This window comes from Henriciella sp. AS95 (genome assembly GCF_038900055.1).
In the GTDB taxonomy this organism is placed as follows: domain Bacteria; phylum Pseudomonadota; class Alphaproteobacteria; order Caulobacterales; family Hyphomonadaceae; genus Henriciella.
This window is the reverse complement of sequence record NZ_JBBMQM010000001.1, coordinates 1,915,574-2,028,844: the sequence shown is the minus strand read 5'-3', so window position 1 is coordinate 2,028,844 and position 113,271 is coordinate 1,915,574. Positions and strand designations below refer to the sequence as shown.

The following is a 113,271-nucleotide window of genomic DNA, read 5'->3' as shown; positions in this document are numbered from 1 at the left end:
CTCCGGTAATTTGAGGAATCGCTGCTTCATTGCGCGCCTGAGGCGGATAGAGACCATCTCGTCGTCTGGCGGCGCCAACTCGACCAGTGTCATTGATTTGAGCCGTGAGGCGAGGTCGGGCAGTTTCACACGCCATTGCGCCGGAGACGCATTGCCGGTGATCAGCAGAGAGCCGCCGGCTCGCGAGGAAAGGTTGATGGCCGAGAGAAGGTTGTCCTCGTTCGACACGCCCTGCCCCAAATCGATCGCGATAGGTCCGGCGGCCAACTTTTCCAGCTTTTTGTGAGACAGCTTGTCAAACGCCTTGGCGCTCAGCAATTCGCCGCCCGCATAAGCGGCCCAGGCACTGGCGGCGGTCGTCAGACCCGACTTTCGACCTCCGACGAGTGCCAGTGCCGGCATTCGCCAATCCGGCCATCGCTTCAGTGTGGCAATAGCGGTGCGATTACTCGGCGTAACCGAAAGCGTCTCAAGCGTCAGTCCGGATTCCGGGAAGTCGAGTTTGAGCTGGCGGCTTTTCTTCGGCTTGTCTTCAGACGAGGTCAATCTTCACTCGGTGTCAGGGAACTGGGAGACTGCAGATGTCATAACCCAGCCCATCATGTCCGGGTCAAGCGTTATCCCGCGTTCGCGCAGATTGCTCACAAGTCTCTGCTCATCGCCGGCATAAACAAATTTCACAACTGCTCCCTCTTTCGAGAGACCCTCGACAGCAAAGTCAAAGATCAGCGGCGAGCGCGCGATCGCCGTGCGCAACGTGTTCCACTCGACAAGCGAGGTAAAGAAGATCGTCGAGCGCGCGGGCGTACGGGTCGTTGACCGGACGATGGACTGGTCTTTCCAGACCGCGTCCATCGCGTCAGCGGCCGCCATGGCGGCTTCCTCCATGGTCGCGACGGTCTGCGTAGAGCCGAGCTCTGTCTCGCCTGCGGCGGTCACGGAAATCAGATCAACGCGAAACGCACCGGTGCCGCCGGTCAGGCGTGCCTTGATCGCGCGCCGTGCACTCGATGCATCGACATCAGGGCGCAGTTCGAACCAATCGGAATCCGTCGATATGCCGGTCGAGCGAGAAACCACAAACGGAGCAAGATTTCCCTGCGACTCGTCAGGCCAGGCGGAAGCCCATGTGAAACTGTCGAACCGGTTTGATACGGGAAAGACCACGGCACGCGGCGCAGAGCTGTCGACATAGGGGATGGACCGCTCTTCCAGGAACGTCCGCACCATGACCGGATTATAGACCACGGCAATCTTGCCGACATAACGGCCACCGCCGCGCGTCTCTTCTTCAACATCGACAGCGGCTGCAAGGCGGTTGGCAGTTGCAACATCAATCATGCCGGGTGTGATTTTGCCGCGTCTGTCCTCTGGCAAGGTCAGACGATCAATCAGGCGGTAGGCGCCCTTGATACGCGCCGAAGCGAAGGCGCGTTGCTGGGCCTCGATGACGGACGCGGCCGACTCATCAACGTCAATGTCGCGGATCGTGTAGATTTCGCGCATTTGGGCATGCGCTGCGCTGGACAGACCTAACACCATGGTCAGGCCTACAATCAAAACTCGAATCATCAGCATGTCTTTCTCGAATCCACGTCTCTAATTTCCTAGCAGGCCTGATACATCTCTGAAACCGCTTGTTGTGGCTGGCAGAAGCAGGACGCTCATGCTAACGCGCTCATCCATGACGACCAAAGACCAAACTCCTCTTTCTTATAAGGACGCCGGTGTCGACATTGAGGCAGGCGAACGCCTCGTCGATGCGATCTCCCCTCTGGCCAAGGCCACTAAGCGATCTGGCGTGATGGGAGGGCTTGGCGGCTTCGGTGCGCTGTTCGACCTCAAGAAGGACGGCTGGGCGGATCCGGTGCTGGTTTCCGGAACTGACGGCGTTGGAACCAAACTGATGCTGGCCTTCGACACGGGCATTCATAGCACGGTCGGCATCGACCTTGTCGCCATGTGTGCGAACGACGTGCTCGCGCAGGGCGCCGAACCGCTGTTTTTTCTGGACTATTTCGCGTGCGGAAAACTGGAAGGCGGGATCGCTGAATCGGTTATCTCCGGTATCGCCGAAGGGTGCCGACAGGCTGGATGCGCCCTTGTTGGCGGCGAGACTGCCGAGATGCCGGGCATGTATCCGCCGGGACATTACGACCTTGCTGGTTTCGTCGTTGGCGCGGTCGAGCGCTCCGACATATTGCCTCGCATGAACGACATGGACGCCGGTGACGTCCTGATCGGTATTGCCTCTTCAGGTCCGCACTCGAACGGCTATTCCCTGATCCGGCGCATTGTTGAGCGAACCGGCCTCAAATGGGACGCAGCATCCCCCTTCTCAAACGTAACGCTGGGCGAAGCGCTGCTGACCCCGACGCGGCTTTACTCGAAAGCCGCCCTGCCGCTGATCAAAGGCGCCAAGGTGAAGGGGCTCGCGCATATCACGGGCGGCGGTCTTACCGAGAACGTGCCGCGCATGCTGCCTGATCAGCTGACGCCGCGCTTTGACCGCACCAGCTGGAGCGTGCCGGAGGTTTTCAAGTGGCTGCAGGCGGAAGGCCGGGTCGAAGAAGACGAGATGCACCGCACCTTCAATATGGGCATCGGACTTGTCTTCGCCGTAGCACCGCAAGACGCCGACGATGTGATGTCAGAACTGGCGTCGCTGGGCGAACAGCCGACCATCATTGGTGAGATCGCGGCAAAGTGAGCCGTCTGCGGCTAGCGATCCTGATTTCCGGGCGTGGCACCAATATGGAGCGCCTGCTGGAGGCGGCCGCCGAAGATGGTTTTCCGGCCATTGCAACCCTCGTTCTCTCAAACAAGGCATCCGCAGCCGGACTGGATACGGCCCGCAACGCAGGTGTGGAAGCGCTCGCCATTCCGCATCGTGATTTTGATGACCGCGAGAGCTTTGAACGCGCCATGGACCAAGCTCTGACGGATCGCGGTATCGAGATCATTGCGCTTGCCGGTTTCATGCGCGTGTTGACCCCATGGTTCGTGGGCAAGTGGGCTGGCCGGTTGATCAATATTCACCCATCCCTCCTGCCGAAGTATCCTGGCCTGAACACGCACGCCCGCGCCATTGAGGCTGGTGATGTGGAAGCGGGTTGCTCTGTGCATTGGGTGACGGAAGGCGTCGATGAAGGCGATGTCATCGCGCAGGCGCGGGCGCCAATTCTATCCGGTGACACGCCAGATCAGTTGGCGAACCGCGTGCTTGCAGAAGAACACAAACTCTATCCGCGTGCCCTTGCGGAGGCCTGCCGCCTGATCAGGCAGCGTCATGCATCCTGAGATTGCTCAGGAAGGCGCGCAGGAAAACACTCAACATCGGGTGGCTTGCAAAGTCGCCGGTTTCACAGCTCTCGACCGCCGAGCGGATATCTCTTAGCTGGCGCACGTGGCGGGCGTCCATGTCTTCGCCAAGGCGGTAGAGCATCGACCATCCTGCGAATGCCCGTCCGGTTACACACTCGTTCAGCAGCATTTTACAGTCCGAATGGCGCCAGTCCCTGCGGATCCGGGCGTAAAGCGCGTCCAGGACGGCCTTATCGCCTTCCAGCACCTGAAGAAACGTGCCTTCGTGGTAAATCAGCAAGCCAGTCACGCCGGCCTTGCGATTGTTCTCGCGTGACGTTGTCAGGATGTCGGTAATGTGCGGCGCCTTGAGATTGTGACGCGCCGAGCTGGTGTAGATGAGGCGTTGCATTCTGTAAGCCCTGCTAGGTTTGAGAGGCGAGTCTGCAGCGGGTTGGTTAACGCAGGTTTACGGCAAAGAAAAAGGCCCCTCCGCGAACGAAAGGGCCTCTCAAAATCTTGGCTTTGACGCGTTTAGCCTGTGATGTCCGCAAGGCTGAAGAATTGCGCAATCTCGATTGCGGCGTTTTCTTCGCTATCAGAACCGTGGACTGAGTTCTCGCCGATGGATTTGGCGTAGAGCTTGCGGATCGTGCCATCAGCCGCTTCCGACGGGTTGGTCGCGCCCATGACATCGCGGTACGCTTTGACGGCGTTCTCGCCTTCGAGGACCTGAACAACGACCGGCCCGGACGTCATGAATTCAACGAGTTCACCGAAGAATGGACGCTCCTTGTGGACGTCGTAAAAGCGCTCAGCCTGCTCACGGGTCATCTTGATGCGGCGCTGGCCGATGATACGCAGACCAGCCTTCTCGATGACGGCGTTGACGGCGCCGGTCAGATTGCGCTCGGTTGCGTCCGGCTTGATGATGGAAAAGGTACGCTGGATCGCCATGCATGGCTCCTTATTAGTCGGATGAATTGCTTGGCGCGGCCTATAACTGGCAGGCGGGCCGGGGGCAACAGTTTGCTGACACGCGCGGCGGTATCGTCTAGTTTAGGGAACATGCAGCAAGAAATCGGAAGGACACACCATGACCGGCATATTGAGGCTGATGATCGCCCTCGCCCTGATGATTTCGGCAGTTTATGCTGTTATCTGGCTCTGGACCGGAACGCTGCCTGACTATGGCCGGGAAATTCTCGGCACGCTGGGCATCATTACAGTTCTGTCGATTGCTGTCCTGCTTCTGTCCAAGCCAGCGGGTGGAAAGCCGAACTCCTAGCCAGCTTCCTTCCAGCCGCCCTGCTGGGTTTGCTGGAAGTAACGCGTCGTGAGCCCGGCGTCAGACGCCGCCTTGTAGAGTTCGCGCGCCTTGTTGCGGACGGGCATGTCGCCATCGTCGAACATCACCATGCAGCGCTCATAGGGCGCGTGGATCGCCATGTCGGCGCCGTCCATGAGCAGCGCGACGGCCGCCTCATTCAGATTGTCGGTCTTCTCGGTGATCAGGATGGGCTGACGGGCCGGATCGAGCCCAGCCGCCTCAGCCTGGCCATGCGGCAGAAAGCTCTGATCGTCAAATTTCCAGAGCGCTTCATCGAGCGCGCCCCGGCGGCGGACATCAGGGCTGACGGCAAGCACGCGCCAGCCCCGTTCCAGACATTTTTCGAGCAATGGACCAGCGGCCTGCTCAAGCGTGGTGCGCTTGAGATGGTAGAACCACCATTCAGGTTTGGCGGTGTCAGACATGCGCAACGCTCTCTCCTCCCCCGCGGGCGGGGGAGGTGGGCGGCAAAGCCGTTCGGAGGGGGGAGTTGCATAGCTCAGCGAACGAGGCGTGCCCCCTCCGCCCTTCGGGCACCTCCCCCGTGAACGGGGGAGGAGAAGCGTCCCATTCAGCCATTAGCCCTCGTAATTGTCCGCAATCCAGCGATCCAGCAGGCGCGGCCCATAGCCGGACGCCCAGCTTGGATCGATTGGAGACTTGTCACCTTCCACCCAGGCGACACCTGCGATGTCGAGGTGCGTCCATTTCTGACCGTCGCGGATGAAGCGCTTCAGGAATTGCGCAGCCGTGATCGAGCCAGCAGCACGGCCACCAATATTTCGCATATCCGCGAACTTTGATTTCAGCAGCTTGTCATATTCCGATCCAAGCGGCAGGCGCCAGACACGTTCGCCCGATTCCAGACCGGCTTTGGTCAGCGCATCGGCCATGCCGTCATCATCCGTAAACAGGCCAGCATGGTGGTGGCCGAGGGATATGACGATCGCGCCAGTGAGCGTTGCGAGATCAACGATGGCTTCAGGCTTGAAGTATTCCTGTGCGTACCAGAGCACGTCGGCAAGGACCAAGCGGCCTTCGGCATCGGTGTTCTGGACTTCGATGGTCTGACCGGATGCAGACTTCAGGATGTCGCCAGGGCGGATCGCATTGCCATCGGGCATGTTCTCAACGAGGCCGACAAGACCAACCACATTCGCTTTCGCCTTGCGCTTGGCGAGTGACAGCATCGTGCCGACGACAGCAGCCGAACCGCCCATATCGCCGCGCATGTCTTCCATGCCTGGCCCCGGCTTCAGCGAAATGCCGCCCGTGTCGAAACAGACGCCCTTGCCGACAAGCGCGACAGGCGCGTCGCCGTCCTTGCCGCCATTCCATTTCATGATGGCAAGTTTGGACTCTTTCACGCTGCCCTGGCCGACGCCGAGAAGAGACCCCATGCCGAGCTTTTCCATCTCGGCTTCACCCAGAACCTGAACTTCTAGGCCTTCTTTCTCAAGCTCCTTGATACGGTTGGCATACGTCTCCGGGTAGAGATCATTGGGGGGCAGATTCACCAGCGTACGAGCCAATGCAGTGCCAGCAGCAGCGGCAGCAAGTGGCTCATAGGCGGTCTCGGCGGCGCTTGCGTCCGGCACCACGAGGGTGAACGTCTCAAGACTCGGCTTGTCGTCGTCTTTCAGCTTCGTGAAATAATCATCAAACCGATACGATGCGAGTTCCGCACCTTGCGCCGCGCGGACTGCCGATTTGGCGTCATCCATATGGAGCGCCAGTGATTTGAAGCCGCTATTTGCCTGCGCCTTGTAGAGCGACGCACCGATCTTCTCCAAAGCGCGCGCATCGCGGTCCTTCGGCTTGCCGCCGCCAATCAGGACGGCGCGCCGCGAGGGTGCGCTCTTCGAGAGAACCACATAGGCTTGCTGGCCTGTCTTCCCTTTGAAGCGTTCCTGCGAGAGCGCTTCGGTCAGAAGACCGCCGCTCGTCTCGTCCAGGGATTCGGCTGCGGCAGGCAGCTTTCCGTTCTCGTCGACAACAAATGCAGTGATGTCTGCATCGGCTTGTTCTGCAAAAGCAATTTTCATGAATAAACTCCGTTTGTTGCCGAAACTAAGCATCGACGCGCGCCAATCAACTCGCTAGGCAAGGCGCACAGCAAAAAATAGCACCTGACCCGCCCATGAATCGCATCCAGAGCTACCTCTTCAAGCAAGTGTTCCGCTCTGTTGTGGTGATTGTCGGCGGCCTGACGCTGCTTGCGATTTTGGCGCAAGGCCTGTCCCAGACCGACCTTATCATTGAGAACAGGCAGTCTGCACTGACATTTTTCTATGTCGTAGCGCTCGGGTCTCCTCAGATTATTGCACTGCTTACACCGCTGGCCATCTTTGTCGCGACGATCTGGTCGCTCAACAAGCTCCACAGGGACAATGAGATTGTCGTCGCCGGCGCGGCGGGCATGACCCGCTGGCAGATCGCCTCGCCAATCATCCGGCTGGCTGTTCTTGCCGCTCTTGCCTTGTTGACCGTCAATCTGTGGGTTCAGCCAACCGCGCAGCGCGCTCTGCGAGAGACGGTGACCGAAGCGCGGGCAGATCTGGCCACATCGCTGGTGCGGCCTGGCCAATTTACGAAAGCAGGCGATGACCTGACGGTTTTCGCGCGCGAATCACGCGGCGGCGACCTCATCGGCGTGCTGATATCCGACAATCGCGATGATGCGCGAGACTATCTCGCCCAGCGTGGCCGCTTTGTCGAAGTTGACGGCGCCCCCAGCATCGTCATGTGGGAAGGCCAGATCCACCAGCCCGATGCAAATGGCGGGCTTTCGATCCTGGACTTCGACCAGTCGACGTTTGACCTGACGCCGTTCACCGAAGACCGCGGCGCTGTGGTTCTCAAGGCATCCGACCGGTATCTGCATGAGCTCATCAATATCGACCGGACCAATTACCAGCAAATCCAGGACGCCGACAAATTCGTCGCTGAAGCCCACGCTCGCCTGACAACGCCGCTGGTGAGCATCGCGATGGCGCTCATCGCGATCATGGCGGTTCTGGGCGGCGACTTTAATCGTCGTGGATATAGCCGCCGTATCGTGTTTGCGACGGCGGGCGCGTTAGGCCTGGTCATGGTGCAGCTGACAATACAGTCCGCCAGCGCCGACAATGTGATGGTCAATATCGGCCAGTGGCTGGTCCCCCTCGGCACGCTCGCCGTGCTCTCATTCATCTTCTTCAATTGGAAGGATGCGCCTGCCCAACGCGTGAAGGGGGAGTATCGCTGATGCTCAACCGGATTCAGCGATACATCTTCCTGCAGTGCGCAACGAGCCTGGCGCTGGTGCTGACGATTTTTGTCGTGACGATCATGCTGGTCGACGTCGTGGAGCAGCTCAGAACGGTCGGCGGCGATGTCGGCTTGTCGCCGCTACAGGCCGTTCAGCTATCGGCGATGAAGCTGCCCGGACTGATTGAGGAAACCCTTCCCTTCGCGATCCTTGTCGCCGCCATGATGGCCTTCAGCCGGCTGAACAAGCGCTCTGAATTGTCGGTCATCCGCGCGACCGGCATGTCGGCCTGGCAGTTTCTTCGACCGGTTATGGCGATGGCCGTCCTTGTCGGCCTGTTCTCAATGATGGTGCTCAACCCGCTCGGTTCGCGCCTGTCCAATCAGTTCGAGGAGTCGCGAAACGCCCTCCTGATTTCCGGCGGCTTGCAGCCTGAGTCGGAGCGTAATGACGTTTGGCTGCGTCAGGGCGATGGCAATACGCAGATCGTCATTCATGCCGAGAGCGTCGATAGCACCGGTCAGGTCTTCGAGGATGTGAAGATGCTGGAAGAAGGACGGGTGTTTGAAGACGGTCGCCCGACACAGCGTTTCAACTTCGTCCGGCGCATTGATGCAGAGCGGGCCCGCATCATTGACGGCTTCTGGCAGATCGAAAACTTGGTCGAAAATATCCCCGGGACGCCGCCTCAGCGCATGGCAAGCCTGGCTATTCCAACCGATCTCGACCCGGACACATTGCTCGACCGCTTTGTTTCGCCGAGCACAATCGGGTTTTGGCGACTGCCGAGCTTCATCCAGCAAACTGGCAAAGCGGGCCTCGACACGTCGCGGTTCCGGGTGCGTTTCTTCAGCCTTACCGCCATCCCTGTCTTCTACACATCGATGGCTTTGATCGGTGCGATCGTTTGCCTGCGGCTGTCGCGTCTGGGCGGAACGAGCCAACTCGTTGCAGTCGGTGCGCTGTCAGCAACGGGCGTGTTCTTCATCATGCAGTTTTCATCCAGCCTGGGCGCGACGGGGGCACTGCCGCCGATCATCGCAGCGTGGTCGCCGGCCCTGTTTGCCCTCTTCGCGAGCCTTACCGTTATTGCCTATCGCGAGGATGGCTGACGCAAGCACGGGTTGACAGGCGTCAAGGTCACCACCAAGTTCCGGCGCTCTCTGGAGGAGCCCCCATATGAAAGTTGTTGTTGTTGAGTCGCCGGCCAAGGCAAAGACGATCAACAAGTATCTCGGAAGCGAGTACAAAGTGCTCGCATCCTACGGGCATGTGCGTGACCTGCCCTCAAAGGACGGCTCAGTCGATCCGGACAATGATTTTGAGATGGTGTGGCAGGCCGACAGCAAATCGGCGAGCCGCATTCGCGAAATCGCCGAGGCGACGAAGACCGCCGACAAACTCATTCTCGCAACCGACCCCGACCGCGAGGGCGAAGCGATCAGCTGGCACCTTCTGGAAGCGCTGCAGAAGCGCCGCGCCCTGAAAGGTATCCCGGTCGAGCGCGTCGTCTTCAACGCGATCACGAAGAACGCGGTCACGACGGCCATGGAAAACCCGCGCCAGATCGATCAGGAACTGGTTGATGCCTATCTTGCGCGCCGTGCGCTGGATTATCTGGTGGGCTTCAACCTGTCCCCGGTTCTCTGGCGCAAACTGCCAGGGTCTCGTTCGGCGGGCAGGGTCCAGTCTGTTGCCTTGCGGATCATCTGCCAGCGTGAGCTGGAGATCGAGACGTTTCGACCACAGGAGTACTGGTCGATCGAAGCCGATCTGCGGGCGAAAGACGGCACGGATTTCAAGGCGCGGCTCTACGCGCTGGATGGCAAGACACTCAAGAAATTCGACCTGCCAGACGAAAAGACCGCCACCGACGCGCTGAACGCGGTGAAAGTCGGCGGTTATTCTGTCTCTTCGGTGGAGTCCAAGCCGGTCAAGCGCAACCCGCCGCCACCGTTCATTACATCGACCCTGCAACAGGAAGCGTCCCGCAAGCTTGGCTTCTCCGCCAAGCGGACCATGCAGGCCGCCCAGAAGCTCTATGAAGAAGGCCGCATCACTTACATGCGGACCGATGGTATCAACATGGCCGAAGAGGCCTACAGCGCGGCGCGTCGACAAATCGAGAGCGACTATGGCGCCCGCTATCTACCTGAGAAGGCTCGCCGCTATTCGTCAAAGGCAAAGAACGCCCAGGAAGCGCACGAGGCCGTTCGCCCGACCGATTTCAGCATTCGCCCGGAAGCCTATCGCGGCGATGGGGACCTGAAGAAGCTCTACACGCTTGTCTGGCGGCGCGCCGTCGCTTCGCAGATGGAGCCGGCAGAATTCGAACGCACCACGCTCGACTTCCAGTCGAAAGACAAGCGCGCCACGCTGCGCGCGACCGGACAAGTCGTTGTTTTCGATGGTTTCATCAAGCTCTACACTGAAGGCCGGGATGATGGCGACGAGGATGAAGACGCAGAAGGCCGCCTGCCGAAAATGAAGGAAGGTGAGCACGCTGATCTCAAGGACGCCAAGTCCGAGCAGCACTTCACACAGCCGCCGCCGCGCTATACAGAAGCGTCGCTCGTCAAACGACTTGAAGAGCTCGGCATTGGCCGTCCCTCGACCTATGCGTCTACCCTGTCGACACTTGAAGATCGCGACTATGTCCGCCTTGAGAAGAAGCAGCTTATCCCGGAAGACAAGGGCCGACTGGTAACGGCGTTTCTCGAGAACTTTTTCGAGCACTATGTCGAGTATGATTTTACTGCCGAACTGGAAGAAAAGCTCGACGTCATTTCCGACGGCAAACTGGACTGGAAGGCGTTTCTTCGCGATTTCTGGAAGCAGTTCCACGCGGCCATCGAAGACACGAAGGACCTTCGCGTTTCGGAAGTGCTCGATGCGCTTAACATCGCGCTCGGCCCTTATGTTTTCCCATCCAAGGACGAAAACGGCGATCCGAAGGAAAACCCGCGTGAATGCCCGCTCTGCAAAGAGGGCGAACTGTCATTGAAGCTGGGGCGCCATGGCGCTTTCGTCGGCTGCTCGCGCTATCCGGAATGCAAATTCACCCGGCCATTCTCGGCGGATGCTGAGCAGGACGGCGCGATCAGTCCTGATGGCGAAGAACTTGGCGTTCACCCGGAGACCGGTCTGCCCGTGCTTCTGAAAACCGGGCGTTTCGGCCCCTATGTCGAAATGGAAACGGACGACAAGCCGAAGCGGACCAGCCTGCCCAAGGGCTGGCAGCCGCAGGACATGAACCTTGAGAAGGGCGTGAAACTGCTGTTACTGCCGCGCGAAGTTGGCAAACACCCTGAGGATAATGAACCGATCCTCGCCAATCTTGGGCGCTATGGCCCTTACGTTCAGCATCTTCGGACGTTTGCCAATGTGAAGGATATCGAGGAGCTCTTCGATATTGGTCTCAACCGCGCCGTCACGTTGATCGCGGACAAGAATGCGAGCCGGGGCGGTGGCCGTGGCAAGGCAGAGCCGCTGAAGGAACTCGGCAAGCACCCAGGCGATGAGCAGCCGATCCACGTTTATGAGGGCCGCTACGGCCCATATGTGAAGCACGGCAAGACAAATGCGACTCTCCCCAAAGATGTCACGCCAGACACGGTGACGCTTGAGCAGGCCGTCGAATTGATCGACGCGAAAGCCAAGAAGCCTGCTAAAAAGAAGGCGGCCGCAAAAAAGAAAGCGCCTGCCAAGAAAAAGCCCGCGGCCAAAGCGAAAAAGTAGCGGGGCAGAGAGCAGACTGAACCGGCATCGTACGATCATGACTGTTTCAATTCGCCCGGCGACCAGGGATGACCTGCCGACCCTGCTCGACTTCGAGCAGGGCATCATTACCGCAGAACGCCCATTCGACTCGCTCCTGAAGCCGGACCCGATCAGCTATTACGATATCGCAGAGATGATCGACGCGGATGGTGCGATCGTCATCGTGGCTGAAGTCGATGGCAAACTTGTCGCCTCGGGCTATGCGAAGAAAAAACGCTCGCGCCATTATACGTCGCCGGAATGGCACGCTTTCCTGGGCTTCATGTACGTCGCGCCAGACTATCGTGGGCAGGGGCTCAATAATCTGATCGTGGATGCGCTCACCGATTGGGCGCGCCAGCAGGGTCTGAGTGAGGTCAGACTGACGGTGTATCCAGGCAACGAACCGGCGCTGCGGGCCTATACCAAAAAAGGGTTTGCACCCTATCTGACCGAAATGCGGCTTGGCCTCGACGACTGACGCTCTGCCCTTTCCTTCTGTATATTCTGAACCAGATCCTGTTTCGAACGTTGGTTTGGTGACCAACGAATTATCGAGAGGAATCTGAGATGCAGGAGAAAGAACTGAATAAGGAAGAAGCGCGCCAGGGCGAAACGGGTTTCGGCATGCGCTGGGTGCTGATTATCTCAATAGTCGCCGCAGTCATCGCTCTCGCCGTCGTATTCGCGACGATGATGTAGGCTTCAGGGAAGGCCAACCTGAATGATTACAAGCAATCCGGCCCAGAATCCCCTATATGCGGCGTATGAGTTTTCCCGACCGCGAGACTGTTCTCGACTTCATTGAAAAAAATCCTTCGCTTACGACAAAGCAGGAAATTGCACGTGGCCTCAAGGTAAAAGGCCGCGAACGACAGACCCTGCGTGCCGTCCTCAAAGACCTTGAATCTGAAGGTATTCTTGAGCGCACCGGCAAACGTGCCTGGGCCAAGGCAGATACCCCACCCCCAACCGGCGTTATTACCTTTGAGGCGATTGACGAGCACGGAGACCTGATCGCCCGCGCTGTCGGTCGAGACGGCGCTTTTGGTCCTGTGATCCATTACACGGGCTATCAGGGCAAATCACGAGGCCCGGAGCCTGGGATTGGCGATCGTGGCTTGGCCAAAGTCACGGAAACAGGCGGCGAATACAGGGCCAAGCTGATCAAGCTTTTTGAAAAACGTGACGAAGAAACGCCCATGACGGGCCGTTTCGAGCGCACGCCGAAAGGTGGACGCATCGTGCCGGCCAATCGCCGGGACAAGCGGTCCCTGCTGATCGCTGAAAGTGACCGCAACGGCGCCGAGGACGGCGACCTTGTGACTGCCATGCCGAAGCCGGGAAAACCGGCAGGCCCGGCATTCGGCGTGGTCACGGAAGTTCTAGGGCGTATGGACGACCCTCGCGCGGCGTCCCTGCTGGCGATCCATGCCCACAATATACCGGTCGAGTTTCCAAAAGAGGTGCTGGACGAGGTTAAAACCATCGAGCCGCTCCCCTGCAAACGCGAAGACCTCACGAAAACGCCCCTGATCACCATCGACCCGCATGATGCGCGCGATCATGATGACGCCGTCTACGCAGAGAAGCTGGATGATGGCTGGAAAGTGATCGTGGCGATTGCGGATGTCGCCGCCTATGTCCGCCCTGGGACGGCGCTCGACCGCGAAGCCCAGAAGCGCGGCAATTCAACCTATTTCCCAGACCGCGTCGTTCCGATGCTGCCATTTGAACTGTCAGCAGATGCCTGCTCGCTGCGCGAGCTTGAAGACCGCCCCTGCATGGCTGTCGAAATGATCTTTGATCAATCTGGCACCAAACGAAAACACCGGTTCATTCGCGGAACGATGAAATCTGCTGCCAAGCTGTCCTATGAGGAAGCCCAGGCGGCGATCGATGGCAAAACAGGCGGCAAGGGCGATGACTTCCTTGAGCCCGTCCTGAAGCCCCTCTGGGGCGCCTACGAGGCACTTGGGAAAGCCCGCGAAAAACGCGGACCATTGGAACTCGATCTGCCTGAGCGCCGTGTCGAGATCGGCGAAGACGGGACGGTATCCGCGATCACAACAAAAGAGCGCTTCGACGCGCATAAGCTGATCGAAGAGTTCATGATTCAGGCAAACGTGGCAGCCGCCGAAACGCTTGAGAAACAGGGCGCTCCCCTGCTCTACCGGGTTCATGATCAACCAAGCGATTCAAAGCTGGCCGCTCTCGCAGAGTTCCTTCAAACGCTGGACATGAAGTGGCCACTCGGCGAACGCCCGCAGACAAACCGGTTCAATCGGCTGCTGTCGGATACGCGGGAGACTGATCATGCTGACGTGATTTCTGAAGTCATCCTGCGTTCGCAGGCGCAGGCTGTGTATGACCCTGAAAATAATGGGCATTTCGGACTCAATCTGGCCAAGTACGCTCATTTCACGTCACCGATCAGGCGCTATAGCGACCTCGTTGTTCATCGCGCGCTGATCAGCTCTCTGAAGCTTGGCGAGGACGGCATGACGAAGGAAATGGCGTCATCGCTGCATGATCTTGCCAGCCACCTCGTCGACACGGAGCGCCGCTCCATGGCCGCTGAGCGCGAGGCGACGGACCGCTATCTGGCGCTTTATCTTTCCGACAAGGTCGGCGCAGAGTTCGAGGGACGAATTACGGGCGTGACACCGGCCGGCCTGTTCATTCGCATGGCCGGCACCGGCGCTGACGGCTTTGCCCCGATTTCAAAACTGTCCGACGACTATTGGGTCCACGATGAGGCCTCAATGGCGCTGATTGCCAGGGGTAGCGGCAAGCGCTTTGAGATGGGTCAGATTGTCAAAGTGTCACTCAAAGAGGTGACACCGCTACAGGGCGGTCTCTTGCTGGAAGTGCTTTCACCACCACGCCCCCGCAAACCCGGCCAGAAAGCGCCCGACTCCCGTGGGGGCAAGTCTGGTCCTCGCGGTAAAGGTCGTGGCAGCATGTCCTCCAAGCCTCGTCACAAGAGGCGGAAAAAGGGAGGCAAACGCGAATGACCGTCAAACTCGGCAGCGCATACGACAAGGAAGGTGATGGCGACGTCATCCAGAAGGACCGACCGACGCCGCGCCCAAGCGATGCTGCGACTCTCATCCTGTTGCGACGCGACCAGGCCCAGCCGAGGCTACTCATGGGCAAGCGCTCAGGCCGGCATACTTTCATGCCCGACAAATACGTGTTTCCGGGAGGACGCGTAGACACAGCTGACGGGCGCGTACCGAGCCTGTCGGAGTTCCGTTCATCGGTCGAGGAAAAGCTCTTGCACAAGACGCGGCGCAAACCGCGCGCATTCGGCCTTACGGCGATCCGAGAAACCTTCGAGGAAACCGGGCTGATTGTCGGCCGCGCCAGCGACTTTCCGGGCACGCCAGCTGCCGACTGGTCGAAATATGCCGCGCAGGGCGCTGCCCCGTGCCTGAGAGGTTTCACCTTTATCGGGCGAGCCATCACCCCACCGTATCGACCGAAGCGCTTCGACGCGCGCTTTTTCATGGCTGAAGCCGAAGATGTGCTCATCGACGAACGGCCTCCCGTCGACGGTGCGGAGCTGCACGATCTGCAGTGGGTCACGCTGAACGACGCTTTGGCGCTCGATCTTCCAAACGTCACCCGTTTCATGATCGGCGAGATCAGCGAAAGGCTGAAACAGACCGATGTCAACGCGATGCGCCCGCCCTTCCTTCGCTGGACGCCGAGCGGTCATTCGAGCGAGCGGATATAGACTTCAGCTCAATGCGTTGCACCGCTTGACTTTAGGGGGCTTGGCCTTCATTAAGCGCCCTTCGAATTCCAAGAACACTCGCAAAGAGCAACCGTCATGGCCAAGCCGACCACAATCAAGATTCGCCTGAACTCGACCGCCGGGACTGGCTTTTTCTATGTCACGAAGAAGAACCCGCGCAACATCACCGAAAAGCTGGTGATGCGGAAATACGATCCGGTCGCAAAGAAGCACGTCGAATTCAAGGAAGGCAAGATCAAGTAAGATCTGCCGCCTGTACGAAAACAAGAAAAGCCGGACCTGTCAGGTTCGGCTTTTTCTTTGGTCGAAGCCTACGCAAAATTACGGATGGAGCAATCGCGGTTCCGGCATGTTATTGTTCCAGAACAAAGGAGAAAGCCATGGCCCTTGAATTCAAGAAAGTTGTCGCCGTCATAGACGTGGATGATGATCTCGGCGACCTCGTACTCGACATCGCCGCAAAGATGACATCAGCAAGCGGTGAGCTTCATGCCATCGACTCCAACCCATACGTCACGACCTTTGAATCCCCGTATGCGGCCGGCGCGATCGAGGCCGACGCGCAAGCCCACGCCATGGATGAGTCACGCCGAAAGGATGCGCTGACCGAATTGACCACCTTGAAAGCGCCTAGCGCGACTGTCGCAGTGCTGGATGGCAATCCGTCCCGTGACGCAGCGAGCTACGCCGAGAAGATCGGCGCCGATCTCATCGTGATCGGCTCGCACCAGAAGAAATGGTGGCAACGCCTGCTGGAAGGCTCAGAAAGCTCTGACATGATCCGCGAAGCGCCGTGTGCGGTGTTTGTCGTCACAACGGCTCACAAGCAGCGCGCGGGCTAGCGCTGTATCTCAGGCCGCGATGGATTTGACCTGATTGCGCCCAGCCGTTTTGGCATCGTAAAGCGCCTTGTCTGCGCGTTTCAGGATATCCGCGGCGGTGTCGTCTTCGCCAAGATATGTCGCCACGCCGGCGCTGACCGTCACATTGATCTGCCGGCCTGAAGCCGGATCAATTTCGAATGGCTCAGCGGCAATGGCACGTCGAATTCGCTCGGCTGCCGAGCAGGCAAGGTCGCCGGACGTTTCCGGCATGATAACAAGAAATTCCTCGCCGCCCGGACGACAGACAATGTCTTTCGGCCGAACGTTCACCATGATCCGGTTTGCGAACTCCTGCAGCACGCGGTCGCCCGCCTCATGCCCATGCTGGTCGTTGACTGATTTGAAGTGATCAATATCTGCGGACACAACCGACATCGGCGCCCCGCCCTGTACAGAGCGGCGCAACCATAGCGCCATCTGATTGTTCATATAGCGCCGATTGTAGAGCCCGGTCAGCTGGTCCACGACCGACAGCTCAAGGCCTTTGTCCACGCGCTGGCGCAGAATTTCGACATATCGGGCGCGGCGGGTCTGGGTCGCGACCCGCGCGATCAGTTCCTCGGGTATGACGGGCGTCGAGATCACATCTGTCGCGCCGAGGTCCAGCGCCTGAGCGACAACTTCGCGATCACGCTGTTGCGCCATGACAATGATTGAAACACCGCGCGTAGAGCCGCTCGTGCGGAAATGGGCACAAAGCCGCAGCGGGTCATACGCCTGGCCGCTCAATGCCAGCAGGACAATGTCCAGTGGATCCTTGATAAGCGCAGTGCGTCCTTCTGCCTCTGCGAGCGTGAGAACCGTGTGGCCAGCGGCCGTCAGCGGCTCGCGAATGTCATTGATTGTGCGCGGATTGGTATCGACAACGAGAATGTTTGCGCCGCGCTCCAGAACCTGACTTTCGTCCTCGCTCAGGGCGCCCGATCTTACGCCGCTGGCTTCGCGTTTGCGCAGCTCAAGCGCAACGGCGTTGTAGCGATTAAGGGCACCGATGCGGGCCATCAGCGCAAAGTCATCTACGGGCTTTGTCAGAAAATCGTCCGCGCCAGCCTCAAGACCACGAATTCGGTCGGTCGCTTCGCTGAGAGCCGTCAGCATCACGACAGGAATATGGCTTGTTGCAGGATTGGCTTTCAGGCGGCGGCAGACTTCATACCCGTCCATGCCGGGCATCATCACGTCGAGCAGAATGATCTCAGGTTGTTCGTTTTCGGCCGTGTCGAGCGCCTGAACACCATTTTCAGCCAGAAGAACAGTGTAGTACTTCGCCTCAAGCTTGGCTTGCATCAGCCGGCGATTCGCCAGGATGTCATCGACAACAAGGATTCTCGCACTCATGCGGCCTGCCTGTCATCCGCCGTGAGTTCCTCCACCGTGGAGAGAAAGGATCGCATCTGAATGGGCTTGGAAAGATAGCCTTCGCAGCCAGCTTCTCGCACGCGTTGCTCATCGGAACGCATTGCGAAGGCGGTGACAGCGAGGACCGGAATGTCGCGAGTCGTTTCATCGTCCTTGATCCAGCGCGTGATATCGAGCCCTGAGACTTCGGGAAGCTGGATGTCCATGATGATCAGATCGGGGTGATTCTCGCGCGCAAGCTCAACCGCCTTTGCGCCGTCCTTGCATTGAAGCGTATCAAAGCCGTACGCATCGAGAAGGTCGCAGAACAAGCGCATGTTCAGCTCATTGTCTTCCACGACAAGCACGGTTTTTTTAGCGCCAGCGGCCATCAAGGCGAACCCAATTGATCAATCGACTCATTCGAACCCACTGAATGTAGACTGCCAAGTCTTAATCTTTGTTTGAGCAGCGCAAGACAACTTGCCGGACCGGCCGGAACATGAGATGAACAAACATGTATTTCCTGTGCCGGGATTGTTCCATACTCGACGAAGGACATGCTCGCGCATGCCCCGCGTGCGGCGGCGACAGACTGATTTTCCACCCCCGGCTCCCTGCCCTTTCAGTTGCCCATATCGACTGCGATGCCTTCTTCGCAGCAATCGAGAAGCGCGACAATCCTGAACTTCGTGACAAGCCAGTGATCGTGGGCGGTGGCAAACGGGGCGTCGTCTCAACCTGCTGCTACATTGCGAGGCTCGATGGTGTGCGTTCAGCCATGCCCATGTTCAAGGCTCTGAAGGCTTGCCCGAATGCAGTTGTCGTAAAACCGAACGGCAAGAAATATTCAGAAGCTTCGCGGGCGATTCGCAGCAAACTTGAGGACATGACGCCGCTCGTCCAGATGGTTTCGATTGACGAAGGCTATGTGGACCTTTCGGGCACGATGCGCCTGCACGGCAAGGCCCCCGCATCCATGCTGGCAACCCTGGCCCGGGACATTGAGCGCGATATCGGTATCACGATCTCGATCGGACTGTCGGGCAACCGTTTCCTCGCGAAGATGGCAAGTGAGATGGACAAGCCCCGCGGCTTTGCCGTGATCGATCCCGAAGACGCGGCACAGATTCTCGGCCCGATGCCTGTGAGCTCAATTCACGGTGTGGGACCAACATTTGCGAGCAAACTCGCGCGAGATGGATACCGGCTCATCTCGGACGTGCAGAAGGCCGACCAGAAATCCATGATCGGCCGCTACGGCGAGAGTGGCCAGCACCTGTGGCTACGCGCACACGGGATCGACCACAGACGCGTCACCGTGGACCGGGAGCGCAAATCCGTTTCGGCAGAGCGCACCTTCAACGAAGACATCGCCTCACGCGAAATCCTGACCGACCGGCTGTGGTCAGTGTGCGAAGAGACAGCGAGCCGCGCGAAGAAACATGGAACGGCTGGCTACGTCGTGACCCTGAAGCTGAAGACCAAGACGTTCAAATCTCTCACCCGCAGCGTTACCCTGTCAGAGCCGACTCAACTCGCCCGTACAATGTTTCGCGTGACACGCCCCCTGCTCGAAAAGGAAACGATGGGAGGCACAGCTTACCGGCTTATCGGTGTCGGCATCTCAGACTTGCATGCCGCAGGCGCTGACCAGGTAGACCTGATCGATCCGGGCATCGCAAAACGAGCCGCTGCCGAGCGGGCCGTCGATAAAGCGCGAGACAAATTCGGGGATGCCGCCGTGCAAACCGGACGCGCCATGCGGCTCGATCTGCAGCGTCGCAAATGAGGTTGCGTTCAGTGGCTTGCCGCCGCATTCGCGCTACGTTTAAGACTGCAGAGAAATCAGTTTGAGGAGCGAACCGGCCCGTGAGCACACCAGAAGAGCGATTGACCGAACTCGGCATCACCTTGCCCCCCGCGATGAACCCCGTGGCCAACTATGTTCCCTTCGTCATCACCGGGAACCAGCTCTTCATTTCTGGTCAGGTCAGTGCGACACCGGATGGTCGGATTTCAGGGCGCCTCGGCGAAACGATGGATCTGCCGGCCGGCCAAAGTGCGGCGCGTCATTGCGGCATCAATCTCATTGCACAGTGTAAGGCTGCTGTCGGCGAGCTGTCGAAGATCAAGCGTGTTGTGAAGCTCGGCGGTTTTGTGAATTGCCACCCGCTGTTCACGGAAATTCCGCAGGTCATCAATGGCTGCTCGGACCTTATGGTCGAAGTGTTTGGAGAAAGCGGACGTCACGCCCGATCAGCTGTCGCCTGCCCGACTTTGCCGCTGGGCGTCGCGGTAGAGATTGACGGCATCTTCGAAATCGAATCCTGATGGGGCATGGCTTCCAGGTTCAACATTCTTGATTTCTCATATGCCCATCGCGGCCTCTGGTCTGATGATACCCATCCCGAGAACAGCCTTGAAGCAATCCTGACGGCTGCAGGACGCGGATTTGGCTGTGAGTTGGACGTACGACCCGCTGCGTGCGGGACTCCGATCGTTTTCCATGATCCGTTGCTCGACCGTATGACGGACGAATCCGGGCTTGTCTCCGGACGCTCGGCTGCCGAGATCACATCGACGCCGCTCAAAGGCGGGGGCACCCTTCCCACGCTGGAAACAGTTCTGTCCCAATGGCCAGACGACAAGCCGCTCCTCATTGAGCTGAAGATCGACGGCGAGACAGATGCAGAAGGGTTCGCCGGAATCGTATCTGAATTGGTGAACCGCCACGATGGCATGGCCGCGCTTATGAGTTTTTCACGGCGCGCCATTGCAGCTGTGCCCCGCGAAATCATGAGAGGCGCCCTGATCCTGCCGAGCAGCATGTCGGATGAAATCACCCTGCAGGCGCTTATCAGCACGTCTGCGGGCTTTCAGCCCGATTATATCGCCTGCCACGTGACCGATGCCAAACAAGCTGCCGCCATCGCGACCGACTATGGCTTGCCCGTCGCCACCTGGACGGTCTCCACCGCCGACATGTCTGCAAGCCTGAAGGCCCTTCCTGTCGCCCAGATCTTCGAAGGCTTCGATCCAGCCTTTGCCGACTGAGCCTCGCTGCTCTACCTTGTCATTTATGGACGAAACGCATTTCCAGATCCGCTTGATCAACGGCCTTGATGAGGTCGACCCGCAGGACTGGAACGCGATCGCCAACCCGGCAAGCATCTCCTACGACCCATTTTTGAGTTGGGAGTTCCTGGAGGCGCTCGAAGCGACCGAAGCGGCCAGCAAGGCAACCGGGTGGGCACCACATCATCTCCTGGTCGAAACAGCCAGCAGCGGTCTGGTTGGCGCCATGCCACTCTATCTCAAGAGCCATTCGCAAGGGGAATTTGTATTCGACCATAGCTGGGCCGACGCCTATGAACGCGCGGGTGGGCGCTACTATCCGAAACTTCTCTCCGCCGTACCCTTCACGCCGGTGACCGGTCGTCGACGGCTGGCCAAGCCGGGCCCCGATCAGGCGATGATCGAGCGCACGCTGATATCGGCGGCGGCGCAAATCGCCGACCAGAACGATATCTCTTCGCTGCATGTGAACTTCGTGACGCGCGAGGAAGCCGCCAATCTCGACCGGGCTGGCCTGCTCATTCGCACAGATCAGCAATTCCACTGGCATAATGATGGCTATGAAAGCTTTGATGATTTCCTTGCCGTATTGTCCTCGGCGAAACGCAAAAACCTCCGCAAGGAGCGCGCAAAGGCTCAGGACGGGCTCGACTTCGTGCACCTCACCGGCGACGAGATCACCGAAGCTCATTGGGATGCATTCTACGAGTTTTATATGGACACCGGTGCACGCAAATGGGGGTCGCCCTATCTTAACCGGGAGACATTTTCGCTGCTCAGCGAGCGAATGGCAGACGACATATTGCTGATTTTTGCAATAGAGGACGGCGTCCCCATTGCCGGCGCCATGAACATGATTGGCGGCGATCGGCTGCTTGGCCGCTACTGGGGAACGACGTCACCGCGACCGATGCTGCATTTCGAGACCTGCTACTATCAGGCGATCGATTTCGCGATCCAGCGCGGATTGAAAACTGTCGAGGCCGGTGCCCAGGGCGGACACAAGCTGGCGCGCGGTTACGTGCCCGAGACAACGTATTCCGCTCACTGGATCGCCCATGAGGGTCTCGCCAATGCCGTTGAAGACTATCTCGGCCGCGAACGCCTTATGGTAGAGCGAGAAGCAGGCTATCTACGTGAGCGCACCCCGTTTAAGAAAGATGGATGAGCTCTTTCGTTACGATTCGGTGGTTCGCAGCCCTACCAGAGGCACTGGCCTGCAAGTCCTTTCTCGAAGCCAACGGTGTCTTTGCGGTTATCAACGATTTCGAACATATCACCGTCCAATGGTATCTGATTGAAGCGCTTGGGGGCGTCAGGGTTTCGGTTGCTTCAAAAGACTTCGAAGAAGCAAACTTGCTCCTTGAAGAGGTCACCAGCGCCAGTAAACCGGAACAGGACTATGAACAGCCAGAACCTTACGGTCGGATTGCTGCGTGGGCCTATCTCCTGGCACCGCAGGGCTTGTTGGCGGCGCTTGTTGGACTTCTGGCGATACCGTTTTGGTTGGCCGGTTTGGCGACTGACCAGACGATGCGGAGAACCTACCAGTCAGAGTCGATACAGTTCATAAACGACGGTGGCGCCTTCCTCCTTCCGCTGTTCTTGATCGCTTCAATGATCTGGATTTTTCTCGACGCCAAAGCGTTTTACAAAGCGGCTGAACGCGATAAGCATACTGAATGACCCTTCACGCCACCTACGACACCGACAATATCTTCGCAAAAATGCTGCGCGGTGAAGTGCCCGCTGTGAAGGTCTTCGAGGATGATGTCGCCCTCGCCTTCATGGACATTTTCCCGCAGGTCGAAGGCCACACACTCGTCATTCCGAAAGATGTGGAAGCGCGAAACCTGCTGGAAATGCCTGACGACAAGCTCGGCCCCTACATGCAACGCGTTCAGAAGGTCGCGCAGGCCGTCGAGAAAGCGCTCCAACCCGACGGCGTGCGCGTCATGCAGTTCAACGGCGCGCCGGCAGGACAGACCGTCTACCACCTGCACTTCCACATTCTTCCGATTTTCGAGGGCAGCGAAACGCGCTCCCACGCCAGCGGAAAGCCGGCAGACATGGATGAATTGAAAGCTCTGGCCGACAAGATCTCGGCATACTTTTAGCAGCAGATCATCCGAGTTTTAGCAGCTTGTGGCCCGTATACGTGACACGTGTCACGATGGCACATGGGTATAGGACCATCTACATAAAAAAAGATGTTCCTCCCATGACCCAAGACTTGAACGATCTCTGTCGACAGCTTCTGGACCGCCACGGCGTGGACCCGAAAACGCTGCTCAGCAATGCGCCTGAGGGTCAGATTACGACTTTCACCCGCAACTGGCTGGTACTGTTGGAAGACTATCTGCATCTACAGCAGCAATCGAACACCTTTGCAGAAGCCCACCATGACAAGGTCCTGTCTTCCATGGTCGAAGCTCGCGCAAGAGGGCTGGCCGCAACGCTAAAACAGCGCGTCTATGATCTTGCCATGCTCAATAGCCAACACGCGCTCGAAATCTGCTGCAAATGTCTGGTCCTCAGGCAACTGGCCCTCATACACCCGCACGGTGAAGACATGTCGGACGTGCTTCGCAGCAGCATTCAACGCGACATCAACCTCCTCAGCGAGCAGTTTTCAGATACGGGCAACGAAGCGGGCGCGAACGACGGCTAGAGCCCGAGCTTCTGGCGGAGAATCTGGTTGACGGCCTGTGGGTTGGCCTTGCCACCGCTTTCCTTCATCACCTGACCGACAAACCAGCCCATCGCCTTCGGCTTCTCTTTGACGGACGCGGCCTGTTCGGGGTTGTCAGCAATGATCTTGTCGACAATCGCTTCGATGGCTCCAGTGTCGGTCACCTGTTTCAGGCCGTGCTTTTCAACAATCGCAGCGGGCGCGCCTTCGCCATCGATCATGCGGGCGAAGACGTCCTTGGCAATCTTGCCAGAGATGGTGTTGTCAGAGATCAAATCGACCAGCTCGCCGAGTTCCACCGCTGAGACGGGGCTTTCAGCCAGCTCCATATCCTCGCGGTTGAGATAGCCGAACAATTCCTGGCTAACCCAGTTCGCCGCGAGTTTTGCATCCCGGCCATGGGCGACCGCCTCGAAAAACTCTGCTCGCTCAGCATCGGCCGTCAGCACACCTGCATCGTAGCGCGACAGGCCATATTCACTTTCGAAGCGGGCACGTTTTTCGTCTGGCAGCTCAGGCAGACTGTCACGGATGTTGTCGATAAAGAGATCGGTGATCTCAAGCGGGAGCAGGTCTGGATCCGGGAAGTAGCGATAATCATGCGCATCTTCCTTTGACCGCATTGACCGGGTTTCACCCTTGTTCGGATCGAAAAGCCGGGTCTCCTGATCAACCTTGCCGCCGCCTTCAATGATCTCGATCTGACGGCGCGCCTCATATTCGATGGCCGCCTGGATGAAGCGGAACGAGTTCATGTTCTTGATCTCGCAACGGGTGCCGAGATGGCTGAAGTCACCCGTCTCGCGAAACTTCTCGTATGTGCCCGGTTTGCAAACCGACACGTTCACGTCTGCGCGCAGATTGCCCTTCTCCATATCGCCGTCACAGGTGCCCAGCGCCACCACGATGGATTTGAGCTTTTTCACGTATGCGGCAGCTTCGAGAGGCGTGCGGACATCAGGCTTGGAAACAATCTCCATCAACGCGACACCAGACCGGTTCAGGTCAACATAAGTGGCGTCCGGGGCCATGTCGTGGATAGACTTGCCGGCGTCCTGTTCCAGATGCAGTCGCTCAATACGGACCGGAAAACTGTAAGCCGGATCGCCATGAGCCGGCTCCACATCAACCTCGATCTCGCCCTCACCCACAATCGGGAATTCGAATTGCGAAATCTGGTAGCCCTGCGGCAGGTCCGGATAGAAATAGTTCTTGCGATCAAAGCGCGACCATTTGTTGATCTTCGCCTTCAGGCCAAGGCCGGTGCGCACCGCCTGCTCGACGCACTTGCGATTGATAACCGGGAGCATGCCAGGCATGGCCGCGTCGACGAGCGATACATTGCAATTGGGGTCAGCGCCGAACGCTGTTGATGCGCCGGAAAACAGTTTTGCCTGGGATGCCACCTGCGCATGGACTTCAAGGCCCATGACAAGTTCCCAGTCACCGGTTTCGCCAGTCAAAGTATAAGTCGGCCGTTCGGTCATAACATGCAATCCGCTTCAGTTCGATCTCGCGGGTTTAAGCATAAGCCGACCGGCTGTTCCATAGCCGAGGGCTGTTATTGCGGCAGGATCGTTCTCGTGCGCCTCAGACGCATTTGGGACTTTCTGAACGGCTCAGGCAAAGCCGGCCGGCTTCCGTCTGATGGCGAACCCGGTGCGCTTCATTGCGAACGCGCTTTTCAATCTTCTGCCAACCCGCAAGCCCAGACGTTTTTACTTCAACCTCGTCGCCATTCAACAAGACAAAGCTTGGCCAGATCGTCGATCTCTGGCCGCCAAAGGCCCGCTGATAAACGTCATTGTATCTGAAATAATCGCCTGAGTTTCGCCCGAGAGACGGTGTCACCTCCACCATCTTGATCGGCGCATACCGAAAGGCGTCGTCATGTTTCCAGTCAGCAAATGCGCCGGACTTCCATTCTTTGCAGACGCCGCATTTGGTCGAACCAAAATAATAGATTTCATAGTCGGCTGGCGGCTCTGGATTGTATTCTCGGTAAGCGAGAATCGCACCCAGAACGATCAGTGCGGTGAACAAGAATACGATATGGTTTCGCATGGCGCTCAGTCTAATACTCCCAGCACGGAGCATTAGCATGGCATGGTTAATTCCCGCTAATCAGATTAGGCGCAATTGCGCCGATCCGCGTCAGGCCTGCTCGTCTGAGTTCTGCCTCGCCCTAGCCGCTTCGACCCGCGCCTTTCGAGCAGCCATCCGGTCATCAATATTCTTGCTCAGTCGGCTAGGTGTATCGACGCGCTCCTGGCGCTTGCTGCGGCGGAATTGCAACCGCTCGACGAAAACGGCGCCTCGCAGAGAAAGGTAGAGAGCTGTGACAACGGCAGCCAGCCAGTACATGCGCGTGCGCGGATGAAATGGATCAACGCCCTGCTGCCATGCCATCAGGACGATCATCAACAGCATGATCGCGAAAGCGCCAGCAGCGTAGACGAATGTGCGAGTCTTCCGGCTCATGCGCTGAGCTTACCACCACTTCTCCGGTTTGGCGACAAATCCGGCTGCGTCTTCCAGCGCGCCGCCGACACGGAAACAGGCTTCCTCGTCCAGGGCTTTGCCGATGACCTGCAGGCCGAGCGGCAGCCCTTGCTTGTCGAGAGCGGCAGGCACTGAAATCCCCGGCAGACCGGCCAGATTGGCGGTGACGGTGAAGATATCATTCAGATACATCTGAACCGGATCACCTGACTTCTCTCCATAAGCAAACGCTGCGGAGGGACATGTGGGCGTCAAAAGCGCATCGCAGGTTTTGAAGACTTCCTCAAAGTCATTTAAAATCTTTGTGCGGACCTTCTGTGCACGGAGATAATAGGCATCATAATAACCGGACGACAGCACATAAGTACCGATCATCAGACGCCGCTGGACTTCATTGCCGAAGCCTGCGCTACGCGTGCCTTCATAGGTATGGACAAGGTCTTCGCCTGAGACGCGGGTGCCGTAGCGCATGCCGTCATAGCGTGCGAGGTTTGACGACGCTTCTGCCGGTGCCACGATATAATAAGCCGGTAGAGCGTACTTTGTATGCGGCAGCGAAACGTCGAGGATTTCGGCCCCCTGGGCTTTCAGCCACTCAATCCCCTGGCTCCAGAGCGCTTCAATTTCTTCCGGCATCCCATCGACGCGATATTCTTTCGGAATGCCGATTTTCATGCCTTCGACGCCGCGAGAAACGGCATCGCGCCAGTTCGGCACAGGCTCTGGAAGCGAGGTCGAATCTTTTGCGTCATGTCCGCACATGGCTTCCAGCAAGATCGCACTGTCTTCGACGGTCTTGGCGATGGGCCCAGCCTGATCGAGCGAGGACGCAAAGGCGACCATTCCGAAGCGGCTGGCCCGGCCATAAGTCGGTTTGATGCCAACCGTGCCGGTGAAGCTGGCTGGCTGGCGGATCGAACCGCCTGTATCCGACGCTGTTGCGCCCAGACAAAGGTCAGCCGCAACGGCCGCTGCAGACCCGCCTGACGAGCCACCTGGCGTCAGCGTCTGGTTGGTCCCTTCCCGTCGCCATGGATTGGCTGGCGGGCCGAAACGCGACGTCTCATTCGATGAGCCCATGGCAAACTCATCCATGTTGAGTTTGCCCAGCATGACGGCGCCGCGATCCCAGAGCTGCTGCGTAACGCTCGACTCATAGGTGGGCGTGAACTCACCAAGGATGTTTGAGCAAGCCGTGGTTCGCACGCCTTTGGTGCAATACAAATCCTTCACGCCAAGCGGCGCCCCCTCCAGCGCGCCGGCCTCGCCTGCCGCGATCCGCTTGTCGGACGCTTCCGCCATTTCCAGCGCCTTCTCAGGCGTCTTCACCACGTAAGCATTGATCGTGTCGTTCGATGCCTCGATCGCATCGACAAAAGCCTGCGTCAGTTCGACGGACGAAAATGATTTCGACTTGAGCCCGTCAAGCGCGCCAGCGAGGGTAAGTTTCGTGAGGTCGGTCATAGAAGTCTGGGATATCCGGAAACGAATTTCGGCCTTGGTATGCTGGGCTTGGCCGAAAGTTCAAGCCCCGAGACGTAATCGTACTGATTTGCAACAGCCCTGGCGGGTGAACCGTTGTTCATGCACCATACAGATTCAGGCGCCTAAGCCATTATAAAAGGAGCCCAATATGAAACCAACATTTGCACTGACAGCAGCCTCCGCAGCGCTTCTGATGGCACTGGCGGGCTGCTCCTCGACCGCTGCTAGCGACGAGACCGCCGATGAGTGGCGTACTGATGCCCGTCTCGGCGAAAGAGTCGACAGGATCTGTTTCGGTTCATCCATCGACAATTTCCGGAATGCAACGCGAAACACCGTGATCGTCGAAAAGGGCGTGAATGACGAGTATCTGATCGAAACAGTCGGTCGTTGCTACGATCTGGATCACGCGCTCTCGCTCAGCTTCGACAACAGTCCAGGCGCTGGTTGTATCAGCCGGGGCGACGCCATCTACGCATACGATAGCGTCTTTGGGCCGAGCCAGACCGATATGCCCAGCGTACGCTGTCCAATTGCCGCTATCTATGAATGGGATGAAGACGCCGCAGAGGACGAGCCGGCCGACGAATAATTATTCGACCGACTTCGGCACAACAAAGAAACCGTCATCGCTCTTCGGAGCGTTGGCGAGAACCTGGTCCTGAATATTGCCGTCAGTTACGACGTCGTCGCGCAGTGGGAGGGTTGCATCGACAACGGATGTCATCGGCTCCACGCCTTCGACATCGACCTCGTTCAGCTGTTCAATCCAGCCCATGATGGATGTCAGCTCATTGGCCAATGGCTCAAGACGGTCCTCCGTCACGGCAATGCGGGACAGGCGCGCAGCCTTGCGAACATCGTCTTTCGTAACGCTCATTGGCTTTCTCCAATCGACATATCCGTCCGATACGCGCTAGGCAGGGCAAATTCAAGAGACGAGCCCACACGCTGCCATGCCGGTAATAGACCTGTTTGACCTTCCGCCATTTGGCGTCCTGATCGGGATTGATCCCGGCTCGAAAACGCTCGGCATTGCGGCGTGCGACGCAGGCCGAATGATCGCTTCACCCGTTGAGACGATCAAGAAAGGTCGCAAGCTTGGCCCTTCTCTCGACAGGTTGATGGCGATTATCGATGAACGCCGCGCCGTCGGTCTCATCATGGGGCTACCGCTTAATATGGACGGCTCGGAAGGCCCACGCGTTCAATCGGCTCGCGCGCTTGCGCGCAATATCAATGAACGCCGTGACATTTCGATCGCGTTCCAGGATGAGCGCCTGACGAGCTCTGAGGCCGAACGCGCCATGATATCGGCAGATTTGTCTCGCGCCAGACGCGCCGAACTAATTGACGCCTCCGCCGCCGCCATCATCCTTCAGACCGCCATCGACCGGCTCGCCAACGCGTCATGAGCGCGTTTCTAGCAGCCCTCGTCCCAGTCATGCTTCTGGTCGCCCTCGGGCGCTTTCTGGGCTGGAGGAATGTCCTGTCGGATGATGGATGGCGTGCGGTCGAACGGCTTGCCTATGTCCTGCTCCTGCCTGCCCTCATCATCCGCGCGCTCGCCCGCGCCCCGTTCGAAACGGCCCCCTGGAGGCTTGCCCTGATCCTGATCGGCGCCCAGTGCCTGCTCGGCCTCGTCGGCCTGCTCGCGCGCGCCTGGCCCGGTATGACGCGTCCCGCCGTCGGCTCGATCATCCAGTCGAATGTGCGCTGGAACACTTTCGTCGCGCTCTCCATCGGCAGCGCGCTCTTCGGCGAGGAGGGACTGGCGCTCGTCTCCATCGCCGCAGCCGCCATGATACCGACCGCCAACATATTGAGCGTCACAGCGCTCACGGCGCATGCCGAGCGGGAGACCGGCGCCCGCCGCAACCCGGTTGCGGAACTCATCCGAAACCCGCTGATCATCGCCTGTGCGATCGGCGGCGCGCTGGCCGCTTTGAACCTCACCATTCCGCCCATGATCGACGACACGCTTGCCCTGCTCGGCCAGGGCACGATCGCGCTCGGCCTGCTCGCGGCGGGGGCCGGCATGGATGTCAGCGCGCTTGGCCGGGCGGGCGTGCGCACCGTCACCTGGTCGCTCGTTCGCCTCCTCGGCATGCCCGCGCTCACCATTGCCGGCGCCCTTGCGCTCGGCCTTACCGGCACGCCCTTCGCTGTCGCGGTGATCAGTGCCTCGACCTCCACCGCCACGAGTTCCTACATTCTCGCGCGCCAGCTCGGCGGCGATGCTCCCCTCGCCGCCAACCTGATCGCGATGCAGACGGTGCTGTCGATTGTCACCATGCCGGCAATCTGGTTTGCATGCCTTTCGGCGGGACTATTCTAACACCTTGCCGCTGCCCCCTTGCCCTCAGCCGGAATCGCGCATAAACCGCCAAAAATCGAAAGGCAGCGCATGGCCATTCCGGGCTACAGCTACGAATTTGAGCACCGCCACCTGTTGAGCATTGAGGACCTTTCCCGGCTCGACATCGAACATATTCTCGATCTTTCAGAAGAGTTTGCAGAGGCGACCCGCGCCGGCCGCCGGCCCGAACCGCATCTGAAAAACATGACGGTCATCAACCTTTTCTTCGAGAACTCGACGCGCACCATGTCGAGCTTTGAAATTGCCGCTAAGCGTCTCGGCGCCGATGTCGTCTCAATGCCGGTGGCCCAGTCCAGCGTCAAAAAAGGTGAAACGCTGATCGACACGGCGATGACGCTCAATGCCATGGCGCCGGACGCCATCGTGATCCGCCATTCTGCCTCCGGCGGCGTGAAGCTGCTGTCGCGCAAGGTCGATTGCGCGGTGATCAATGCGGGCGACGGCACACATCAGCACCCGACGCAGGGCCTGTTGGACACACTGACGATCCGCCGTGCCAAAGGCCGTATTGAAGGCCTCAAAGTCACGATCTGCGGCGACATCCTGCATTCTCGCGTGGCGCGCTCAACGACGATGGCGCTACACCTCCTCGGGGCTCAGGTGACGCTGTGCGGCCCTGCAACGCTGCTGCCGTCCGGCACTGAAACATGGGGCGCGGCGCAGGCGGTTCATGACTTCGACAAGGCCATAGAAGGCGCTGACGTTGTCATGATGCTTCGCTTGCAGCTCGAACGGATGAATGGCGCTTATCTGCCAAGCCAGCGCGAATATTTTCGCAATTTCGGCCTGACCGCCGAACGCCTCGAGAAGGCTGCGGCAGACGCCACAGTCATGCACCCCGGGCCAATGAATCGCGGCGTTGAAATCGAGAGCGCAATCGCCGACGGCGAGCGGTCCGTCATCACTGAGCAGGTCGAGATGGGCGTCGCAGTGCGTGAGGCTGTTCTCAAGCTCCTGTCGGGGAGACGCCGATGAAAACGCTGATCACCAACGCGCATCTTGCTTGTCCAGCGTCCGGATGGGACGAGGCAGGGTCGCTGCTTTTCGAAGACGGCGTCATCACGGCAGTCGGGGCCGTCAACGAAACAGCGGATGAGACCATCGACGCCGGCGGGCTTTGCCTTGCGCCTGGCCTCATCGATCTGCGGGTCAAAACCGGCGAGCCTGGCGCAGAGCAGAAGGAAACACTCGCGACGGCTTCGCGGGCTGCTGTTGCTGGCGGCGTCACCAGCATGGTGGTCATGCCAGATACAGACCCTGTGATTGACGATGTCGCGCTGGTTCAGTTCATCACCAATCGCGGCAAGGAGACTGCAAAAGCGCGCATCTATCCGGCGGGCGCACTGACCAAAGGCCTGAAGGGTAATGCCATGGCAGAAATCGCCATGATGTCAGGTTCCGGCGCGGTGTTTTTCACCAATGGCGACCTGCCGGTGGAAAATCCGTCCATGTTGCGGCGGACGATGGGATATGCCGCGAGCTGCAACGCAATCGTCTCCAGCCGGCCGAATGATCATGCGCTTGGCACCAGCGGTGTCATGAATGCAGGCGCGCAAGCGGCCCGAATGGGGCTGCCCGGACTGCCACGAGAGGCAGAATGGATCGGGCTTGGCCGCGACTTGCTGCTTGCCGAAGCGACCGGATGCACGCTTCTGGTCGATCAGGTGTCGACCGCCCGCAGCATCGACATGATCCGGGCAGCGCGCGACCGCGGCGTCAAGGTGTATGTGAGCGTCGCGGCGCATCATCTGTTCTTCAATGAGCTCGATGTCGGCGACTATCTCACCTACTGCAAGGTCAATCCGCCCTTCCGCGTAGAGGAGGACCGGCAGGCACTGATCCAGGCGCTCGTCGACGGCGAGATCGATGCGGTGGTGTCGGCGCACGACCCGCAGCCACCGGAAGAAAAGCGGCTGCCATTCGGCGAAGCCTCATTTGGCGCCGCCGGACTGGAGACCGTTCTCTCAGCGCTCCTCGCGCTGGTTCAGGATGAACGGATCGACCTCCTGGATGCCCTGAAACCCGTCACATCGAGCCCCGCCGATATTATTGGCGTTCCTCAAGGACGACTGGTCGTTGGTGCCCCCGCAGACCTGATCCTGTTCGACGCCGATAAACCGTGGCTGTGCGAACGCGAAAATCTGAGGTCACGCTCGCTCAACTCGCCTTTCGACGGTCGGCGCATGGTTGGCCGGGTCGAGCGAACGATTATCGCGGGCGAAACCGTGTTTGAGTTCTAGTCAAACAGCTTGAAGATCGCGTCCAGGCGTGAGCGCATCCAGGAATCGTCGACTTTGCTGGCTTTGGAAAGCACTTCAATTTCGATTCCGCGACAGAAACTGACGGCGATCCCTGCCAGAAAATCCGGACTGGGGGCGCTGGCCGCGCGCAAGCCATCGGCGACTGCCCCCTGAAGCAGGCCTGACCAATGGCTCACGAGATCATGCAGGGCCTCATTGTGCCGGGCATAAAGGATCATCGAATACTCGATCCGTGCAAGTTCGGCATCACTGGCATCCAGAGCCGTCATGCGGGTGAGGAACGTCGTGACATCTCTCAGCGTGCGCATCGGCTTGGCCGTTAATGCTGCCTCCAGCGCGCTTTCATAGTCTGCAATATAGAGCGCAAAAGCTCTCTCAATCAGGACATCAAGAGAACTGAAATGATAGGTGGCCGTCCCCGGCGACAAACCGGCTTCTTCCGCAATCATTCGATGCGTCAGCAAGTCCGGCCCGTTCTCGCCGATCAGCGAAATCGCGGCCCTGAGCAGTCGTTCATTTGCGTCGATTGTCGTCTCTCCCGTCCCCTGGGTCAGCCCAGTGTAAATCAATTCTCATTGGCGCGTCGAGATCGCAAAGGGTGTAGCCAGCGTCCTTGTCCCTTGACGCTCGAACCCGATAACGAAACAAGCTAAGCGGTAAATCAGGCGATCGCACGACAGGACAAATTCATGACCTACCTCCCGTTTTTCATCGCCGCTATTGGTGGATACCTGCTGGGGTCTATTCCGTTTGGCTTGATCATTACGCGGGCTGCGGGGCTGGGCGACATCCGCCAGATCGGATCAGGGAATATTGGTGCAACCAATGTGCTGCGCACTGGCCGTAAGGACCTCGCTTTCGCGACGCTCATCCTGGACAGTTTCAAGGCGGGGCTGGCGGTGTTGCTGTTCACCTTTGCCTTTGCCAGCCGAAATGTCGGCTTGATCGCTGGCGCCGCAGCCTTTCTGGGCCACTGCTACCCCGTCTGGCTTGGCTTCAAAGGTGGCAAGGGTGTCGCGACCTATGCGGGGCTTCTTGTGTTCGCATCACTCAAGGGATTGATGGTTGGCGGGCCTATCTGGCTTGGCATGTTCCTGATTTTCCGGATTTCGTCGCTGGCGGCCCTTACAGCGGCCGCTCTTGTGCCAATCGGCGCATTTCTGCTCGGCGAAACGCATTTCGCCGTGGGCGTCCTTGCTGCTCTCAGCATTCTCGTTTTCTGGACGCATCGGGCCAATCTGGCTCGTTTGCTAAGCGGAAGCGAACCGAAATTCGGACAAAAGAAAAAGCAGGCCGACGCTGAATGACGGGCGTGCTTGGGGACCGCGAAAGGGTTGAGTGGTTGGCCCTCGCCCGTGCGCCCAAAATAGGGCCGGTGAGCTTTTTCCAGCTCTTAGATAAATTCGGTTCTCCCGTCGAAGCAGCGAAATCGGTCCCGCAACTTAAACTGGATTATCAGGCTGCCGAGCAGGAAATCGACATGTGCCGGCGCGCAGGTGGGCAGATCGTATGTGCCTGTGAGGAGAACTATCCGCCGGCTCTCTCAGCGCTCTCACCACCGCCCCCGGTTCTTTCGATGATCGGCGATCATGGTTTGCTGAAGCGGCCTGCCATTGGCATTGTCGGCGCGAGGAACGCTTCGGCAGCCGGACGGAAGCTGGCCCGCCTGATCGCGGCCGGTGTCGGCGCAGCGGGGCTGGTGTCAGTGTCCGGCCTCGCCCGGGGAATCGATGGCGAAGCCCATGCCGCCAGCCTGGAGACCGGCACGATTGCAGTGCTGGCCGGCGGTGTGGACCAGGTCTACCCGCCCCAACACCAGGATCTCTATTCTGCCATCGCTGAGAAAGGCCTCATCGTGTCGGAGCGTCGTTTTGGTCATCGCGCAACCGCTCGGGACTTTCCTCGGAGAAACCGCATCATCACTGGTCTCTCCGTCGGGACCGTCATTGTGGAAGCGGCCGAGCGATCCGGCTCGCTCATTTCTGCTCGCATGGCCGGCGAACAAGGGCGCGAAGTGATGGCTGTCCCCGGATCGCCGCTTGATGCGCGCGCTGCCGGGACCAACAGATTACTGCGCAATGGCGCAACACTGGTTCGTCATGCAGACGACGTCATCGAGGCGGTGAGCGCCCAGATTGCCAGGCAGGATGATCTGTTTGCCTTTCAACCGACCGCCAAGGGCGCTCATACGGTGCCCGACATACCGGAGGGACTTGCCGGACGCGTCTACGAATCTCTTTCTCCGACGCCGGTTGCCATCGAGGAGATCGCACTGGCGAGTGCTTGCTCTGCGCGTCAATGCGCGTCTGTGCTCCTAGAACTCGAGCTGGAAGGCCGGGCGATCACTCACGCCGGTGGTCTCGCCTCGCGCACTTGAGCCCAGCACCGGTAATGTCCGGCCTGCAACACAGCTCGTGAATTACCGTCAAGGGTGGCATGTAAATCTGGACGGGCCGTACAAGGCCGCTTATGCGAGAATCACCGGGTTTTGGGTAAGTGCAGGAGGCCTTATGGCCGTTTGGAAAACCGCTTTTGCTGCGATCATGCTGAGCGCCACCGCGCCGCAGGTCGTCGCGCAAGCCTCAGATACTGAGGCGGCGGAATCCTCAAAAGTCATCCTGCAGGCCGACAACGTGTATGTTCTGGAGAATGAGAACACCGTCGTCGCTGAAGGGAATGTCTCGGCTGAATATCAAGGCCGTGTGCTGACGGCAGACAAGCTGACTTACAACCGGTCGACGGCCCGCGTGCGTGCGCAGGGCAATATTGTCATACTGGAGCCGGACGGCACGCAGCGTTTCGCCGATGAGGTTGAGACCGACGCTAACCTTGCGGATGGCTACGCGGTCGAATTTTCCATGCGGACGCCTGATGGGGCGACGGCTTCAGCCAATTCAGCGCGCCGGGAGAATGAATCGCTCAATACGCTGGACCGTGCGATCTTCACCGCATGTGAATTGTGCGAAGGCGACACGACGCCGACATGGGCCATCCGCGCCCGTGAAGCGGTTCTCGATGAAGAGGACGGCATGTACACATACAAGGATGCCGTGCTGGAGATCGCTGGCATCCCGGTCATCTACCTGCCCTATTTCGCGCACCCCGACCCAAAAGCTGAACGTCGTTCAGGGTTTCTCATTCCGACGATTGGCAGCTCCTCCAAAACCGGTCTCACCTACCAGCAGCCTTATCTTTGGGCGATCTCGCCTTATCAGGACCTGACGGTCGCGCCATGGCTGTATTCGAAGGTCAATCCTGTCATTGAACTCGATTACAGAAAGCGTTTCTGGTCGGGAAACCTGAATATCAACCTGACAGCCACGAATGAGAAAGAGTTCGATTCCGACGGCGAAAAGTTTGGTGAACAGGAATGGCGCGGACACGTGTTCGCCGATGGCCAGTTCAACATCAACAAGAACTGGCTCTGGGGTTTCGGTGTGGAGGAAACCACCGACGATCTTTATATTGAGCGCTACGACATCCAGGGTGAGAACAATAAACGCGGCCTCTACACCAACCAGCCACGCACGCTACTCTCGCAACTATATACAGTTGGGCAATCGTCAAACTGGTACGCCGATGCATCGGTTCTGACGTTCGACAATCTTCGCCTGACGGACCAACGCGAAGCTGGCATCGCCGATGTCCTGCCGCTCGGCTATGCGCAATACGACTTTGACCTGGGCCAGCTTGGCTTTGCCAATATCAATGCCTCCACAGCGTTCCTGTCCCGCCTGACCGGGCCAGACAGCCACCGCGTAAGTGTCGGTGCTGACTGGTCCATGCAGAAGGTCTTGCCCGGCGGCATTGTCGCGGAGCCTTTCGCCGAAGCCCGGTTCGACCGGTATGAGCTGAACGATTTCCCCACGACGGGCGATGCGGACACTATTGACCGCGGTGTAGGGGCGGTCGGCGCCGAGCTATCCTTGCCCCTCTATCGCCCCGGCAAGTCAGTGGACATCATTGTCGAACCCATCGTAATGGCTGCGATCGGTACGACCGGCCCGAATGACGCCGAAATTCCCATCGAAGACGGGCTGTTCTACGAACTCGACACATCCTCTATTTTCGACGCCAACGGGCAGGCCGGATACGATCTCTATGAGGGCGACGGCAAGATCGGCGCGGGTATTTCGACGGTCGCAAGGTGGAAATCAGGCGTGCAGCTGACAGCGCTTGCGGGTCGCCGGTGGCGCAATCGCGACGACGCTGCCTTTGACGTACCAAGCAACCTTGATGGCACAGCGAGCGACTGGCTCGGCGCCGTCTCGCTGGATATGGGAAACCCCTTTACGTTCAAGGCCAAAGTTCGCCTTGATGATGACAGCCTGGAACTCAACAGAATTGATACGAGCGTCGACATGCGGTTCGACCGGTTCCTCGCATCGGCGATCTATTACCAGATTGACGCGGAAGTCACGCAGGCCGGACTGCGGCAGGAAGGCGTGATCCTGCAGTCTGAAGTGTCTGTCACCGATAATTACTTCCTGATCTATGGCCTGCAGCGTGACATTGAAAACAATCGTGATATTCGCCACTCCATCGGTGTGGGCTATCAGGATGATTGTTCGAGGTTCGAACTTGTCTTCGAGCGGTCCGAGAAGGTTGACCGCCAACTCGGTCCGTCGGATTCGATCATGTTCCGTTTCGGCCTGAAAACCCTGGGAAATATGGGATCCAACAACTTCGACTAGTTCAGCTGAGGTTCACGGCCGGTGATGCATAGTCGCTGAGCAGCACTGGCATCTTCGGATTGCTTCACGTGTTTCTGGCGGTATGGTCTGCCATAATTTGGGCGACATGGGTTGGCATGGCGGTCATGGAGGTAAGTATGATGAAATTTGGCATCGCCGCATTGGCACTCGCAGCGTCTGCTCCGGCTCTCACCCCGGTGGCTACGGCGCAGGAAGCGCAAACGATCGAAGGCATCGTTGCGATCGTTAATGATGAGCCAATTTCCTACAGCGACGTGCGCGAACGTGCTTCTCTGCTGTTGCTTACCCTTGGCGTGCAGAACCCTAACCAGCAGCAGGTGCAACAAATCACGGCGCAGGCTCTTGATGAGCTGATCGACGAGAAGCTCCAGCTGCAGGAAGCAACGGAGTATGAAGTTGAAGTGTCTGATGAGGACATCGCGTCTGCTGTGTCCGATATGGCGCGTCAATCCGGCATGGATCGCGATGGTCTGATAAACGTGCTTCTGTCGGCTGGCGTGAACCCGTCGAGCCTCCAGGCGCAAATGCGCTCTGAAATCGCGTGGCGTCGCATCATGGGCGGCCTTTACGGGTCCCGCATCCGTATTTCAGAAAACCAGGTCGATGAGCAATTGGCTCAGCTGAAAGCGTCGCTAGACAAAACTCAGTACAGAATTGCCGAAATTTTCCTTTACGCACCGAGCGATGAAGAAAAGGAACAGGCAATCGCTGGTGCGAACACGATCCTGGAGCAGCTACGCGAAGGCGCGCCTTTCGAAGTTGCGGCTCAACGCTTCTCCTCCGCCCCGACAGCCGCGGCAGGCGGAGACATGGGCTGGGTATCGACTGAAGATCTCGATCCGGCTGTTGCTGAGGCGCTCAGCGCAATGCCAAGCGAAGGCCTGTCGGATCCAATCCGGGTTGAGGACGGCGTTTACATCATCGCTTATCAAGGCAAGCGCGAGCCGACCGAAACAGTCGCTCTGGTGGATCTCGTCCGCCTGTCGGTGGAAAACGGCAGCGAGGAAGACCTGATTACCGCGACTTCAGCCGCTGGCAGCTGTGAAGGCGCTGAAACAATTGCGGAAAACGATCCGAACCTGCGCGCTTCGCGTCTTGAAGACCTGCGCTTGTCAGATCTCGGTCCCGAAGGCCGGTCACTGGTGGAATCCACCCCCGTCGGCGAAGCCACGGATATCTTTGCCATGTCGGGCACGATCGCGGTCATGTATGTTTGCAACATTGATGAGACCGGCAGCACATTGCCGTCACGCGAGGAAGTCGAAGACCGTCTGTTTGCACGGCAATTGTCGATGATTTCCCAACGTTCACTCCGGAATCTTCGCCGCGAAGCGACTATCATCCAGCGTGGTAGCTAAGTTCCAGAGGCGCTTGAGCGCGCCTGCTATTCTCAACTATGCAGGGGCATGAACGTTCGCGCTTCTCTTCCTCTCGCCTTGAGCATGGGTGATCCCGCCGGGTGCGGGCCGGCGATCACTGTCGACGCCTGGAAGATGCTGCGCGGATCGCTTTCAGATGGGTTTTACGTGATCGGAGATCCAGCACTCTTCGATTGCCCGTGCACCGTCATCAAAAGTCCGGAACAGACGCCAAGCGTTTTCGGCGATCGTCTTCCCGTTCTGCAACTTGCCAATGCCCTGCCCGATATCGTTCCGGGCACGCCCAACTCTGACACCGCTCCGTCAATCATTGAAAGCATCGAGACCGCAACCCTGCACGCCCTGGAAGGGAAAGCCGGTGGTGTGGTGACCAATCCGATTTCGAAATCTGTATTGTATGCGGCCGGCTTCAAGCATCCGGGCCATACGGAGTTCATTGCCTCGATCTGCGAACGTGAGACGGGAACGCCATGTCCACCAGTCATGATGCTGGTCGGCGGCGGGCTGAAGGTCGCATTGGCGACCATTCACATCCCCTTGCTCGACGTCTCCAGCAAACTGACGCCGAAACTCCTCAGGCAGGTCGCCAAGACGACCGCGCACGCGCTCGCCCGGGACCTCGGGGCCCGTAACCCACGCATCGCCTTTACCGGGCTCAACCCGCACGCGGGCGAAAGCGGTACAATTGGCCTCGAGGAACAGGACATCATCAACCCTGTCGCGGCAGAGCTGCGAGCGGAGGGCATCGACATCTCAGATGCACGCCCCGCTGACACGGTGTTTGCTGAAATGTTGGATGGCCGGTTTGATGCCATCATTGCGATGACGCATGACCAGGGCTTGATCCCCGTAAAAACACTCGACTTCTGGGGCGGCGTGAACACCACGCTCGGCCTGCCCATAATTCGCACCAGCCCTGATCACGGCACAGCTTATGATGCAGCGCGGGATGGATCTGCGCGGGCTGACAGCCTGATCGCTGCGATCAGGCTCGCGTCGCAAATGGCTTCGAACCGCGCGCGCCATGACTGACGAGCCGAACCTGACAGAGGGCCGCGCACGAAAGGCCCTTGGACAGCATTTTCTGTTCGACCCGGATATATTGCGCCGTACAGCGCTAGCCGCAGGGCCGGTGGAAGACCGCACGGTGATCGAAGTTGGCCCCGGACCCGGCGGGCTGACGCGAGCCTTGCTGAAAGAAGGGGTCAAAAAACTCATCGCCGTCGAGGCAGACGAACGCTTCGCGTCAGCACTAGCCGATTGGCCGGAGAGCAAGTCAGGACAGCTCACAGTGCGCCAGGCGGATGCCCGGAAGGTTCACTGGCGATCACTCATTGAGGAGTCAGGCGGAGACATGCCCGCCATGATAATCGCCAATCTGCCCTACAATGTCGGCACGCCGTTGCTGGTGGAGTGGCTCAAGACAGATGACTGGCGCGGTGAGATGGCGCTGATGTTTCAGAAGGAGGTTGCTGAACGCATTGTGGCTGGTCCGAATACGCCGCACTACGGACGTCTCGCTGTGCTGGCACATGCGGTGTGTGACGCGCATATAGCCTTCACCCTGCCCCCCGGCGCCTTTCGGCCGCCGCCCAGGGTCGACAGCGCCGTCGCAGTGCTGACGCCGCTCCAACCGGATCAGCGCTTTGCCGATCTGGAAACGCTCGAAAAAGTGACGACCGCCGCCTTCGGTCAGCGCCGCAAGATGCTACGGGCCAGCCTCAAATCTTTGGCGAAATCCCGCGGCGTCGATGCGACCGAATGGCTGGAAAGCTGCGAAATCGACCCGACGGCTCGAGCCGAAACGCTGACGCAGGATGAGTTCAGGGCCTTGGCCAGTTCGCTGGCCGATCAGCGATAGCCATCCTTCTCCAATTGCTCCACCAGTCTCAGCGGATCTCTGCTGCCGCACGTATCACAGGGCCTAATGGCCACTGACTCTTTGCGAGTGCCGGTATATTTGCTCCCTTCCAAAGCCGACATGGTAATTGTCGCCGGCATGATGAAGTCCGGCAACGCCTTGAGCAAACCGGGATACTCCAGCGCCATGGCTTCGTTAAACCCTAGAATGGCCCGGCAGTCATGGCACTGACGCTCTTTCAAGGGAGCGGAGGAAGCAGGGTCGGTATCTGCAAGCAGACAATCACACTTGCGGCACCATGTTGCTCTTTTCCGGTTAACCTCATTGCAGGACGGACAGACCGTGGACATGCCCATGTCGATGAGACGTTGGCGTTCTGCTTCGGCAATTCTTGCGCGGCGCTGCTCGCCTTCTTCGCCTAGCGAGCAGCGGTCAATCTCCGGCATATCGATTCGCTCAAAACCGGACGCGAGCAGTCCAGCGACCTTGTTCAGCGGGTCTTCCTGGCCGCAGACGGCACATTCGCCGATATAGATGCGCTGAAAATGTCCGCCCACTGTGAATGAGATAAGCATGCCTTTGACTTCTGCCGCCGCATAAGTGCTTCGGATTTCCTGATCTCGCTTCTCGTACGCCGCTTTTCTGTCCGTATAGCAGGGGGTCGTTTCAGACAGCCAGGCTGGCGGGTGTTGCAACCCGCCATCTATCTCACCAGCGTCGTTGATCGATACGATAGTCTGCACCACACGGACGCTGTCACGGCCAATTCGCGCGCCGCAGAAACGGCAAAAGCACTGGCCCTCACCCGTCATGCGAATGCACCTCCTTTATGAGTAAGGCGCATTCGAGAAGCGAACTAGGTCAGGCCTCGCCCATCAATTCCCGGACATGGTCTTCCAGGCTGAGCTGGCGCAGGCGCTTCAACCGTTCGACGAGCAGGATGCGTTTGAGGCGCTGATAGGCAACTTCGAGATCATCATTCACGATTGCATAGTCATAGCGCCGCCAATGACGCATCTCGGCCTTGGCGTCACGCATGCGGCGTTCGACGATTTCGTCAGTGGAGCCGGGCCGCGCGGCGAGCCGAGCCTTAAGCGCTTCAATGCTTGGCGGAAGCACAAATACGGACACCACGTCACGGGGCATCTGATCATGCAGGGCATCGGCGCCCTGCCAGTCCACGTCGAAAAGGACGTCATGGCCGGTTTCCAGCAAACGTTCCGTGTCAGCGCGCGGTGTGCCGTAAAGATTGTCGAAGACGAGTGCCCATTCGAGGAATTCCCGGCGGGAAATCATTTCGCGGAAATCGTCACGTGTCTTGAAATGGTAGTCGATGCCATCGGTTTCGCCCGGACGTGCTTCGCGCGTCGTGGCCGATACCGACAATTTGATGTCAGCAAACTCTTCCATGAGCTTGCGGGCCAATGTTGTCTTGCCAGCCCCAGACGGGGAAGAGATGACCAGCATCAGTCCACGGCGTTGCCCCTGATCTTTCGGATGCCCGCTATTCGACATTGGCTGCCTGCTCCTTGAACTGGTCCACCAGTCCTTTGATCGCGAGTCCCGCATTCGTCAAATCGAGGCTGACCGATTTTGAACAGAGCGTATTGGCCTCACGGTTGAATTCCTGTGCGAGGAAGTCGAGCTTGCGGCCGATAGCGCCTCCGCCCTCAAGCAGCGACCGACCGGTTTCGATATGAGCCGCCAGCCTGTCCAGCTCTTCGCGAACGTCGGCTTTCGCTGCTGCCAAGGCAATCTCGGCCGCCATGCGGTCCGCATCGACATGTTTGTCAGCCTCAAGCTCGGCGATCTGCTTTTCCAGCCGCGCCTTCAGAAGCTTAGGCTGGTCACCGGCGAGCGCAGCGGCGTCTGCGCGGTGCGCTTCCATCTCGTCCAGATACCCGGAAATGACGTCAGCCATGGCGGCCCCTTCGCTCCGCCTCGACAGGGCAAGATCAACAATGAGCTGTTCGCCAGCGGCAGCCATGTCACGCACGACGCTTTCATCGGCTCCAATATCCCGGGTGGATTGCACGCCAGCCTCGACGACGCCCTTGATCGTCATCAGTGTTGCCAGCGCATTGCCGTCCATGGCAGCAGACGACGCATTTTGAAAAGCATCAACGACGGCGTTCAGCGCATCGGAATTGACGACCAGCGTCTCTTTGCCAGCAGAGAGGTCAATGCGGAGGCCAATCTGAAGATTACCGCGCGAAAACGCTTTTGAAGCGGCCTGTTTGACCTGCCGTTCGAGCGTTTCAAACCCGCTCGGCACGTTGACTCGAACGTCAAGCGAGCGGCCATTCACGCTTTTGGCTTCCCACGCCCAACTGCCCCAGTCGGCTTCTCCCGATACGCGGGCAAAGCCTGTCATCGACGATACGGTATTGGTCAATTACTGCGCTCCCGGGCGATCTCTTCACGCTCATAGGCGCGATAGGCGGCGACATTTTTGTTGTGCTCAGCAAGCGTCTCAGCGAAGAGGTGTCCACCTTTGCCGTCAGCGACGAAGAAAACGTATTCTGTTTGCGGTGGATTCAGCACCGCCGCGATGGCATCGCGGCCAGGATTGCAGATCGGCGTCTTTGGCAATCCGTCCATCTGATAGGTGTTCCAGTCCGTCTGACGATTGAGCTCCGACCGGTACAATGTGCGCCTGACCTTCTCGCCATTTAGCGTTCGGTAAAGAGGTTCCCCGCCAGACACGCCATATATGACGGTCGGATCACTCTCGAGCCGCATGCCTCGCTTCAGCCGCGTCGTGAAGAGACCCGCCACAAGCGAGCGCTCTTCGGCTATTGCGGTTTCCTTCTCGACAACGGACGCAAGGATCACAGCCTCCTCCGGTGTGGCGACAGGGATGTCATCCTGACGCTCCGGCCAGAGTTCTGCGAGGAGATCGTCCTGCGCCTTCTCCATACGCTCTATGATGGCGGTCTTCGATGTATCGGAGGCGAATATATAGGTGTCCGGCAACAGTGTGCCTTCAGCGATGTCTCGGTCCGGCAGATCACCGACAAGATCAGGATGCGCGTCTACCAGGCGGAGAATCTGTGCGGTGGTCCGCCCTTCGGGCACAGTGATACGGTACTGGATCACGTCACCTTCAACCAGCTGGTCGAGCACTGCGCCCATGCTGGCCCGCGCCGGGATGGCGTATTCGCCCACTTTGAGGGCAGCCTCTTGGCCACTGATCCGCGCGTGAAGTTTCATCGCGCGTGCATCTGAAATGATGCCCTGGTCTTTGAGGCGTTGAGCCACGGCACCGACGTGATCACCGGACTCAACTCGAAAATTTGTTTCTTCGATGATTGGCCCAGGCTTGGCGACTTCATTCTGCAGCCACATCCAGCCGCCAGCCAGCGCAGCCCCACCAATGATGACGCCGATAATGAGAAGGACGAAAATTGCTTTCAGAAAACCCATGGAAGCGACTCAATCAATTGATTCCGCCCCACTTTGCCCCACCGACGCGCGAATAGGAACTAGTCAGCCTGCTTAAGGATCAGACAGGCATTCGTGCCGCCAAAGCCGAAACTGTTCGACATCGCTGCCCGGACCTGACCTTTTTTCGCTTTGTGCGGAATGAGGTCGATAGGTGTGTCCACGCTTGGATTGTCCAGATTGAGGGTCGGCGGCATCACCTGGTCGCGGATCGCGAGCGCACAGAAAGCGCTCTCAATGGCACCCGCTGCACCAAGCAAATGGCCAACCGCAGACTTCGTCGATGACAGTGACAAGTTCTTTGTGTGATCGCCAAAGAGCCGTTCAACAGCGCCAATTTCACCTTCGTCGCCTTTTGGCGTCGAGGTGCCATGGGTGTTGACGTAGTCGATGTCGGACACATCAAGACCGGAATGACCAAGCGCCATCTTCATGGCGCGGTAGCCGCCTTCAGATCCTTCGGCGGGTGCTGTGATGTGATAGGCGTCGCCCGTGAGGCCGTAGCCCGCCACTTCGGCATAGATCTTCGCACCGCGCGCTTTTGCGTGCTCATACTCTTCGAGCATGACGACTGCGGCGCCCTCGCCCATGACGAAGCCGTCGCGATCCTTGTCATAGGGACGCGAAGCCTTCTCAGGCGTGTCGTTGAAATTGGTCGACATCGCCTTGGCCGCGCAGAAACCGGCAATGCCGATCTCACAGATCACAGCCTCGGCACCGCCAGCCAGCATGACGTCGGCATCACCGTATTTGATGAGACGGGCTGAGTCGCCAATGGCGTGAGCCCCTGTCGCGCAGGCCGTGACGACCGAGTGGTTGGGCCCTTTAAATCCGTGACGGATGGAAACCTGCCCGGAGGCCAGGTTGATCAAAGCCGATGGGATAAAGAACGGGCTGACCCGGCGAGCGCCCTGCGTGTGCAGTGTGATTGCCGTGTCGTAGATTGACTGGAGACCACCGATTCCGGACCCGATCAGAACGCCTGTGCGCTCCTTGTCATTGTCCGATTCCGGTTTCCAGCCAGAGTCCTCGACGCATTCGTCTGATGCAGCAAGCGCGTAGAGGATGAACTCATCGATCCGGCGACGTTCCTTGGAACTTGCCGCCTTATCGGGGTCGAAGGCGTGCGGATCATCCGCACTGCCGCCGCCGCGGCCGTCATTCCACGGAACCTGAAAGGCGATCTTGCAGGGCACATCCTTTGTATCGAACAGGTCAATGGGACCCGCTCCGGACTTGCCTGCAATAAGGCGTTCCCATGTGGCCTCGGTCCCGTTTGCAAGCGGGGACACGATACCGATTCCGGTAATGACGACGCGACGCATCAGCAGCTCCTAGGAGACGTGTGCCTTGATGTGGGTGACAGCGTCACCAACGGTACGAATGTTTTCTTGAACATCGTCCGGGATCTCGATGTTGAACTCTTCCTCGAAAGCCATGACCAGCTCGACGAGGTCGAGAGAGTCAGCACCGAGGTCATCGATGAAGCTTGCAGTTTCGACGACCTTGTCGCCCTCAACGTCGAGATTCTCGACAACGATCTTTTTTACACGCTCGAAAACGTCAGACATGGAAAACCTCTCTCATGATGTCTGATAGGAAGACCGAACCGGTCTTGGGATGCCCCGTAGCACGAAGATAATCACGTCGCCAAGGGCTTCAACTGTTTGGTAAACAGCCTTAAATCATAGCCATACCGCCATTCACGTGAAGCGTCTGGCCTGTGACATAGGCCGCTTCATCTGACGACAGGTAAACCACAGCGGCAGCAATGTCGCTACCCTGACCGAGTTTTCCGGCCGGAATCTGTCCTAACAGCGCATCTTTTTGCGTTTCTGGCAGTCCGTCCGTCATCGGCGACTGGATAAAGCCCGGAGCGACACAGTTCACCGTGATTCCACGGCTGCCGACTTCCTGCGCCACCGATTTCGTGAAGCCGATCATGCCAGCTTTGGACGCGCAATAATTCGCCTGGCCGGGATTTCCCATCACGCCGACCACGGACGTAATGCCAACGATTCGGCCGTGACGGCGCTTCATCATGCCTCTCATCGCGGACTTGGTGAGGCGGTAATAAGAGCCCAGATTGATGTTGAGCACGTCATTCCAATCTTCGTCCTTCATCCGCATCAGCAGTCCATCGCGGGTGATGCCCGCATTCGCCACGAGGATATCGAGGGGGCCAATGGCCTCTTCGGCGCGGCCAACAAGTCCATCGACAGATTCTGCATCACCGAGATTGGCCGTGACGACTGCGGCTTCGCCAGAGAGGGAAGCTTTGACGTCTTCGAGGACACCTTCGCGGGTACCGGACAAGGCGACTTTTGCGCCTGCATCCGAAAGGGATTTTGCAATCGCGCTTCCGATGCCACCTGATGCGCCAGTTACCAGCGCCGTGCGGCCAGTAAGATCAAACATGGTTTCGTCCTTCTTCCCGAGCGTTTCGTATCAATGTTGGGGACTATGTCGCCCTAGCCGAGCCGTTCTGCAACTGATTCGACCTCTTCGGGTGTTCCCAAAGTCAGCCCCTCGACGCTTTTAGCCGTCCGGCGGTTCATCACGGTAAGGACTTTGCCGGCTCCGGCCTCGACGAACAGGTCAACGCCCTGTGAGACCATAAACTCGACGCTTTCGCGCCAGCGGACCTGTCCTGTGACCTGCTCGATCAGTTGCTGGCGGATAGCAGCCGGATCAGTCGTCGGCTCAGCGGTCACGTTCGCCACAAGCGCCGTCGCCGGCGCTTTGACCTCGATGCCCGCCAGGGCTTCCATCATGGCGTCTGCCGCAGGCTGCATCATGGAGCAGTGAAACGGCGCACTGACCGGAAGCATCATCGCCTTTTTCACGCCGACCTCTGACACCTTGGACGCGGCAAGCTCGACAGCCGCTTTCGAGCCAGAGATGACAATCTGACCCGGCGCGTTGTCGTTTGCGATCTCACACACGCCGCCCTCGGCTGCGCCCAGTTCACACACCGCAACGGCTTGATCGGGGTCTGCACCGAGGAGAGCTGCCATGGCGCCCTCACCGGCTGGAACAGCCGCCTGCATGGCATTGCCGCGAATGCGCAGGACACGGGCTGCGTCCGCAACGCTGATCGCGCCGCTCGCCGCCAAAGCGGAGTACTCGCCAAGTGAGTGTCCTGCGACGAATGCCGCCTTCTCGGGCCCAACGCCTTTGGATTGCAGAGCGCGCATGGCGGCGACACTGACGGCCATCAGGGCTGGTTGGGTGTTTGCCGTGAGCTTCAGCTGCTCTTCATCGCCCGTCCAGATCAGGCTGGAGAGGTCTTGGCCCAGCGCGGAGTCAACTTCGTCGAAAACGGCTTTGGCTTCTGGAAAAGCATCAGCAAGGTCCTTGCCCATGCCGATGAACTGGCTGCCTTGTCCCGGGAAAATGAACGCAAACTTCGTCATGACGCCCTGCCCTTTGGTTTATGTGAATCGTTTTTTCGTTTGGCGCACTGCCTAGAAGGGTCCAGTCTGATGCGCAAGTATCGGGTGGCGACCAGGCTGCCTTGCGCTGCATATCCTGCACGTCCACACACATAGCTAATGGATCGACATGACCAGTCAGGCAAATCGGGCGAAAGCCTTCCAATCGCTTCACCAAGAGGGTTGCTTTGCTCTACCCAATCCCTGGGATCGTGGGTCGGCCCGAATTCTCGCCGGTCTCGGTTTCAAGGCGCTGGCGACCACGAGTGCCGGCTTTGCGCGTTCAACTGGCGTCGACGATTATCGAGTGACTCGCGACATGGTGATCGCCCATGCGCGAGCGCTGTGCGCAGCGACTGACCTGCCGGTCACCGCCGACCTGGAGAACGGTTTTGGCGATACGCCCGAAGACTGCGCCGAAACAATCCGGATGGCGTCGGAGGTCGGTCTTGTCGGTGGGTCGATCGAGGACTTCTCCGGCGAACCCGGACAGCAGTATGACCTTGCGGCGGCCACCGAACGTGTGGCTGCGGCGGTTGAAGTTGCCAATGCCCTGCCCTTCCCGTTCATCGTGACGGCGCGCGCAGAGAACTTTTTCACGGGCAGTCCGGATCTCACAGATACCATTGCCCGGCTGCAGGCCTATCAGGACGCTGGCGCACATTGTCTCTATGCGCCGGGCCTTCGCACGCTCGATGACATCAAGTCCTTGCTCTCGTCGGTTGACCGCCCGGTGAACGTACTTTTGGGCCCCTCAGCCAACCGCGTTCCTGTCTCTGAACTGGCAGAAATTGGCGTTCGCCGCGTCAGCGTCGGCGCAGTCTTCAATAGCCTGGCCTATGGCGCTCTGATCGACGCTGGAGAAGAACTTTTAGAGAGCGGCACGTTTGGATTTATGGAACGGCTGCCCGGCGAGAAACTGATGCGGCTCATGAATGCCGGGTCGGCCGATGAGGACTGAGCCTGGCGGCTTGATTTTATCCACAGTTTAAGGTTTAAGCCGCGCTTCAACGGGATGCGGTCCTGCGGTGCGGAATGAGCTGCACATGTCAGGGGCCATCGCCGGAGAGGTTTCCCGCCACTCCAGCGCCGCAACTCAGAACCATGGGAAAGCAAAATGTCATATTACGAACACGTGCTGATTTCTCGGCCGGACATCTCGCCTGCACAGGTGGAGACCCAGATCGAAGAGCTCAGCGAATGGCTGAAAGGCCAAGGCGCCAAGGTCGGCAAGACCGAATATTGGGGTCTGCGCAACCTCTCCTATCCGATCAACAAGCAGCGCAAGGGTCACTACTCCCTGCTCAACATCGACGGCCCGGCCGAAGCGATTGCAGAGCTTGAGCGCCGCCAGCGGATCTCCGACGACGTCATCCGTTACATGACGATCAGAGTCGATCAGCTCGACGATGAGCCGTCCGCGATGATGGGCCGTAAAGGCCGCAGCAAGGACTAAGGGGAAGCAACATGTCATCAGAAAACAATGCAGGTGATATCAACATCACCAACATTCCGGCCCGCCGGACATTCAATCGCCGCCGCAAGGTCGACCCGTTTTCGGGCGAAGGTGCACCGGAGATTGACTACAAGGACGTAAAACTCCTTCAGCGCTACATCTCCGAGAAGGGCAAAATCGTCCCGTCACGGATCACCGCTGTGAACGTCAAGAACCAGCGTAAGCTTGCCCGCGCCATCAAACGCGCCCGCATGCTCGCGCTTCTGCCATTCACTGTGAAGTAGGAGGACACCCACATGGATATCATCCTTCTTGAACGCGTTGAAAACCTCGGCGAGCTTGGCGAAGAAGTGACAGTGAAGAACGGTTTCGCCCGTAACTTCCTGCTGCCTCGCGGCAAGGCGCTTATTGCCAATGACAAGAACCGTGCCCGCTTCGCTGCGGAACGCGACGTCATTGAAAAGCGCAATGCTGAAGCCCGCTCGGAAGCCGAGACCCAGGGCCAGAGCCTCGACGGCACTGAACTCGTTCTCATTCGTCAGTCTTCCGACACTGGCAACCTTTACGGTTCTGTCTCGACCCGCGACATCGTCGATGCGCTGGCCGAGCAAGACTTCAAGGTCCGCCGCGGCCAGATCAAGCTGGACCAGCCGATCAAGACGATTGGCATCTACGAGATGGACGTGCGCCTTCACGCTGAAGTCGCGGTTTCAATCTCTGTGAACGTCGCTCGTTCGCAGGAAGAAGCTGATCGTCAGGCTGCTGGCGAAGATGTCATCGAAACCATCCAGGCTGAGCAACAAGGTGCAGCCGCAGAGCAAGCCGCAGAAATGGCGGAAGCGAATGCTGAAATGATGGAAACGGCCCGCGAGAGCGACGAAGACTAAGCCAACCATCACGTCTTTTTCAAAAGGCCGCGCTCAATCGGGTGCGGCCTTTTTTCGTGACCGGAACCCCCGGTCTATCCGGGCTTGTCCACAGCTAAAGAATCCTCTGTGGACCGACCGCAAAACCGCGCTGGTTAGCTGCGAGTCAAGCCTGCAATCTCGATGCTCTCTTGGTTAATATCGCAAATGCAGTCACACTGGTCCAAACCATGAACGATATGTCGAACCCGCCCTCCACTGTGGAGGCACCGCACAATCTGTCCGCAGAAGCCGCCGTCATCGGCGCAATCCTGTATGACAATAACGCTTTTCAGCGCGTCGCAGACACGCTGAGACCGGGTGATTTTTACTCAATTCCGCACCAGGAAATCTTCGAAGTCTGCTCAAACATGATCCAGTCAGGCCGCGTTGCGGACGGGATCACGCTTCGCGAGCACTTTGAAAAGGCGGATAAACTGCAGGAGATCGGCGGCGCCGCCTATCTTGCGGAGCTTCTCGATTCTGCGGCGTTCGGACCCGAGATCTCGGACTATGCACACATGATCCGTGATTTCTCGATGCGGCGAGAGCTGATCGACATTGGGGCCAGCGTGCAGCAACGCGCCTATCGCCCTGCTGCCGATGAAAACGGTGACCGCCAGATGGAGTTGGCCGAGCGCGCTCTTTTCGACCTGGCCGATCGGGGGTCGTCCGGCCGAGGCTTCGCGACATTCGGAGCGGCTCTGAAAGAATCGCTGCTCATGGCCGAAGCGGCCTATAAGCGGGACGGCAAGATTGCTGGCATCGCCTCCCATCTCGACGATCTGGACCAGAAGCTGGGCGGCTTTCACCGGTCTGACCTCGTCATTCTCGCCGGTCGCCCATCGATGGGTAAAACGACGCTGGCGACGAACATCGCCTTCAACGCAGCGCACCACTGCAAGCGCGAGGTTCAGGAAGACGGCTCGAAGAAGACCGTTCAAGGCGCTGTGGTGGCCTTCTTCTCGCTGGAGATGTCGTCCGAACAGCTTGCGACGCGTATCGTGGCTGAGCGGACGGGTATCAACGCCCACCGCATCCGCCAGGGTGATCTCGACGCGCAGGATTTCGAGAAAATCCGTGAAGCGACTGAGGAGCTCCAGAACCTGCCGCTTTACATCGATGACCAGGGTGGCATCTCGGTCAGCCAGCTCGCCGCGCGGGCTCGCCGCCTCAAGCGGACCATTGGTCTCGATATGGTGGTGATCGACTATTTGCAGCTTTTGACCGCTTCCTCCGGCAAGGCGGGAGAATCTCGCGTTCAGGAAATTACGCAGATTACGATGTCGCTGAAGGCCCTTGCCAAGGACCTCAACGTTCCGGTCGTTGCCCTGTCGCAGCTATCGCGTGCGGTGGAGCAGAGAGACGACAAGCGGCCTCAACTGTCTGACCTGCGCGAATCCGGCTCGATCGAACAGGACGCAGACGTTGTGATGTTCGTCTATCGGGAGTCCTATTATCTGGAGCGGACGGAGCCCCAAGCTGGTGGTGATGATCCTCAGGCCGCAGAGAAGTGGACCAAGTGGCGCCAGCGTATGGACGAAGTCTATGGCACCGCCGAAGTCATCATTGGCAAGCAGCGCCATGGCCCGATCGGCCGCGTCGTGCTTGCATTCGATGCGAATACCACCCGTTTCGGCAATCTGGACCGCGCGCCCGCCGATGACGACTATGAGTGATCATTAAACCAAACGGAGTTCGTTATCGCCCGGCGGGCGCTCAGTGGGCTGATCTGCGAAGCGGTTGTGACGCAAAGCAGGCAGGGCGCGAAAACCGGCATTGCTCCCCACAGCAGGGTTTGCCAAACCAAGCCGCTCAGATTAACGCGAATGCATGAGTCTTCATCCGCGCGCTACAATTCATCTCGACAACATTGTTGCGAATTGGCGGACCATTGGTGCGCTAACGCCAGCAAGTGAAACTGGCGCCGTTGTAAAAGCGAATGCCTATGGTCATGGCGTCGCACAGGTTGCCGGCGCGCTACACAATGCCGGGTGCCGGACCTTCTTTGTTGCCTACGTGGAAGAAGGCGCCGAGCTGCGCGAAGCGGTCGGACCTGATGCGAAGATTATGGTCTTCAATGGCGCGCAGGAAGAGGATCGTACACTTGTACGGGACGCCCAGCTGGTCCCCGTCCTGAACTCGCTGCCGGCAATTGATGAGTGGGTTTCGTACAATCGTACGATCCCGTTCGCTGTCCATATCGATACTGGCATGAACAGACTTGGCGTGCGCCCCGATGACGTTGCTCGAATGCTGGACCTTACCAGGGGAACAGCGTTGACTCACGTGATGTCCCATCTGGTCGATTCCGACGATCCAAAATGTCCGCTTAATACCCGTCAGTGCTACACGTTTGGTGATTTGATCCGTCCGTTAACCTCGATACAATCCAGCCTGGCCAATACCGGCGGATGCTTTCTCGGACAAATGTACGGCTTTGACGTGACCCGGCCTGGAATCGGCCTGTATGGGGGCGGCCCGCGACCGCCGGAAGGTGTCGACATCCTCCCCGGAATGACGCTGGAAGCGCCGATCCTCACGGTTCAGAAAGCACGCCCCGATGAGACAGTTGGGTACGGCGCAACATGTGAGCTGAAGCAGGACACCCTGCTCGCAACCGTTGCGCTGGGCTATGGCGACGGCTTCCCTCGGTCTGCTGGCAATCAGGGGGTTGCAACGCTCGGCGGCATTCGTTGTCCGATCATGGGAAGAGTATCGATGGACCTCATCACGATCGATGTGAGCGCAGCATCAGACCTTGCCAAACCGGGCGGGTTCGCCCAATTCATCGGGCCGGATGCTCCTCTTGAGGAGCAGGCAAAATGCGCCGGCACAGTCGGCTATGAACTTGTTACAGGATTGGGACATCGTGTCAGACGGCTCTACGACTAAAACCGGCGGCTTCCCCAATCCGCTCGCATGGCTCGGACGGGGCGCTATCGGCTTGTTCGCCGAGACAGGTAGCCTGTCGCTATTTGCCGGCCGCACAATTGCGTCAGCGCTAAGCCCCGGCTGGAACCTCGCCCAGGTCTGGAAGCAGATCATCGCAATCGGTTTCTACTCCCTTCCTGTTGTCGGTTTGTCAGCCGTGTTTATCGGCGCTGCGCTCGCGTTGAATATTTACACCGGCGGTAACCGGTTCGGGGCGGAGCAATTCGTGCCGAACATTGTCGTTCTCGGTATCACTCGAGAGCTGGGCGCTACGATTACCGGCCTGATGCTGGCGGGCCGAGTCACGGCGGGCATCGCGGCCGAGATTGGCGCGATGAAGGTCACAGAGCAGATCGACGCGCTGAAAACCCTCTCAGCAAATCCCTTCCGTTATCTCTATGCCCCGCGGTTTGTTGCGGCGTGCATTACCCTGCCCATTCTTGTCCTCATCGCAGACATTGTCGGCGTGATGGGCGGCTGGCTCGTCAGTGTCTTCGCACTCGACTTTGATTCCACCACCTATCTTCGCAACACGGTGGATTTCGTGACCACCGATGATATTGTCGTCGGCCTGATCAAAGCCGTCGTGTTTGGCGCAGTGATCGCGATCATGGGTTGTTATCAGGGCTCCAGATCGAAAGCTGGCGCCACCGGCGTCGGCCGGGCAGCGACCCTTTCCATGGTCGGCGCGGCAGTGCTGGTCCTTGCGTCCAACTACATGCTGTCCACCCTGTTCGTGCGGATAGGAATTTAAGCGATGACCCAGCCCATCCTGCAGCTCAAAGGTGTTGAGAAAAGCTTTGGCGCCAACCACGTCCTTCGCGGCGTCGATATTGATGTTGCCCCTGGGCATTCGCTTGTCGTGCTCGGAGGGTCGGGTTCCGGCAAGTCTGTCATGCTCAAGAATGCGCTCGGCCTGATGACGCCTGACGCCGGACAGATCCTGTTCAACGGCGAGGACGTCACGCATGATCAAGGCAAGGAACGCGAGGCCATGCGGGCGCGGATTGGCATGTTGTTCCAGTCAGGCGCACTGTTCGATAGCCTGACGGTCTGGGAGAATGTCGCTTTCCGGCTTCTCAATGCGGAAAAAATGAAACGATCGGACGCCAGAGAGCGGGCCATCGAAACGCTCAAGAAAGTTCGGCTCGGCTCATCCGTCGCTGATCTCTACCCGGCTGAAATTTCAGGTGGGATGCAGAAGCGCGTTGCCCTCGCCCGCGCCATCATCACCAAGCCAGATCTCATTTTCTTCGACGAGCCGACAACGGGCCTTGATCCGATTACGGCCGACGCCATCAATGACCTGATCCTTGAGCAGGTGAAGGCGCTCGGCGCGGCCGCCGTGACCATTACGCACGACATGGCTTCGGCGCGAAAAGTCGCTGATGAAATTGCTATGTTGTACGAGGGCCGGATTATCTGGCGCGGGCCAGCAGCGCAGATCGATTCGTCTGGCAATGATCACGTTGATCAATTCGTGCATGGCCGCGCCGAAGGGCCGATCCAGCCAGCCATCTAGTCTCTTTATCATCGTGCTGCGGGCGCGCGCGGCTCATGTGAGAGCACTCTGCGCTTAAACAGCAAAACACTGCGGGAAAAAACGCTCAATCGTTAGCGAAGCCCTGCTGGCTGCAGCGCAGCTTACTCAGCGACGTAATCAAATTGACCGAAGCTCACTTCAAATCGCGCTGGTGCGGCACGCCTTAGTTACATCTGTAACTATCGAAATTCTGACTAATCGAATACGAAAACGCCCGGCATCCATTGTCTGAGCACCGGGCGAATATCCTATATATTTTGAGAATCAGCCTGCGCCGGAATTCTTCAGATCTGCCTGCCGCTGGCGCGCGACAGAAAGTGAGTCGAGAGCGTCCGACATTGCGTCAGCAACACACTTCTGGGTCAGGTTTCTTTCGGTGATCGATTGCGGGCCGGATCGTGCCCCGCAGACTTTTTCTGCAGCGTTTTCAATCTTCCGCAAGACGACCGCAGACCCTTCTTCGGTTGTCAGATCGAATCCTGAGATACTGACGTCAACTGAATTGGTTTCTGGAGCGTCGTCCGCCAAGGCTGGACCAGCAGCAAAGAGCGTGGCGGTTGCAAGACTGGCGATGGCAAGTTTCTTCGAGAACATGTTATGTCCCTCTCTGTATTTATTTTCTTACCCGTTCCCTTGAGCAAAAACACCATAACATAATTATTGTTTTTCGATAATTACAAAATAGTAATGTTACATTTGTAATACTCTCATCGAAGCTTCACGTATCCCTCGGACCCCTTTAGGCGTTATCGATATGGCCAAGTCGAACACCGCTTTTGTTTGCCAATCCTGCGGCGCAGTTCATGCGAAATGGGCTGGTCGGTGCGAAGCTTGTGGCGAATGGAATTCGCTTGTGGAGGAAGCGTCGTCCTCGGCGCCGGGCGGCCTGTCCGCCCCCAAATCCTTGTCTCGCAAAGCTGGCAAGGCGGAATTCACGCCGCTTAACGCTGTAACTGAGCCACAACAACGTCATGAGATCGGTGTCGAGGAACTCGACCGTGTCTTCGGCGGTGGTCTTGTTCCGTCTTCTGCGACGCTGATCGGGGGAGATCCCGGCATTGGCAAATCCACCCTCCTGCTTCAGGTCGCCGCCAGACTTGCCCGAAACGGGCTGAAGACAATTTACGTGTCCGGCGAAGAAGCCGCCGCGCAGATCCAGGATCGGGCGCGCCGTCTCAAGGTTGCTGAAAGCCCGGTCGAGCTCGCCACCGAGACAGACCTTCGAAAAGTACTGGCCTCCCTGAAGGCAGCCAAGCCAGATTTCGTCGTCATCGATTCCATCCAGACCATGTGGTCCGATAATCTGGAAGCAGCGCCTGGCTCCGTCGCTCAGGTTCGAGCTTGCGCGCAGGAACTGACGCGCTGGGCCAAGAAATCGGATGTCGCACTCATTCTGGTGGGGCACGTGACCAAGGAAGGCCAGATCGCCGGGCCTCGCGTCGTCGAACATATGGTCGACACTGTCTTCTATTTTGAGGGCGAACGCGGCCACCAGTTCCGCATCCTTCGCGCGGTCAAGAATCGCTTCGGACCGACCGACGAGATCGGCATTTTCGAGATGCATCAATACGGCCTGGCACCAGCGCGCGAACCATCCGCCCTCTTTCTTTCAAGCGATAGCGATTCGTCGGGTGGGGCCGCTGTGTTCGCCGCGATGGAAGGGTCACGCCCTGTCCTCGCCGAAGTGCAGGCCCTCGTTTCAAACTCTGCCTATGGCACCCCAAGGCGCAGCATCGTGGGCTGGGACGCGAACCGGCTTGCCATGGTGCTGGCCGTGCTGGAAGCGCGCTGCGGCGTGTCGCTTGGCGGCCGCGATGTCTATTTGTCCGTCGCAGGCGGCTACCGAATCGCAGAACCGGCAGGCGACCTCGCGGCAGCTGCAGCGCTGCTCACATCACTCGCGGATAAGCCTGCGCCAGAGAAATCAGTGTTTTTTGGAGAGATCGCACTTTCGGGGTCCATTCGACCGGTTGCCCGGATCGATCAGCGGCTCAAGGAAGCCAAGCGACTCGGTTTCAAGCACGCTTTCGTGCCAGAAGGCAGTTTCTCGGCAATTGAAGGGTTGACCGTGACGGGGCTGTCACGGCTATCTGAGCTTGTAGATTTGCTAGGTCCGGAACCAGACGCATGATGGACGCCCTCACAGCCTTTGACGCGATCGTGATCGTCCTTCTGATTATCTCGACCCTGATGGCATTGGCACGAGGTTTTATGCGGGAGCTGGCGACGCTCGGCGCATTCATCGCAGCCTTGGCAGCCGCCTACTATGCTCGTCTCTTTCTGCGCGAATCGCTTGCCAGACTGATGCCGGAAGACTCACCAGATTGGCTACCCGACCTCATTCTGTTTCTCGGCTTCTTCCTGCTCGTCTACGTGATTGTCGCGTGGTTTGGCGCAAACTTGTCGAAATCGATCCAAGGTGCAGAGGGCGTTAGTGCGTTTGACAGAGTCGCGGGCGCCGTCTTTGGTTTTGTGCGCGGCGCGATCGTGCTCATATTCTTCGTTTTTCTTATGCGGATGGCGCTGGATCATGACAGAATCCCGGAGTGGATTCGCGACGCACAATCCTACCCCATGCTGGAGAACGGCGCTGAATACGTAGAACGTTACGCTCCGCAGGTCGGTGAGCGCGTTCAGCAGCGCGACACCCTTGACGAAGTCATCTCTCCGTCATAACTCGCAGGCAGCTAGCTAAGCGAGGTTTCGATGATCTGGGATCATGATGACGACAAGCCTCGCGAAGAATGCGGCATTGTAGGCGTCTTCGGCCACCCGGAAGCATCCCTCCTCACAGCACTCGGCTTGCACGCGCTGCAACATCGCGGACAGGAAGCTTGCGGCATTGCCACGTTCGATGGCGAGAAATTCCATAACGAACGTCATATGGGCCTCGTCGGGGAGAACTTCGGCGGAGACCTGACGGCCCGGCTTCCAGGTCATTCGGCCATCGGGCACAATCGCTATTCGACACAGGGCAAGCCTGCCCTGCGCAATATCCAGCCGATCTTCGCTGACCTCGCATCATCGGGCTTTGCCGTCGCCCACAACGGCAACATTACGAATGCCCGGGCGCTGCGCCGTGACCTCATCGAAAAAGGCGCGATCTTCCAGTCCACGATGGATACCGAAGTCGTCCTTCAACTCGTGGCCCGCAGCCCGAAGCCTCTCATGCGTGACCGCTTCCAGGACGCATTGACCTATATTGAAGGGGGTTATGCCCTCATCGGCCTGACCAACAAGAAACTGATCGGCGCCCGTGACCCAATCGGCCTGCGCCCGCTCGTGCTCGGCAAGATTGGCGACGGCTGGGTCCTGGCATCGGAAACCTGCGCACTTGATATCATCGGTGCAGAATTTGTCCGCGAAATCGAAAACGGCGAAGTCATCATTATTTCCGAACAGGGCGTCGAGAGCTTTCATGCTTTCCCCAAACGTCCGGAAAGCCCTTGCCTTTTTGAGTATGTCTACTTTGCGCGCCCTGACAGTATTGTTCAGGGCCGTTCTGTATATGAGGTGCGCCGCCGAATGGGGCATCAGCTGGCGCGGGAAAATCCGGCAGACGTCGACGTGATCGTGCCGGTTCCCGATTCGGGTGTGCCTGCGGCGATCGGGTATTCCGAACAAGCGGGCATTCCGTTCCAGCTCGGCATCATCCGCAGTCACTATGTTGGCCGCACCTTCATCGAGCCGACCCAGACGGGTCGCCAAAAATCGATCTCCAAAAAGCATTCGCCAAACCGTGCGGTGCTCGAAGGCAAACGCGTGCTCCTGGTCGACGACTCCATCGTGCGCGGCAATACGTCGAAGAAGATCGTGCAGATGGTGCGTGATGCGGGTGCCCGCGAAGTTCACCTGCGCTCTGCCAGCCCTCCGATTATTCATCCAGACTTCTACGGCATCGACATGGCCGCCCAGTCGGAACTGATTGCTGCCAACAACACGCTGGAGCAGATGCGGGACTTCCTGAAAGTTGAGACTCTGGGCTTCCTGTCTGTGCCCGGCCTCTATTCAGCAATCGGCGTCGAGCGGGATGTGAACGTTCCGCAATTCTCAGACCATTGCTTCACAGGCTGTTATCCGACACGCCTCGTCGACCATATGCGAGATGATAGCGCCAAGGATCGTCAGCTTTCCCTGCTGGACTAAGCCTGCCTCGCAGGCTAACCCGCGCCGCATGGATAAACGTATAACGCTCATCACCGGCGCTTCCCGCGGCATTGGCAAAGCCGCTGCGCTTGAGTTGGCCCGCCGTAACCATCACATCGTCGCAGTCGCCCGCTCCAAACTGGCGCTGGAGAAACTCGACGATGAGATAAAGGCCGATGGTGGCTCAGCCACGCTGATTCCGATGGACCTGAAGGACAAGTCAGCCTTCGAAACCGCCGGACAGGCGCTCGCCACGCGTTTTGGCCGTATCGATGGGCTTCTGGCCAATGCGGGCATCCTTGGCACGCTGGGCCCGCTTCAGGCGGTTGGTCCGCGCAGCTTCGAGGAAACCATTGAAGTGAACCTCACGGCCAACTGGCGGCTCATCCGTGCGATGGCGCCGCTGCTGCAACGCTCTGAAGCGCCGCGAGCCGTCTTCATCAGTTCCGGTGTCGTCCCGCGCCCGCGTGCCTTCTGGGGGCCCTATCAGGCCTCAAAGGCCGGCATGGAGCATCTTGCTCTCGGCTGGGCGGACGAAAACGAAAACCTGCCCCTGCGCGTCAATATCTTTGATCCGGGGGCCACCCGGACAGGTATGCGCGCAGAAGCCATGCCCAGCGAAGACCCGATGACGCTGCCAACACCAGAAGACGTTGCCAAAAAGCTCGCGCCGCTTCTTGAGGAAAGCGAGACGCGAACGGGCGTACGGATTTCGTTCAGGGACCAGTAGCGTCGTCGCCTGGATCAGCGACGGTACCGCCGCCCCTACTTGCGCTTGTTGATGCTGCGCGTCTTGCCCTTGCCGCGCCCGCTCGTCTTCTTCTGGTTCTGCGGCTTGTACTTATCAGCGTAAGGGTTCGCCCCTTGGCGAACGAACAGACGGATCGGCACGCCGGGAAGATCAAAGCCTTCGCGTATCCCATTGACAAGAAAGCGTTTATATTGCTCCGGCATCTGCTCGCCGCGCGACGCGATCAGCACGAAAGTCGGCGGCCGGGATTTCATCTGCGCCATGTAGCGAGGCTTGATCCGTTTGCCGTGTACTGAAGGCGGCGGATTGCGCTCAATCGTATAGCGCAGCCAGCGGTTCAGATCGCCCGTCTTCACGCGGGCAGACCAGTCATCATAGACTTTGGCAACGGCCGGCATGAAGCGATCGACGCGCTTGCCTGTAAGCCCCGACAAAGTCACGACCGGCGCCCCTCGGGCATTCGGCAGCAGTGCCTTCGCCATTTCGGAGAGTTCGCGCATCTTCTGCGCATGGTTGTCGACGAGGTCCCACTTGGAAATCACGAACACCAGGCCGCGGCCTTCGCGGATGGCCAGGTCCGCGATCTGGAGGTCCTGCTTCTCGAAGGCCTCATCGGCGTCCATGACGAGCGCGACAATGTCAGCATATTTCAGCGAACGTACTGTTTCGCCGGTCGACATGCGCTCAAGGTTTTCCTGCACCTTCGACTTTCGGCGGAGGCCAGCAGTGTCGACCAGTTTGACCTTGCGGCCTTCATACATCCAGTCCACGGAAATCGAATCGCGCGTAATGCCGGCTTCCGGTCCGGTCAGCACGCGCTGCTCGCCCAGCAGCTGGTTGATCAGCGTCGACTTGCCGGCATTCGGGCGCCCGACAATGGCAAGGCGGATGGGCTTCTTACGCGCTTCTTCGCGTGCCTTCAGCTGCGCTTCGGCTTCTGCGGCGTCATCAATGCCTGCCGCTTCGAGCGCTGCCGTCAGCTCGTCTTCTGTCATGTTGGGATTGTCGACATCAATCTCGGCCATGCGGTCGAGGATCTCGTCATCGAAACCTTCGCCTTCAGCGGCGTCATCTTCAGCGAATGACGCCAGAAACGCTTCTTCGCCAAGCGCCTCGCGGATGGCACCGTAAAGGTCACCCATACCCTCGCCATGCGCGCCCGACAGTCCAACAGGCTCACCAAAACCAAGGCCCCAGGCTTCGGCCATGCCGATATCGCCCTGATTGCCCTCGGCCTTGTTCGCGGCCAGCACGATCGGCAGATCGGCGCGGCGCAGGACGTCAGCAAAGCGTTCATCCATCGGCGTCACGCCTTCACGCGCATCGATCAGGAACAGGGCCAGCTCAGCCTCGCGGATAGCGACTTCGGTCTGCATACGCATCCGCGCTTCCAGCGAATCGTCATTGACGTCCTCGAACCCGGCCGTGTCGATCAGAATGAGCGGCAGGTCTGCCAGCCGTCCCGGCGCTTCCTTGCGGTCGCGAGTCACGCCTGGCTGATCATCGACCAGGGCAAGCTGCTTGCCGGCGAGCCGGTTGAACAGTGTGGACTTGCCCACATTCGGGCGGCCGACAATCGCAATTTTCAATGGCATGGTGCGCCCCTTCCCCGAATTTCAGATTTGGCGAGTGAGCGCAGCCGTCTAGCGGATTGCAATCAGGCGCGCATCATCCGTCAGCACAAAGACCTTGTCGCCGACGGAAATCGGCTCGAGGTAGACCGGATCGCCCAGCTTGACAGACCCTGTCCGCTCTCCCGTTTGCGGGGAGAGAGCAATCAGCTCGCCTTGGGACGACGCGACCAGAACCTGGTTGGACGCAACAATCGGTCCGGCATAGGAAATCCGGCCCTTTTTCTTCTTTTGCTTTTCCCACTGACGTAGCTGCTTCACCCAGTAAATCTGTCCCGTTGCAGCCGACATGCAAACGATTTGACCATCGGTTCCTGAAACGAAAATGTACTCACCAACAAGGGTTGGCGCGGATGTGGACCCCACCGGCTGCACCCAGACGCGGTTGCCCGAGCGCCCATCGATCGCAGCCATGACGCCGGACTGGTTCGCAGCGAAGACAAGGCCGCCACCGACAACGGGGCGCGAAGCAATGTCATTGATCGACGAAATTGGCGTGAACCGTCCAGGACGCGACAGGGCTTCGGTCCAGAGCCGGCGGCCATTTACGGCGAGATAGGCAATGATCTCGCCCGACGAGTAGGGCGTAATGATAATGTCCTCAACCGCCGCTGAACTCGGAGAGCCAAGAATGCGCGCCGATTCTGAAATGGCCTGATCGGTCCACAGGATTTCACCATCACTAATCCTGAAGGCGAAAACTTCATTATTGTTTGATGACACGAAGGCTCGGCCGTCTTTAACCGTCGGCGATCCGGTCATCGGCGCTTCCATATCACGCCGCCAGATCTCAGCACCGTTGGAGGCATCGACAGCAGCGACAAAGCCGTAGCCGCTCGCGACAATCAACCGGTCACCCGCCAGCGCCAGACCCGAGCCGATGCCGACCTGGTCACGCCGATTGCCGGATTTCATCTCGCGCTGCCACAGGCGCTTGCCTGTGTTTACGTCAAACGCCCGAATTGTCTGTTTAGAATCGATAACGAAGATGCTCGTCTCGCTGGCGATGGGCGCTGTGGTGAGAGCGGATTTTCGGCTAGACCCCGCGCCCGCATTGACACGCCATGCAACCTGCATTGACGAAGCCGCAGCAACATGACCAACCGATTTGGTGGCGGTGGACCCGGCTTGAGGCCAGCTTGCAACAGCTTCCGCCTCAGGCAACGTAATCGTGGTGGATGCCAGCTCCGGATCGGCCGTGAGCGTTTCATCGCCCAGCACCATTTCGATCCGACCCGCTTTTTCCTCTTCGGTCAGCCGCTCTTTTTCGGCGCGCTGGTTGCGCATGTACGAACATCCAGCCAAGGACGCTGTCAGCAGGACGACGACCCCCAGCTTGTAATAGGATTTGAAGGTCATTCTTGTGTCTCTCCGTCGGCGGCCCCAGGCCCCGGCTCTATGTCTGTATCAGGTGTCACGGTGTCATCTGCCTCTGGCGCAGCGGCGTCGTCAGGCGTGGCAGCAGTCTCTTTCGGTATGGCAGCCAGCGCTGCGCGAGCGCGTGCCTGGATCGCATCGGTCGCATAAGCATGCGACACAGCCAGGTAATTGAAATCTTCACGCGCCTTGGCGTAGTCGCCCTCAGACGCCGAAACTGCAGCAAGCAGTTCGATGGCCAGGGCTCCGAAACCGGAATCATCGTCAGCAAGGCCGCCCAGATAAGTCTCAAGCTCCGCGCGATTCATCGTCGCTGACTTCAGATAGGCCGCTTTGATCAGCGATACCTTACCAATTGGCGTATCGGTATTTGCGGCCTTTTCCAAAGCTTCTACCGCTCCAGCAACATCCGCGCCTCCTGAAAGTCGCGCTTCCGCCAGATAGTTCGCGGCCAATGGAGAAATATCGACATCTTCGTTTGCCAGAGGTTCCAGCGTCGACGTGGCGGCTTCCCAGTTCTGGGCGGCCAGATCGTCCGTCCCAGCCTCAAACTCCAGCGCGCTCGTTTCCGTCGTTTCGGCTTCACGCGTCTGCAAGTATTCGTTCAACGCCACGCCGCCGATCAGCAATGCTGCAGCGATGTAGGCGAACACGCCATACCGCTTCCAGAGCCTGGCAGCGCGGTCCTGTCGGAGACCTTCTTCAACTTCTTCAAAGATATCAGCCAACTGGCCTACTCCACCTGTTCATTTCCAACGCCAAAGCTGGCGCACCCTAACTGCCGGATTTGTCCCCGCCAAGGCGAGAAAGCCGTTTGTCGTCAGCTTTGGTCAGCTTGTAAGTTTCTGCACTACCGGGAAAAGCGCGGGCGCGCACATCATCGGCGTACCCTTTAACAGATTTCTCGATTTCTTCACGCATTCCGCCGTATTTGCGAACAAATTTAGGGGTCCAGTCGAACAGGCCGAGCATGTCGTGGGTTACCAGGATCTGGCCATCGCAGGACGCCGACGCACCGATCCCTATCGTCGGAATGCTAACACTTTTTGTAATTTCCTCAGCAAGGTCTTCAGCCACGCCTTCGATGACTATTGAGAACGCACCGGCTTCTTCAGCCGCCTTTGCCTCTTCCATGACACGCTGACGCTCATCGTCATTGCGCCCTTGGGCCTTGAAGCCGCCAACGACGTTGATGGCCTGCGGCCGAAGACCGACATGCCCCATTACGGGGACACCGCGATCCACCAGGTGACGAATCTGTTGAGCTGCATAAGCGCCGCTCTCGATCTTCACCGCCTGACAGCCCGTCTCCTTCATGAGGCGCGCTGCGTTCAAGAATGCCTGATCGGCGTTGGTTTCGTAGCTGCCGAACGGCATGTCCACGACAACGAACGCCTGCTGGGATCCCCGCATGACGGCTTGGCCATGCAGGATCATCATCTCCATGGTGACCCCGACCGTCGACGGCAGGCCATGGACGACCATGCCGACACTGTCGCCGACCAGAATGACATCAGCATGGGGGTCCATAATCTCTGCCATGGGCGCATCATAGGCGGTGAGGCAGACCAGAGGCTCACCGCCCTTGGCTGCTGCGATATCGCGAACGGTTTTCCGTCGAATTTGGCTTTGCATTGACATGGGCATGAGCCTTAGCGCGCGTCCTGCCTGCCGACAAGAAACCATGCTAGTTTGTGAAACCATGTCATCTAAACCCGGCTCCTTCCTCAAGACCGCGACAGCCTATGGCTTCATCGCTTTCCTGATCGGTTTTTTGTTCGGCGCCACACGAGAAATGTCGCTTATTCCTTTGTTCGGAGAAACCGCAGGCGAGCTGATCGAGTTTCCGTTTGTGACGCTATCAATTGTCGCGGTGGGCTGAGCGCTCGGGCGGCGTCATGCTTCTGACGGAAGAGTTCTCTTGCTCACGGGTGTGTTGGGTACGCTGATCCTGCTGCTGATTGAGAGCCTATTCGCTCTCGGCATCATGGGCATGACGATCAGCCAATACCTTACCAGCTTCGACGTCAGCAACGGAAGGCTTTTTCCGATCGGATTGTTGGCGATGGCACTCGCGCCGCTGCTCGCACGGTTCCTGCCCCGTAGGTCTTAGCCCGCAAGGACCGGCATCCCGAACAAAATCTTGTGCAGGCCGAAAACCATTGCGGCCCAGAAGCCTGCACCGATGAGAAGTGCGCCAATATCACCCATAATATTCGGTTTGACGCCTGGAGGCGGCCCATTGTCTCCGCGCTTCTTCAGAACGATCCGGTCAATGACGGCATAGGCCAGAAAACTGGCGAACAGGATTATGGAATTCAGCTCCCCATTCGCTAGCAAATGCCCAACCGCCCAGAGTTTCACGCCGACCAGCATCGGGTGCTTCAAGGTCTTCTTGATGAAGCCCGTCGGCAAATAGGCCGCAAACAGAATCACAAAGGCGAAGAGCTGGATGGTGATGTTGAGGTGTCTGGTCCACACGGGCGGGAGCCAGACGATCGTTGATGGACGCATTGCGCCATATCCGTAGACAATCAGCGCAAGGCCACCGATCGCTACAAGACTGTACAATCCCATATAAGGCCCGTAGCCCAGCTTGGTCTTGATGTCCTTGCCCGGCTCGCGAGACCGAAATGTCGTGAACAGGTGCGTGCCAAAAAACACGATTAATCCAGCAATAAAATAGATCATCAGGCCCTCCCGCCGTCTTGGTTCGATTGTCCTTCTTTTTTTGTCGACCGGCAAGCATGGCGACAAATCGAACCAAAGACAGGCCGGCGTTCGCCTGATAAATCTGTGCGATGAATGAGACCTCTGCCATAAACGAAACTGGCAAGCTCGCGCTCGTGGTCGGCGCGGGTATCGGCGGGCTGACGGCTGCCCTGGCACTCGCCCGAAAGGGCTGGATGGTGCACGTGCTGGAAGCGGCGCCGTCTCTGAAAGAGGTCGGCGCGGGACTGCAGCTAAGCGCCAATGCGATGAAGGTGCTCGACGCGCTTGGGGTCGCTCATGCCATTCAGGCGGGCGGGTTTGAACCGCAAGCCCTGGAATTGAGGCTTGGTCGATCCGGCAAATCTGTTTTCCGGATCCCACTCGGGGAAAAAGCCGAGTCGAGATGGGGCGCCCCCTATTTGCACATTCACCGAGCGGACCTCGTCGAGGCGCTTGCCGATGCAGTCAGAGACACGGGGAACGCTAAAATCAGTTTCGGTGCCAGAGTTGAGAATTACTCTGAAAACTCGGATGGGCCCGTTCTGCAGCTAGCATCCGGTGAACCTCTCACCGCTCCTCTTATTGTTGGCGCAGACGGCATCCACTCAGTGATCCGAACGAGGATGCTCGGTGCTGACACGCCCCGATTCACAGGAAACGTGGCTTGGCGGATGACAGTGCCGATGGAACGACTAACGCGCCAGCCTCCGCCGACGGCGTGCGTGTGGGCTGGCAAGGGCCGGCATGCTGTGACTTACCGGCTGAGAGGCGGAGAGCTCGCGAACTTCGTCGGCGTCGTTGAGAGACAGGACTGGACTAATGAAAGCTGGACCGATCAAGGAACAAGGACCGAAGCGCTCGCTGACTTTGCTGGCTGGGATCTCTGTTTGACGGAGCTCATCAATAAAGCTGACGAGCATTTTCGCTGGGCCTTGTTCGACCGCGCACCGCTTGAGCGCTGGGTCGATGGATCGGTCGCGCTGCTCGGGGATGCCTGCCACCCCATGTTACCATTTCAGGCCCAGGGCGCCGCTATGGCAATCGAAGATGCGTGGGTCCTCGCCGATAGTTTAAGCGACGCTACTGATATCCCTTCCGGCCTCGCCGTATACCAATCGCGACGCCTGCTACGTACGGCACGAATGCAGGCGGCATCGCGTTCAAACATGGGTGTCTTCCATCGGCGCAGTACACTCTCGCGCCTCGGCACTTACGGCCCCATGTGGATGGCCGGACAGGTCGCGCCGGCCTTTGTCCGCTCGCGGCTCGACTGGATATACGGCTACGACGTCACTTCGAAGGATCAATAATGACCCGGCCGATCACACGTCGTCCATCCATTTCTTCGAAGGCCTTGCGCCAGTCATCAAGCGCATAGACGCCGTGCACATGAGGGGTCACGGCTCGTTCGCCGACGAGTCTCCAAACCTCGTCCAAATTCTCACGGCCCTTCTCGGGAAACCTCCGGCCGTACTCACCGGCGCGCACGCCAACGACTGAAAACCCCTTTATCAACGGCATATTTACGGACACGGACGGGATGCGTCCTGATGCAAAGCCAACAACCAGAAGACGTCCGTCGAACGCGATACATCGGACGCTCTCATCAAAGACGTCGCCTCCCACGGGATCATAAATGACATCCGCGCCGCCCCCGGTAACCTCTTTGACCTGCTCGCGGAATCCGTTGGACGAATTGATCAGTACGTCTGGTTGGTAAGCCTCCTTGATGGCCTTCAGCTTTTCGTCGGATGAGGCAGCGGCAATGACTTTCGCGCCGAGATGCTTGCCCAGGTCGACGGCGGCCAATCCGACACCGCCTGCGGCGCCGTGAACCAGCAGCCACTCACCTTCTTTGATGTTTGCGCGGCGAATCAGGGCGACATATGCGGTGACATATGCTGAACCGACTGATGCGGCCTCAGCATAATCGAGATGGTCTGGTATTTTGCGGGCTCGCGCCGCCGGGTAGACGCCATACTCAGCGAAAGCTCCGCCCACGCCAGCTGTGACGACCCGGTCACCGATGGAAAAGCCGGAAACTTTTGATCCGACCGCGACAACCTCACCAGCGACGTCGCCGCCGGGGATGAAAGGAAGCGTCGGTTTGTACTGATACCCACCGCGCGTCATCAAGAGGTCGGGAAACCCGAGGCTACCGGCTCGAATTTTCAACAATAGGCCGGTCTCATCCAGCTTGGGAACGGGGACGTCGCGAACGCTGCAGCCTTCAAAGCTCTCTGCAATTTGACTTACCGAAAGCGCACGCATCGTTTCGGGAGCTACTGAAGTCGCATCGGAAGTCGCCATGCCGCTCTTCTGCCTATCCGGGACGCCGTTTGTAAATGATGACGCCGCGTCGACGCTGTCTAGCCGGCTTTTTCAAGCCCCCATCCAGCCAAGAGTGCTGCGCATCCACCTGCGATGGCAAGCACCGCGAACGAGTATGGGTTCTGTGCAAACGTCTCCAGCGACTGCATCGACAATTCCGGTAGCTTGAACCGGCCAACACTCTCGGTCGCACTAATCAATCCGGCAGGAAGGATTGCCAGCGCCGCAGCGGCACCAGCCAGGCATCCTGCCCCAAGAACGACGCGGCGCCTCATCGAGGCATAGGAAATGCGGGACATCACAGATTGTGTGAACGGTTGCTCGGGCAGCGCCTCATCTTCCGCCTGGAACATCGCCTCTAGATCGAAGTCTTTTTCGGTGGTCATTTCGTTTATCCTGCGCTCAATCTATAGTCTGACAGTAATTCCCGGAGCCGCCAAGTCCCTCGCAAATGATGCGATTTCACAGTCCCCAATGGCCAATCCAGCAAGCGTGACGCCTCAGCGTGAGTGAGACCGGCCTGCGTACAGAGCACCACCAATAAGCGTTGCGGTTCGCTAAGCTGGTTAAGGGCAGAGCTCAGGTCTTGTTTCAGGCCTACTGGTGCCTCTGGTGCAGTCTGTTCGGTAGCGGCGTCCAGCGGGACTTGCGGCTTTTCCCTGCGTTTGGCTTGAAGAAAACATCGGTAAGCGATGGCACATACCCAGCTTTGAAATCGGCCTCCCGAATAGGTCGAGATTTTTTCCCAAGCGGTGACAAATGCCACCTGAGCAAGGTCGTCACCATCGGCCGCAGAGCCCGACAAGCGTCGCATCATGCCGCGAACCTTGCCCTGATGGCGGCTGACCAGTTCAGCGAAGGCGGTTCGGTCTCCTCGAACCGCCAAGGCTGCAAGGTCAGGATCGCTGGTTGGCGTCACATCCATGCCTCCGGGAAACCTTATCAGCTCAGCGCTCATGCCCGAAACGCCACAGTCCGAGATAGGCCAGCGCCAACGCGCCCGGAATGACCGCCGCAGCCAGTACACCGCGAATACCGTCTTTGTCGTCGATCGGGGCAATAAAAGCGATCGCACACAAGGCCAGCGTGATACTGCCAACGATCACAAAACGGCGCATATCCGCCCGCTTTGGATCCTGTGTCTGCGACAGACGCTCAATCATCTCAGGTGAAAGGGACTCACCGTTCTGAATAGCGATACGTAGCGTCTCCTGGGTCACCTGACGCTTGCGGTGGTTGAAATAGCTAACCAGCCAGACAACGCCAACAATAGCCCCGAACAACACAATAGGGACAATTACATCTTCCATGATTTCGATCCTGCAATTTGCCGCGCAATCGATTTGCGAAGCTTCTGGGATCAAGATGCATCCAAGGCAGCATTTGGATGCAGTAAGACTATATTTTTCCAACAAGTCCGCACGGGACGGGTGTGGGCCGAGGTATCAACCGTCCGTGGACGACCCATAATTTATCGCGTCCATAATCCTGGCTCGCGCTTCAAACTCGGCTTGCTCCTTTTCCAGACGCTCCAGCTCAGCTTGCTTCAGACGCTGCGCTTCTGGGCCGAAGATCACATTGAACAGATCCCGTTCATCCGGGTCCTCACCATCGCCGCCGTCAAGCCAGTTCAAAACTTCGCACGTGTCGCTAAAAACCCGGCCCTCTTCCATCAGGTACTCAACCAGAATTTCCTGACGACTGGTGAGGAGACATTCGCCCTTTGCCAGCTCTGATGGCAGCGTTTCTCCCACAGCGCTTTCGTCGATGTCGGTCTGGAGGGGCTGAGAGGCATCGATTTGATCCACCAGACGGCCAGCCTCGACGGTACGTTGGCCGATTTGACTTAAATCTGCGCTACTACGCTCGCCGGTCGCTTCACTATTGTTTCCAAGCTGGCCAATTAGCGCCTCGCCATCGGCGACGGCCGGCGAAACAGCCATGAAGAACGCGGTGGCGAGAAATGAAGTCCGGCGCATCGTGCTCTCCTATCGCCCCCCTGATTGGGTAACTTTGATGGCCGATTCGCCGTACTGAGTGATCGCGAACCCCAATCTATCGCCGGTCTGGATGTGTTCGAACACATTTCCATCGCCATATTGCGTCGCGGCCGACCAGTTATCGTTTCCGGTTTGCTGAAGTGCGTAGAGATTGTCATCGCCGTACTGAAGCAAAGTCGAGCTGTTCAAATTACCAGATTGCACGACTTCGGCGACGTTCCCTCCCCTGAAGGAACTCTGTGACGACATCAGGAGATTGTTTTCCCCATCCTGACGAACAGTGACAGTGTTGGCGTTGCCCTTCTGCACGATCACGACATTATTTCCGGGGCCATCGTAAAGACGATCATTATCAATTGGCGAAACGTCGAAGCTGATGGCGCCGTCTTTTAGATCGCTACCCGTCAAGTCTTTGTAAGGGTCTCTGTTCAGCGCCTCGTATTCACCGCCGGCGTCGCTGCGGCGAGACTCTCCGTCTCCCTCATGTCCCATTGCCACAGCACCCGACAGAATGAATGCCGTCAGGCTCATGGCTACGTAGCGGACCAAAATGGGCGTGGTTGCAGAATACATGTCTGAACCTTCCCTACTGAGCCACACTGGCAGAGTGCGTGGACCCAACCTGCTCGATGTTGGAGCTTGCGACAGCCGACTTTTGATCGACAATAGCAAGGTTGCCAGCGCCATCCTGAACGATTGTGGACCGGATCAGATCCGATACCCAGTTCGTGCCGGACTGCCGCGAAATGGCAGTATTGCCACCGCCCAGTCCATCGGTATCGCGCTGCTCTATCAAAGATGTGCTGCCGATACCTGACTGCTCAATCAGGGCAGAACTGCCAACATCGTCTACATGCTGTGAGATTCCCGCATCATTCACACTGCCCGTGAGTTGCTCAATGGTTGCCAATCCGTCGACGCCGAACTGCTCAACTGAAGACGTATTCATTGATGCCGTGGACGTGACATCGATGACGCCATTGACGCCGCTTTCGATGATATCGGTCGTGTTGGCGTCTCCGGCCTGCTCGACCTTGATAAAAGGATTGATGCCGCCTGACAGCACTGTCACGAGATTGTCAGCCGATTGGGCAAGCGTTTCTGAAGGTGCCCAGTCAAACATGCCCTGGTTGACAAGAACCACACCCTCATTGCTCGTCTGAACAATGTCCGCAAAATTGTTTGTGCCGTTTTGCTCGAGACGCGCTCGCGGTTCAGTCGTCAGCTCACCTTGTCTGATGATCCCGTAATTGCGAGCGCCGCGCTGCATGATCGTGGCGTTTGCGAGATTGGACCGTTGAAGGATAATCGCTTCATTGGTTGCCGTGGCAGTATAATCATGGATTTGATGAACGGTCGCACGGCTCGCGTCTGATCGCTGTTCCACCGTCGCATAGTTGTCGAATCCGCCTGCATTCGCAGCTATGTGGCTGGCTTGCGAAACGTGAATCCGGTTTTGTGATCCAACCTGCAATATCTGAGAGTTGGAAGCACCGGCAGTACCTCCGCCGAAACGCTGATTGACGATCGTCCGATTGGCCGATCCGATCTGCTCGATCATCGTAGCGTTCCGGTACGCTTCCGGTACGCCAACCTGCGCCGAAGCGATCGCTGCTGGGGCAGCGATCGCCAGCATGGATGTGAGGAGTCTTTTCATGAATGAAACATCCTGCACCTTGATCAGCCCGAAAGCTGATGTCTCTCCTTTTTATTGCGTCACGTGGGCGTAGTTGCCCCAGCCGGTCTGGAAGACGTAAGAATCAGATCCGTCGGTCGCCTGGGTGACGTAGACTTCATTGCCATTGCCGCCGCCCTGATAGATGCGAGCTCTGGACCCATCGGAGTCCTGGTCGATATCAATCAAGTTGCCGCTGGCTCCCTGTTCAACGATCACTTTGTTGCCGGCACCAAGCGCATCAGCATTCAACGTATTGTTGTCGCCCTTCTGCTTGATATCGGCAGAGTTGGACGCACCATCCTGAATAACGATCATCTCGTTGAGATTCCCGCTCTGGAGTATTGTCGCAGAGTTCAGGCCGGAACCGAGTTGATCTAGCGTCAGCTTGAGAGCTTCGCCGCTTTGCTCGGTATAGGATACGTTGTAGGCGCCCGTCTGGCTGACCATCATCGCATTTCCAATGGTTACCTGAGAGGCCGTCGCCGAATTGTTCTCACCCGACTGGATAATCGTCATGGCGTTGTTGCTGGCAGCCTGCGAGCCGGCAATCGTGTTGGCGGTGCCAAGCTGGGCGAGGTCAATGGTCGAGTTCGAGCTCGATTGAACGAACGGTGAAAGGCTGTCGCCGACCATGTTTTCAGAGCCAATCTGCATCACGCTCAGAGCCGAGCCGGAAGCACTTGCTTGTGAAAGGAAGGACGAGCTCCCAATCGCATTCGTGGAGATTTGCGTCACTTCGATAGTCGAGCCGGCATACGCGTCCTGATCGATGTCGACAGTATTGGTCGCCCCCGACTGAGCAACCGTCACAAGGCTTTCGGCACCGACTTGCATGACGTCTGACGCATTGCCCGTGTCGTCTTGGGTGACGATGGCCTCGTTAAGGCCTCCATACTGGTTCACGATCGATGAGTTGCCGTCTGCGCCTGGATTGGTCAGTCCCTGCTCGACCGTGACGATGCCCCCATCGCCGGTCTGCTCGACTGCCGATGCGTTGCTTGCACCGAACTGATTAACACCAATTGCGCCGACGCTGGCGTCATCCTGATAGATGTCGGAGTCGTTGCCGGTACCGTTCTGCAGAACATCCACGATATCATCGTCGCCATCCTGCTTCATGTACGAATTGTTGGCGGCTGCGCCCGCTGTGCCTGTGCTGTACTGGATAATCGTCGCATCGTTGCGAAGACCGTGCTGGTCGACCTCGCTCTCATTCAAGACACCAACGAACGGATCCCCGATATCCCCCTGGGTCACCGATGCTGAATTGTCGATGCCAGCTTGCGAAATGCCTGACTTGCCAGACGTTCCACCCGTCTGAACGACGGTTGCGGACTGCGACGAGCCAGACTGACTGACGTCAGATTCATTTGCGAACGCAGGCGCCGCCAACACAAGGGCCATTGAGGCTCCAAGTAGAAGGTGTTTGCGCATGATCTACTCCTTTAAACTTCGCTCTGCTCGCTATTGGCGAGCCCCCTTCACCAACCGCCCAGTCTAATTTCTGTCCCTTGGGCGGGTCTGAACAACGCATCATGCGCCTTCCAATTTCGATGGGCCTTTCGGCTTGTGACTGGCAATGTCCGCCACGCTCGGCGTTGCCAGTTCTGCCATCCAAGACTCGAACCGCTCAGCGCCGGTAGGCTGCTAATAGCGGCTTTGTAAAAGTCAGCGGTCGTCTGCCCGTCTGCGCCGTCCCCTTGCGCGACAGGTATGACGACCGCTGGTACCGCGGAGATGGTCTGCGCGGTAATCTGTTCCTGGACCGGGAATTTCGTGTTCGACACTGTTGTCAGCACGCCTTCTTTGGGTAGGAAATCTGAATTGGTAAGTGTTCGGGAAGCGCGTCGCTTGCCGTGATTGACCGGCTTGTTCAGCGGCATACTCGACGGCTGAGGCGATTGTGTCGCTGGCTTGCTTTCGACATCAGACTGAGGCGGTGATCGCTGAGCATCAGTTCCTGCGGGCAACGCCGCTTCTGCAGCACTGACTTCCTGGTCTGCTGTCGTCGACACGGCGGCCTGCCGGACAGGCGCAGTTGATCGCGAGGCGTATGCTGACTCCATGTCGTCGAAGACGCCGTCGCGTTCAGCGCGATACTGTTCCAGAATGTCGGCTCCAGCGACACGATCGGCGAAGCCCCAGACGCCGAGGTCAGCGCCCTCCAGAATGAGAAGCTCGACTGCCTTTTCCGTTGCCTGGCGCAAAGCCAGCAAATCCGGCTCATTGGTTGTTATACCAGTGTCGACTTCAAGCAGCTCCTTGAAGCTGACATAGCGAAACACGTTCGATGCAACGCCAACAGATGCGATCTTCTTTGACGCCACGACCGTGGTGATGACCTCACCCGTCTTCACGCTGACGGCGCGCAGATACACTGTCACCTTGTCCTCGCGATAATTCGCATGGGCACCGATGCCGAGAAAGCGAGCACCGGCTCCGCCGGTCACCGTGTTGGAGTCATACCCGATAATGCCGCCCTCAAGGATGATGCCCGCAAACAGAAGCGGCGGCAGGGCTGCTTCATTGACGTCTTCTTCACCGAGATACTGACGGCGCATCTCCCGAATGATCTGGCGTTCTTTCAAAAGGTTATCGAGATTTTCGCGTTCGATGACCGTGAACCAGGAGCGGTTTCCCGCGTCCTGTAGCGCTTTCAGGAGAACCGAGGTCGAGCCTTGGGTTACCGCCTTGGAAAGCGTCTGCACACCTGAAGTCGGCTTGAACTGACCCGTCTGGTCTTCGAAGCTGTACACGGCAACGGCTGCACGCTCTCTTGGCGGCGGAAGCGCACGAAGCGAAGATTGGGTTTCAGTCACGACTTCAGAAATGGCCGGTTCGTTTACGATGGACCGCATTGCGCCTATCGGTGTCGTGCAAGCAGAGAGCATTGCTGCTGCGGCTCCGGCAAGAATCGATGCTTTGAGGATCTTCCACATGTCAGTAGATCCCCGGTTCGGTATCGGCCTCACCGGTAATCGAGGCCCCGGACGTTACGCCCAACTCCCGACCTTCGTCGCCATACAGACCGCTCATTGCACCAAGGCTGGACGGACCAGCAGCGGAGGAGGAACCCGTTGAGCCTCCGGCATAGAGAAGCGGAATTTCAATCTCGGTTACGGCGCCTGTCGTCAGGTCTGTAATGGTGAGCTGGACCGAATCAAGCCCTCGATAGAACTCAATGATCTGGTCGCCGAAGGTGATCGTGCCGGAATCCTGCGGATTGTCGCCGAATATTGCTTCATTCACTTCTCCGGCGAGCGAGGACAGGAGACGGCTTTGCAGCTGGCGGACGAATTGTTCTGACTGGCTCGCGGCGTTATTCTTCTGGTCAGGGTCCTTGTAATCATTCTGGGCGTTTGCTGTGCCAAGAAGATGAGACGAGTTGAAACTATCTCCCCCGAATGAGGGATTTATGGGCTCGTAGACAAGCTCCTGTGCTGAGGCAGAAACACTGACAGCCATGGCGGCTGCAGTGTACAGCAATGCTGCTGAAAGGCGTCCCCTCATTGATTGTCCCCGTTTTTTTAAGGCGTGCCCGACCCAGACCATCTAGGCGACAATGTCCCCACATCGCTGCACGCTCAGCGGGAACATTAACAACTATTAACCATTCGTCAATTAGAAACTCGGGCGTTTATTAAACTTATTTCACGAAGTTTTCGTCCAGCGCGATCCAGGCCGTTGAGCGATGCGCAGCCGTGCTCCGAACGCAGTGCTTGCCACCCCGATCTTGTGGCCGAGGTTCACCCGTTTGAAAGGGAGATCCTACCGTCTGGACAGGGTCGTTGGATACCAAGCCGGCGTGCGCATCGCAGGACAGTGCCCGATACAGGGATCGGGCCCGATGACTATATCTCATTGCCTGTCCGGATGGTGATGATCTAGCATTTAACTGGAATGCGAGGGCCAATCGCAATCTGGAGGGGCGATATTGGATTGGGCAAAAATTGTCGCGAAAGTTGAGCACGGGCGTACGCTTGAGGAAGGACGACTGTCGGACTTTCTTCAAACGATCTCGACATCGGATGATGCAGAGGTCGTTGAGCGGCTTTTACGGCTGACCAGCCCTGCCGACGATTTGCTGGCCACATCAGCCGGACAAGCCGATCCCTGGTCGCCGCCTCTTCAGGAAGGCGCACGCATTGGTCCGTGGAAGATTGACGGCCATATCGGCCGCGGCGGTATGGGAGATGTCTACCGCGCTCACCGCGCCGACGGGCTGTATGACCAGACCGTTGCCCTGAAGGTCATTCAAGGCATCAGTCCGCAGCGAGGCAATCGTTTCGAGGATGAGCGCAGGCGTCTTGCTCTAATGGAGCATCCAGGCATTGCCCGCATCATTGATGGCGGAACGACAGAAGATGGTCGTCCCTACATGGCCATGGAATACGTCGATGGGCGGCCCATTTCGCAATATGTCAGCAGCGAGCACCCGGACAGGACGCAGCGGCTCCGCCTGTTCCAGGACGTCTGTGACGCTGTTGCACATGCTCATGCAAAACTGACTTTGCATCGTGATATCAAGGCCGACAACGTCCTGATCTCCAAGACGGGTTCACCCCGGCTTATCGACTTTGGCATTTCTACAGATCTACAAGATGACAGCGGTGTTCGAGGGGCGCTCACACTTGCGACGGCCGCCCCGGAACAGTTGAAGGGTGAGCCCGTCTCGGTCCAGACCGACATCTTTGCGCTGGGCGTGCTGTTGCACGAAATTCTTGTGGGCGCTCTGCCGGAAAGACTGCCCGATGGTGGAATGCGGGCCGATGCGGACGCGCTGGCAAATGCGGACCTGACGGCGATCATTCAGAAGGCGCTTCAGAGCAAGCCAGCCGACCGCTATTCGACAGTCGCGTCATTGAGCGATGACATATCGGCGTATCTCGAGAAGCGTCCCGTTGCGGCTCGCACAAGTGGCACCTGGTATGCCGGCCTCAAATTCCTGCAGCGGCACCCGCTTTCATCGACGTTGGCTGCCATTTGTCTCGTAGCAATTGCGGCCGGGCTTGCCTTCAGTCTTAAATTTGCAAGTGAAGCGTCGGCTGAAGCGTCGCGGGCGAACGAGGCACTGGCGCAGTCGGAAGAGAGCCTGAGACGGGCGCAGTTCTACCTCAAACGTGCCGACCTTTTTTATGAGACACAGTCAGCCTATGCGGACGCCCTGCAATCGCTGTTTGCTGGCGAGGCCGATGTCGAGCGCCAGACCGACACGCTCAAGGACCGGTGGCGCCAGGCTCATGACCTTCGTGAAAGTGACCCGAGAAACGCCGCTTTTCTCAGCTACGCGATCGGGCGCAATTTTCTCTTCAGGAATGACTATGTGAGCGCGATCGAGGTTTTTGAACCCTGGCTGGAGGAAGGTTACGGGTCCACCGATCTGCTAGAGTATGGCCGACAATTACTCGCTGTTGCCTACATGTCATCGGGACGCAAAGAGGAAGCCCTCCCCCTCCTCAGGCAGGTTGAGGCCAGTTACGCCAGCAGCTTTGACGCCGGCACCGCAGACCATATTTCTGCGGCGGCACAGGTCGCGATCGTATCGGAAAAGGAAGCAGACATCCGAGCCGCCGAAGCGCTCCTGCAGACCGGCCTCGCAAGCGAACCTGTCGATCCTCTGCGGATGTACTACTTGCGCCAGACCTCGAAGATGCGCCAACTGCGAGGCGATATGGATGCGGCCTACGAGGCCACCAGGGACGTCGTGAATATCATCGACGCTAATCCGCTGATGGAAGTTGCCGGGTCCGATACAGCTCTCATCAGCCTTGCCTTGTTCGAGCTCTGGCACACAAGGGACGTTGAGCGCGCCGGAGACCTTGCCGAACGCGTCATCCGGACGGCCGCTGAGAGGAAAGGCGCTAGCCGTGAGCTTGGCGAAGCCAATGCGATCAAGGCAGAGGTTGCGCTGAGAAGCGGACAGTATGAACAGGCGCTGCAGGAGATGGATGCGGCCCTGCCGCTCGTGGAGCGTTATAGCGGCCCTCAATCCGATACAGTTGTAGAAATGAAACTGAGGCGGGCCATTATCCTTGCACATTTGGGAGACGAAGGCGCACGCCGCGCACTCTCGTCCGTCGCGGCGGATCCGGAGAAGTTGAGTTCCTCTCCCCGTGTGGCGGAACTCTTCAAGCTCGCGAAGATTGAGGTCGTCCTTCAACTGGATGGCAAGAAGGCCGCGCAAGCCGCCTATGATACGCTTGAGCCAGACGTGCAGATCATCAGGCAAAGCCCAGAGCTGACTGCCCGTCTGCAGATTTTGGCTCAGGCAGGAATCGAATAGAAGCTAACTGTCTGCTGCCTGCATCATCTTGGCCAACCAGTTGCGGGCCGCTTGCCAGTCTCGCCGGACTGTGCGTTCCGAAAGCCCAAAAGCAGACGCCGTTTCAGCTTCCGTCATTCCGGAAAAATACCGTGCATCGACAATCTTTGCGAGCCGAGGTTGCGCCGCCTCCAATTGCTGAAGCAGATCATTGACGATCAGAATTTGCTCGGGTGTTTCACTGAACTCCGGCAGCACGGTCTCGTCATCGATGTATTCCACGGCGGACTTCCCCTCGCCGCGCTTCGCGGTCAGGTTGCGCCGGGCATGATCCACAATGACCTGGCGGATGGCGAGGCTTGCCGTTCGCAGAAACTGTTCGGGAGATTGCCAGACCGTCTTGCCGCTCAGCTTCATGAAGCTCTCATGCAAGATGTCCTCAGTCATCATCGTATCGTGAAATCCAGCGCGGCGGCGCCGGTTTCGGGCCAGTTCCAGCAAAGGCTCATAGGCAAGTTCGATAAAGCCTCCGGCGATCTTTCGTTCTTCATCGCTATAGCCCGTCGCGCCCGTCTCATTCTCGCCGTTCATAAAGGAATCCATTCTGGAATTTCCCCCTAGCAAGGCGCACTCCGCAGAAAAGTTCAAGAAAGTTGCAAAACAAGTTGTCCGGTTCTCCGCCCCTTTCTCGTTAAGCCCCATGAAGCCGCAGGCGTGGGGGACGCGCCAGAGGGGAAGAAACGAGATGATGGAAACAGAGCCGGTGTACTTCCGGGGAGACACCACGCCGAAGCCGCTTGGGACATTACAGGAAAGCCTGTTGCGTCGGCCGTGGCGCGCCTTGTTGGCATGTTTGTTACTGATACTCGTTTGTGGTGCAGGTCTGATCAGGGTCGAAAAAGACCCATCAGTTGATGCATTCGTTCCCGGCGATCACCCCGCCGCTATCAACCGGGACATTGCAGAACAACTGTTCGGTCTTGAAGATCCCGTGATCATAGGTCTGACGGTTCCTGAGGGTGAAACCGTTTTCACCCCGGCTCGGCTCTCAGCGCTGCGAGAGATCGATATCGCCGTTCGCCAAATTGACGGAGTGAAGAAGAACGACGTCATCAGCCTCGCCAGCCAGAACGCGATCAGCGGAAATGACGGTGATCTTGTTGTGGACCCGATCGTCGAGGCTGGCCTGCTTTCAAACGCCGATGCAGGAACGGCGCGGGCGCGTTTCCAGTCGATGCCGATGCTGGCGGGCCTTCTGGCGTCGGAAGATGAGCGCTTGATTAGTGTCATTGTACCGGTCGAAGATCCGAACAAGGCGCTGGCGACCGTCGAAGCAATTTCGGTGCTGGCAAATGAAAGCGCATCCGGGTTGTTCGACGTGCAGATCGCCGGAGTGGCGGCCATGAATGCGCGCCTCTCTGAGATGGTTGATCACGACACCAAAATCTTCGTTCCGGCAGCGGTCGTGACGGTGCTGCTCATTCTGTTTCTGGCCTTGCGGAGTCCAGCGGCCGCCTTCGGCCCCTTTCTGGTTATCGCCGGATCGGCTGCGATGGCAATCGGCATGATGGGATGGCTTGGGTCGCACTATTATCTGATTACGACGGCGCTTCCCGTGGTCATCATGGCCATTGGCGTCGCTGACTCGCTCCATATCTCGACCTATTATCTTCGTGCACGCAGAGAGGACGTCGAGCTCAGCGCTCTACAGGCCACACGGTTCGCGCTCGACAAAGCAAAGCTTCCGGTCACGCTTACGAGTGTCACGACCATCGCTGCTTTCATCGGGCTGTCATTCGGCGCTGCGATGAAACCGATCAGCGAATTCGGCTTGTTTGCAGCGCTCGGCGTTGCCGCCGCCTGGTTGCTCAGCCTCGTGCTGTTGCCGTCCATACTGATCCTCACCGATCTGCGCCCCTCCCAGAAGGCTCTAAACAAGGAAGCCAGGAAGAACCGCGTCGACGCGATGGTGGGCGCCATCACGATAGCGGTTTTCAAGAAACCGATGCGCGCGCTTGCCGCCGTCCTCGTACTGGTCAGCCTGCTCGCAAGCTTCGCGCTCCAGGCCGAGTTCGATTACGAACGCCAACGCTACTTCACCGCCGCCGATCCCGTTCGCCAAGCCGATCAGGAGATCAATACAAGATTGGGGGGCGTGAATTTTCTGGACGTTGTCGTGTCGTCCGAAACGGCCGGCGGACTGATGACTCCAAAAGCCCTGGTAGACATCCAGGGCCTGCGCGCACAGATCGGAGGTTTGCCGCGTGTCGCAAAAGTCAGTGGCATCGATGAATATATCTCGCTGATGCATCAGGTGCTGACCGGCGCGCCGGCCGGGAGCCTTCCCGATGCGGCTCGCGCACCAGGCCAGTACATGTTTCTATACGAAGCGTCGGCCCCGCCGGAGGACTTCAAGAAAGAGATCGATTTTGATCATTCGCGGGCGCTCATCCGCGCGCAGCTAGATACAGACAATTATCGCCAGACGCTTCCGGTTGTCGATCAGGTTGAGGACATCCTGTCAGCGTGGCAAGCCGAGAGCGGACTGACCGCGGATATCAGCGGCCGGGTCGCTGTGAACGATGGCTGGATGTCGCTGCTCGCGCAGAACCATTTCCGTGGCCTGGGACTTGCCATCGCGCTCGTCTTCCTTTCGACCGTCCTCGTATTCAGGTCTTTGAAGTATGCGGCGCTTTCGATGGTGCCGGTTCTCGTTGGCATTGTGAGCGTCTATGCAACGATGGGCCTCTTCGGGATCGATATCGCGCCTGCGACGTCCATGACTGCGGCGATTGCGACGGGCCTTGGCATCGATTTCGGCATTCATCTCATTTCGCTCGTGAAAAGGCAGCACGAGGCGGGGGCGTTTGGGATCAACGCCTTTCGCGGCGGATACGATATTGTCGCTCGCGCCTGCTTCTACTCTGCCATCGCCCTCGGCGTGGCGCTGGCCGTTATCTGTATATCGTCTGCCCCGCCCCTGCGCTGGTTTGGCTTTCTCGTGTCTGTCGGCGCGATCGGGTCGCTGGTCGGCGCGCTCGTGATCGTTCCAGCGATCTGGTCAATCGGCGCCAAAGTCACAGAGGGAGGTAAAACCCATGTTGTCGCGTAATGCTATCGCTCTTTGCCTGGTCTGGTTGACCCCAGGTCTGGCAGGCGCGCAGGAGCCCATCAACGCAAACGACCTTGCCAAGCTCGTTGCCGAGCGCGCAGCGAATGAAGGCCGGGTCGGGACCATGCATTTCCGCCTGGAAAACAGCTCATCGCGCGTACGTGAGCGCGAAGCGCTAATGATCCATTCCGAAAAGGACGACACCGAACGGATCGCGATCTATTTCACCGAACCCGCCATGATTGAAGACACGGCATTTCTCAGCTTCAATCACGCCGCGGCCGAGGATGAGAACTGGCTCTACCTTCCTGCCACGGACCGGGTCCGGCGGCTGCCCGCATCTGATCGGGGCGATTATTTTCTCGGGACCGATCTCACCTATGGCGACATCAAGGACAACTTCAAATTCGGTCTCGATGACTGGGATTTCGCCATCGAGGCTCATGACGCAGAGAATGGCTCCTTGCCCATCCTGACCGGGCAGGCCCGCACACCGGAAATTGGAGCGGAGATGGGCTATGGGAGCTTTCGCGCCGGGATCGACTTGGAGACCGCTTTTCCGGTCTGGATTGATTATACCGACACAGATGGCGAGCCCCTGAAGCGCGTCGAAGTTCTGGAAATCGAGATCATTGGCGGCGTTCACACAGCGCTCGCCTTCACGGCCACCAACCAGCAGACCGGACACTCAACGGCGGTGAGCTTCACCGGCATGCACCACGTTCCGCAGTTGGACCAATCGATTTTCGACCCTGAAACACTGGCCTACGGCATACCCGATGTTGATGGGTGACCGGTGTCCTCGCGGCATCCTGGTCACGGCCATTTCAGTCCTTTCCGCAGGAGCCTCTATGGCGGAGCCAGGGAAGGTCGAAACATCTGTCGAAACCAATCAGTTCGCGGCCATTTCGATTGGAAATGACGAGGCGAACAGGCTGCGTCTGGACATTCGTCCGGACTTCGAGATTGATCTCTCATCAGGCTGGCGAGGCGACCTTTCCCTGCGCCTCGAAAGTGCTCATGCGATGGTCGGTCTTGGTAGTCTGCAAACCTATGATGAAGCGTCACATCCTCTCGAACTTGGAGACAGCACGCGCATCGAGATCGATCAGGCGACGCTCAGCTGGCGCAAACGATCAACCCGCGTGACGCTCGGCAAACAGACTCTCGCATGGGGCGTTCTTGATGGCTTGCAGGTCACTGACCGGTTCGATGCGGTCCGGCGGCGGGAGGCTGTTTTCATTGATCAGAGACCCGACCGTATGTCTCGCTGGGGCGCGCGGGCGCAGTTCAAACACGCCGGCACGCGGTGGGATATAGCTGGCGTCCTGGATGGGACGGCCGATCAGTTCGCCATACCTGGAGATACGTATGCGGTTCGGGCACCGCGCTATCGCGCCGGGCTGCCGGCGGCGGCTTCACTTCCAGACCTCCACGTCAAACTTTCGGACGAGCCCACGCTCGGCGTGAAGGCATCGAGAAGGTTCGGCGCAAATGACGCGTCCTTTCTCATCATCCATGGGCCAGACACGGAGCCGGTTTTCCGGGCATCGACCACAGGCGTCGCGCTTGAATATGACTCCCGCACACTTGTCGGCGCGACATGGCAACGCTCGAGCGGGCCGCGGGTCTGGCGCCTTGAAGCAGCATCCATTTCCGACCAACCGGTCAATCTGCAGTCTGCAACGCCGACGACGGATGACAGGCAACGGTGGCTTGTTGGACTGGGTGTCGACTGGGACCTGCCGGACGGCCTTTTCGCCAATGCACAGCTGGGCGTGGACCACATCACGGGACCTGACCTTGTGCGCCCCTCTACCGATGTCGTCGCGACGCTCAAACTGCAGAAGACGCTGTCGAATGATACCCTTCGTCTTGGCGCAGAGTTACTGGCGTCGCTCAACGAAGGTGATGGTACGTTTCGTCCGTCCATCTCATGGCGCGCAACAGATAAAGTGCGGCTCGATGCTGGCCTCGACCTCGTTTGGGGAGAGGCGGATGGCATCTTCGGACAATACGCCGAGACCGATCGCGTCTGGATAAAGACCACATTCAGTTTGAGCTAAATCTCTATAACGGTCCTGCGGCGCTTCCGGATAACTGGCGCATGCTTCTCGAACGCAAGATGTTCGAAGCGGCTACAAGACGGATGTGTCCGCTGTCCTCTCCAAAGTCCGGGAGTAGACATGCGGGTCAATCGATATGATATCGATCGACCCTCCTCGGGCTATCGCGACCGCAAAAGGCAGGAGCGCCGACCTGTCGGCGTGGGCGCCGGGATTGTCTGATGTCGACCAACATGCCGACAATTGGCTCGTGAAAATGAGCACAACGCCAACGCTTGTCGTTAACAACAGAGCTTAAGCCAGTGTTCTGAATGAGTTGGCGAAGCTATCTCATCGAAAGATCTTGTTGCTTGGCAGGCTGTTTGAACAGCCGCGCTCAGTGCCCGTCAGTCACTAACATCTTACGCAACTCTGCCTTGGCAATCTTGTTGAGTGTGGATCGTGGCAACTCGTCGACCACATGAAATTCCACCGGCACCTTGAAGCTCGCAAGCTCTCCCCGGCAGTGGCGGGCAAGCGCGTCAACTATTCCCTCTGGCGCATGCGAGACGGGGTCGCTGAGCCGTACAAACGCCACGGGGACCTCATCAAGCATCTTGTGAGGTTTCGCGACCACGGCGACTTCCTGAACGTCCGGAAAAGCCGAGATGACGCTCTCGACTTCCGAAGCGGCGACATTCTCCCCGCCGACCTTGAGCATGTCCTTCGACCGATCCGCAAAGATCAGCCAGCCGTCTTCCGAGATCTTCACACGGTCTCCTGTGACGAACCAGCCGTCTTCGTTGAAGGCCGCTTCGGTCGCCACTGGATCATCGAGATATTCGAGAAAGAGCGACAGGCCGCGCTGGCCCCTGATCAGAAGATCGCCGGTCTCTCCCAATCCTGCCGGACGGCCATCGGCTGACACAATGGCGATTTCGTATTCGGGCGCGACCCGGCCCATGGATTTGGGCCGATCAGCATGGTGCACTGAACCGACGATCCCGTGTGTAATTGTTTCCGTCATGCCCCACCAGCCAATCGACCGCACGCCGAAATGCGCGTCCGATGGCAGGTCGCAGACAGCATTCCCCCAGAACCGGAAAGAATGATTGTCGGGAACCGGATACTCAAGAAGGGCCTGGACCATGAACGGCACCATCGACGTCCAGGTGCACTTATGCTTCAGCGCCACAGGCCAGAAACGGGATGCGGAAAAACGCGGTTGCAGCACGATGCCTGCTCCCACCCACAACGATGCCATGACAGAATAGATCTGCGCGTTTGTGTGAAACATCGGAAGATAGACCAGGTGGACGTCCTCTGGCCCGAGCCCCTCATGCAGGGCGCTCACCCTTCCGCCCCACAGGGCGTTCGCATGGGTCCACACAACGCCCTTTGGACGCGATGTCGTGCCAGACGTGAACTGAACACCGAAGGGAGCGGTACAGTCGGCGTCCCGGTCCGGCAGAGTCGCCGATGCGCCGGACAGGCTTTCGAACGGTTCGTAGGATCCTGCCATTTCTGCCGGCGGCTCCCCCGTATCGGTGGTGGTGACCACAATCCACTCCGCGCCGCCGAAGGCGTCGGCGATCAGGTCGGCGAACTTTGGCTGGGTGATGGCAGCGCGTGCTTTTGACTTTTCGGCAAAGTAGGAAAGTTCAGCCTTGCTGGACTTCGAATTCGTCGTGACAGCAACGGCCCCAATCCAGGCACAGCCTAGCCAGGCGAACATCTGCTCCGGGCAGTTGTCCAGATGCACGATGACCCGGTCGCCAGCCCGAATGCCACGCGCATAAAGCCCCGCGCCAACTTCCTTCAGCCTGCTGACGAACTCGCCATACGTCCAGATCTCTTCCTGTCCATCCAGAGGTTCCCAGATGAGACAGGGCTTGTCGCCAAACCGCGCAGCCTGACGGTTTAGAAGCGTGCGGATATCCCAGCCGGCGAATGGATTGCAGGCAGGATCAATAGTTGAAGGTCGCATGCTTGAAGAGGACTCCTGGGTCAGCCTGAGTGGCAGGATGGACTAAACGTCCTTGCCGAGCAGTTTCGCGACACGTGTCATCGTGGCGGCAAACTTGCCGATATAAGGCGTTGGAACTGTGCTGGCGCTCCGTTTACCGATCCTGGGTCTGACCTTCAGCTCCTCGACCGGAACCCCGGAATCGAACTTGCGCTTCATTTCGGCCGGATCAAAATCAACGCCAATCGGATTGATGTCGAAATCCGAAGAGCTCATCCACTCATCGACTTCACTGTCTGATTCGAAATTCTCGACCTGCAGCTCAAGCACGTTGCCGTCAGGATCCTGATAATACATGGACGTCGTCGGCCCATGATTGATGCACCATATCGGCTCAATCCCGTCCTCTTGCAGCCGACTCCAGTTCTCCAGGAGCAATGGGAGGGACTCATAGGTAAAAGCGATGTGATCGACGCCTGCGCGGCTCTTGTCCCGGCGCCCGGTCACAGGAAGCTTCGCGATTGCGATCCGGTGGTGCTCGTCATCATAGGTGAGGAACGTCAGATGATCGTTGGAATAGACGATCTCCGCGTTGAGAACATGCTCATACCAGCCCACCATTTTCTGGTGCTGGCCGGTGCGCAGAACGATGTGCGCCAGTGAGGCGGGGCGAATGCGGTCGCTGGCTTCGCGCGAGCGCTTGTACTGCAGCTTCGTTTCCATTTTGGCTCCTCTCATATTGATCGCCAGTCGGCATTTCAGTCACCCGCGCGCGTCCGGCCCTGCCGGTCACAGCGGATAATAGATGTATTCCTGGTCCGGAACTTCAGGGTCCTGGTACCCATCCAGAAACTCCCGCCGCCGCTCCATTGCCGGCCAGATCGGCTCGGCGAGTGTGGCCTCCCAAGACGAAAGCTCGTCTTTCAGGCGGCTCACAATGTCAGGATGGGCGTCGGCAATATTCACGTGCTCGCCGGGATCCTTCTCCAGATCGAACAACCAAGTTTTTTCGGGGAATTCAGATATCTGGAGCTTGTATTTCCCGTCGCGCACGACCCTGTAGTGCTCGGCGCGCCAGAAGAATGGCCGGCTCACTGATGGATCGCTGGAGACTGCATCCGCACCGATAAGGCTTTGGCCATCGAACGTCTCGGGTATTGGCAGACCTGCTGCTTCCAGAATGGTCGGCGCGATATCGAGCAGGCTGACGGGATCTGTCACCAGTTGACCGGGCTGAATGTGTCCCGGCCAGTAGGCATGCATCGGTACAACGATACCGCCCTCGAAGAAGGTCGCCTTCCAGCCGCGATAAGGCAGATTATGAACTGGAATACCGGTGTAGGACGCACCGCCATTGTCGCTGGCAAAGATGATCAGCGTGTCCTCCGACAGGCCGGCCTCATCGACGGCGTCCAGGACCCGTCCGATCGCGTCGTCGAGCTGTTCGACCATCGCATAGTAGACGCGCGTCTTGTGGTCCTTGATGAAGGACAGGCGGTCGTAATAGTCCTGCCGCGCCTGCAGCGGGTTATGCGGCGCATTAAAGGCGAGATAGAGCAGAAACGGGTCTTCCCTGTTCTCGCTGATGAATTCGACGGCCTCATCTGCGAAGGCATCCGTGAGATGCCTGTCCGGATGGATGATTTCACCATCGTCACTAATCGCGTTCGTCACGTTCGCCCAGACCATCGCATCGAAAGGGTCCTCGAGATGGGCGTTGACGATTCCGTCCCTGTCAGCCGGCGCAAAAAGCGCTGCTCCAGCGAGGAAACCGTAGACCCTGTCGAAGCCTTTATCCGCAGGCCGCTTGCCCGGCGCGCTGCCCAGGTGCCATTTGCCAATATGAGCCGTAGAATATCCTGCCGCCTTCAGGCGCTGTGCGATCGTTAGCTCGGAATCCGGAATGCCGATCTCGCTCATGGGCGGATACTGATCCTTGGACGTTCCAGTGTGTTCGGGCCCGGTCTCAGTAACGTCCGCCTGCGTTGCAGGCAGCGATTCAATGTACGGAGGAATGATTGGGTTGAACTCAAAACCGAAGGCCTGCTGGTGTCGTCCGGTCAGAAGCGCCGCCCTGGACGGGGCGCAGACGGCATTTGCCGAATAGGCGTGACTGAAGCGGATACCCGACGTCGCGAGCCGATCTATGTTCGGGGTTCGAACAAGCGGATTCCCGTTGAGCGAAATATCATTGAAGCCAAGGTCATCGGCGAGAATAACAATGATGTTCGGCTGCCGACTGCCCGCCTCGACGACTGCCGCCTCTTGCTCAGTGCCCTGGGCCGGCATGCAAGCCGACACAAGGGCGCAAATGCCGGTCAGAGCAACACGTCTGCCTGCGACAAGAAATCGGTCCATGATCATCTCGAACACCTATGCTTCCTCCTGGCTGGCGCACCCAGCTCATTCGCATGCCGAACCATAAAGCATGCTTTTTATACTTTGCATGCTTTTAAGCTCTATTGTCTCCACCGCAAGGCCCGGGAACAGATTTTCACCCGCGCCGTACGATACGTCAGGCCGTTCAGTGAGCGCCCGCCGGGACATCATCACGCCAGCGCAACTTTGTCGGAAACGCAGCAGCGATCGCCTGCTCAAGACTGGCCTTGGGATTGGCGGGGAGTGACTTTTCACGCCAGGCGACATGGCCATCCGGACGCACCAGTATGGCGCCGTCGCCGGCTATTCCGCAAAGGCGAGCTAGCGCATCATCCTCGTTCTGAACCGCTTGTTGCGGTCCAATTTCCACAAGGTTGATGCCGAAGGAACACTCATCGAGCTCAGCGAGCAGCGATTTCCATGCGCTACCGTCCGGCCCGACAATCATCGTGAACCCATCATAGGACAACAGGTCGTGCACTGACTTGCGAACACCGCCATGCTTCACCCAGAAATGGGGGAACCGGGCTCCGGGCTGAGCATTCGGCCGGTACTCGACCGGGTTTTCCGCCGCATCGACGATCGCCTCGCCATCGCGCACCAGGGCGCCCGCCTCATACACGCTCCCGAGATCCAGTCCGTAGGACACATAGTGCGGCAACTGCCCTTCGATTGCTTCCTGAATCGTCGCTTGCCTTTCGGCCGCAGCTTGACCGCCTTGTCTCAGGATGGCGATATTCGTCTCCGATAAATCCGCATCTTCTCCAAGGCCGATGGCATTTGGCACCTCTACCCCCCTCAGCATATTCGTCAGGCTGTGTTGGCAGTTCACCAAGGCCATCGGGCGGCACTCGGTTTCATAGGTCTCAAGCAGGCTGGCTTCGGCATTGCCGCTCAGGACTTCTCTCAGTTTCCAGATAAAATTGTACACGTCCTGGGCGCCGGTATTCAGCCCCAGACCACCTGTTGGCGGGAAACGGTGAGCGGCGTCACCAACGAGAAAAACACGTCCTTCGCCATAGGACTTGGCGACCTGCGCATTCATCACCCAGGTATCGAGGCTTTTGATTTCAAACGGATGCGACTCGTCTCCAATAATGTTGCGCAGATAGTCGGCGCACACTGCTTCAGTGAAATCTTCTGGGGAATGGGTCTCGGGATTGTACTGGATCATCAGAACCGAGCGTTCCTTGTCATCGTGCACGACCAGTATTCCTGGGGTCTTCAGGTTCAGGCACCAGTGCACCACCCCTTCCCTGCCCTTCAACAGCCCGGCAAGGTCGCTTTTGAAATAGACGGTGATGAAATGAGCAATGCCGACAGGCCCCTCCATTTCAATTCCCATTCGGCGCCGCGTGCCGCTGCCAGCACCTTCAGCGCTGATCAGATAGTCTGAGCGAACCTGATAGTCCTGTCCGTTCTCATCCGACAGATCGACGATCACCCCGTCAGACGTTTGCGCGTGGCCGGTGCATCGCGTGCCAAAACGGATGGTAGCGACCTCGCTCTGTTGGGCTTTCTCGAAGAGGATCTCCTCGAGCTGGTCCTGCGGCAGGTTTGCTGCGCGCGTCGGGCTTAGCGATTCCAGGAAATCCTGCCCGCTCCGCCGCGCACCGATGTCCAGAGCCCCGTAGCTCAGCCCCTTGAGCTGATCGAAGTAGGTGATGTAGCGCTGCTTCTCCACCACCGTCGCGGCGTCCAGAATTCGGGTATCCACGCCAATTTGCCGAAATATTTCCAAAGAGCGGGTGTTCAGCACATGCGCCTGCGGCGCCCTGTGGAGCCCTTGGCGGGCCTCAACCACGAGGTGCTCGATGCCATGACGAGTCAGCAGCGCGGACGCCAGAAGCCCGGAAGGCCCGCCCCCTACGATTGTTACCGGGAATTCCCTCATGGCCGCCGCTCCTCTTCCTTGTGAATTTCATCTGTCTCGGAAAATAAAACCGAATTTGTGCATACTTTTTGTATTATTGCATGCTTGTTGGCAACCATGAATCTGTCAGTACGCATGGTCATTTCTGTCGCACCCATGAACTGGAAGCGTGATAATGGAACTGCGCCGAGCTGGAGAAAACCTCGGATTCTTCAAGCGCACTACAGACCAGGGTAGAGCGTGATGGTTGGGCAGGCTGCAGTGGTCCGCCAGTCATTGTGCAAACACAGGATGGCCGGCCAATTTGAAGTCGATTGAGCTGCAGGTGCATGCAATCTTGTCGATTCCGACAAACGCGTCTAAACTACAATGAGTGTAAAACACAGGGATGTTCCGTGGCCACTCAAACCGAATATATTGTCACCAAACTGCGCGAACTGCTCATGACGGGCGAGTTCGAGGCTGGTCAACGTATGCAAGAGAAGCATATCGCCGAGAGGCTCGACACATCCCGGACGCCAGTGAAGCTCGCCCTCACCGAACTGGCAAATGAGGGCCTGCTCGAATACACGCCAAATCGCGGCTTCGTCGTCCGGCGTTTTTCGATCAAGCATATTATGGTTGCTGTTGACGTTCGCGAAACACTCGAAGGCATGGCAGCCCGGCTGGCAGCTCATAATGGCATTTCGCGTGAAATGAACTCGGACCTGAAGGGGTATCTTCTTCAGGTTGATGGCCTCCTGCTGAAAGAAGAGCTCGACTATTCAGATGCCCTGATGTTCGCCGACATCAACGGAAAGTTTCACAATGCCATCATCAAGGCGGCGGACAATGAAGTGCTTTGTGAAATGATGCAGAAATTCGAATCCATTCCGCTCGCCGCGGCCAAATCCATCGCGGCAACGACCCGCGACTTCCAATCAATTCGAGCCGTGATCGAACGCGCCCAGCAGGACCATAAATGGGTCTACGAGGCGATTGTTGCGCGCGACTCTGTCCGGGCAGAAAACGCCCTGAAGCAGCATATCCACAATGCGCGTCAAAACCTCGAACGCGTTCTCACATCGCTTCAGGAGAACTCTGAAGAAATCGAGCGCTATCCATTCCTGCGACTTGTCAAAGACTGATCACCAGAACTCGTTCCGATTTCTTGCGGCTCAATAGTGAGCGCGCTGCCTCCTCCATTAGATCACTGATTTAGCCAATCAGTATTTGCCGTCAGGATGGCGTCAACGCTGTCGGGCCTGTCCACGCCGGGCAGGTCCTGGCTTACCGGCCGGCCAGACAATTCCAGCAGGTAGGAGAGATATCGATATGAAGCGCGATAGGTTGCGAGGCGCTCGCGATCGACACTCACTGCCTCTCCCGGGACGGCGGGCTGCAGTGTATCCATGACATAAATGCCCGTCAGATGATTGATGAGCCAATTTGAAGCACGTCGCTCGACGCGAAAAAGCATGCGTCCGTGGCCGATGAGCAGCACCTCCACATTGTTCATCAAAGTCCGCAGGTGAATGGCTACGCCAACATTAACATTCGCGCGATCACCTTTGATATCAACAAGGCAGGGCTCCATTTTGTGGAATGAAGCGCTGCCGCTGTCCGCCGCCTCGCGGGAGACGTCGACAAAATCGAAACCGCTTCCCCTGAACCAGGAAATATCGATAGTGGAGTTGCCCGAATAGCACGCCCGCATCTGATCCCACCTGCCAGTATCGCGCGCAACGCGTTCCTGGAGGATGAGATGACCTATCCTGACCCTGTCAAGCTGTTCGTTGTCTGACATGTCCCCTCCCTCCAGGCATTCGCCCTTTGCCGTTTCGCCGGAGGCACAACCGCCGACCAGCCCTGCCATCTCGACGAAAGCTGAGCTAGCGTGAGATCGCGTCCCAAAAAAGCGGCCGCGCTGCACGGTTCGTGAGCGCGGCCAGTCCAACAAGACGCGGGAGGAACTAGAAGCTGAACCGCACCTTTGCCCCGTAACGAATACCATCAGAATAATTCGTCAGAACTTCCGTCTGGCGGCGAAGAAGGATTCGGGGGAAGGTTTCGTCCGTCACATTGTCGGCAAAGACCGATATCCGCATCCCCTCATTTGGCGACGTCAGCGACATTCTGAGCTGTCCGGTATTGTAGGCATCCTGCTGTGTGACAGGATCATCATCAAAGACGTCATGGTTCTGTTCGCTTGACCAGAACCAGTCTGCGCCGAGACCCAGGGTCCACAAATTGTTCAACTGCTTCTGATAGTCGATCGTCGCAGACAATGTGTGTTCCGGGCTGTTCGGCATCGTATTCCCGCTCAGGTCGTCACCGGTCAGAGGCAGAACAAAATCCTGGAACGTGGCATCGAGGTAGTTGTAGCCGGCGCGCAGCAGCAACTCGTCCGTCGGGAGCCAGGTGACGTCCAGTTCGAGCCCTTTGATCTCTGCCTCGGCTGCGTTGCGGGTGACCGAAGATGGACTTCCATCGACCACTTCAACCCGCTGCAGCTGCAAATTTGCATAATCATACTGGTAGGCTGCGGAGTTCACGCGGAGGGTCTTGTTGAGCAGGTCCGCCTTCACGCCAATTTCGTAGGCGTCAATGTCTTCCGGCTCGAAGACGAGATCTGCAAGCGCTTCGCGGAACGCCGTGAACTGCACGCCGCCGCTCTTGAAGCCCTGATTATAGCTTGCATAAAGCAACACATTTTCGGTCGGGTTGAACTCGAGCGACGCCTTGGGATCAAAACTGTCAAAGGTCAGCTCGCCAGTCGTCTCATAAGGCACGGCTACCGGTGGGACACCCGGAGCATTCGACTCCGCCGCGAGGGTGTAATTCTTCGTGTCCTCAGTGTACCGACCGCCAAGTGTCAGGCTGAGGCGGTCAGTGAGATTGAATTCATACTGGCCGAATATCGCCCAACTCTCTGTCTCGAGGTCAACAATCGCCGAATCCCTTGCAATGTTGCCCCCCGCCAGAGCGTATGGAACCGACGCACTATACCAGTTGAAACCATCCGACCGTGATGCATCATCATTATAGAAGAATAGGCCCGCAATGAAGTTTGCGTTCGAAACGCGAAGCTCTTGCGAGAAGGTGGTCGATTCTTCCTCGATAGCCGTCCGGCCAACATCAGCGGATGTTCTGTCAAAGTCCTCAATGGCATCGAATTCGCTGTCCCTGTAGGCAGAGATCGAGGTCAATGTCAGGTCGCCGAAATCCTTCTCGATTCTGAGTATCGGCATGATTGATTTAATGTTGAGGCCACCATCTAGGTTCGCCGTCGCGAGAAACGGATCATCATTGACCGTGACTGTAGAGCCCGGCGGAAACAGGAATAACGGCAAAGCCTGGGAGTTCGGAAGCGTTGCCTCGCTACCGGCCAGGATGGCGTCAGCTTCGATGTCTGTGTACTGGAGGCTGGCCGTGATCGAGAGCGTGCTGTCGGGTTCGAATTTGAGTTTCGCGATCGCTGCCCGCGATGTCTCGTCATTCGTGTTGCCGGTGAGGTCGTTTTTGACATAGCCGCCCTCCGTCTCCTCACCATAGTTCAGACTGGCGCTGACTGTGTCGCTGAGCGGTCCCGCAACTCGTCCCTTGAAGGAATAGCTATCCTTGTTGCCGATCCCCGCCTCAACAAATCCCTCGAACGTGTCTGACGGGTCTTTTGTAATGACGCTTATGGCACCACCAGGGGTATTCCGGCCGAAAAGAGTGCCCTGAGGTCCCTTTAGAACTTCGATACGTTCAACATCGAGCAATGCGAATTCGGCGCCGCTGAACCGGGGAATGTAGACTTCGTCAATAAAGACGCCCACGGACGGATCCGATCCGATGTCGAACTTCTGGCTGCCAACGCCCCTGATCCGGATGCGCGTCCTTGCGGCATCTGACTGAACGATATTCAGGCCGGGCGTGAAACGTGCCAGATCTTCCACGGCGACGATGTTTGCTTCTTCTGCCATGTCGCCAGAGAAAGCCGTCAGCGCCACGGGCACGTCCTGGCTCGATTCTTCTCTTTTCTGCGCCGTCACCGTAACAGTCCCCAACCTTTTCGATTGGTCGTTCGCATCTTCAGCGCTAGCGTCCTGCGCGTACGCAGACGCCGGCACAAGAGCCACCAGGGCCGTCACCAGTGAAGTGGCAGCACAGTATCCCGATTTTATTTTAAGCAAGTTGTTTCCTCCCTATGCACAATTGCTTGGCTATGCACGTCGTTTCGTGCGGGCTTTCTTGAGAGCCCGTGCTGAAAATCGCCATTCTTATGCGTGCAAACGCAACATTGCATACATTTACGTATTTTGCATGTCAATGTCGGTCTTTGTGCTGTTTTGTACACAGTGTGCCCGTTCAGAAATCGCCCTCAGGGCGCATCAGAGAAGAGCCACGACCACCCCGGATTCGCGCCCTTATTTGCCAGATCTGGCGGCAGCAGGGATTACCGATGAGAACTCATGACGTCCCGAAACGAAGGTGAGCACGGAGCTTTTCAGCGAGATCCTTAGCAACGGTGGTATGAGCTCTTGCCTTTATGACATGGGGCTGGGGGGGGGTAGCGATGCACCCCGCTTCGGCGCTCAACAACCGTGTGGACTGGGCCAAGCTTGGTCGCGACCATGGAGGCAGCAATGCCAGCCGGCCGCGACACAAACGATGAGTAAATCTCTCATATCCCGTTTCACGGGTCAGGCTTCCAGGGCAACTGTGTTCTTCAGGCTTCCAATCGGGGAGATCCTGATCTCCACCTCTTCACCTGGCTTCAGCCAACGCGGAGGCGTCCGTTTCGCACCGACACCTCCTGGCGTTCCCGTCGCGATCACGTCCCCCGGCGACAGGTTCGTGAATTGAGAAACATAGGAGATGACATCCGCAACGCCGAAAATCATGAGGTCTCCACGCGTGGATTGCATCTGCTCGCCGGCGACGTAAGTCTCAAGACCGAACGCGGCGGGATCGCCCGCTTCGTCGGCCGTCATGATCCAGGGGCCGAGACTGCCAGACTTGGGAAAGTTCTTTCCCGCCGTTGGGGAATGCATCTGAAACGCCCTGATACTGCCATCGAAAAAGCATGTGTAGCCAAAGACATGACCTGCAGCGCTGTCGGGCGATATCCGGCGCCCTCCCTTGCCGATCACGACCGCAATTTCACCCTCAAAGTCGAACGTGTCCGACTCGGGCGGAAGCAGGACATCTGAGCCGTCGCCCACGATCGAGTCTTGCCATCTGGCAAAAAGAGCCGGTGCCTCACCCATGTCCGAGTGCGTTTCCTCGACATGAGTCTTGTAGTTGAAACCAAGGCAAATCAGCTTCGACGCAGGATGAATTGGCGGAAGCAGGTCGACCTCGCTCAAAGGTATGCTTCTGCCAGCCCCCGCGAGTAGATCGTTGATTTCAGTTTCTGTTCTGGATGACAGGGTGAATGGCGCCTGGAGCGCATCTGGAACCTCAGACAGATGCGCGACGCGAACCTGGTCACCTTCGACGACACCTTCACCGAACAGGTTCTGGAAAGAGAATTTGACGATTTTCATGATTAGCCCTCCACTTGACGAAAGACGGCTTGGGCGGATCGTTCTTTGATGCGCCAGCCCTGCGGAGTGAGCACGAAAGTGTCGTGGTACTCCCCGAGGGCAGCTGGAGACATGAGAGGCAGCGGCCCCTCGGAATCAGCCGCCCGGCTTCCTTCAAACAGCAGAAAATAGGTGACCCCAGTCGCTTCATTCGGGCTCACCAGGTTCACGTCGATATTTGTACAAACATGACGGGTGACGCGTTCGGGCGGACGCTTTTCCAGAAACGCGCGCAGCTGGTCAGGGCCATCGAGAACCTGGCCAGCCCGGGAAAACGAACCATCGTCCGAAAACAGAGTCGCAACGTCCTCAGCCCGCCCCTGGTCGACATAATTTGCAAATCTGATCGACAGCCTTTCACACTGCTTTTCGATCAAAGCGCGCTGCATCTCATCCATTTTATTCTTCCCTTCACGTTAAGTGCATCACCCCTGAGTACAGCGGCGACGCTTATCTCAATTGCTGAGCGGCGACCTCTCAGCCCCTTGAAAAGCAATGGTAATCGTGGCCCTGGAGCAGGCCTGCCAGGGCTGAGCAGGCTCTCACCCTGGACACATGATTCTGGGTCACTGCTTTTGTCGTGGCCAAACCCGACCGCCCTCTCCAACTGCCTGATGTTCGAGTTGACACAGCATTATTGCATGCACTAGTCAAGTTGCATGCAATTACTGAAAAGGCGGGTTATGAGCACGGTCACACAAACCGATTGTCTGGCATGGAAGCTTGTCAGCCGTCCCGCAGCCGATGTGCGGGCCGATCACTTCGAGCTTGCGAAAGTCGACTTGCCCGAACTTCAGGACGGGGAAGTCCTGGTCAAGGCACGCTATTTGTCAATCGAGCCCCTGCTTCGCGGGCGCCTCATGGACAGATCAAGTTACGCCGCAGCTGTCCACCCCGGTGAAGTCATGACCGGTCGAGCACTCAGCGAAGTCGTCGCATCGCGATCTGAGCAATTCAAATCTGGAGACATCGTTGAACACTGGCTCGGCTGGCGAGAGCAAGCCGTGGTCAACGCCAATGAGCTCAGGGCCGTTGAGACCGGTCCCTGGCCTATCTCGGCAAGTCTGGGGGTTCTCGGCTCATCCGGACTGTCCGCCTATCTGGCCTTGACTGAGATTGGACAGCCTCAACCGGGCGATACGGTTCTTGTTACGGCTGCATCGGGCGCTGTGGGCGCACTCGTCGTCCAGATCGCAAAGAAGCTTGGCTGTAGGGTCATCGGCGTCGCGGGCAGCCCCGAGAAATGTCGCTTCGTGACGTCAATCGGCGCCGACGCGACCATCAACTACAAGACGGACGATGTGGAATCCGCGATCCAGCAGGCTGCTCCGGATGGCATCAATGTCTTCTTCGATTCCGTTGGCGGAACAATTCACGATGCTGCCATGAGCCATCTCGCCTTGCACGCCCGGGTCGTCGTCTTTGGAACGATGGATTTCTACGCAAATCCAGATCGGCCCGACACCGGACCAAGGCATCTAAGAACGATCCTTGTAAAGCGGGCAATGCTGAGAGGATTCCTCATCCGTGACTTCGAAGACAAGGTTCCCGAGGCCCTTTCGCGCCTGGCGGCCTGGTGGCGTGAAGGCGAACTGACCGCCCGGGAAGATATCCGAAAGGGGTTCGAAAAAGCCCCGCAAGCGCTCGCCGATGTGATTGCCGGCCGGGCGCAAGGCAAAGTTCTGGTCGAGGTCAATTAGACATGCAGCATGGTACTCTCCTTTCCGGGCTCGAAGCTCTGGCCTTGCTTCCACTCCTCCAATCCGATCTCGATCGGGCGTCAAACCTCAATACGGCTGCCTTCATCTCCGGCTATAGAGGCTCGCCGCTCGGCGGGCTCGATCAGATGTTCAAACGCAAGCAAGTTGAGTTTGCTGAACGCAGCATCGTTTTTCAGCCTGGTGTGAACGAAGAACTCGCCGCCACTGCAGTTTGGGGGTCTCAACAGGGGCAAGTTCTCCAGGAACATCGGTTCGATGGTGTCTTCGCGATGTGGTATGGCAAGGGACCGGGTGTCGACCGCGCTGGTGATGCCCTGAGACACGGAAACCTCGCTGGCGCAGCAGAACATGGCGGTGTGCTTGTCGTTGCTGGTGACGACCATCAGGGCAAGTCATCGACGACGGCCCACCAGAGCGATCACACGCTGGCCTCCTTTTCTATTCCCGTCCTGGCCCCTTCGACCATTCCTGAAATCATCGAGTTCGGCCTGAAGGGCTGGGCGATGTCCCGTTATTCGGGGCTGTGGATCGGCTTGAAATGCGTGAACGAGCTCGCGGAAGCCTCGACGATTTCACCGCTGCCGTCGGCGCCCGTGATAAACCGCCCCAACAACCCTGCCCCGGCACCGCCCGAAGGCGTCAATGTGCAATGGCGCTACGAGCCGATGGCAGCTGATGCTCGTCTTCAAGAGTTCAGGCTACCCCGTATCCATGAGTTTGCCCGCGCAAACGAGATCGACCGGGTCATCACCCGCCCGGCGCACAAACGCATCGGCATCGTCACATCGGGCAAAGCCTATGGCGATGTCCTGGATGCGCTTGATCTCCTCGGCCTCAATCCCGAAAGCGCCGCGGACCTTGGGATTGGCATCTACAAGATCGGTCTCGTCTGGCCGATTGATCCCGATGCGGCCCGGCGTTTTGCCGAAGGTTACGACGAACTGATCATCGTCGAAGAGAAGCGCAACCTCATCGAAGACCAGATCCGCGCGGCCCTCTACGACCTGCCCGAACCGCGTCCGGCGATAAGCGGAAAGATGACGTCCGGCGGCCAGTACCAGCTACCGGCAGCAAAATCGCTGGACGCCAGGACCGTTGCGGGCGCCATTCTTCCCAAATTGCGCGCCAGGGATATCGAAGCCCCTCGGGCATCAGCGCTTGATGAGCCGGGCCCTGCGGCGCTCCTTAACGCGCCTGCCCCAATTTCTCGCCTGCCCTATTTCTGTTCGGGCTGCCCCCATAACCGGTCGACCAAGGTCGAAGACGGCGAGATCGCCCTCTCCGGAATTGGGTGTCACACCATGGCGATGTGGATGGACCGCAAAACCCTTCCGCCCACCCAGATGGGCGGCGAAGGGGCGAACTGGGTTGGCATGGCCCCGTTCTCAAATCGCCAGCATATCTTCCAGAATCTTGGTGATGGGACCTATTTCCACTCTGGCACCCTCGCCATCCGGCAAGCAGTGGCGGGTAAGGTGAACATCACCTACAAGGTTCTGTTCAATGACGCTGTGGCGATGACGGGCGGCCAGGAACATGACGGCGCGTTGTCGCCTGAGATCATTGCCAGTCAGTGTCTGGCAGAGGGCGTTGCCGAGGTCGCCATCGTTGCGGAGTTCCCGAAGCGCTATCGCACGCCCTTGCCCGGCAAGGTAAAGGTCTATCCCCGAACCGAATTCGAAACCGTCCAGAAACAACTGGCCCAAATCCCCGGCGTCACGGTTCTGATTTTCGATCAGGTTTGCGCCGCGGAGAAGCGCCGCATGCGGAAGCGGGGACAGCTCGAAACACCCGCCGAACAGGTCGAGATCAATGAAGCTGTGTGCGAGGGATGCGGAGACTGTTCGAAGAAATCGAACTGCGTCTCGATCGCGCCGCTGAAGACGCCACTCGGTGTGAAGCGCCGCATCGACCATGCAAGCTGCAATCAGGATTTTTCCTGTGTCGAGGGCTTCTGCCCCTCCTTCGTATCCATCGAGGGCAAGCAGGTTGAAAGCCCGCCTTCAACGACGGGCGACATAAAAGCCCCAGCGGCATTTGTCGGTGACAGCAGCAGAACCTGGAATGTCCTGCTTACTGGCATCGGCGGTACGGGCATCGTCACCCTTGGACAGATCATCAGCCGCGCCGCAAAGATCGAAGGCCGCACGGCTCACACTTTCGACATGACCGGCCTTGCCCAGAAGAATGGAGCGGTGGTCACCCATGTCCGGATCGGAAATGACGAGCCGATCAAAAGCCCGCAAATTCAGGCAGGAGAAGCCGATGTCCTGATCGCCTGCGACCCGATCGCAGCGACGCAAAATCTCGCCTTTCCAATGCTGAATCCGGATCACACGATTGCGATCGCTGACGAACATGCCGAACCGACTGCACACTTTCAGCTGGATCCGGATTTCCAGTTCTCCGAGAGCGATGTGCAGGCCTATCTGGCGGGCGGTGTGCGGGACTTGGCGGTCCTGTCGGCACACGATCTGGCACGGGAAAAGATCGGCGGTCCGCATGCGGCGAATCTCATCCTGCTCGGCGCCGCCGCACAGTCTGGATACCTGCCGGTAAAAATTGAATCGATTGAGGCCGCGATCCAGGAACTGGGCGTTTCGGTCAGCAAGAATCTCGCGGCGCTCCAGCTTGGCCGAAGCGAGATAATCGCTGCTGGCAGCAGGCGCGGCTCAGGCGAACCGACCCAGACCTTGTCGCCGTCCCGCCAGTTCCTGACAGAGAAGGTGCGGTCCTATGGCGGTTCAAAGCTGGCCGAACGTTTCGAGCAACTGGTTAAACGCGCTGAAGCCGCTGAAGCTGACGTCAGCGGAACGCCGAATGGCTTTGCGGACGCTGTTGCGAGCAGCTATGCCAAATTGCTCACCTACAAGGACGAGTATGAAGTCGCCCGCCTTCTGACATCACCGGAATTCGAGCAACGGCTGCGCGAAAAGTACGGAGCCAAGGCGAAGGTCTCCTACCATATGGCGCCGCCGGTCATCGCGCGGAAGTCCGGCCCCTCGGGCCACCCTCAGAAGATCAAGTTCGGACCGTGGATGCGGCCCTGCCTCAAGATACTTGCCAAATTCAGCTTTCTGCGTGGCACGCCTTTCGACCCCTTCGGCTGGACGGAAGACCGCAAGCTGGAACGCCAGCTCATCCCTGAATTCGAAGCACTCGTGGACCGCGCCATCGCGTCCCTGGACGAAACCTCCCTGCACCACTGGACGGGGCGGATCGAAGCGATCCAGCACGTTCGGGGCTATGGTCATGTGAAGGCCCAGAATTACGAGGACTGGCGAAAGCAGGATGGCGAGCTTGAACAGGCGCGGAGCGCCAGGACCTCTGCCGGCGCGACGCCATGATCGACGTCATCAATGGCCGGCTCATCGTCCGCAGGATTTTCGGCACGGATTTCAAAGACCTGCAAAGCATCACCGGCGCGCCATTTCATAAAGAATAACAAATAGGAGGAAGCCAGAATGACGCCATTCATCACCCACGTGGCTTTATATTGTGCCGATGTTCAGAAGACTGCCGACTGGTACGTCAACGTATTTGGCATGCGCGTGCTAGCGAGTTCACCGGGGCGGTTTTTCGCCTTGAGCTTTGGGGAGAAACATCACGACCTGGCTTTGGCCCAGGCAGCCGAGGAATTCGGCCCGCCGCAAGTCAAGAAAGTGGGCCTCTACCACTTCGCAATTGATACGGGCTCTTTTGACAATTCCATGAGGATCTACGACCGCGCGCTCGCCGCAGGCGTGTCCGCTGAAAAGGCCATAGACCACAGGCTGGGCAAAGGCATCTACGTCCGCGACCCGGATCAGAATCTCATCGAGCTGTGGTCAGAAACCTATCCTTCCTACGCTGAGGGAATTGCCACGATTCCGCAAATGGATCCCCCCTTTGAAGAGAACCCGATAGGCTGGCCCATGAACATTTCGGAAATCCACGAAAAGTGGAAATCCGAAAATGCCGGCTAGTATTTCCGGTCCGGTCGGACTCGAAAGACCGCAATCAGCCGCTTTGGCATGGAGCGCCGTGGCAGTCCTGTGCACGCTTTATGTCATCTCATTTGTTGACCGGATGATCCTTGCGCTCCTTGTCGACCCCGTCACCCAGGACCTCGGCATCAGCGACACGCAAATCGGTCTGCTCATCGGTATCGGATTTGCGCTGGTTTACGTGCTGATCGGTTTGCCGCTTGCCCATTTCGTAGACGCCGGCGCGAGACGGCTCGTATTGGTCGGCGGGGCTACCTTGTGGAGTGTCGCGACGATTGGCTCCGGCTTTGCCGAAAGCTTTTCACAGCTCGCCATTGGTCGTCTTGGAGTGGCAGTCGGAGAGGCCGCACTCACACCCGTCGCTATTGCTGTGATTGCCGATATGTTCCCCAAAGCGCAGCGAGCATTGCCGACCAGTATATATATGGCGGTCGGCATACTCATGGGGTCGGGTTCATTCTTTATCGGAGGCCTTGCGGTAGACGCCGCGACACATCTCTCTGCCGCTATAAGTATGGATGTCTGGCGCACGACCCTGATTATCGTCGGAACGCCGGGTCTATTTCTCGCGCTTATCGCGGCATTTCTGATTGGCCCGCCAAGCCGTGCCGTCCAGAATGAAGGGGCGGTACCCATTGCGACTGCACAGCAAGTCCTGTCGTACCTTCTCCACGAAGGGCGCTTCTTTGTCCTGATGTTCCTGAGCGTCGGCACACTTGCCGCGCTTGCTATGGGCTTGCTTTCCTGGGCCCCGACTCTTCTGGTTCGAACCTATTCCTTTGGATTATCAGAAGCTGGTATCGCACTCGGTTCAGTCGGCGTCCCAGCCGGCATTGTGGGCACAGTGTGCGGTCCCCTGATCGTCCGGCGGCTGGCCACAGGTCTTGGCGGCAGCAATACACCATTCGTCATTGGCATAGCGGCGCTGCTTGCGGGCGCTTCGCTCAGCTTCGGATTGATGTCAGGGCAGACGGTGCTGTTTCTCATCAGTCTGGGGGTCACCTATATGTTCCTGTCCGCGGCGATGGTGATGCCTGCCATCGTCATTCAGGAGGCTTCGCCACCCGCAATGCGAGCCAGATTGATGGCGACGCATCTGCTTTCTCTCGGATTGCTCGGGCAAGGGCTCGGGCCTGTGGTGGTCGCGCGCCTGAGCGATCAGATCGGCGGGACACAATCCTTATCCAACGCAATCGTGCTGACGGCGATTGGAGCGACCATCATGGCCATGATTTTCGCCTGGTTTATGCATCGCCGGATAGACCAGACAAAAGCGGCATGAAAATCCGGGGTCGCAACTGGGCGTCAAAGCACAGCACTGACCGATAGTGATGGTCCTTTGACGACAAGCATCTGTTTTTAATTGGTTTTCGAATGTCCTTAATCGGTCGCGGGAGACCTCGGATCATTCCCACTCGATGATGAACTAGTTGCGTATCCTGCAATAATTACTGCAGTTCGCAGAATATTGTGGATAACTTTTACCGTCAGCGGCTCCGACAATAAAATTGGCTGGATTTTCAATCATGTAGGCTGTGCCATATGTAAACTTGACAAGCTTTTGGTGCATTCCGGCAACATGCTTGATCCTTTGATCCGAACTGCGTCTCAAGCGCCCAATTTACACGACACATTCAACTTCGTTTCTGCTTCAGAAGCCATGCAAATATTCGCGTGAGAATACAAATTCGCTCGCTAAAAGAAGCCTACCCGACACGCTAGCGCTGATGAACGATAGCCCTGCGCACCAGTCGCGCGTTTCGCGCGTGCTAAGCTTACACCGATGTATATTGGCCGAACGGCGTAATTGAGATCAGTAGGGTAATCACTCCGGCAGGGTTGAGAGGGTAATCTCAAGATATGGAACACACTATGAAAAATGCTCCTATTAAGATCTTTGCCGCAGCGCTCGTGATGATTTCCGGAACGACTGCGGCCTTTGCCAGCGAAAATAGCCGAGAGGATGATTCCGAAAGCGAGGCTGCAGCATTCCTCGCTTCGACTGTATCGCTTCGTGATGCGGTGCGCATTGCCGAAGAAGCTGGCGATGGCCGGGCCTTGTCTGGTGAGTTCGAAGAAGAAGATGGCCACTGGGCCTACTCGATAGAGGTCCTGCGATCTGACAATGAAGAAGTCGAAGTGATCATCGACGCGGCGACTGGCGAAGTGCTGAAAACCGAGATGGAAGACTGACAGAACCGGTCGGCGCAGGGGGCTGAAACATGAAAATACTGCTGGTCGAGGATGATGACGTCACCCGCAAATATGTGCTCGATGGCCTCCGCGGCGCCGGACACGTAGTGGACGATGCTACAGACGGCATCGACGGGCTGACCCTGGCGCTTCGCGCTTCGTATGACGCTGCCATCCTCGACCGCATGCTTCCCGGCATGGACGGATTGTCCATGTTGAAAGCGATGCGGGGCGCCAATGTACAGACCCCTGTCCTGTTCCTCACGGCGGTCAGCGGTGTTGATGACCGTGTCGAAGGCCTGGAAGCCGGCGCCGATGACTACCTGACCAAACCGTTCGCCTTCTCCGAACTTTCAGCTCGCCTCGGCGCCATTAGCAGGCGCCCCACCCAGGTAGTTGAGCAGACTCGACTAACTGTTGCCGATCTCGAAATGGATCTGGTGCGCCGGTCCGTGACGCGCGCCGGACAACCTATTGAGCTCCTCACAAAGGAATTCCAGCTCCTTGAATATTTCATGCGGTCCGAAGGGCGTGTGCTGTCGCGAACCATGCTGCTCGAGCAGGTCTGGGATTTCCATTTCGACCCTCAGACGACAGTGGTCGAGACCCATATCAGCCGCTTGCGCGCCAAGATCGACAAACCCTTTGAGACTGAGCTTCTACATACGATCAAGAATGTAGGATACACGCTTCGTGTTTAGCCGGGATCTTCTTCGAAGCACGTACTTTCGTTTTGCCATGGTTCTGGCAGGCCTATTCGTCTTGGCCAATCTCGGCGCGGGCTGGATTGCCTTCCAGGCGATCCATGACGACCTTGATCGCCGCGTGGAACAGGCTGCCGTCTTGATGTCGGTCGAACTGGCTGACACCTTTGAGAGAGATGGAAGAGACGCGCTTGTCGAGGCGACTAGGGCGCGTGCTACTGCACTAGACCCTGAGGATGACATCGTCTGGCTCGGACTTGCGGATGGAACATTTCTCGCCGGTCACCGCCTGCCCGATCCACAAGACCTGGCAGTCGGTGATGTGTCCGGAACCCGGCTGGGACAGGACGATGACGACACATACCTCCTGACAAGCCGGCAAATCGGTGATCTTCGCCTGATTACCGCGCGCAGTTATGAAGATACAGACGATATTGCCCGCACGGTGCTCAAGTCCTTCGGTGCGGCGACCCTGATTGTAACGCTCCTTTCGGCACTGGTTGCCTTCATATTGTCCCGCCGCGGACAGTTGCGGATCGAAGCGATCTCAAGCGTTCTGAGCAAGGTTGCCGCAGGGGAGATGCAGCAAAGAATAGAAACGCATGGGCACAGCGACGATCTCGGCCGACTGTCCGAGCGTATCAATGATGCGCTTGAACAACTGGAGGCCACCGTTCTTGGCATAAAACAGGTCAGCGCTGATATCGCCCATGACCTGCGCACGCCCATCAATCGTCTCGGCATCCAGGTTGAGAGCCTGACCCTGGAAGCAAGCAACCAGCCGGCGCTTCAGGACAAACTGAATCAGGCGTCGTCGAATATCCGTCAGATCACCAACACATTCGATGCGCTGTTACGAATCTCGCAAATCGAAGCGGGGGCCCGCAAGGCCAAATTTCGCGCTGTCCCGATCGCCGGTATCGCAGCAGCCCTGTACGAGGCCTATGCTGCAGTCTGCGACGATGCGGGACAGACATTACTGGTTTCTTCAAACATGGATGCCAACACGCTCGTACATGGTGATCAGGACCTTCTCACCCAACTTGGCGCCAACCTTATCGAGAATGCGATCAGGCACGCGGGTCAGGGCGCAACAATCCGGCTCGAAACCGGCTCCGGCCTGAATGGCGTCTGGCTTAGCGTATCCGACGATGGACCGGGCATTCCACCAGAGGAATATGAGCGGGTTACAGAGCGGTTCTACCGTCTCGACAAGGCGCGACATACGCCGGGGTCCGGCCTCGGACTTGCCCTGGTGAAGGCTATTGCCGACCTGCATAAGGCCGGGTTGCGACTTTCAGATGCAAAGCCTGGTCTAGCGGTCCGCGTGGGATTTAAACCATTTTCGGAGGCGTTGAAATCACGTGACTGAGCAAGTACAAAACAGCCCCCGCAAGAGAGTATCCGTCTGGCGAGTCAGTCTGGCGGGGACGGGCGTACTGCTTCTCATCCTGTCTGTTCCTATCGCGATCCTGACGCCGTTTCCATTCATACCGATCGGCGTTGGAATTGGCGTGGCGGGCGCGGCTTTGCTGGCCCGCAACTCACGCCAGGGTAAGCAGTGGATGGCAAGACAAATCAACCGGCACCCCAGATTGGATCGAATGGCGCCGCATTGGCTCAAAACCCTTATCCTAGGAGGCGATAATGTTTGATCGGCACAGGGGGAGCCCTCGACTATACCGAAACGCTTGCGGGTTTCGGTCCGTGACCAAACCAAGCTTACGAAGCGCGATCAAAACACCTATGGTCCTGCCAGTTTTTCTTATCCTGGCCGCCTGCGCGACGCCTGTACAGACTTACACAGCGCCTCAGATTTCCGACACGGGCGCTTCGATGTCGACGGCCGCACCTCTTGCTTCAGACGAGCTCGCCGGGCTTGCCGTGCTCGGTAATCCAGACCTGAATGCCATGCGGGCGCGGGCCGGCCTTGCCGAGGCCCAGATCTTTGCCGCAGGGCTACTGCCCGATCCCAGCCTTAGCCTGGGTGTGGATGCGCCGCTGAACGGAACCAATGAAGTCCTCGCCATCGCGGGGTCTCTGGGACTTGATCTGGCAGGACTTTCGACCCGACCTGCCAGGCTTGAGGCAGCCAAAGCCAATGCGGCCAGTGTTCGCCAGGACATAGTCTGGGCTGAATGGCTAACACGGCAGAATGCCAAGCTGCTGGCCTGCCGGATATCATGGCTCGAAGAGGTGCGGCAAAAGACGATCCAATATCGGCAAGTCGCCGATCAGGACCTCGATCGCACCCTGCGCGCAGCTGGGCGCGGCGACATCGCCGCCGTTGAGGTCGATGCCCGGCGGCTGAGCGCCGCAGATGCCGCCGATCGGGACCGCACAGCAGAGAGCCAGCTTGCCGCAGCGCGCCTCGATTTAAATCGCCTGCTCGGCGTCTCGCCAAGCCTCACGATTCTTGTAGAAAAGCCGCCAGCGTTCAGTGCCGATCTTCCCGCGATGCCGGACCTCTTTGCGCGCGCTCTGGAGCTGCGCGCAGACCTGAAAGGTCTGCGGGACGGTTTGAGCGCGGCCAGCGCAGGGGTTGCTGTCGCCGACGCGTCCCGCTTCCCGCTACCTTCAATTGCCATCAATGCCGGGCGAGACACAGGCAACATCCGTACCCTTGGACCGGCCGTGACGTTCACGCTTCCCGTCTGGAACCAGGCGCGCGGCGATATTGCAGTGGCCGAGGCCGACCTGTCGGTGCTGGAAGCGCAATATCAGGCGCGCGCCGAAACCGTTCGCGCGGACATCGGATCAGCCGTGTCAGCTTTCGAGATTGCGCGCCGGCAACGCGCTGACGTCATAAGAGGCCTGTCGGGTATCGCTGACCAGGCTGCCCGAACCGAGGCCGCAGCTGCCCGAGGCGACATCGCCGAGACATCTGCCGCTGCGACACGCCTGGCCGCACTCGACAAGGAAATCCTCGCAGACACGCTGGCACTCTCGGCTGCCGAAGCATCAATCGCGCTGGAAACAGCGCTCGGCCAGCCACTGGACACAAACAAATGAAAAAGCGCCTGTTTCCTTCTATCGCCATCCTGACACTTTCCCTGCTAGCTGGATGCTCGAAGCCGTCTGAGCCCCCTGTCGCCGAGCCGGTCGCCCGTGTCTCAACGGCGCCCGCCGTGCGCGGCGATCTCCCGCTCAATGTCATCGGTTACGGCACGGTGCAATTTGATCCCTCGCGCCAGCAGGTCCTGACGACCCAGATCGAGTCCCGCGTCGCAGAAACCCTTGTCCAGCCGGGTGCGACTGTGGATGCGGGGTCACCACTCCTACGCCTCGCCCCCTCTTCGGCGTCCAGCCTCGATCTGACCCAGGCACTGGCTGATGCCGCGGGCGCCCGGGATGAACTGGCCCGCCAGCAAAGATTGCGGGCCGATGGCCTGGCAAGCGACGGCGATGTGGAGCGGGCACAGACGAGCGCGAATGATCTCACGGCAAGAGCCAATACGTTGAGCAGGAATATCGGTGACGTCCGGACCCTATCGGCTCAATCGAGCGGCGTGGTCGATGCTGTACTCGTTTCACCCGGCGACGTGGTTCCGGCGGGTAGCCCGCTTGTCAGATTGTCAGAGCCGGATGCGATACAGGCCCGGATCAATTTCGAACTGGAAGACGCGACACGGCTGGCAAGCGGCGATGTCGTTCATCTCACAGGCCTTGATGGCGGAACTCATCTGACGGATGCGGCGATTGCGACCATAGACCTGCGGGTCGACCCGGCAACGCGCATGACCTCTATCATTGTTCCGCTGCCTCCTGGTAATGGGTTCCTGGCGGGCGAGGCCGTGCGCGCCACGGCTGTTGGGGACACAAAATCCCAAGTCATTCTCACGCCACGCAGCGCGGTGTTTACAGACGAACAGGGCGACTATGTCTTCATTGATCAACAAGGCAAAGCGGAGCGCCGAAGGGTCGAGAGTGGCGAGACGAATGGAGACCTCACAGAGATTGTCTCTGGAGTTTCGGAAGGCGAACAGGTGGTCATTAAAGGCGGCGCAATTCTGTCGGATGGGATGAAGTTGACCTCTGGCGACACCGCAACCGGCCAGGCAGTTAATCCGGAAGCACCGAAATGAGCCGGTGGCTGAGCCAGCAGGCGCGGTTCATCCTTGCCGCGTTTTGTCTGCTGACCGCAGGCGGAGGCTTCGCGCTGACCCAGCTGCCTGTCAGCCTGTTTCCGACCATCCAGTTTCCCCGGCTTGCCGTGTCGCTGGAAGCTGGAGACCGCCCGGTCGACCAGATGGAAGCGCTGGTGACCCGGCCCGTCGAGGATGCGCTCCGCGCCGTTCCCGGCGTGCGCAATATCCGCTCGCAAACCAGCCGAGGCTCTGCTGAGGTTTCGGTCACCTTCGACTGGGGGGGAGACATCGTAACAGCAGCCCTCCAGTCGGAATCAGAACTCGCCAGGCTGGCGCCGTCCCTGCCGCCGGGCTTTGCCTTCCAGATCCGCCGCATGGATCCGACCATCTTTCCGGTCATGGGCTATTCCCTGACATCCGACACACTGTCCCAGGTCGAGATGAAGACGTTCGCACAATTCACTCTGCGGCCTCTCATTGCGTCAATTGACGGCGTCGTCGAAGTCTCCGTGCTTGGCGGGCGCGACGCTGAGTATGAGGTGCTCGTCGATCCGGCGAGGCTGAAGGCGCGGGACCTGTCCGTGCTGGATGTCGAAACCGCCATTTCCACGTCGAACATCGTTTCGGCCTCAGGCCGCCTTGAGGACCAGTCGCGGCTCTATCTGACCATTGTTGACGATCAGCTTACTGGCGCCGAAGACATCGGCAACATTGTGCTGAAAAGCCTGGCCGGTGGCGGCGCGGTCGAAGTCTCCGATGTGGCCGACATTCGCCTTGCCGTAGCGCCGGACTGGACGCGGGTGACCGCCGACGGGAAACCGGCCGTTCTTTTAAACATCCGACAGTCGCCGGACGCAAACTCGTTGGCCCTGACCACCGCCGTCAAGAATACGATCGCGAGGGAGCGTGTAGCGTTTCCCAAGGATCTGACCCTAACGTCCTATTATGACCAGTCAGACCTTGTTGTATCCGCCGCCGGGAGCGTCCGTGACGCCATTCTGATCGGGACGCTGCTGGCGGGTCTCGTTTTGCTGTTCTTCCTTCGCAGTCTGAGGCTGGTCCTGATCGTGGCCATTCTGCTGCCATCTGTACTGGCCGCGACGGCCCTGCTTTTGATGGTCATGGGACAGAGCCTCAACATCATGACGCTTGGCGGCATGGCGGCCGCGGTCGGACTGATCGTCGATGATATCGTGGTCATGCTCGAACATGTCGCGCGGCGTCTCGCCGAAGGTACAAAGGGTGTTCTCGAGGCAGCCTCCGAAATGCTACAGCCGCTTGTCGGCTCCTCATTCGCAACAATTGTTGTGTTTACACCGCTCGCCTTCCTGTCAGGCGTGACGGGCGGATTCTTCAAAGCGCTGGCGATCACCATGGCCTCAAGCCTGGTTCTCTCCATGATCTTTGCCATGACCGTCGTTCCGGTCCTGGCCCGCACGCTTGCACGAAAGGAAGATGCCATCCGGGCCGAAGGCGCCGCTGGCTGGCTCGATGGGCTGGCGCGGGCCTATGCCGGACTGATGCGAAAACTGCTCGGCCATGCGCGTGTCGCGGCGTTTTTGCTTGTGGTGGCGGCACTTGGTGCCGGTACCCTATCGTCCAGCCGGATCGCGTCCGGCTTCATGCCGCAAATGGATGAGGGTGGATTCGTTTTGGACTATGTCGCGCCGCCCGGCCTGTCCCTTACTGAAACCGACCGACTTGTGTCGCAGATGGAAGAGATCATCCAGACTATTCCCGATGTTGCGAGCTACTCGCGGCGCACCGGCGTCCAACTGGGCGGCGGCCTCACCGAGGCGAATGAAGGCGACATGTTTATCCGCCTCACGCCCTTTCCCCGCCGACCAATCGAAGCCGTCATGTCTGAAGTCCGCCAGCGGGTAGCCGAAAGCGTTCCCGGGCTCGAGATTGAGACCATACAGCTCATGGGCGATCTGATCGGTGATCTCACGGCAGTGCCGCAGCCTATTGAAGTCAAACTGTACGGCAACGATCCAGGTTCCCTCTCCATCGCGGCCGACCAGGCCTTGTTAGCGCTCGAAGGCGTCCGAGGCGTTGTCGAGGTCAGGAAATCAGATCGCACAGCCGGCGATGCGATCGTCGTGAGGCTTGACCGAACCGCGCTGGCCTTTGAAGGCCTCGATCCCGCAGACGTGGGCGCGCAGCTTCAAACGCTGGTCGGGGGACGATCTGCCGGCGCTATTCTCGCCGGGCAACGCAGTCTGAATATCCGCCTCTGGTCGCCACCCGAACTCCGGCAACGCGTGCCGCAGATCGAGGATCTCATGCTGCGCGCGCCTGACGGCCATCTCGTACCGCTCGAACGCGTCGCCAGCGTCGAGACCGTGTCCGGTCAGGCCCAGTCGAGCCGTGAGAATTTGCAGCCGATGACCGCCGTGACGGGCCGCCTTGAAGGACGCGATATGGGGTCGGCCATGGTTGATGTCCGGCAGGCGATCGGGGCCCTCGCCCTGCCCGCGGGTGTGCGCTACGAATTTGGCGGACTCTATGCAGAGCAGCAAAAATCGTTCAACGACCTGATGGCCGTGTTCGCGGCAGCCTTCCTGCTGTCCGGCCTCCTCCTCCTCTTCCTCTTCAAGAGCCTGTCCCAGGCCGTTTCCATCCTGGGCGTTGTCGGACTGTCGGTTGCAGGGGTCCTGACCGGACTGGTCCTGACAGGAACGGAACTCAACATCTCAGCCATGATGGGCCTGACCATGGTGATCGGGATCATCGCCGAGCTCGGCGTCTTCTATTTTGCAGAACTCGAAGGCGATGGCGCGACCCATGATGACCGAATCTCTGCCGGCCAGGCCCGATTACGCCCAATTTTGATGTCTGCGCTCATTGCTATTCTGGCGCTTGCCCCCCTGGCTCTGAAGGTCGGCCAAGGATCCGCCCTGCTCGCGCCGATGGCCACCGCGATCATATCGGGACTGATCGTCGGTGCGCCGCTCGTTCTGATTGCCGCGCCATTAATCCACGCAGCGCTAAGCCGCAGGAGCGTGGCAGCGCCATGATTCGCGCGCTCTCTTCGTGGCTGCGACATCGGTTCGCCGGCACGGCATTCGAACTCCAGGTCATCGTGGCTTTTGGCATCATGGTTGGTGGACTATTGCTGTTCGGGGCCATTGCAGAAGATGTCCTTGAAGGCGAGAGCCACCAGGTCGATGAGACACTTTTGCTCGCGCTGAGACAGGCGGGCGATACCAGCGACCCGATAGGTCCGGCATGGCTGCAATTTGCAATGGGAGATATGACCTCGCTTGGTGGATACGCGGTCCTGACTCTGATTGTGGTGCTTTCAACACTTTACCTGCTCCTTGAGCACAGGATCCGGACAGCTCTGCTATTGGTCTGTTCGATCATTTCGGGCACGCTTCTGATTTCTTTACTGAAGCTCGGCTTCGACCGGCCGCGCCCGGACCTCGTCGATCATTTGACACACGCCTCGAGTTCAAGCTTTCCGAGCGGACACGCCGCCAGTTCGGCACTGGTCTATCTCACGCTCGGCCTCCTTCTCGCTCAGGCGGAAAGCCATAAACGCCTGAAAGTATTTCTGATCGCGAGCGCGATTTTCATTTCGATTCTGGTTGGATGCAGTCGTGTCTACCTTGGTGTCCACTGGCCAAGCGACGTTGTGGCCGGTTGGGGATTTGGCGCGGCCTGGGCGATACTGTGGTGGCTCATCGCGCGCTATGTGAGGACACAATCGTAACGAGAGGACAAGGCTGAACGTGACCGAGATTGGCCCGCCTTCACTACTGCTGAACCTCGCCCCAATAACATTCCTGGCCTGGATCAATCATAATTGGGCGGGTCTGTGCGCGAAACGCTTTGTGTAACGCGTCGCATACTTGTTCGCCGAGAGTTTATCCGGTGGTTGTGCGTTCGCTCTGCCCGGCACAGGCCTATTTCGAGAGCTCAGAGGTTCTTTATTGATTTAAACCCCTGTGGGGTATAAATGGTGGTCATGAACTTTGTTGTCGCAACTCTCGTGACTGTATTTTTCAGCCTGTCGCAGGTGCTCTGCGCGTGTCCCGTCGATATGTCGGCGACGAACAGCATGGCAACCGAGTTCACCGCTCATTCTCACCAGGCGCCCGCCGATGGGCCTGAGGCGCCCTGCGATGATGAGACTGATCACTGCAAGCTTCAGACAGCAACGGTCGCCCAAGCCGACAAGACGGCGAACCCGGTCCAGCACGTATCAGGCGATACGACGCCCATCGGGCTTGCTACACCCTCATGGCAACACGCATGGAAGCGCGTCGTCAATGTCCGCACGCCCTGGCCTGAGGTCCGAAGTTACCTGCTGCAACAAACGCCAGTCACATTAAAGGTGCGTTCCCTGAGCTGATTTCGTGCGTCGCTGCATTAGCAGCCCGATTGCATAAATTCACCTCACGGAGACGATTATGTTGAACAGACGACATATGCTGCAGACGGTGCTCGGCACCGGCGCAGCCTGGGGGGCAAGCAGCCTCCTGCCCGCTTGGGCAAAATCTTCCAGCAACGGAAACCTTGGTGTGCCCTCACTTTCGGGCACGCGCTTCGACCTCGAAATCGGGCAGTTCCCGGTCAGGCTCAACGGCAAAGTCGGTATGGCAACCGGAATCAATGGCACACTTCCCGGCCCGCTCTTGCGTTTGCGCGAGGGCGATGACGTTACAATGAACGTCACCAACCGGCTTGCCGAAGACACCTCGATCCATTGGCACGGACTGCTTGTCCCCTTCCATATGGACGGCGTGCCGGGCGTCAGCTTCCCGGGCATCAAACCGGGCGAAACGTTCAAATATCAGTTCAAGGTGCCGCAAAATGGCACTTACTGGTATCACTCCCATTCTGGTCTGCAGGAACAACTCGGCCATTACGGTCCGATCGTCATAGATCCGGCAGGTACAGATCCAGTGGCTTATGACCGGGAATATGTGCTCGTCCTCAGCGACTGGAGTTTCACGCATCCGCACCGGATCTTCGACAAGCTCAAGAAGAATGCCGAGAGCCTGAATTTCAACCGCCCGACCCTGTCGAACCCAACCGGGCTTGGCGGCATGTGGGGGCAGATGCGAATGAGCCCGCGCGATCTCGCAGACGTGACCGGCGAAACCTACACCTACCTGATCAATGGCCATTCGACGGCCGATAATTTCAATATGGTCTTCCAGCCGGGCGAGCGGGTTCGCCTGCGCATTATCAACGCCTCCGCCATGACCCTCTTCAATGTCCGCCTCCCGGGCTTGCCGATGACGGTGGTCCAGGCCGACGGTCTGAATGTCCAGCCGGTTGAGACCGACGAGTTCCAGATGGGCGTGGCCGAGACGTATGATGTCATCATCGCGCCGACCGAAGCGCGCGCCTACGCCTTTGTTGCCGAATCGATCGACCGCTCCGGCCAGGCCGTCGCCACGCTCGGCCCGCGTGCCGGTATGCGGGCCGATGCGCCTGCGCTTCGTCCCGTGCCCATGCTGACCATGCGGGACATGGGAATGGCCCATGGAGACATGGCGGGCATGTCAGGCATGGGGAGCATGGATCATGGTCCGGACACCGCGACGGCCGGGGACGACATGAAAGGCCACGACATGGGTGCCATGTCGATGATGCCCGATCCTCATGGTCCGGCGGTCCAGCCCGTCAAGATCGAAGCAGATATAGAGCGCGGCCCCGGTGTCGCAAAAGTATCAGGCATGACGATGAGCCGCTTGGGCGAACCCGGTCTCGGGCTTGATGATGTCCCCCACCGCACGCTCACCTATAACCAGCTTCGCGCGCTCGACATGAATGAGGACCATCGCCCGCCTGGCCGCGAAATTGTCATTCATCTGACGTCGAACATGGAACGCTACATGTGGTCGTTCGACGGTGTAAAATTCTCCGAGGTAACCGAGTCAATCAAGTTCTACGAGGGTGAACGTGTTCGCCTGACGCTCGTAAACGATACAATGATGCCACACCCGATCCATTTGCACGGCATGTTTTTCGATCTCGTGAATGGCGGTGGTCATCACATGCCTCGAAAGCACACAGTAACGGTCAAGCCTGCAGACAGGGTCAGCGTCGACATCACCGCAGAACATGTCGGTGACTGGGCGTTCCACTGCCATCTGCTTTACCACATGCACGCTGGCATGATGCAGGTCGTCAGCGTCATTCCGCCAGCAGACGATACGACACCAGCTGAAAAAATGCCGGCAGGTCAGATGAATATGCCCATGGACCATCACGGCATGAACCATGGGGAGGGAAAATCATGATGAAACAGAATTTGGCAGCCCCTCTCCTCCTCGGCTTCGCGCTCTACGCGACCGGCAGCGCGTTCGCGGAAGACACAAATCAAACCCCGCCCTGGGATCAGGCCGACGCCATCTACGGCGAGGATGCAATGGCGGAGGCTCGCCGGGACGTTCTTGCCGAAGGCGGAGACCAGAAGAGCTTCTACATCCTCTTCAACCAGCTCGAGGCTCAGATGTCTGACGAGGGCGACAGTTTGTACTGGAACGGACAGGCTTGGTATGGAGGCGATATCAACAAGCTCTGGTTCAAGAGCGAGGGCCGCGCCTCTCTGAATGGAGAGGGCGTGGATGACGCCGAGATCCAGGCGCTCTATTCCCGTGCGGTTGCGCCTTTCTGGAATGTTCAGGCGGGCGTTCGCTACGACATCGAACCGGATAGTCTCGCGCATGGGGTCGTCGCACTGAATGGTCTGGCGCCCTACTGGTTCGAAGTCGACGCTTCCGCCTTTCTCAGTGAAAAAGGCGATGTAACGGCCCGCATCGAGGCTGAATATGAGTTGCTCCTGACCCAGCGGTTGATCTTGCAGCCTCGGATCGAAGCAAATCTTTCCGCGCAGGACATACCGGAAAGGGAAACGGGCGCGGGACTTAGCACACTCGATGCCGGCTTGCGGCTTCGTTATGAAATCAGGAGGGAGTTTGCGCCTTATGTCGGCGTCGAATGGCAAAGCGCCTTCGGTGAGACACGCGACATGATCAAAGCCGCAGGCGGTGAAGGCGACGATATCGTCTTTCTCGTGGGCCTGCGGACCTGGTATTAGGAGAA

Annotated in this window: 111 protein-coding genes (1 of these 111 running past the window's edge); 64 read left to right on the top strand and 47 right to left on the bottom strand. The window is 58.4% G+C overall.

The annotated features are described in order from the left end of the window. A protein-coding gene (locus WNY37_RS10085) for a hypothetical protein (protein WP_342973264.1) crosses the window boundary here: on the bottom strand, positions 1–546 show its 5' portion. 174 nt of this gene lie to the left of the window's left edge; the window shows 546 of its 720 coding nt (coding positions 1–546); it begins with the start codon at positions 544–546; the stop codon falls past the left edge of the window. 3 nt (positions 547–549) lie between these two features. Next, on the bottom strand, positions 550–1,578 hold the full coding sequence (locus tag WNY37_RS10080) for a hypothetical protein (protein WP_342973263.1): 1,029 nt from the start codon (positions 1,576–1,578) through the stop codon (positions 550–552). A gap of 106 nt (positions 1,579–1,684) precedes the next feature. Here WNY37_RS10080 and purM point away from each other — a divergent pair, with 106 nt between their 5' ends. Both purM and purN read left to right on the top strand, forming a co-directional pair. Next, positions 1,685–2,710, top strand: a complete 1,026-nt coding sequence (gene purM / locus WNY37_RS10075) for a phosphoribosylformylglycinamidine cyclo-ligase (protein WP_342973262.1) — start codon at positions 1,685–1,687, stop codon at positions 2,708–2,710. Continuing rightward, on the top strand, positions 2,707–3,300 hold the full coding sequence (purN, locus tag WNY37_RS10070) for a phosphoribosylglycinamide formyltransferase (RefSeq protein WP_342973261.1): 594 nt from the start codon (positions 2,707–2,709) through the stop codon (positions 3,298–3,300). The genes purM and purN overlap by 4 nt, the downstream gene beginning before the upstream one ends. On the opposite strand, the gene WNY37_RS10065 is transcribed toward purN, so the two are convergent. Beyond that, entirely contained in the window at positions 3,278–3,715 is a 438-nt protein-coding gene (locus WNY37_RS10065; RefSeq protein ID WP_342973260.1) for a BLUF domain-containing protein, read from the bottom strand. The two genes, purN and WNY37_RS10065, sit on opposite strands and share 23 nt — an antisense overlap. Positions 3,716–3,837: 122 nt before the next feature. After that, a complete protein-coding gene (gene ndk, locus WNY37_RS10060; protein WP_342973259.1) occupies positions 3,838–4,260 on the bottom strand; it encodes a nucleoside-diphosphate kinase in 423 nt (140 codons plus the stop codon). 139 nt (positions 4,261–4,399) lie between these two features. On the opposite strand from ndk, the gene WNY37_RS10055 reads away from it, so the two are divergent. Next, complete coding sequence (locus WNY37_RS10055; protein WP_342973258.1) at positions 4,400–4,591, top strand: hypothetical protein; 192 nt, start codon at positions 4,400–4,402, stop codon at positions 4,589–4,591. On the opposite strand, the gene WNY37_RS10050 is transcribed toward WNY37_RS10055, so the two are convergent. Together WNY37_RS10050 and WNY37_RS10045 are read right to left on the bottom strand one after the other, a co-directional pair. Beyond that, positions 4,588–5,058: a DNA polymerase III subunit chi gene (locus WNY37_RS10050; protein ID WP_342973257.1), complete on the bottom strand. Its 471-nt coding sequence runs from the start codon at positions 5,056–5,058 to the stop codon at positions 4,588–4,590. The genes WNY37_RS10055 and WNY37_RS10050 overlap by 4 nt on opposite strands. A 153-nt stretch (positions 5,059–5,211) precedes the next feature. Further along, a complete protein-coding gene (locus WNY37_RS10045; RefSeq protein ID WP_342973256.1) occupies positions 5,212–6,678 on the bottom strand; it encodes a leucyl aminopeptidase in 1,467 nt (488 codons plus the stop codon). A 95-nt stretch (positions 6,679–6,773) separates the two neighbouring features. Between WNY37_RS10045 and WNY37_RS10040 the strand changes: the two genes are divergently transcribed. The 9 genes from WNY37_RS10040 to WNY37_RS10000 all read left to right on the top strand — a co-directional run bounded on the left by WNY37_RS10040 (position 6,774) and on the right by WNY37_RS10000 (position 16,247). Continuing rightward, positions 6,774–7,880 carry an LptF/LptG family permease gene (locus WNY37_RS10040; RefSeq protein ID WP_342973255.1) on the top strand — a complete coding sequence of 369 codons (1,107 nt, stop codon included), beginning with the start codon at positions 6,774–6,776 and terminating at the stop codon, positions 7,878–7,880. After that, positions 7,880–8,995, top strand: a complete 1,116-nt coding sequence (lptG, locus tag WNY37_RS10035) for an LPS export ABC transporter permease LptG (protein ID WP_342973254.1) — start codon at positions 7,880–7,882, stop codon at positions 8,993–8,995. The genes WNY37_RS10040 and lptG overlap by 1 nt, the downstream gene beginning before the upstream one ends. A gap of 67 nt (positions 8,996–9,062) precedes the next feature. Next, positions 9,063–11,621: a type I DNA topoisomerase gene (gene topA / locus WNY37_RS10030; protein WP_342973253.1), complete on the top strand. Its 2,559-nt coding sequence runs from the start codon at positions 9,063–9,065 to the stop codon at positions 11,619–11,621. 37 nt (positions 11,622–11,658) lie between these two features. Further along, positions 11,659–12,123, top strand: coding sequence for a GNAT family N-acetyltransferase (locus tag WNY37_RS10025; protein WP_342973252.1), 465 nt, complete (start codon positions 11,659–11,661; stop codon positions 12,121–12,123). Positions 12,124–12,212: 89 nt separating this feature from the next. Beyond that, entirely contained in the window at positions 12,213–12,344 is a 132-nt protein-coding gene (locus WNY37_RS10020) for a hypothetical protein (protein ID WP_342973251.1), read from the top strand. A 65-nt stretch (positions 12,345–12,409) separates the two neighbouring features. Beyond that, on the top strand, positions 12,410–14,659 hold the full coding sequence (gene rnr, locus WNY37_RS10015) for a ribonuclease R (protein WP_342973250.1): 2,250 nt from the start codon (positions 12,410–12,412) through the stop codon (positions 14,657–14,659). Beyond that, positions 14,656–15,384 carry an NUDIX hydrolase gene (locus tag WNY37_RS10010; RefSeq protein WP_342973249.1) on the top strand — a complete coding sequence of 243 codons (729 nt, stop codon included), beginning with the start codon at positions 14,656–14,658 and terminating at the stop codon, positions 15,382–15,384. Before rnr ends, WNY37_RS10010 begins: the two co-directional genes overlap by 4 nt. A 96-nt stretch (positions 15,385–15,480) precedes the next feature. Next, the gene (gene rpmG / locus WNY37_RS10005) at positions 15,481–15,648 is read left to right on the top strand and encodes a 50S ribosomal protein L33 (RefSeq protein WP_018146988.1); all 168 of its coding nucleotides are present in this window, start codon (positions 15,481–15,483) and stop codon (positions 15,646–15,648) included. 137 nt (positions 15,649–15,785) lie between these two features. Beyond that, positions 15,786–16,247: a universal stress protein gene (locus tag WNY37_RS10000; RefSeq protein WP_342973248.1), complete on the top strand. Its 462-nt coding sequence runs from the start codon at positions 15,786–15,788 to the stop codon at positions 16,245–16,247. Between the two features lie 9 nt (positions 16,248–16,256). On the opposite strand, the gene WNY37_RS09995 is transcribed toward WNY37_RS10000, so the two are convergent. Continuing rightward, complete coding sequence (locus WNY37_RS09995) at positions 16,257–17,627, bottom strand: PleD family two-component system response regulator (RefSeq protein ID WP_342973247.1); 1,371 nt, start codon at positions 17,625–17,627, stop codon at positions 16,257–16,259. After that, the gene (locus tag WNY37_RS09990; RefSeq protein WP_342973246.1) at positions 17,624–18,019 is read right to left on the bottom strand and encodes a response regulator; all 396 of its coding nucleotides are present in this window, start codon (positions 18,017–18,019) and stop codon (positions 17,624–17,626) included. Before WNY37_RS09990 ends, WNY37_RS09995 begins: the two co-directional genes overlap by 4 nt. Positions 18,020–18,144: 125 nt before the next feature. On the opposite strand from WNY37_RS09990, the gene WNY37_RS09985 reads away from it, so the two are divergent. The 7 genes from WNY37_RS09985 to WNY37_RS09955 all read left to right on the top strand — a co-directional run bounded on the left by WNY37_RS09985 (position 18,145) and on the right by WNY37_RS09955 (position 23,376). Continuing rightward, on the top strand, positions 18,145–19,419 hold the full coding sequence (locus tag WNY37_RS09985; RefSeq protein ID WP_342973245.1) for a DNA polymerase IV: 1,275 nt from the start codon (positions 18,145–18,147) through the stop codon (positions 19,417–19,419). 80 nt (positions 19,420–19,499) lie between these two features. After that, complete coding sequence (locus tag WNY37_RS09980) at positions 19,500–19,961, top strand: RidA family protein (protein ID WP_342973244.1); 462 nt, start codon at positions 19,500–19,502, stop codon at positions 19,959–19,961. A 6-nt stretch (positions 19,962–19,967) separates the two neighbouring features. Beyond that, positions 19,968–20,684: a glycerophosphodiester phosphodiesterase family protein gene (locus WNY37_RS09975; RefSeq protein ID WP_342973243.1), complete on the top strand. Its 717-nt coding sequence runs from the start codon at positions 19,968–19,970 to the stop codon at positions 20,682–20,684. A gap of 25 nt (positions 20,685–20,709) precedes the next feature. Beyond that, positions 20,710–21,873 carry a GNAT family N-acetyltransferase gene (locus WNY37_RS09970; protein ID WP_342974891.1) on the top strand — a complete coding sequence of 388 codons (1,164 nt, stop codon included), beginning with the start codon at positions 20,710–20,712 and terminating at the stop codon, positions 21,871–21,873. After that, positions 21,870–22,391, top strand: coding sequence for a hypothetical protein (locus WNY37_RS09965; RefSeq protein WP_342973242.1), 522 nt, complete (start codon positions 21,870–21,872; stop codon positions 22,389–22,391). Before WNY37_RS09970 ends, WNY37_RS09965 begins: the two co-directional genes overlap by 4 nt. Further along, positions 22,388–22,822 (top strand): HIT family protein, encoded by a 435-nt coding sequence (locus tag WNY37_RS09960; RefSeq protein ID WP_342973241.1) that lies wholly within the window; start codon positions 22,388–22,390, stop codon positions 22,820–22,822. Before WNY37_RS09965 ends, WNY37_RS09960 begins: the two co-directional genes overlap by 4 nt. A gap of 104 nt (positions 22,823–22,926) precedes the next feature. After that, on the top strand, positions 22,927–23,376 hold the full coding sequence (locus WNY37_RS09955) for a hypothetical protein (RefSeq protein WP_342973240.1): 450 nt from the start codon (positions 22,927–22,929) through the stop codon (positions 23,374–23,376). Here WNY37_RS09955 and gatB read toward each other — a convergent pair. The 4 genes from gatB to gatA all read right to left on the bottom strand — a co-directional run bounded on the left by gatB (position 23,373) and on the right by gatA (position 27,363). Further along, a complete protein-coding gene (gene gatB / locus WNY37_RS09950) occupies positions 23,373–24,884 on the bottom strand; it encodes an Asp-tRNA(Asn)/Glu-tRNA(Gln) amidotransferase subunit GatB (protein ID WP_342973239.1) in 1,512 nt (503 codons plus the stop codon). The genes WNY37_RS09955 and gatB overlap by 4 nt on opposite strands. 103 nt (positions 24,885–24,987) lie before the next feature. Further along, positions 24,988–25,461, bottom strand: a complete 474-nt coding sequence (locus tag WNY37_RS09945) for a hypothetical protein (protein WP_342973238.1) — start codon at positions 25,459–25,461, stop codon at positions 24,988–24,990. Between the two features lie 90 nt (positions 25,462–25,551). Further along, positions 25,552–25,878 carry a hypothetical protein gene (locus WNY37_RS09940; RefSeq protein WP_342973237.1) on the bottom strand — a complete coding sequence of 109 codons (327 nt, stop codon included), beginning with the start codon at positions 25,876–25,878 and terminating at the stop codon, positions 25,552–25,554. A gap of 9 nt (positions 25,879–25,887) precedes the next feature. Beyond that, the gene (gatA, locus tag WNY37_RS09935) at positions 25,888–27,363 is read right to left on the bottom strand and encodes an Asp-tRNA(Asn)/Glu-tRNA(Gln) amidotransferase subunit GatA (RefSeq protein ID WP_342973236.1); all 1,476 of its coding nucleotides are present in this window, start codon (positions 27,361–27,363) and stop codon (positions 25,888–25,890) included. 169 nt (positions 27,364–27,532) lie between these two features. On the opposite strand from gatA, the gene WNY37_RS09930 reads away from it, so the two are divergent. Continuing rightward, positions 27,533–27,976, top strand: coding sequence for a DUF6491 family protein (locus tag WNY37_RS09930; RefSeq protein WP_342973235.1), 444 nt, complete (start codon positions 27,533–27,535; stop codon positions 27,974–27,976). Here WNY37_RS09930 and gatC read toward each other — a convergent pair whose 3' ends face one another. After that, complete coding sequence (gatC, locus tag WNY37_RS09925) at positions 27,977–28,264, bottom strand: Asp-tRNA(Asn)/Glu-tRNA(Gln) amidotransferase subunit GatC (RefSeq protein ID WP_342973234.1); 288 nt, start codon at positions 28,262–28,264, stop codon at positions 27,977–27,979. A 76-nt stretch (positions 28,265–28,340) separates the two neighbouring features. On the opposite strand from gatC, the gene ruvX reads away from it, so the two are divergent. The 4 genes from ruvX (at position 28,341) to pyrC (ending at position 32,004) form a co-directional block, all read left to right on the top strand. Continuing rightward, positions 28,341–28,799 carry a Holliday junction resolvase RuvX gene (ruvX, locus tag WNY37_RS09920; protein ID WP_342973233.1) on the top strand — a complete coding sequence of 153 codons (459 nt, stop codon included), beginning with the start codon at positions 28,341–28,343 and terminating at the stop codon, positions 28,797–28,799. Then, a complete protein-coding gene (locus WNY37_RS09915) occupies positions 28,796–29,722 on the top strand; it encodes an AEC family transporter (protein WP_342973232.1) in 927 nt (308 codons plus the stop codon). Before ruvX ends, WNY37_RS09915 begins: the two co-directional genes overlap by 4 nt. A 69-nt stretch (positions 29,723–29,791) precedes the next feature. Next, positions 29,792–30,739, top strand: coding sequence for an aspartate carbamoyltransferase catalytic subunit (locus WNY37_RS09910; protein WP_342973231.1), 948 nt, complete (start codon positions 29,792–29,794; stop codon positions 30,737–30,739). Then, complete coding sequence (gene pyrC, locus WNY37_RS09905; protein ID WP_342973230.1) at positions 30,736–32,004, top strand: dihydroorotase; 1,269 nt, start codon at positions 30,736–30,738, stop codon at positions 32,002–32,004. Before WNY37_RS09910 ends, pyrC begins: the two co-directional genes overlap by 4 nt. Here the strand turns inward: pyrC and WNY37_RS09900 are convergent. Further along, positions 32,001–32,594, bottom strand: a complete 594-nt coding sequence (locus tag WNY37_RS09900) for a TetR family transcriptional regulator (protein ID WP_342973229.1) — start codon at positions 32,592–32,594, stop codon at positions 32,001–32,003. The two genes, pyrC and WNY37_RS09900, sit on opposite strands and share 4 nt — an antisense overlap. Before the next feature lie 120 nt (positions 32,595–32,714). On the opposite strand from WNY37_RS09900, the gene plsY reads away from it, so the two are divergent. The 6 genes from plsY (at position 32,715) to rsmA (ending at position 39,980) form a co-directional block, all read left to right on the top strand. Then, the gene (gene plsY, locus WNY37_RS09895; RefSeq protein WP_342973228.1) at positions 32,715–33,332 is read left to right on the top strand and encodes a glycerol-3-phosphate 1-O-acyltransferase PlsY; all 618 of its coding nucleotides are present in this window, start codon (positions 32,715–32,717) and stop codon (positions 33,330–33,332) included. Then, entirely contained in the window at positions 33,329–34,402 is a 1,074-nt protein-coding gene (dprA, locus tag WNY37_RS09890; protein ID WP_342973227.1) for a DNA-processing protein DprA, read from the top strand. Before plsY ends, dprA begins: the two co-directional genes overlap by 4 nt. Positions 34,403–34,535: 133 nt before the next feature. Then, positions 34,536–36,719, top strand: coding sequence for an LPS assembly protein LptD (lptD, locus tag WNY37_RS09885; protein ID WP_342973226.1), 2,184 nt, complete (start codon positions 34,536–34,538; stop codon positions 36,717–36,719). A gap of 137 nt (positions 36,720–36,856) precedes the next feature. Next, positions 36,857–38,098, top strand: a complete 1,242-nt coding sequence (locus WNY37_RS09880; RefSeq protein ID WP_342973225.1) for a peptidylprolyl isomerase — start codon at positions 36,857–36,859, stop codon at positions 38,096–38,098. A 48-nt stretch (positions 38,099–38,146) separates the two neighbouring features. Next, the gene (gene pdxA / locus WNY37_RS09875) at positions 38,147–39,151 is read left to right on the top strand and encodes a 4-hydroxythreonine-4-phosphate dehydrogenase PdxA (RefSeq protein ID WP_342973224.1); all 1,005 of its coding nucleotides are present in this window, start codon (positions 38,147–38,149) and stop codon (positions 39,149–39,151) included. Next, positions 39,144–39,980, top strand: coding sequence for a 16S rRNA (adenine(1518)-N(6)/adenine(1519)-N(6))-dimethyltransferase RsmA (gene rsmA / locus WNY37_RS09870; RefSeq protein ID WP_342973223.1), 837 nt, complete (start codon positions 39,144–39,146; stop codon positions 39,978–39,980). The genes pdxA and rsmA overlap by 8 nt, the downstream gene beginning before the upstream one ends. Here rsmA and WNY37_RS09865 read toward each other — a convergent pair. The 8 genes from WNY37_RS09865 to fabD all read right to left on the bottom strand — a co-directional run bounded on the left by WNY37_RS09865 (position 39,971) and on the right by fabD (position 46,840). Next, positions 39,971–40,792, bottom strand: coding sequence for a hypothetical protein (locus tag WNY37_RS09865; protein WP_342973222.1), 822 nt, complete (start codon positions 40,790–40,792; stop codon positions 39,971–39,973). The two genes, rsmA and WNY37_RS09865, sit on opposite strands and share 10 nt — an antisense overlap. Before the next feature lie 49 nt (positions 40,793–40,841). Next, on the bottom strand, positions 40,842–41,495 hold the full coding sequence (gene gmk / locus WNY37_RS09860) for a guanylate kinase (protein ID WP_342973221.1): 654 nt from the start codon (positions 41,493–41,495) through the stop codon (positions 40,842–40,844). After that, positions 41,485–42,375, bottom strand: coding sequence for a YicC/YloC family endoribonuclease (locus tag WNY37_RS09855; RefSeq protein WP_342973220.1), 891 nt, complete (start codon positions 42,373–42,375; stop codon positions 41,485–41,487). The genes gmk and WNY37_RS09855 overlap by 11 nt, the downstream gene beginning before the upstream one ends. After that, positions 42,372–43,406 carry an endolytic transglycosylase MltG gene (mltG, locus tag WNY37_RS09850; RefSeq protein WP_342973219.1) on the bottom strand — a complete coding sequence of 345 codons (1,035 nt, stop codon included), beginning with the start codon at positions 43,404–43,406 and terminating at the stop codon, positions 42,372–42,374. Before mltG ends, WNY37_RS09855 begins: the two co-directional genes overlap by 4 nt. A 59-nt stretch (positions 43,407–43,465) precedes the next feature. Continuing rightward, complete coding sequence (gene fabF / locus WNY37_RS09845) at positions 43,466–44,749, bottom strand: beta-ketoacyl-ACP synthase II (protein ID WP_342973218.1); 1,284 nt, start codon at positions 44,747–44,749, stop codon at positions 43,466–43,468. A 9-nt stretch (positions 44,750–44,758) separates the two neighbouring features. Further along, positions 44,759–44,995 (bottom strand): acyl carrier protein, encoded by a 237-nt coding sequence (locus WNY37_RS09840; protein ID WP_084393532.1) that lies wholly within the window; start codon positions 44,993–44,995, stop codon positions 44,759–44,761. Between the two features lie 109 nt (positions 44,996–45,104). Further along, on the bottom strand, positions 45,105–45,842 hold the full coding sequence (gene fabG, locus WNY37_RS09835) for a 3-oxoacyl-[acyl-carrier-protein] reductase (RefSeq protein ID WP_342973217.1): 738 nt from the start codon (positions 45,840–45,842) through the stop codon (positions 45,105–45,107). 53 nt (positions 45,843–45,895) lie between these two features. Next, complete coding sequence (gene fabD / locus WNY37_RS09830; protein WP_342973216.1) at positions 45,896–46,840, bottom strand: ACP S-malonyltransferase; 945 nt, start codon at positions 46,838–46,840, stop codon at positions 45,896–45,898. 148 nt (positions 46,841–46,988) lie between these two features. Here fabD and WNY37_RS09825 point away from each other — a divergent pair, with 148 nt between their 5' ends. From WNY37_RS09825 to WNY37_RS09790, 8 genes are all read left to right on the top strand, one after another. Then, positions 46,989–47,819 (top strand): isocitrate lyase/phosphoenolpyruvate mutase family protein, encoded by an 831-nt coding sequence (locus WNY37_RS09825; protein WP_342973215.1) that lies wholly within the window; start codon positions 46,989–46,991, stop codon positions 47,817–47,819. 156 nt (positions 47,820–47,975) lie between these two features. Continuing rightward, complete coding sequence (rpsF, locus tag WNY37_RS09820; protein WP_342973214.1) at positions 47,976–48,314, top strand: 30S ribosomal protein S6; 339 nt, start codon at positions 47,976–47,978, stop codon at positions 48,312–48,314. Positions 48,315–48,325: 11 nt separating this feature from the next. Further along, positions 48,326–48,598, top strand: coding sequence for a 30S ribosomal protein S18 (rpsR, locus tag WNY37_RS09815; protein ID WP_084393527.1), 273 nt, complete (start codon positions 48,326–48,328; stop codon positions 48,596–48,598). 12 nt (positions 48,599–48,610) lie between these two features. Then, positions 48,611–49,201: a 50S ribosomal protein L9 gene (gene rplI, locus WNY37_RS09810; RefSeq protein WP_342973213.1), complete on the top strand. Its 591-nt coding sequence runs from the start codon at positions 48,611–48,613 to the stop codon at positions 49,199–49,201. A 209-nt stretch (positions 49,202–49,410) separates the two neighbouring features. Continuing rightward, a complete protein-coding gene (locus WNY37_RS09805; RefSeq protein ID WP_342973212.1) occupies positions 49,411–50,898 on the top strand; it encodes a replicative DNA helicase in 1,488 nt (495 codons plus the stop codon). 154 nt (positions 50,899–51,052) lie between these two features. Beyond that, positions 51,053–52,114 (top strand): alanine racemase, encoded by a 1,062-nt coding sequence (alr, locus tag WNY37_RS09800; RefSeq protein WP_342973211.1) that lies wholly within the window; start codon positions 51,053–51,055, stop codon positions 52,112–52,114. Further along, positions 52,092–52,907, top strand: coding sequence for an ABC transporter permease (locus WNY37_RS09795; RefSeq protein ID WP_342973210.1), 816 nt, complete (start codon positions 52,092–52,094; stop codon positions 52,905–52,907). The genes alr and WNY37_RS09795 overlap by 23 nt, the downstream gene beginning before the upstream one ends. A 3-nt stretch (positions 52,908–52,910) precedes the next feature. After that, entirely contained in the window at positions 52,911–53,675 is a 765-nt protein-coding gene (locus WNY37_RS09790) for an ATP-binding cassette domain-containing protein (RefSeq protein WP_342973209.1), read from the top strand. A gap of 285 nt (positions 53,676–53,960) precedes the next feature. On the opposite strand, the gene WNY37_RS09785 is transcribed toward WNY37_RS09790, so the two are convergent. After that, on the bottom strand, positions 53,961–54,290 hold the full coding sequence (locus WNY37_RS09785; protein WP_342973208.1) for a UrcA family protein: 330 nt from the start codon (positions 54,288–54,290) through the stop codon (positions 53,961–53,963). Between the two features lie 160 nt (positions 54,291–54,450). Between WNY37_RS09785 and radA the strand changes: the two genes are divergently transcribed. From radA to WNY37_RS09765, 4 genes are read left to right on the top strand one after another with little or no spacing between them, the layout of a single operon-like run. Next, positions 54,451–55,827, top strand: a complete 1,377-nt coding sequence (gene radA / locus WNY37_RS09780; protein WP_342973207.1) for a DNA repair protein RadA — start codon at positions 54,451–54,453, stop codon at positions 55,825–55,827. Continuing rightward, positions 55,824–56,372: a CvpA family protein gene (locus tag WNY37_RS09775; RefSeq protein WP_342973206.1), complete on the top strand. Its 549-nt coding sequence runs from the start codon at positions 55,824–55,826 to the stop codon at positions 56,370–56,372. Before radA ends, WNY37_RS09775 begins: the two co-directional genes overlap by 4 nt. Positions 56,373–56,402: 30 nt before the next feature. Beyond that, positions 56,403–57,842 (top strand): amidophosphoribosyltransferase, encoded by a 1,440-nt coding sequence (gene purF / locus WNY37_RS09770; protein ID WP_342973205.1) that lies wholly within the window; start codon positions 56,403–56,405, stop codon positions 57,840–57,842. A 28-nt stretch (positions 57,843–57,870) separates the two neighbouring features. Further along, on the top strand, positions 57,871–58,572 hold the full coding sequence (locus tag WNY37_RS09765) for an SDR family NAD(P)-dependent oxidoreductase (RefSeq protein WP_342973204.1): 702 nt from the start codon (positions 57,871–57,873) through the stop codon (positions 58,570–58,572). Between the two features lie 35 nt (positions 58,573–58,607). Here WNY37_RS09765 and der read toward each other — a convergent pair whose 3' ends face one another. Genes der through panB form a run of 4 tightly spaced genes read right to left on the bottom strand, consistent with a single transcriptional unit; the run spans position 58,608 to position 63,242 of the window. Further along, positions 58,608–60,188, bottom strand: a complete 1,581-nt coding sequence (der, locus tag WNY37_RS09760) for a ribosome biogenesis GTPase Der (RefSeq protein WP_342973203.1) — start codon at positions 60,186–60,188, stop codon at positions 58,608–58,610. Between the two features lie 48 nt (positions 60,189–60,236). Continuing rightward, on the bottom strand, positions 60,237–61,583 hold the full coding sequence (locus WNY37_RS09755; RefSeq protein ID WP_342973202.1) for a PQQ-binding-like beta-propeller repeat protein: 1,347 nt from the start codon (positions 61,581–61,583) through the stop codon (positions 60,237–60,239). Then, on the bottom strand, positions 61,580–62,329 hold the full coding sequence (locus tag WNY37_RS09750; protein WP_342973201.1) for a hypothetical protein: 750 nt from the start codon (positions 62,327–62,329) through the stop codon (positions 61,580–61,582). The genes WNY37_RS09755 and WNY37_RS09750 overlap by 4 nt, the downstream gene beginning before the upstream one ends. Positions 62,330–62,375: 46 nt before the next feature. After that, positions 62,376–63,242 carry a 3-methyl-2-oxobutanoate hydroxymethyltransferase gene (panB, locus tag WNY37_RS09745; RefSeq protein ID WP_342973200.1) on the bottom strand — a complete coding sequence of 289 codons (867 nt, stop codon included), beginning with the start codon at positions 63,240–63,242 and terminating at the stop codon, positions 62,376–62,378. A gap of 4 nt (positions 63,243–63,246) precedes the next feature. Here panB and WNY37_RS09740 point away from each other — a divergent pair, with 4 nt between their 5' ends. Both WNY37_RS09740 and WNY37_RS09735 read left to right on the top strand, forming a co-directional pair. After that, positions 63,247–63,483, top strand: coding sequence for a hypothetical protein (locus WNY37_RS09740; RefSeq protein WP_342973199.1), 237 nt, complete (start codon positions 63,247–63,249; stop codon positions 63,481–63,483). Positions 63,484–63,522: 39 nt separating this feature from the next. Further along, positions 63,523–63,714 carry a hypothetical protein gene (locus WNY37_RS09735; RefSeq protein WP_342973198.1) on the top strand — a complete coding sequence of 64 codons (192 nt, stop codon included), beginning with the start codon at positions 63,523–63,525 and terminating at the stop codon, positions 63,712–63,714. Here WNY37_RS09735 and WNY37_RS09730 read toward each other — a convergent pair. Next, positions 63,711–64,292: an NnrU family protein gene (locus WNY37_RS09730; RefSeq protein WP_342973197.1), complete on the bottom strand. Its 582-nt coding sequence runs from the start codon at positions 64,290–64,292 to the stop codon at positions 63,711–63,713. The two genes, WNY37_RS09735 and WNY37_RS09730, sit on opposite strands and share 4 nt — an antisense overlap. Positions 64,293–64,402: 110 nt before the next feature. Between WNY37_RS09730 and WNY37_RS09725 the strand changes: the two genes are divergently transcribed. Further along, on the top strand, positions 64,403–65,623 hold the full coding sequence (locus tag WNY37_RS09725; RefSeq protein WP_342973196.1) for an FAD-dependent monooxygenase: 1,221 nt from the start codon (positions 64,403–64,405) through the stop codon (positions 65,621–65,623). Here WNY37_RS09725 and WNY37_RS09720 read toward each other — a convergent pair. The 10 genes from WNY37_RS09720 to WNY37_RS09675 form a co-directional block, all read right to left on the bottom strand. After that, positions 65,604–66,623: an NADPH:quinone oxidoreductase family protein gene (locus tag WNY37_RS09720; RefSeq protein ID WP_342973195.1), complete on the bottom strand. Its 1,020-nt coding sequence runs from the start codon at positions 66,621–66,623 to the stop codon at positions 65,604–65,606. The genes WNY37_RS09725 and WNY37_RS09720 overlap by 20 nt on opposite strands. A gap of 59 nt (positions 66,624–66,682) precedes the next feature. Continuing rightward, positions 66,683–67,030, bottom strand: coding sequence for a hypothetical protein (locus WNY37_RS09715; protein WP_342973194.1), 348 nt, complete (start codon positions 67,028–67,030; stop codon positions 66,683–66,685). 5 nt (positions 67,031–67,035) lie between these two features. Next, positions 67,036–67,569, bottom strand: coding sequence for an RNA polymerase sigma factor (locus WNY37_RS09710; protein WP_342973193.1), 534 nt, complete (start codon positions 67,567–67,569; stop codon positions 67,036–67,038). A gap of 22 nt (positions 67,570–67,591) precedes the next feature. Beyond that, positions 67,592–67,954 carry a hypothetical protein gene (locus WNY37_RS09705; RefSeq protein WP_342973192.1) on the bottom strand — a complete coding sequence of 121 codons (363 nt, stop codon included), beginning with the start codon at positions 67,952–67,954 and terminating at the stop codon, positions 67,592–67,594. Positions 67,955–68,089: 135 nt separating this feature from the next. Then, positions 68,090–68,623 (bottom strand): hypothetical protein, encoded by a 534-nt coding sequence (locus tag WNY37_RS09700; RefSeq protein WP_342973191.1) that lies wholly within the window; start codon positions 68,621–68,623, stop codon positions 68,090–68,092. 9 nt (positions 68,624–68,632) lie between these two features. Next, a complete protein-coding gene (locus WNY37_RS09695; RefSeq protein ID WP_342973190.1) occupies positions 68,633–69,217 on the bottom strand; it encodes a hypothetical protein in 585 nt (194 codons plus the stop codon). Positions 69,218–69,230: 13 nt separating this feature from the next. Further along, positions 69,231–70,301: a hypothetical protein gene (locus WNY37_RS09690; protein ID WP_342973189.1), complete on the bottom strand. Its 1,071-nt coding sequence runs from the start codon at positions 70,299–70,301 to the stop codon at positions 69,231–69,233. Between the two features lie 51 nt (positions 70,302–70,352). Then, entirely contained in the window at positions 70,353–71,756 is a 1,404-nt protein-coding gene (locus tag WNY37_RS09685) for a hypothetical protein (RefSeq protein ID WP_342973188.1), read from the bottom strand. Positions 71,757–71,803: 47 nt separating this feature from the next. Further along, complete coding sequence (locus WNY37_RS09680; protein WP_342973187.1) at positions 71,804–73,261, bottom strand: CsgG/HfaB family protein; 1,458 nt, start codon at positions 73,259–73,261, stop codon at positions 71,804–71,806. Position 73,262: 1 nt separating this feature from the next. Next, a complete protein-coding gene (locus WNY37_RS09675) occupies positions 73,263–73,832 on the bottom strand; it encodes a curli assembly protein CsgF (RefSeq protein WP_342973186.1) in 570 nt (189 codons plus the stop codon). 424 nt (positions 73,833–74,256) lie between these two features. On the opposite strand from WNY37_RS09675, the gene WNY37_RS09670 reads away from it, so the two are divergent. Further along, positions 74,257–76,605 (top strand): serine/threonine-protein kinase, encoded by a 2,349-nt coding sequence (locus WNY37_RS09670; RefSeq protein ID WP_342973185.1) that lies wholly within the window; start codon positions 74,257–74,259, stop codon positions 76,603–76,605. 3 nt (positions 76,606–76,608) lie between these two features. Here the strand turns inward: WNY37_RS09670 and WNY37_RS09665 are convergent, their stop codons facing one another. After that, the gene (locus WNY37_RS09665) at positions 76,609–77,187 is read right to left on the bottom strand and encodes an ECF-type sigma factor (RefSeq protein ID WP_342973184.1); all 579 of its coding nucleotides are present in this window, start codon (positions 77,185–77,187) and stop codon (positions 76,609–76,611) included. 142 nt (positions 77,188–77,329) lie between these two features. Here WNY37_RS09665 and WNY37_RS09660 point away from each other — a divergent pair, with 142 nt between their 5' ends. From WNY37_RS09660 to WNY37_RS09650, 3 genes are read left to right on the top strand one after another with little or no spacing between them, the layout of a single operon-like run. Then, positions 77,330–79,696 carry an MMPL family transporter gene (locus WNY37_RS09660; protein ID WP_342973183.1) on the top strand — a complete coding sequence of 789 codons (2,367 nt, stop codon included), beginning with the start codon at positions 77,330–77,332 and terminating at the stop codon, positions 79,694–79,696. After that, positions 79,683–80,489 (top strand): outer membrane lipoprotein-sorting protein, encoded by an 807-nt coding sequence (locus WNY37_RS09655; RefSeq protein WP_342973182.1) that lies wholly within the window; start codon positions 79,683–79,685, stop codon positions 80,487–80,489. The genes WNY37_RS09660 and WNY37_RS09655 overlap by 14 nt, the downstream gene beginning before the upstream one ends. Before the next feature lie 58 nt (positions 80,490–80,547). Next, complete coding sequence (locus WNY37_RS09650) at positions 80,548–81,762, top strand: hypothetical protein (protein WP_342973181.1); 1,215 nt, start codon at positions 80,548–80,550, stop codon at positions 81,760–81,762. Positions 81,763–82,138: 376 nt separating this feature from the next. Here WNY37_RS09650 and WNY37_RS09645 read toward each other — a convergent pair whose 3' ends face one another. The 4 genes from WNY37_RS09645 to WNY37_RS09630 form a co-directional block, all read right to left on the bottom strand. Next, complete coding sequence (locus WNY37_RS09645; protein ID WP_342973180.1) at positions 82,139–83,728, bottom strand: AMP-binding protein; 1,590 nt, start codon at positions 83,726–83,728, stop codon at positions 82,139–82,141. A gap of 42 nt (positions 83,729–83,770) precedes the next feature. Beyond that, complete coding sequence (locus WNY37_RS09640; RefSeq protein WP_342973179.1) at positions 83,771–84,430, bottom strand: VOC family protein; 660 nt, start codon at positions 84,428–84,430, stop codon at positions 83,771–83,773. Positions 84,431–84,496: 66 nt separating this feature from the next. Continuing rightward, positions 84,497–86,071, bottom strand: a complete 1,575-nt coding sequence (locus WNY37_RS09635; protein ID WP_342974890.1) for a sulfatase — start codon at positions 86,069–86,071, stop codon at positions 84,497–84,499. Positions 86,072–86,231: 160 nt separating this feature from the next. Then, the gene (locus WNY37_RS09630; protein WP_342973178.1) at positions 86,232–87,980 is read right to left on the bottom strand and encodes an FAD-dependent monooxygenase; all 1,749 of its coding nucleotides are present in this window, start codon (positions 87,978–87,980) and stop codon (positions 86,232–86,234) included. Positions 87,981–88,354: 374 nt separating this feature from the next. Between WNY37_RS09630 and WNY37_RS09625 the strand changes: the two genes are divergently transcribed. After that, entirely contained in the window at positions 88,355–89,086 is a 732-nt protein-coding gene (locus tag WNY37_RS09625) for a GntR family transcriptional regulator (RefSeq protein ID WP_342973177.1), read from the top strand. Between the two features lie 62 nt (positions 89,087–89,148). On the opposite strand, the gene WNY37_RS09620 is transcribed toward WNY37_RS09625, so the two are convergent. From WNY37_RS09620 to WNY37_RS09605, 4 genes are all read right to left on the bottom strand, one after another. Continuing rightward, positions 89,149–89,814, bottom strand: coding sequence for a nuclear transport factor 2 family protein (locus tag WNY37_RS09620; protein ID WP_342973176.1), 666 nt, complete (start codon positions 89,812–89,814; stop codon positions 89,149–89,151). 97 nt (positions 89,815–89,911) lie between these two features. Then, entirely contained in the window at positions 89,912–91,978 is a 2,067-nt protein-coding gene (locus tag WNY37_RS09615) for a TonB-dependent receptor (protein ID WP_342973175.1), read from the bottom strand. A gap of 651 nt (positions 91,979–92,629) precedes the next feature. Beyond that, positions 92,630–93,475 (bottom strand): fumarylacetoacetate hydrolase family protein, encoded by an 846-nt coding sequence (locus WNY37_RS09610; RefSeq protein ID WP_342973174.1) that lies wholly within the window; start codon positions 93,473–93,475, stop codon positions 92,630–92,632. Between the two features lie 2 nt (positions 93,476–93,477). Next, positions 93,478–93,912, bottom strand: a complete 435-nt coding sequence (locus tag WNY37_RS09605; protein WP_342973173.1) for a nuclear transport factor 2 family protein — start codon at positions 93,910–93,912, stop codon at positions 93,478–93,480. A gap of 285 nt (positions 93,913–94,197) precedes the next feature. Here WNY37_RS09605 and WNY37_RS09600 point away from each other — a divergent pair, with 285 nt between their 5' ends. The 14 genes from WNY37_RS09600 (at position 94,198) to WNY37_RS09535 (ending at position 113,266) form a co-directional block, all read left to right on the top strand. Further along, entirely contained in the window at positions 94,198–95,214 is a 1,017-nt protein-coding gene (locus WNY37_RS09600) for an NADP-dependent oxidoreductase (protein WP_342973172.1), read from the top strand. A 2-nt stretch (positions 95,215–95,216) separates the two neighbouring features. Then, positions 95,217–98,582 carry an indolepyruvate ferredoxin oxidoreductase family protein gene (locus tag WNY37_RS09595; protein ID WP_342973171.1) on the top strand — a complete coding sequence of 1,122 codons (3,366 nt, stop codon included), beginning with the start codon at positions 95,217–95,219 and terminating at the stop codon, positions 98,580–98,582. Positions 98,583–98,699: 117 nt separating this feature from the next. Further along, positions 98,700–99,200 carry a VOC family protein gene (locus tag WNY37_RS09590; RefSeq protein ID WP_342973170.1) on the top strand — a complete coding sequence of 167 codons (501 nt, stop codon included), beginning with the start codon at positions 98,700–98,702 and terminating at the stop codon, positions 99,198–99,200. Then, positions 99,190–100,503 carry an MFS transporter gene (locus WNY37_RS09585; protein ID WP_342973169.1) on the top strand — a complete coding sequence of 438 codons (1,314 nt, stop codon included), beginning with the start codon at positions 99,190–99,192 and terminating at the stop codon, positions 100,501–100,503. Before WNY37_RS09590 ends, WNY37_RS09585 begins: the two co-directional genes overlap by 11 nt. Before the next feature lie 590 nt (positions 100,504–101,093). After that, positions 101,094–101,414 (top strand): PepSY domain-containing protein, encoded by a 321-nt coding sequence (locus WNY37_RS09580; RefSeq protein ID WP_034798672.1) that lies wholly within the window; start codon positions 101,094–101,096, stop codon positions 101,412–101,414. A 29-nt stretch (positions 101,415–101,443) separates the two neighbouring features. Beyond that, positions 101,444–102,115 carry a response regulator transcription factor gene (locus WNY37_RS09575; RefSeq protein ID WP_034798671.1) on the top strand — a complete coding sequence of 224 codons (672 nt, stop codon included), beginning with the start codon at positions 101,444–101,446 and terminating at the stop codon, positions 102,113–102,115. Then, complete coding sequence (locus tag WNY37_RS09570; protein WP_155838383.1) at positions 102,108–103,490, top strand: ATP-binding protein; 1,383 nt, start codon at positions 102,108–102,110, stop codon at positions 103,488–103,490. The genes WNY37_RS09575 and WNY37_RS09570 overlap by 8 nt, the downstream gene beginning before the upstream one ends. A 374-nt stretch (positions 103,491–103,864) precedes the next feature. Continuing rightward, positions 103,865–105,130: a TolC family protein gene (locus tag WNY37_RS09565; RefSeq protein ID WP_051601630.1), complete on the top strand. Its 1,266-nt coding sequence runs from the start codon at positions 103,865–103,867 to the stop codon at positions 105,128–105,130. Then, positions 105,127–106,203 (top strand): efflux RND transporter periplasmic adaptor subunit, encoded by a 1,077-nt coding sequence (locus tag WNY37_RS09560; RefSeq protein WP_034798669.1) that lies wholly within the window; start codon positions 105,127–105,129, stop codon positions 106,201–106,203. Before WNY37_RS09565 ends, WNY37_RS09560 begins: the two co-directional genes overlap by 4 nt. Then, positions 106,200–109,226 (top strand): efflux RND transporter permease subunit, encoded by a 3,027-nt coding sequence (locus WNY37_RS09555; protein ID WP_034798667.1) that lies wholly within the window; start codon positions 106,200–106,202, stop codon positions 109,224–109,226. The genes WNY37_RS09560 and WNY37_RS09555 overlap by 4 nt, the downstream gene beginning before the upstream one ends. Continuing rightward, positions 109,223–109,924: a phosphatase PAP2 family protein gene (locus tag WNY37_RS09550; protein WP_051601628.1), complete on the top strand. Its 702-nt coding sequence runs from the start codon at positions 109,223–109,225 to the stop codon at positions 109,922–109,924. The genes WNY37_RS09555 and WNY37_RS09550 overlap by 4 nt, the downstream gene beginning before the upstream one ends. Before the next feature lie 255 nt (positions 109,925–110,179). Beyond that, positions 110,180–110,566: a hypothetical protein gene (locus WNY37_RS09545; RefSeq protein WP_342973168.1), complete on the top strand. Its 387-nt coding sequence runs from the start codon at positions 110,180–110,182 to the stop codon at positions 110,564–110,566. Between the two features lie 58 nt (positions 110,567–110,624). Continuing rightward, on the top strand, positions 110,625–112,466 hold the full coding sequence (locus WNY37_RS09540; RefSeq protein ID WP_034798664.1) for a copper resistance system multicopper oxidase: 1,842 nt from the start codon (positions 110,625–110,627) through the stop codon (positions 112,464–112,466). Continuing rightward, positions 112,463–113,266, top strand: a complete 804-nt coding sequence (locus WNY37_RS09535) for a copper resistance protein B (RefSeq protein ID WP_034798662.1) — start codon at positions 112,463–112,465, stop codon at positions 113,264–113,266. The genes WNY37_RS09540 and WNY37_RS09535 overlap by 4 nt, the downstream gene beginning before the upstream one ends. The last annotated feature ends 5 nt before the right edge of the window (positions 113,267–113,271 follow it).

Excerpts from the sequence above, each read along its gene's own strand:
- WNY37_RS09985 (WP_342973245.1), top strand. The coding sequence starts at position 18,145 with ATGTATTTCCTGTGCCGGGATTGTTCCATACTCGACGAAGGACATGCT.
- WNY37_RS09630 (WP_342973178.1), bottom strand. The coding sequence starts at position 87,980 with ATGAGGGAATTCCCGGTAACAATCGTAGGGGGCGGGCCTTCCGGGCTT.
- WNY37_RS09585 (WP_342973169.1), top strand. The coding sequence starts at position 99,190 with ATGCCGGCTAGTATTTCCGGTCCGGTCGGACTCGAAAGACCGCAATCA.
- WNY37_RS09990 (WP_342973246.1), bottom strand. The coding sequence starts at position 18,019 with ATGGCCGCTGGCGCTAAAAAAACCGTGCTTGTCGTGGAAGACAATGAG.
- WNY37_RS09825 (WP_342973215.1), top strand. The coding sequence starts at position 46,989 with ATGACCAGTCAGGCAAATCGGGCGAAAGCCTTCCAATCGCTTCACCAA.
- WNY37_RS09545 (WP_342973168.1), top strand. The coding sequence starts at position 110,180 with ATGAACTTTGTTGTCGCAACTCTCGTGACTGTATTTTTCAGCCTGTCG.
- der (WP_342973203.1), bottom strand. The coding sequence starts at position 60,188 with ATGCCATTGAAAATTGCGATTGTCGGCCGCCCGAATGTGGGCAAGTCC.
- purF (WP_342973205.1), top strand. The coding sequence starts at position 56,403 with ATGATCTGGGATCATGATGACGACAAGCCTCGCGAAGAATGCGGCATT.
- rsmA (WP_342973223.1), top strand. The coding sequence starts at position 39,144 with ATGACTGACGAGCCGAACCTGACAGAGGGCCGCGCACGAAAGGCCCTT.
- WNY37_RS09765 (WP_342973204.1), top strand. The coding sequence starts at position 57,871 with ATGGATAAACGTATAACGCTCATCACCGGCGCTTCCCGCGGCATTGGC.
- pdxA (WP_342973224.1), top strand. The coding sequence starts at position 38,147 with ATGAACGTTCGCGCTTCTCTTCCTCTCGCCTTGAGCATGGGTGATCCC.
- WNY37_RS09685 (WP_342973188.1), bottom strand. The coding sequence starts at position 71,756 with ATGCGCAAACACCTTCTACTTGGAGCCTCAATGGCCCTTGTGTTGGCG.
- WNY37_RS10000 (WP_342973248.1), top strand. The coding sequence starts at position 15,786 with ATGGCCCTTGAATTCAAGAAAGTTGTCGCCGTCATAGACGTGGATGAT.
- WNY37_RS09645 (WP_342973180.1), bottom strand. The coding sequence starts at position 83,728 with ATGCGACCTTCAACTATTGATCCTGCCTGCAATCCATTCGCCGGCTGG.
- WNY37_RS09715 (WP_342973194.1), bottom strand. The coding sequence starts at position 67,030 with ATGACCACCGAAAAAGACTTCGATCTAGAGGCGATGTTCCAGGCGGAA.
- WNY37_RS09610 (WP_342973174.1), bottom strand. The coding sequence starts at position 93,475 with ATGAAAATCGTCAAATTCTCTTTCCAGAACCTGTTCGGTGAAGGTGTC.
- WNY37_RS09930 (WP_342973235.1), top strand. The coding sequence starts at position 27,533 with ATGAAACCAACATTTGCACTGACAGCAGCCTCCGCAGCGCTTCTGATG.
- WNY37_RS09700 (WP_342973191.1), bottom strand. The coding sequence starts at position 68,623 with ATGCGCCGGACTTCATTTCTCGCCACCGCGTTCTTCATGGCTGTTTCG.
- WNY37_RS09655 (WP_342973182.1), top strand. The coding sequence starts at position 79,683 with ATGTTGTCGCGTAATGCTATCGCTCTTTGCCTGGTCTGGTTGACCCCA.
- fabF (WP_342973218.1), bottom strand. The coding sequence starts at position 44,749 with ATGCGTCGCGTCGTCATTACCGGAATCGGTATCGTGTCCCCGCTTGCA.
- WNY37_RS09755 (WP_342973202.1), bottom strand. The coding sequence starts at position 61,583 with ATGACCTTCAAATCCTATTACAAGCTGGGGGTCGTCGTCCTGCTGACA.
- ndk (WP_342973259.1), bottom strand. The coding sequence starts at position 4,260 with ATGGCGATCCAGCGTACCTTTTCCATCATCAAGCCGGACGCAACCGAG.
- WNY37_RS10020 (WP_342973251.1), top strand. The coding sequence starts at position 12,213 with ATGCAGGAGAAAGAACTGAATAAGGAAGAAGCGCGCCAGGGCGAAACG.
- WNY37_RS09710 (WP_342973193.1), bottom strand. The coding sequence starts at position 67,569 with ATGGATGTGACGCCAACCAGCGATCCTGACCTTGCAGCCTTGGCGGTT.
- gatB (WP_342973239.1), bottom strand. The coding sequence starts at position 24,884 with ATGACCGAACGGCCGACTTATACTTTGACTGGCGAAACCGGTGACTGG.
- WNY37_RS09785 (WP_342973208.1), bottom strand. The coding sequence starts at position 54,290 with ATGTTCTCGAAGAAACTTGCCATCGCCAGTCTTGCAACCGCCACGCTC.
- WNY37_RS09635 (WP_342974890.1), bottom strand. The coding sequence starts at position 86,071 with ATGATCATGGACCGATTTCTTGTCGCAGGCAGACGTGTTGCTCTGACC.
- WNY37_RS09970 (WP_342974891.1), top strand. The coding sequence starts at position 20,710 with ATGGACGAAACGCATTTCCAGATCCGCTTGATCAACGGCCTTGATGAG.
- lptG (WP_342973254.1), top strand. The coding sequence starts at position 7,880 with ATGCTCAACCGGATTCAGCGATACATCTTCCTGCAGTGCGCAACGAGC.
- pyrC (WP_342973230.1), top strand. The coding sequence starts at position 30,736 with ATGAAAACGCTGATCACCAACGCGCATCTTGCTTGTCCAGCGTCCGGA.
- WNY37_RS10065 (WP_342973260.1), bottom strand. The coding sequence starts at position 3,715 with ATGCAACGCCTCATCTACACCAGCTCGGCGCGTCACAATCTCAAGGCG.
- WNY37_RS09600 (WP_342973172.1), top strand. The coding sequence starts at position 94,198 with ATGAGCACGGTCACACAAACCGATTGTCTGGCATGGAAGCTTGTCAGC.
- WNY37_RS09535 (WP_034798662.1), top strand. The coding sequence starts at position 112,463 with ATGATGAAACAGAATTTGGCAGCCCCTCTCCTCCTCGGCTTCGCGCTC.
- WNY37_RS09720 (WP_342973195.1), bottom strand. The coding sequence starts at position 66,623 with ATGGCGACTTCCGATGCGACTTCAGTAGCTCCCGAAACGATGCGTGCG.
- WNY37_RS09910 (WP_342973231.1), top strand. The coding sequence starts at position 29,792 with ATGGCCATTCCGGGCTACAGCTACGAATTTGAGCACCGCCACCTGTTG.
- plsY (WP_342973228.1), top strand. The coding sequence starts at position 32,715 with ATGACCTACCTCCCGTTTTTCATCGCCGCTATTGGTGGATACCTGCTG.
- WNY37_RS09660 (WP_342973183.1), top strand. The coding sequence starts at position 77,330 with ATGATGGAAACAGAGCCGGTGTACTTCCGGGGAGACACCACGCCGAAG.
- WNY37_RS09955 (WP_342973240.1), top strand. The coding sequence starts at position 22,927 with ATGACCCAAGACTTGAACGATCTCTGTCGACAGCTTCTGGACCGCCAC.
- WNY37_RS09580 (WP_034798672.1), top strand. The coding sequence starts at position 101,094 with ATGAAAAATGCTCCTATTAAGATCTTTGCCGCAGCGCTCGTGATGATT.
- WNY37_RS09695 (WP_342973190.1), bottom strand. The coding sequence starts at position 69,217 with ATGTATTCTGCAACCACGCCCATTTTGGTCCGCTACGTAGCCATGAGC.
- WNY37_RS10080 (WP_342973263.1), bottom strand. The coding sequence starts at position 1,578 with ATGCTGATGATTCGAGTTTTGATTGTAGGCCTGACCATGGTGTTAGGT.
- WNY37_RS09560 (WP_034798669.1), top strand. The coding sequence starts at position 105,127 with ATGAAAAAGCGCCTGTTTCCTTCTATCGCCATCCTGACACTTTCCCTG.
- WNY37_RS09880 (WP_342973225.1), top strand. The coding sequence starts at position 36,857 with ATGATGAAATTTGGCATCGCCGCATTGGCACTCGCAGCGTCTGCTCCG.
- WNY37_RS09620 (WP_342973176.1), bottom strand. The coding sequence starts at position 89,814 with ATGGCAGGGCTGGTCGGCGGTTGTGCCTCCGGCGAAACGGCAAAGGGC.
- ruvX (WP_342973233.1), top strand. The coding sequence starts at position 28,341 with ATGCCGGTAATAGACCTGTTTGACCTTCCGCCATTTGGCGTCCTGATC.
- WNY37_RS09940 (WP_342973237.1), bottom strand. The coding sequence starts at position 25,878 with ATGAGCCGGAAGACTCGCACATTCGTCTACGCTGCTGGCGCTTTCGCG.
- WNY37_RS09675 (WP_342973186.1), bottom strand. The coding sequence starts at position 73,832 with ATGAGGGGACGCCTTTCAGCAGCATTGCTGTACACTGCAGCCGCCATG.
- mltG (WP_342973219.1), bottom strand. The coding sequence starts at position 43,406 with ATGGGTTTTCTGAAAGCAATTTTCGTCCTTCTCATTATCGGCGTCATC.
- WNY37_RS09840 (WP_084393532.1), bottom strand. The coding sequence starts at position 44,995 with ATGTCTGACGTTTTCGAGCGTGTAAAAAAGATCGTTGTCGAGAATCTC.
- WNY37_RS09975 (WP_342973243.1), top strand. The coding sequence starts at position 19,968 with ATGGCTTCCAGGTTCAACATTCTTGATTTCTCATATGCCCATCGCGGC.
- radA (WP_342973207.1), top strand. The coding sequence starts at position 54,451 with ATGGCCAAGTCGAACACCGCTTTTGTTTGCCAATCCTGCGGCGCAGTT.
- topA (WP_342973253.1), top strand. The coding sequence starts at position 9,063 with ATGAAAGTTGTTGTTGTTGAGTCGCCGGCCAAGGCAAAGACGATCAAC.
- WNY37_RS09605 (WP_342973173.1), bottom strand. The coding sequence starts at position 93,912 with ATGGATGAGATGCAGCGCGCTTTGATCGAAAAGCAGTGTGAAAGGCTG.
- WNY37_RS09665 (WP_342973184.1), bottom strand. The coding sequence starts at position 77,187 with ATGGATTCCTTTATGAACGGCGAGAATGAGACGGGCGCGACGGGCTAT.
- WNY37_RS10040 (WP_342973255.1), top strand. The coding sequence starts at position 6,774 with ATGAATCGCATCCAGAGCTACCTCTTCAAGCAAGTGTTCCGCTCTGTT.
- WNY37_RS09960 (WP_342973241.1), top strand. The coding sequence starts at position 22,388 with ATGACCCTTCACGCCACCTACGACACCGACAATATCTTCGCAAAAATG.
- WNY37_RS09640 (WP_342973179.1), bottom strand. The coding sequence starts at position 84,430 with ATGGAAACGAAGCTGCAGTACAAGCGCTCGCGCGAAGCCAGCGACCGC.
- WNY37_RS09945 (WP_342973238.1), bottom strand. The coding sequence starts at position 25,461 with ATGCGAAACCATATCGTATTCTTGTTCACCGCACTGATCGTTCTGGGT.
- WNY37_RS09690 (WP_342973189.1), bottom strand. The coding sequence starts at position 70,301 with ATGAAAAGACTCCTCACATCCATGCTGGCGATCGCTGCCCCAGCAGCG.
- WNY37_RS09805 (WP_342973212.1), top strand. The coding sequence starts at position 49,411 with ATGAACGATATGTCGAACCCGCCCTCCACTGTGGAGGCACCGCACAAT.
- gmk (WP_342973221.1), bottom strand. The coding sequence starts at position 41,495 with ATGTCGAATAGCGGGCATCCGAAAGATCAGGGGCAACGCCGTGGACTG.
- lptD (WP_342973226.1), top strand. The coding sequence starts at position 34,536 with ATGGCCGTTTGGAAAACCGCTTTTGCTGCGATCATGCTGAGCGCCACC.
- rpsR (WP_084393527.1), top strand. The coding sequence starts at position 48,326 with ATGTCATCAGAAAACAATGCAGGTGATATCAACATCACCAACATTCCG.
- WNY37_RS09865 (WP_342973222.1), bottom strand. The coding sequence starts at position 40,792 with ATGACGGGTGAGGGCCAGTGCTTTTGCCGTTTCTGCGGCGCGCGAATT.
- WNY37_RS10050 (WP_342973257.1), bottom strand. The coding sequence starts at position 5,058 with ATGTCTGACACCGCCAAACCTGAATGGTGGTTCTACCATCTCAAGCGC.
- WNY37_RS09575 (WP_034798671.1), top strand. The coding sequence starts at position 101,444 with ATGAAAATACTGCTGGTCGAGGATGATGACGTCACCCGCAAATATGTG.
- rpsF (WP_342973214.1), top strand. The coding sequence starts at position 47,976 with ATGTCATATTACGAACACGTGCTGATTTCTCGGCCGGACATCTCGCCT.
- WNY37_RS10055 (WP_342973258.1), top strand. The coding sequence starts at position 4,400 with ATGACCGGCATATTGAGGCTGATGATCGCCCTCGCCCTGATGATTTCG.
- WNY37_RS09725 (WP_342973196.1), top strand. The coding sequence starts at position 64,403 with ATGAATGAGACCTCTGCCATAAACGAAACTGGCAAGCTCGCGCTCGTG.
- WNY37_RS09730 (WP_342973197.1), bottom strand. The coding sequence starts at position 64,292 with ATGATCTATTTTATTGCTGGATTAATCGTGTTTTTTGGCACGCACCTG.
- WNY37_RS09680 (WP_342973187.1), bottom strand. The coding sequence starts at position 73,261 with ATGTGGAAGATCCTCAAAGCATCGATTCTTGCCGGAGCCGCAGCAGCA.
- WNY37_RS09590 (WP_342973170.1), top strand. The coding sequence starts at position 98,700 with ATGACGCCATTCATCACCCACGTGGCTTTATATTGTGCCGATGTTCAG.
- WNY37_RS10010 (WP_342973249.1), top strand. The coding sequence starts at position 14,656 with ATGACCGTCAAACTCGGCAGCGCATACGACAAGGAAGGTGATGGCGAC.
- WNY37_RS09965 (WP_342973242.1), top strand. The coding sequence starts at position 21,870 with ATGAGCTCTTTCGTTACGATTCGGTGGTTCGCAGCCCTACCAGAGGCA.
- rplI (WP_342973213.1), top strand. The coding sequence starts at position 48,611 with ATGGATATCATCCTTCTTGAACGCGTTGAAAACCTCGGCGAGCTTGGC.
- dprA (WP_342973227.1), top strand. The coding sequence starts at position 33,329 with ATGACGGGCGTGCTTGGGGACCGCGAAAGGGTTGAGTGGTTGGCCCTC.
- WNY37_RS09540 (WP_034798664.1), top strand. The coding sequence starts at position 110,625 with ATGTTGAACAGACGACATATGCTGCAGACGGTGCTCGGCACCGGCGCA.
- fabG (WP_342973217.1), bottom strand. The coding sequence starts at position 45,842 with ATGTTTGATCTTACTGGCCGCACGGCGCTGGTAACTGGCGCATCAGGT.
- WNY37_RS09565 (WP_051601630.1), top strand. The coding sequence starts at position 103,865 with ATGGTCCTGCCAGTTTTTCTTATCCTGGCCGCCTGCGCGACGCCTGTA.
- gatA (WP_342973236.1), bottom strand. The coding sequence starts at position 27,363 with ATGACCGACCTCACGAAACTTACCCTCGCTGGCGCGCTTGACGGGCTC.
- WNY37_RS09595 (WP_342973171.1), top strand. The coding sequence starts at position 95,217 with ATGCAGCATGGTACTCTCCTTTCCGGGCTCGAAGCTCTGGCCTTGCTT.
- WNY37_RS09995 (WP_342973247.1), bottom strand. The coding sequence starts at position 17,627 with ATGAGTGCGAGAATCCTTGTTGTCGATGACATCCTGGCGAATCGCCGG.
- WNY37_RS09740 (WP_342973199.1), top strand. The coding sequence starts at position 63,247 with ATGAGCCTTAGCGCGCGTCCTGCCTGCCGACAAGAAACCATGCTAGTT.
- fabD (WP_342973216.1), bottom strand. The coding sequence starts at position 46,840 with ATGACGAAGTTTGCGTTCATTTTCCCGGGACAAGGCAGCCAGTTCATC.
- WNY37_RS09915 (WP_342973232.1), top strand. The coding sequence starts at position 28,796 with ATGAGCGCGTTTCTAGCAGCCCTCGTCCCAGTCATGCTTCTGGTCGCC.
- WNY37_RS09555 (WP_034798667.1), top strand. The coding sequence starts at position 106,200 with ATGAGCCGGTGGCTGAGCCAGCAGGCGCGGTTCATCCTTGCCGCGTTT.
- WNY37_RS09650 (WP_342973181.1), top strand. The coding sequence starts at position 80,548 with ATGGCGGAGCCAGGGAAGGTCGAAACATCTGTCGAAACCAATCAGTTC.
- panB (WP_342973200.1), bottom strand. The coding sequence starts at position 63,242 with ATGTCAATGCAAAGCCAAATTCGACGGAAAACCGTTCGCGATATCGCA.
- WNY37_RS09775 (WP_342973206.1), top strand. The coding sequence starts at position 55,824 with ATGATGGACGCCCTCACAGCCTTTGACGCGATCGTGATCGTCCTTCTG.
- WNY37_RS09550 (WP_051601628.1), top strand. The coding sequence starts at position 109,223 with ATGATTCGCGCGCTCTCTTCGTGGCTGCGACATCGGTTCGCCGGCACG.
- rpmG (WP_018146988.1), top strand. The coding sequence starts at position 15,481 with ATGGCCAAGCCGACCACAATCAAGATTCGCCTGAACTCGACCGCCGGG.
- alr (WP_342973211.1), top strand. The coding sequence starts at position 51,053 with ATGAGTCTTCATCCGCGCGCTACAATTCATCTCGACAACATTGTTGCG.
- purM (WP_342973262.1), top strand. The coding sequence starts at position 1,685 with ATGACGACCAAAGACCAAACTCCTCTTTCTTATAAGGACGCCGGTGTC.
- gatC (WP_342973234.1), bottom strand. The coding sequence starts at position 28,264 with ATGAGCGTTACGAAAGACGATGTTCGCAAGGCTGCGCGCCTGTCCCGC.
- WNY37_RS09705 (WP_342973192.1), bottom strand. The coding sequence starts at position 67,954 with ATGGAAGATGTAATTGTCCCTATTGTGTTGTTCGGGGCTATTGTTGGC.
- rnr (WP_342973250.1), top strand. The coding sequence starts at position 12,410 with ATGAGTTTTCCCGACCGCGAGACTGTTCTCGACTTCATTGAAAAAAAT.
- WNY37_RS10045 (WP_342973256.1), bottom strand. The coding sequence starts at position 6,678 with ATGAAAATTGCTTTTGCAGAACAAGCCGATGCAGACATCACTGCATTT.
- WNY37_RS09790 (WP_342973209.1), top strand. The coding sequence starts at position 52,911 with ATGACCCAGCCCATCCTGCAGCTCAAAGGTGTTGAGAAAAGCTTTGGC.
- WNY37_RS10025 (WP_342973252.1), top strand. The coding sequence starts at position 11,659 with ATGACTGTTTCAATTCGCCCGGCGACCAGGGATGACCTGCCGACCCTG.